Source organism: Microbispora sp. H13382 (assembly GCF_014161445.1).
Lineage (GTDB): Bacteria > Actinomycetota > Actinomycetes > Streptosporangiales > Streptosporangiaceae > Microbispora.
Map to the genome: position 1 here is coordinate 571,047 of NZ_JABBXA010000001.1, position 114,141 is coordinate 685,187.

At 72.9% G+C, this 114,141-nt stretch carries 108 protein-coding genes and 2 riboswitches (1 of these 110 cut by a window edge); of the genes, 76 read left to right on the top strand and 32 right to left on the bottom strand.

The genetic code is table 11. The features are described from left to right. A protein-coding gene (locus tag HHX41_RS40135) for a helix-turn-helix domain-containing protein (RefSeq protein WP_259400562.1) crosses the window boundary here: on the bottom strand, positions 1-881 show its 5' portion. Its footprint begins 130 nt before the window's first position; the window shows 881 of its 1,011 coding nt (coding positions 1-881); it begins with the start codon at positions 879-881; its stop codon lies beyond the left edge, outside the window. Between the two features lie 405 nt (positions 882-1,286). Between HHX41_RS40135 and HHX41_RS02520 the strand changes: the two genes are divergently transcribed. After that, the gene (locus HHX41_RS02520; RefSeq protein ID WP_310741734.1) at positions 1,287-2,417 is read left to right on the top strand and encodes an alkaline phosphatase PhoX; all 1,131 of its coding nucleotides are present in this window, start codon (positions 1,287-1,289) and stop codon (positions 2,415-2,417) included. A 92-nt stretch (positions 2,418-2,509) separates the two neighbouring features. Here the strand turns inward: HHX41_RS02520 and HHX41_RS02525 are convergent, their stop codons facing one another. Beyond that, the gene (locus HHX41_RS02525; RefSeq protein WP_182904632.1) at positions 2,510-3,298 is read right to left on the bottom strand and encodes a trypsin-like peptidase domain-containing protein; all 789 of its coding nucleotides are present in this window, start codon (positions 3,296-3,298) and stop codon (positions 2,510-2,512) included. 39 nt (positions 3,299-3,337) lie between these two features. Continuing rightward, positions 3,338-4,246: a helix-turn-helix domain-containing GNAT family N-acetyltransferase gene (locus tag HHX41_RS02530; RefSeq protein ID WP_182904633.1), complete on the bottom strand. Its 909-nt coding sequence runs from the start codon at positions 4,244-4,246 to the stop codon at positions 3,338-3,340. A gap of 264 nt (positions 4,247-4,510) precedes the next feature. Between HHX41_RS02530 and HHX41_RS02535 the strand changes: the two genes are divergently transcribed. The 4 genes from HHX41_RS02535 (at position 4,511) to thiI (ending at position 9,067) form a co-directional block, all read left to right on the top strand. Next, the gene (locus HHX41_RS02535) at positions 4,511-5,536 is read left to right on the top strand and encodes a 6-phosphofructokinase (RefSeq protein ID WP_169978654.1); all 1,026 of its coding nucleotides are present in this window, start codon (positions 4,511-4,513) and stop codon (positions 5,534-5,536) included. Between the two features lie 256 nt (positions 5,537-5,792). Next, a complete protein-coding gene (macS, locus tag HHX41_RS02540) occupies positions 5,793-7,049 on the top strand; it encodes a MacS family sensor histidine kinase (RefSeq protein ID WP_182904634.1) in 1,257 nt (418 codons plus the stop codon). Between the two features lie 29 nt (positions 7,050-7,078). Beyond that, on the top strand, positions 7,079-7,735 hold the full coding sequence (locus tag HHX41_RS02545) for a response regulator transcription factor (RefSeq protein WP_182904807.1): 657 nt from the start codon (positions 7,079-7,081) through the stop codon (positions 7,733-7,735). 135 nt (positions 7,736-7,870) lie between these two features. Beyond that, the gene (thiI, locus tag HHX41_RS02550; RefSeq protein WP_169978650.1) at positions 7,871-9,067 is read left to right on the top strand and encodes a tRNA uracil 4-sulfurtransferase ThiI; all 1,197 of its coding nucleotides are present in this window, start codon (positions 7,871-7,873) and stop codon (positions 9,065-9,067) included. Positions 9,068-9,124: 57 nt separating this feature from the next. Here thiI and aroF read toward each other — a convergent pair whose 3' ends face one another. Then, entirely contained in the window at positions 9,125-10,165 is a 1,041-nt protein-coding gene (gene aroF / locus HHX41_RS02555; protein ID WP_182904635.1) for a 3-deoxy-7-phosphoheptulonate synthase, read from the bottom strand. A 255-nt stretch (positions 10,166-10,420) separates the two neighbouring features. On the opposite strand from aroF, the gene HHX41_RS02560 reads away from it, so the two are divergent. Together HHX41_RS02560 and HHX41_RS02565 are read left to right on the top strand one after the other, a co-directional pair. After that, complete coding sequence (locus tag HHX41_RS02560) at positions 10,421-11,041, top strand: molybdopterin-dependent oxidoreductase (RefSeq protein ID WP_169979727.1); 621 nt, start codon at positions 10,421-10,423, stop codon at positions 11,039-11,041. Positions 11,042-11,068: 27 nt separating this feature from the next. Next, positions 11,069-12,211: a sensor histidine kinase gene (locus HHX41_RS02565; protein ID WP_182904636.1), complete on the top strand. Its 1,143-nt coding sequence runs from the start codon at positions 11,069-11,071 to the stop codon at positions 12,209-12,211. Positions 12,212-12,223: 12 nt separating this feature from the next. Here the strand turns inward: HHX41_RS02565 and HHX41_RS02570 are convergent, their stop codons facing one another. Continuing rightward, positions 12,224-13,591: a HAMP domain-containing sensor histidine kinase gene (locus tag HHX41_RS02570; protein WP_182904637.1), complete on the bottom strand. Its 1,368-nt coding sequence runs from the start codon at positions 13,589-13,591 to the stop codon at positions 12,224-12,226. Between the two features lie 214 nt (positions 13,592-13,805). Between HHX41_RS02570 and HHX41_RS02575 the strand changes: the two genes are divergently transcribed. Next, complete coding sequence (locus HHX41_RS02575) at positions 13,806-14,534, top strand: LytTR family DNA-binding domain-containing protein (protein ID WP_169978642.1); 729 nt, start codon at positions 13,806-13,808, stop codon at positions 14,532-14,534. A gap of 33 nt (positions 14,535-14,567) precedes the next feature. Here the strand turns inward: HHX41_RS02575 and HHX41_RS02580 are convergent, their stop codons facing one another. Further along, positions 14,568-15,149, bottom strand: coding sequence for a TetR family transcriptional regulator (locus HHX41_RS02580; RefSeq protein WP_182904638.1), 582 nt, complete (start codon positions 15,147-15,149; stop codon positions 14,568-14,570). A 76-nt stretch (positions 15,150-15,225) separates the two neighbouring features. Between HHX41_RS02580 and HHX41_RS02585 the strand changes: the two genes are divergently transcribed. Together HHX41_RS02585 and HHX41_RS02590 are read left to right on the top strand one after the other, a co-directional pair. After that, positions 15,226-16,170 carry an ATP-binding cassette domain-containing protein gene (locus tag HHX41_RS02585; RefSeq protein ID WP_182904639.1) on the top strand — a complete coding sequence of 315 codons (945 nt, stop codon included), beginning with the start codon at positions 15,226-15,228 and terminating at the stop codon, positions 16,168-16,170. Then, a complete protein-coding gene (locus tag HHX41_RS02590) occupies positions 16,167-16,994 on the top strand; it encodes an ABC transporter permease (protein WP_182904640.1) in 828 nt (275 codons plus the stop codon). The genes HHX41_RS02585 and HHX41_RS02590 overlap by 4 nt, the downstream gene beginning before the upstream one ends. Before the next feature lie 384 nt (positions 16,995-17,378). On the opposite strand, the gene HHX41_RS02595 is transcribed toward HHX41_RS02590, so the two are convergent. After that, positions 17,379-18,218 carry a deoxyribonuclease IV gene (locus HHX41_RS02595; RefSeq protein ID WP_182904641.1) on the bottom strand — a complete coding sequence of 280 codons (840 nt, stop codon included), beginning with the start codon at positions 18,216-18,218 and terminating at the stop codon, positions 17,379-17,381. Positions 18,219-18,341: 123 nt separating this feature from the next. On the opposite strand from HHX41_RS02595, the gene uraD reads away from it, so the two are divergent. The 9 genes from uraD to alc all read left to right on the top strand — a co-directional run bounded on the left by uraD (position 18,342) and on the right by alc (position 26,322). Beyond that, a complete protein-coding gene (uraD, locus tag HHX41_RS02600; RefSeq protein ID WP_182904642.1) occupies positions 18,342-18,815 on the top strand; it encodes a 2-oxo-4-hydroxy-4-carboxy-5-ureidoimidazoline decarboxylase in 474 nt (157 codons plus the stop codon). Continuing rightward, entirely contained in the window at positions 18,812-19,159 is a 348-nt protein-coding gene (uraH, locus tag HHX41_RS02605) for a hydroxyisourate hydrolase (protein ID WP_169944691.1), read from the top strand. The genes uraD and uraH overlap by 4 nt, the downstream gene beginning before the upstream one ends. Before the next feature lies 1 nt (position 19,160). Further along, a complete protein-coding gene (gene pucL, locus HHX41_RS02610; protein WP_182904643.1) occupies positions 19,161-20,033 on the top strand; it encodes a factor-independent urate hydroxylase in 873 nt (290 codons plus the stop codon). Between the two features lie 3 nt (positions 20,034-20,036). Then, the gene (locus HHX41_RS02615; protein WP_182904644.1) at positions 20,037-20,894 is read left to right on the top strand and encodes a xanthine dehydrogenase family protein subunit M; all 858 of its coding nucleotides are present in this window, start codon (positions 20,037-20,039) and stop codon (positions 20,892-20,894) included. Beyond that, positions 20,894-21,394, top strand: a complete 501-nt coding sequence (locus HHX41_RS02620; RefSeq protein WP_169978626.1) for a (2Fe-2S)-binding protein — start codon at positions 20,894-20,896, stop codon at positions 21,392-21,394. Before HHX41_RS02615 ends, HHX41_RS02620 begins: the two co-directional genes overlap by 1 nt. An 89-nt stretch (positions 21,395-21,483) precedes the next feature. Further along, a complete protein-coding gene (locus HHX41_RS02625) occupies positions 21,484-22,851 on the top strand; it encodes an 8-oxoguanine deaminase (RefSeq protein WP_220503636.1) in 1,368 nt (455 codons plus the stop codon). Positions 22,852-22,881: 30 nt separating this feature from the next. After that, complete coding sequence (locus HHX41_RS02630) at positions 22,882-24,036, top strand: glycerate kinase (RefSeq protein WP_182904645.1); 1,155 nt, start codon at positions 22,882-22,884, stop codon at positions 24,034-24,036. A 10-nt stretch (positions 24,037-24,046) separates the two neighbouring features. Beyond that, entirely contained in the window at positions 24,047-25,360 is a 1,314-nt protein-coding gene (gene allB / locus HHX41_RS02635; RefSeq protein WP_182904646.1) for an allantoinase AllB, read from the top strand. Then, positions 25,357-26,322, top strand: coding sequence for an allantoicase (gene alc / locus HHX41_RS02640; RefSeq protein ID WP_182904647.1), 966 nt, complete (start codon positions 25,357-25,359; stop codon positions 26,320-26,322). The genes allB and alc overlap by 4 nt, the downstream gene beginning before the upstream one ends. Positions 26,323-26,444: 122 nt before the next feature. Here alc and pknB read toward each other — a convergent pair whose 3' ends face one another. The 4 genes from pknB to thiO all read right to left on the bottom strand — a co-directional run bounded on the left by pknB (position 26,445) and on the right by thiO (position 30,736). Continuing rightward, on the bottom strand, positions 26,445-28,454 hold the full coding sequence (gene pknB, locus HHX41_RS02645; RefSeq protein WP_182904648.1) for a Stk1 family PASTA domain-containing Ser/Thr kinase: 2,010 nt from the start codon (positions 28,452-28,454) through the stop codon (positions 26,445-26,447). A 205-nt stretch (positions 28,455-28,659) separates the two neighbouring features. Further along, positions 28,660-29,424 (bottom strand): thiazole synthase, encoded by a 765-nt coding sequence (locus HHX41_RS02650; protein ID WP_182904649.1) that lies wholly within the window; start codon positions 29,422-29,424, stop codon positions 28,660-28,662. Between the two features lie 2 nt (positions 29,425-29,426). After that, a complete protein-coding gene (gene thiS / locus HHX41_RS02655) occupies positions 29,427-29,627 on the bottom strand; it encodes a sulfur carrier protein ThiS (protein WP_169978614.1) in 201 nt (66 codons plus the stop codon). Then, the gene (gene thiO, locus HHX41_RS02660; RefSeq protein ID WP_182904650.1) at positions 29,624-30,736 is read right to left on the bottom strand and encodes a glycine oxidase ThiO; all 1,113 of its coding nucleotides are present in this window, start codon (positions 30,734-30,736) and stop codon (positions 29,624-29,626) included. Before thiO ends, thiS begins: the two co-directional genes overlap by 4 nt. After that, positions 30,727-30,837: riboswitch (TPP riboswitch) on the bottom strand. It overlaps the preceding gene by 10 nt. A gap of 229 nt (positions 30,838-31,066) precedes the next feature. On the opposite strand from thiO, the gene HHX41_RS02665 reads away from it, so the two are divergent. From HHX41_RS02665 to thiE, 3 genes are read left to right on the top strand one after another with little or no spacing between them, the layout of a single operon-like run. Then, on the top strand, positions 31,067-32,245 hold the full coding sequence (locus HHX41_RS02665) for an FAD-dependent oxidoreductase (RefSeq protein WP_182904651.1): 1,179 nt from the start codon (positions 31,067-31,069) through the stop codon (positions 32,243-32,245). Between the two features lie 43 nt (positions 32,246-32,288). After that, positions 32,289-32,663 (top strand): Rv2175c family DNA-binding protein, encoded by a 375-nt coding sequence (locus HHX41_RS02670; RefSeq protein ID WP_169978608.1) that lies wholly within the window; start codon positions 32,289-32,291, stop codon positions 32,661-32,663. 28 nt (positions 32,664-32,691) lie between these two features. Continuing rightward, positions 32,692-33,345, top strand: a complete 654-nt coding sequence (gene thiE / locus HHX41_RS02675) for a thiamine phosphate synthase (protein WP_182904652.1) — start codon at positions 32,692-32,694, stop codon at positions 33,343-33,345. 84 nt (positions 33,346-33,429) lie between these two features. Here the strand turns inward: thiE and HHX41_RS02680 are convergent, their stop codons facing one another. Beyond that, positions 33,430-34,497, bottom strand: coding sequence for a polyprenyl synthetase family protein (locus HHX41_RS02680; RefSeq protein WP_182904653.1), 1,068 nt, complete (start codon positions 34,495-34,497; stop codon positions 33,430-33,432). A 140-nt stretch (positions 34,498-34,637) separates the two neighbouring features. Between HHX41_RS02680 and metF the strand changes: the two genes are divergently transcribed. Next, complete coding sequence (gene metF, locus HHX41_RS02685; RefSeq protein WP_169978602.1) at positions 34,638-35,567, top strand: methylenetetrahydrofolate reductase [NAD(P)H]; 930 nt, start codon at positions 34,638-34,640, stop codon at positions 35,565-35,567. Between the two features lie 14 nt (positions 35,568-35,581). Here the strand turns inward: metF and HHX41_RS02690 are convergent, their stop codons facing one another. Both HHX41_RS02690 and HHX41_RS02695 read right to left on the bottom strand, forming a co-directional pair. Next, positions 35,582-36,154, bottom strand: a complete 573-nt coding sequence (locus HHX41_RS02690) for a GNAT family N-acetyltransferase (protein WP_169978600.1) — start codon at positions 36,152-36,154, stop codon at positions 35,582-35,584. A gap of 44 nt (positions 36,155-36,198) precedes the next feature. Then, positions 36,199-36,675: a YbaK/EbsC family protein gene (locus HHX41_RS02695; protein ID WP_169978598.1), complete on the bottom strand. Its 477-nt coding sequence runs from the start codon at positions 36,673-36,675 to the stop codon at positions 36,199-36,201. A gap of 125 nt (positions 36,676-36,800) precedes the next feature. Here HHX41_RS02695 and HHX41_RS02700 point away from each other — a divergent pair, with 125 nt between their 5' ends. Together HHX41_RS02700 and HHX41_RS02705 are read left to right on the top strand one after the other, a co-directional pair. Next, a complete protein-coding gene (locus tag HHX41_RS02700) occupies positions 36,801-37,643 on the top strand; it encodes a L,D-transpeptidase family protein (RefSeq protein ID WP_259400563.1) in 843 nt (280 codons plus the stop codon). 566 nt (positions 37,644-38,209) lie between these two features. Beyond that, positions 38,210-38,647: an SAV_6107 family HEPN domain-containing protein gene (locus HHX41_RS02705; RefSeq protein ID WP_142556683.1), complete on the top strand. Its 438-nt coding sequence runs from the start codon at positions 38,210-38,212 to the stop codon at positions 38,645-38,647. 183 nt (positions 38,648-38,830) lie between these two features. Here HHX41_RS02705 and HHX41_RS02710 read toward each other — a convergent pair whose 3' ends face one another. After that, complete coding sequence (locus HHX41_RS02710; protein ID WP_169978596.1) at positions 38,831-40,075, bottom strand: arginine deiminase; 1,245 nt, start codon at positions 40,073-40,075, stop codon at positions 38,831-38,833. A gap of 135 nt (positions 40,076-40,210) precedes the next feature. Further along, a complete protein-coding gene (locus tag HHX41_RS02715; protein WP_030508976.1) occupies positions 40,211-40,705 on the bottom strand; it encodes a transcriptional regulator in 495 nt (164 codons plus the stop codon). A gap of 435 nt (positions 40,706-41,140) precedes the next feature. Between HHX41_RS02715 and pyrR the strand changes: the two genes are divergently transcribed. The 22 genes from pyrR to rpe all read left to right on the top strand — a co-directional run bounded on the left by pyrR (position 41,141) and on the right by rpe (position 66,488). Further along, the gene (gene pyrR, locus HHX41_RS02720) at positions 41,141-41,698 is read left to right on the top strand and encodes a bifunctional pyr operon transcriptional regulator/uracil phosphoribosyltransferase PyrR (RefSeq protein ID WP_169978594.1); all 558 of its coding nucleotides are present in this window, start codon (positions 41,141-41,143) and stop codon (positions 41,696-41,698) included. Next, positions 41,695-42,630 (top strand): aspartate carbamoyltransferase catalytic subunit, encoded by a 936-nt coding sequence (locus HHX41_RS02725; RefSeq protein ID WP_169978592.1) that lies wholly within the window; start codon positions 41,695-41,697, stop codon positions 42,628-42,630. The genes pyrR and HHX41_RS02725 overlap by 4 nt, the downstream gene beginning before the upstream one ends. A 29-nt stretch (positions 42,631-42,659) precedes the next feature. After that, positions 42,660-43,961 carry a dihydroorotase gene (locus HHX41_RS02730; protein ID WP_182904654.1) on the top strand — a complete coding sequence of 434 codons (1,302 nt, stop codon included), beginning with the start codon at positions 42,660-42,662 and terminating at the stop codon, positions 43,959-43,961. Beyond that, positions 43,958-45,073, top strand: coding sequence for a glutamine-hydrolyzing carbamoyl-phosphate synthase small subunit (carA, locus tag HHX41_RS02735; protein WP_169978588.1), 1,116 nt, complete (start codon positions 43,958-43,960; stop codon positions 45,071-45,073). Before HHX41_RS02730 ends, carA begins: the two co-directional genes overlap by 4 nt. Further along, complete coding sequence (gene carB, locus HHX41_RS02740; RefSeq protein ID WP_182904655.1) at positions 45,066-48,344, top strand: carbamoyl-phosphate synthase large subunit; 3,279 nt, start codon at positions 45,066-45,068, stop codon at positions 48,342-48,344. The genes carA and carB overlap by 8 nt, the downstream gene beginning before the upstream one ends. A 48-nt stretch (positions 48,345-48,392) precedes the next feature. Continuing rightward, complete coding sequence (locus tag HHX41_RS02745; protein ID WP_169978584.1) at positions 48,393-49,250, top strand: dihydroorotate dehydrogenase electron transfer subunit; 858 nt, start codon at positions 48,393-48,395, stop codon at positions 49,248-49,250. A 21-nt stretch (positions 49,251-49,271) separates the two neighbouring features. Next, complete coding sequence (locus HHX41_RS02750; RefSeq protein ID WP_182904656.1) at positions 49,272-50,246, top strand: dihydroorotate dehydrogenase; 975 nt, start codon at positions 49,272-49,274, stop codon at positions 50,244-50,246. Next, a complete protein-coding gene (gene pyrF / locus HHX41_RS02755; protein ID WP_169978580.1) occupies positions 50,243-50,941 on the top strand; it encodes an orotidine-5'-phosphate decarboxylase in 699 nt (232 codons plus the stop codon). Before HHX41_RS02750 ends, pyrF begins: the two co-directional genes overlap by 4 nt. A gap of 286 nt (positions 50,942-51,227) precedes the next feature. Then, a complete protein-coding gene (gene mihF, locus HHX41_RS02760; RefSeq protein WP_169978578.1) occupies positions 51,228-51,551 on the top strand; it encodes an integration host factor, actinobacterial type in 324 nt (107 codons plus the stop codon). A 122-nt stretch (positions 51,552-51,673) separates the two neighbouring features. Beyond that, positions 51,674-52,234 (top strand): guanylate kinase, encoded by a 561-nt coding sequence (gmk, locus tag HHX41_RS02765; RefSeq protein WP_259400564.1) that lies wholly within the window; start codon positions 51,674-51,676, stop codon positions 52,232-52,234. Positions 52,235-52,247: 13 nt separating this feature from the next. Then, positions 52,248-52,511 carry a DNA-directed RNA polymerase subunit omega gene (gene rpoZ, locus HHX41_RS02770; RefSeq protein ID WP_169944735.1) on the top strand — a complete coding sequence of 88 codons (264 nt, stop codon included), beginning with the start codon at positions 52,248-52,250 and terminating at the stop codon, positions 52,509-52,511. A 16-nt stretch (positions 52,512-52,527) separates the two neighbouring features. Next, positions 52,528-53,817 carry a bifunctional phosphopantothenoylcysteine decarboxylase/phosphopantothenate--cysteine ligase CoaBC gene (gene coaBC, locus HHX41_RS02775; protein ID WP_182904658.1) on the top strand — a complete coding sequence of 430 codons (1,290 nt, stop codon included), beginning with the start codon at positions 52,528-52,530 and terminating at the stop codon, positions 53,815-53,817. A 69-nt stretch (positions 53,818-53,886) separates the two neighbouring features. Continuing rightward, positions 53,887-54,255 carry a hypothetical protein gene (locus HHX41_RS02780; protein WP_169978572.1) on the top strand — a complete coding sequence of 123 codons (369 nt, stop codon included), beginning with the start codon at positions 53,887-53,889 and terminating at the stop codon, positions 54,253-54,255. A 187-nt stretch (positions 54,256-54,442) separates the two neighbouring features. Next, positions 54,443-55,630, top strand: a complete 1,188-nt coding sequence (metK, locus tag HHX41_RS02785; RefSeq protein ID WP_169978570.1) for a methionine adenosyltransferase — start codon at positions 54,443-54,445, stop codon at positions 55,628-55,630. A gap of 154 nt (positions 55,631-55,784) precedes the next feature. Continuing rightward, on the top strand, positions 55,785-58,448 hold the full coding sequence (locus HHX41_RS40140; RefSeq protein WP_310741736.1) for a primosomal protein N': 2,664 nt from the start codon (positions 55,785-55,787) through the stop codon (positions 58,446-58,448). 40 nt (positions 58,449-58,488) lie between these two features. Beyond that, the gene (locus tag HHX41_RS02800; RefSeq protein ID WP_169978568.1) at positions 58,489-60,153 is read left to right on the top strand and encodes a hypothetical protein; all 1,665 of its coding nucleotides are present in this window, start codon (positions 58,489-58,491) and stop codon (positions 60,151-60,153) included. Between the two features lie 23 nt (positions 60,154-60,176). Next, a complete protein-coding gene (locus HHX41_RS02805) occupies positions 60,177-61,418 on the top strand; it encodes a hypothetical protein (RefSeq protein WP_182904659.1) in 1,242 nt (413 codons plus the stop codon). Between the two features lie 46 nt (positions 61,419-61,464). Continuing rightward, a complete protein-coding gene (gene def / locus HHX41_RS02810; protein ID WP_169978564.1) occupies positions 61,465-62,013 on the top strand; it encodes a peptide deformylase in 549 nt (182 codons plus the stop codon). Continuing rightward, the gene (fmt, locus tag HHX41_RS02815; RefSeq protein WP_182904660.1) at positions 62,013-62,942 is read left to right on the top strand and encodes a methionyl-tRNA formyltransferase; all 930 of its coding nucleotides are present in this window, start codon (positions 62,013-62,015) and stop codon (positions 62,940-62,942) included. The genes def and fmt overlap by 1 nt, the downstream gene beginning before the upstream one ends. A 416-nt stretch (positions 62,943-63,358) precedes the next feature. After that, positions 63,359-64,642 carry an RsmB/NOP family class I SAM-dependent RNA methyltransferase gene (locus HHX41_RS02820; protein ID WP_249349591.1) on the top strand — a complete coding sequence of 428 codons (1,284 nt, stop codon included), beginning with the start codon at positions 63,359-63,361 and terminating at the stop codon, positions 64,640-64,642. Positions 64,643-64,869: 227 nt separating this feature from the next. Beyond that, positions 64,870-65,757: an MBL fold metallo-hydrolase gene (locus HHX41_RS02825; RefSeq protein ID WP_182904662.1), complete on the top strand. Its 888-nt coding sequence runs from the start codon at positions 64,870-64,872 to the stop codon at positions 65,755-65,757. Between the two features lie 59 nt (positions 65,758-65,816). Beyond that, positions 65,817-66,488, top strand: a complete 672-nt coding sequence (gene rpe, locus HHX41_RS02830) for a ribulose-phosphate 3-epimerase (RefSeq protein ID WP_169978557.1) — start codon at positions 65,817-65,819, stop codon at positions 66,486-66,488. Between the two features lie 138 nt (positions 66,489-66,626). On the opposite strand, the gene HHX41_RS02835 is transcribed toward rpe, so the two are convergent. From HHX41_RS02835 to HHX41_RS02855, 5 genes are all read right to left on the bottom strand, one after another. Next, a complete protein-coding gene (locus HHX41_RS02835) occupies positions 66,627-67,658 on the bottom strand; it encodes an ABC transporter ATP-binding protein (protein ID WP_182904663.1) in 1,032 nt (343 codons plus the stop codon). Further along, a complete protein-coding gene (locus HHX41_RS02840; RefSeq protein WP_310741737.1) occupies positions 67,655-68,827 on the bottom strand; it encodes an ABC transporter ATP-binding protein in 1,173 nt (390 codons plus the stop codon). The genes HHX41_RS02835 and HHX41_RS02840 overlap by 4 nt, the downstream gene beginning before the upstream one ends. 40 nt (positions 68,828-68,867) lie before the next feature. Next, entirely contained in the window at positions 68,868-69,848 is a 981-nt protein-coding gene (locus HHX41_RS02845) for an ABC transporter permease (protein WP_182904664.1), read from the bottom strand. 75 nt (positions 69,849-69,923) lie between these two features. Next, positions 69,924-71,717 carry an ABC transporter substrate-binding protein gene (locus HHX41_RS02850; RefSeq protein ID WP_169978551.1) on the bottom strand — a complete coding sequence of 598 codons (1,794 nt, stop codon included), beginning with the start codon at positions 71,715-71,717 and terminating at the stop codon, positions 69,924-69,926. A gap of 32 nt (positions 71,718-71,749) precedes the next feature. Then, positions 71,750-72,772, bottom strand: coding sequence for an ABC transporter permease (locus HHX41_RS02855; RefSeq protein WP_182904665.1), 1,023 nt, complete (start codon positions 72,770-72,772; stop codon positions 71,750-71,752). Between the two features lie 339 nt (positions 72,773-73,111). Then, positions 73,112-73,263: riboswitch (FMN riboswitch) on the top strand. A gap of 132 nt (positions 73,264-73,395) precedes the next feature. Here HHX41_RS02855 and ribD point away from each other — a divergent pair. The 6 genes from ribD to HHX41_RS02885 all read left to right on the top strand — a co-directional run bounded on the left by ribD (position 73,396) and on the right by HHX41_RS02885 (position 78,204). Further along, positions 73,396-74,538, top strand: coding sequence for a bifunctional diaminohydroxyphosphoribosylaminopyrimidine deaminase/5-amino-6-(5-phosphoribosylamino)uracil reductase RibD (ribD, locus tag HHX41_RS02860; protein WP_310741738.1), 1,143 nt, complete (start codon positions 73,396-73,398; stop codon positions 74,536-74,538). After that, positions 74,539-75,135 (top strand): riboflavin synthase, encoded by a 597-nt coding sequence (locus HHX41_RS02865; protein ID WP_169978547.1) that lies wholly within the window; start codon positions 74,539-74,541, stop codon positions 75,133-75,135. It abuts the gene before it with no gap. Next, complete coding sequence (locus HHX41_RS02870) at positions 75,132-75,767, top strand: nicotinamide mononucleotide transporter family protein (RefSeq protein WP_182904666.1); 636 nt, start codon at positions 75,132-75,134, stop codon at positions 75,765-75,767. Before HHX41_RS02865 ends, HHX41_RS02870 begins: the two co-directional genes overlap by 4 nt. After that, a complete protein-coding gene (locus HHX41_RS02875) occupies positions 75,764-77,023 on the top strand; it encodes a bifunctional 3,4-dihydroxy-2-butanone-4-phosphate synthase/GTP cyclohydrolase II (RefSeq protein WP_182904667.1) in 1,260 nt (419 codons plus the stop codon). The genes HHX41_RS02870 and HHX41_RS02875 overlap by 4 nt, the downstream gene beginning before the upstream one ends. A gap of 114 nt (positions 77,024-77,137) precedes the next feature. Then, entirely contained in the window at positions 77,138-77,608 is a 471-nt protein-coding gene (gene ribH, locus HHX41_RS02880; protein ID WP_169978541.1) for a 6,7-dimethyl-8-ribityllumazine synthase, read from the top strand. Between the two features lie 146 nt (positions 77,609-77,754). After that, entirely contained in the window at positions 77,755-78,204 is a 450-nt protein-coding gene (locus tag HHX41_RS02885) for a PH domain-containing protein (protein ID WP_182904668.1), read from the top strand. 25 nt (positions 78,205-78,229) lie between these two features. On the opposite strand, the gene HHX41_RS02890 is transcribed toward HHX41_RS02885, so the two are convergent. The 5 genes from HHX41_RS02890 to HHX41_RS02910 all read right to left on the bottom strand — a co-directional run bounded on the left by HHX41_RS02890 (position 78,230) and on the right by HHX41_RS02910 (position 83,004). After that, positions 78,230-79,375: an LLM class flavin-dependent oxidoreductase gene (locus tag HHX41_RS02890; protein ID WP_182904669.1), complete on the bottom strand. Its 1,146-nt coding sequence runs from the start codon at positions 79,373-79,375 to the stop codon at positions 78,230-78,232. Continuing rightward, positions 79,372-80,364, bottom strand: a complete 993-nt coding sequence (locus tag HHX41_RS02895; RefSeq protein WP_182904670.1) for an ABC transporter substrate-binding protein — start codon at positions 80,362-80,364, stop codon at positions 79,372-79,374. The genes HHX41_RS02890 and HHX41_RS02895 overlap by 4 nt, the downstream gene beginning before the upstream one ends. Further along, positions 80,361-81,086 (bottom strand): ABC transporter ATP-binding protein, encoded by a 726-nt coding sequence (locus HHX41_RS02900; RefSeq protein ID WP_310741739.1) that lies wholly within the window; start codon positions 81,084-81,086, stop codon positions 80,361-80,363. The genes HHX41_RS02895 and HHX41_RS02900 overlap by 4 nt, the downstream gene beginning before the upstream one ends. A 32-nt stretch (positions 81,087-81,118) precedes the next feature. Continuing rightward, a complete protein-coding gene (locus HHX41_RS02905) occupies positions 81,119-81,967 on the bottom strand; it encodes an ABC transporter permease (protein ID WP_169978531.1) in 849 nt (282 codons plus the stop codon). Between the two features lie 71 nt (positions 81,968-82,038). Further along, positions 82,039-83,004 (bottom strand): YafY family protein, encoded by a 966-nt coding sequence (locus HHX41_RS02910; protein WP_182904672.1) that lies wholly within the window; start codon positions 83,002-83,004, stop codon positions 82,039-82,041. Between the two features lie 88 nt (positions 83,005-83,092). Here HHX41_RS02910 and HHX41_RS02915 point away from each other — a divergent pair, with 88 nt between their 5' ends. Further along, positions 83,093-84,226 carry an epoxide hydrolase family protein gene (locus HHX41_RS02915; protein ID WP_182904673.1) on the top strand — a complete coding sequence of 378 codons (1,134 nt, stop codon included), beginning with the start codon at positions 83,093-83,095 and terminating at the stop codon, positions 84,224-84,226. Positions 84,227-84,259: 33 nt separating this feature from the next. On the opposite strand, the gene HHX41_RS02920 is transcribed toward HHX41_RS02915, so the two are convergent. After that, positions 84,260-84,847, bottom strand: coding sequence for a hypothetical protein (locus HHX41_RS02920; RefSeq protein ID WP_169978525.1), 588 nt, complete (start codon positions 84,845-84,847; stop codon positions 84,260-84,262). A 708-nt stretch (positions 84,848-85,555) separates the two neighbouring features. On the opposite strand from HHX41_RS02920, the gene HHX41_RS02925 reads away from it, so the two are divergent. Beyond that, positions 85,556-85,834, top strand: a complete 279-nt coding sequence (locus HHX41_RS02925; RefSeq protein WP_169978523.1) for a DUF4031 domain-containing protein — start codon at positions 85,556-85,558, stop codon at positions 85,832-85,834. Positions 85,835-85,862: 28 nt separating this feature from the next. Here HHX41_RS02925 and HHX41_RS02930 read toward each other — a convergent pair whose 3' ends face one another. Both HHX41_RS02930 and HHX41_RS02935 read right to left on the bottom strand, forming a co-directional pair. Then, positions 85,863-86,495 (bottom strand): metal-dependent phosphohydrolase, encoded by a 633-nt coding sequence (locus HHX41_RS02930; RefSeq protein WP_182904674.1) that lies wholly within the window; start codon positions 86,493-86,495, stop codon positions 85,863-85,865. A gap of 35 nt (positions 86,496-86,530) precedes the next feature. Then, positions 86,531-87,874 carry an MFS transporter gene (locus tag HHX41_RS02935; protein ID WP_220503638.1) on the bottom strand — a complete coding sequence of 448 codons (1,344 nt, stop codon included), beginning with the start codon at positions 87,872-87,874 and terminating at the stop codon, positions 86,531-86,533. A gap of 106 nt (positions 87,875-87,980) precedes the next feature. On the opposite strand from HHX41_RS02935, the gene HHX41_RS02940 reads away from it, so the two are divergent. The 16 genes from HHX41_RS02940 (at position 87,981) to HHX41_RS03015 (ending at position 101,750) form a co-directional block, all read left to right on the top strand. Continuing rightward, entirely contained in the window at positions 87,981-88,301 is a 321-nt protein-coding gene (locus tag HHX41_RS02940) for a helix-turn-helix transcriptional regulator (protein ID WP_169978519.1), read from the top strand. Positions 88,302-88,408: 107 nt separating this feature from the next. Continuing rightward, positions 88,409-89,311: a MoxR family ATPase gene (locus HHX41_RS02945; protein ID WP_182904675.1), complete on the top strand. Its 903-nt coding sequence runs from the start codon at positions 88,409-88,411 to the stop codon at positions 89,309-89,311. Then, complete coding sequence (locus tag HHX41_RS02950; protein ID WP_310741740.1) at positions 89,304-90,479, top strand: VWA domain-containing protein; 1,176 nt, start codon at positions 89,304-89,306, stop codon at positions 90,477-90,479. The genes HHX41_RS02945 and HHX41_RS02950 overlap by 8 nt, the downstream gene beginning before the upstream one ends. Then, on the top strand, positions 90,472-91,572 hold the full coding sequence (locus tag HHX41_RS02955) for an XdhC/CoxI family protein (protein WP_182904676.1): 1,101 nt from the start codon (positions 90,472-90,474) through the stop codon (positions 91,570-91,572). The genes HHX41_RS02950 and HHX41_RS02955 overlap by 8 nt, the downstream gene beginning before the upstream one ends. Next, positions 91,569-92,156 (top strand): nucleotidyltransferase family protein, encoded by a 588-nt coding sequence (locus tag HHX41_RS02960; RefSeq protein ID WP_310741741.1) that lies wholly within the window; start codon positions 91,569-91,571, stop codon positions 92,154-92,156. Before HHX41_RS02955 ends, HHX41_RS02960 begins: the two co-directional genes overlap by 4 nt. Positions 92,157-92,196: 40 nt before the next feature. Then, positions 92,197-92,658, top strand: a complete 462-nt coding sequence (locus tag HHX41_RS02965) for an SAM-dependent methyltransferase (RefSeq protein WP_182904677.1) — start codon at positions 92,197-92,199, stop codon at positions 92,656-92,658. A 93-nt stretch (positions 92,659-92,751) separates the two neighbouring features. Continuing rightward, on the top strand, positions 92,752-93,786 hold the full coding sequence (locus tag HHX41_RS02970; protein ID WP_182904678.1) for an LLM class F420-dependent oxidoreductase: 1,035 nt from the start codon (positions 92,752-92,754) through the stop codon (positions 93,784-93,786). A 148-nt stretch (positions 93,787-93,934) separates the two neighbouring features. After that, positions 93,935-94,468: a PadR family transcriptional regulator gene (locus HHX41_RS02975; RefSeq protein ID WP_182904679.1), complete on the top strand. Its 534-nt coding sequence runs from the start codon at positions 93,935-93,937 to the stop codon at positions 94,466-94,468. After that, a complete protein-coding gene (locus HHX41_RS02980) occupies positions 94,465-95,250 on the top strand; it encodes an ABC transporter ATP-binding protein (protein WP_182904680.1) in 786 nt (261 codons plus the stop codon). The genes HHX41_RS02975 and HHX41_RS02980 overlap by 4 nt, the downstream gene beginning before the upstream one ends. A 5-nt stretch (positions 95,251-95,255) precedes the next feature. Next, on the top strand, positions 95,256-97,046 hold the full coding sequence (locus HHX41_RS02985; RefSeq protein ID WP_182904681.1) for an FtsX-like permease family protein: 1,791 nt from the start codon (positions 95,256-95,258) through the stop codon (positions 97,044-97,046). Between the two features lie 46 nt (positions 97,047-97,092). After that, positions 97,093-98,154, top strand: coding sequence for an aminopeptidase P family protein (locus tag HHX41_RS02990; RefSeq protein WP_182904682.1), 1,062 nt, complete (start codon positions 97,093-97,095; stop codon positions 98,152-98,154). A 25-nt stretch (positions 98,155-98,179) separates the two neighbouring features. Further along, positions 98,180-98,740, top strand: coding sequence for an elongation factor P (gene efp, locus HHX41_RS02995; RefSeq protein WP_182904683.1), 561 nt, complete (start codon positions 98,180-98,182; stop codon positions 98,738-98,740). A 1-nt stretch (position 98,741) separates the two neighbouring features. Beyond that, positions 98,742-99,152, top strand: coding sequence for a transcription antitermination factor NusB (gene nusB, locus HHX41_RS03000; protein ID WP_169978498.1), 411 nt, complete (start codon positions 98,742-98,744; stop codon positions 99,150-99,152). A 57-nt stretch (positions 99,153-99,209) separates the two neighbouring features. Further along, the gene (locus tag HHX41_RS03005; RefSeq protein WP_169978496.1) at positions 99,210-99,932 is read left to right on the top strand and encodes a methyltransferase domain-containing protein; all 723 of its coding nucleotides are present in this window, start codon (positions 99,210-99,212) and stop codon (positions 99,930-99,932) included. 42 nt (positions 99,933-99,974) lie between these two features. Next, positions 99,975-101,219, top strand: coding sequence for a DNA polymerase IV (locus tag HHX41_RS03010; RefSeq protein WP_169978494.1), 1,245 nt, complete (start codon positions 99,975-99,977; stop codon positions 101,217-101,219). Positions 101,220-101,366: 147 nt separating this feature from the next. Beyond that, positions 101,367-101,750 (top strand): DUF3040 domain-containing protein, encoded by a 384-nt coding sequence (locus tag HHX41_RS03015; protein ID WP_169978492.1) that lies wholly within the window; start codon positions 101,367-101,369, stop codon positions 101,748-101,750. Between the two features lie 207 nt (positions 101,751-101,957). On the opposite strand, the gene HHX41_RS03020 is transcribed toward HHX41_RS03015, so the two are convergent. The 3 genes from HHX41_RS03020 to HHX41_RS03030 form a co-directional block, all read right to left on the bottom strand. Next, entirely contained in the window at positions 101,958-104,417 is a 2,460-nt protein-coding gene (locus tag HHX41_RS03020; protein WP_182904684.1) for a DUF3488 and transglutaminase-like domain-containing protein, read from the bottom strand. 35 nt (positions 104,418-104,452) lie between these two features. Next, positions 104,453-105,709 (bottom strand): DUF58 domain-containing protein, encoded by a 1,257-nt coding sequence (locus tag HHX41_RS03025; protein WP_169978488.1) that lies wholly within the window; start codon positions 105,707-105,709, stop codon positions 104,453-104,455. A gap of 62 nt (positions 105,710-105,771) precedes the next feature. Then, entirely contained in the window at positions 105,772-106,752 is a 981-nt protein-coding gene (locus tag HHX41_RS03030; RefSeq protein ID WP_169978486.1) for a MoxR family ATPase, read from the bottom strand. Between the two features lie 530 nt (positions 106,753-107,282). On the opposite strand from HHX41_RS03030, the gene mraZ reads away from it, so the two are divergent. The 5 genes from mraZ (at position 107,283) to HHX41_RS03055 (ending at position 114,105) form a co-directional block, all read left to right on the top strand. Further along, positions 107,283-107,714 carry a division/cell wall cluster transcriptional repressor MraZ gene (gene mraZ, locus HHX41_RS03035; RefSeq protein WP_079318531.1) on the top strand — a complete coding sequence of 144 codons (432 nt, stop codon included), beginning with the start codon at positions 107,283-107,285 and terminating at the stop codon, positions 107,712-107,714. Positions 107,715-107,998: 284 nt separating this feature from the next. Then, positions 107,999-108,922: a 16S rRNA (cytosine(1402)-N(4))-methyltransferase RsmH gene (gene rsmH / locus HHX41_RS03040; protein ID WP_169978484.1), complete on the top strand. Its 924-nt coding sequence runs from the start codon at positions 107,999-108,001 to the stop codon at positions 108,920-108,922. Beyond that, positions 108,919-109,815 carry a hypothetical protein gene (locus tag HHX41_RS03045; RefSeq protein ID WP_182904685.1) on the top strand — a complete coding sequence of 299 codons (897 nt, stop codon included), beginning with the start codon at positions 108,919-108,921 and terminating at the stop codon, positions 109,813-109,815. Before rsmH ends, HHX41_RS03045 begins: the two co-directional genes overlap by 4 nt. A gap of 908 nt (positions 109,816-110,723) precedes the next feature. Further along, a complete protein-coding gene (locus HHX41_RS03050) occupies positions 110,724-112,454 on the top strand; it encodes a penicillin-binding protein 2 (protein ID WP_310741742.1) in 1,731 nt (576 codons plus the stop codon). 79 nt (positions 112,455-112,533) lie between these two features. Next, positions 112,534-114,105: a UDP-N-acetylmuramoyl-L-alanyl-D-glutamate--2,6-diaminopimelate ligase gene (locus HHX41_RS03055; RefSeq protein WP_182904815.1), complete on the top strand. Its 1,572-nt coding sequence runs from the start codon at positions 112,534-112,536 to the stop codon at positions 114,103-114,105. Positions 114,106-114,141: the final 36 nt, after the last annotated feature.

The following is a 114,141-nucleotide window of genomic DNA, read 5'->3' on the forward strand; positions in this document are numbered from 1 at the left end:
ACCTCGTGTCCGTCCGGCGCCCGGTGAGCCGGGTCGAGCAGGACCGTCACCCCGGGTGCGAGCCTTACGCCGTGCACGACGTCCGGGACCACGATGTCCGGGACCACGATGTCCGGGACCACGATGTCCGGGACCACGGTGTCCGGGAGCGCGGTGTCCGGGAGCGCGGTGCCAAGGTGTGCGGTGCCGGGGTCCACGGTGTTAAGGCGCGGGGTGCCGGGGTCCACGGTGCCAAGGTGCGCGGCACCGGGGCTCATGGCGCCGGTGTGGGCAGTGCCGGTGTGGGCAGTGTCGGTGTGCGCGGTGCCGGAGTGATCGGAGGCCGCCGTGAAGGCGGACGAGTCCGGGCGTGCCCAGAAGCGGTCGCGCGCCGGGAGTCGTGCGACGTCCGGTGTCGCGGGGACGGTGCCAGGCTCCGGCCGCGTCCCGCACCAGCCGGGCGGTGGTGCCGGCGGTGGCGGAGAGGGCGGGACCAGCGGCCGGGGCGCCGGCCCGGACGGCGGCTCGGAAGACGGCTCGGAAGACGGCCCGGCGAGCCCGGCGACACGCTGGAGCATGGCGTCGGTCGCACCTGTCAGCTCCGCCTGGATGGCGGCGATGGACAGGCCGTCCGCCTGACGGCGCTTCACGGCCACGAGCTGGAGCAGGTGGCGGCGGCCGTAGAGAGCCACCCGGCCGCGTCTGCCCAGCGGAGGGTCGAGGAGCCCGATCGTCGTGTACCAGCGGATGAGCCGTTCGTTGGGCACCTCGCGGACCCTGCCGTTGCCGCGCGGCTGCTCCGGACCGTCCGCGCGCGGCTCCTGGCCGTTGACGCGCGGCACGGCGCCGAGCATGGCCGCCGCCCGCTCCGCCAGCTCGCCGATCGTCCAGGTGTCGCTCATGCCACCACCATGACACTGTCACAATGACACTGTCAACATCGACTCCGTCATCGCGGCGTCACGATTTCCGAAGTGTTCGCCCCGGTGAGGCATGCCGCTTCTCGCGCCGTTCACACGAGACGGGTCGACTGGGCGCCGAGACGTGGAGCCGCGCAACAAGACGCGGAACAACAAGACGCGGAACAACAGACGCGGCACAAGAAGACGCGGCACAAGAAGACGCGGCACAAGAAGACGCGGGACAAGAGGACACGGGACGGAAAGACCCGGTCGGACGCCGCCGGGTGGGTAAGGGGAGCGGAGCGGCCCCGTCCCCGGACCGGGCGACGGCCGCGCGGGAACCAACGAACGGCCCGCCGGGGGCGGACCGGCACGACCAGGGGCAGGTCGAGGAGGCGGTCAGCGGTGCAGGGGATTTCCGTCCGGTCGGCGGAGCTCTCGGTGCTTCCGGGAGCGGTGTGGCGCGCGGCGTTCGCCCGTGACGACGGGCGTGAGCCGCCCGGCCGATGCGAGCCGTACGCCCAGGGTGATCCGGGCGGCCCTTTTCCACCGGAGGTGCTTCGGGCCCTGCCGGCGGGCTTCACCGGCCGGATCGTGGCACGGTCGGGGGAGCGGACCGGGGGAGTCGTCTGGCACGCCGCCCCCGACGGCGGCGGATGCTTCCCGGACGGAGACGGCTGGATATATGTGTCCAACTGCGCGCTGCCGCTGCTCGGCGGCGTGACGGCGCTGCGCTTCGCCCCGGACGGGACCCTGCGCGACGGCTACCGCGTCCTGTCCGGCGCCGACCGCAGCGGGGCCGGCGCCGCGACACCGTGGAACACGTGGGTGTCGGGCGAGCGGACGCCGTACGGACGGATCTTCGAATGCGACCCGTACGGCTTGCGCGCTCCCATGCCCCGGCTCGCGATGGGCCTGTTCCTCCACGGCGGCGTGGCCTGCGACTCCGATCGGGGCGTCGTCTACCTCACGGAAGGCGAGCCGGACGGATGTCTGTACCGGTTCCGCCCGGACGACTGGGGCGACCTCACCACGGGGGTGCTCGAGGTGATGATCGGCGCGCCCGGCGAGGAGGCGGTGGCCTGGGAGCGGGTGCCGACCCCGGCCACGGCCCAGGTGCCTTTCGGCGAACATGTGCTCCTCGCTGGGCACACGCCAATACGCGAACAGGTGAAAGGAGTCAGGAGGTTCGCACGCGGCGGTGACTGCCACTACCGCGACGGCCTGCTGCGGTTCGTCACCGAGGGGGACGGCCGGGTGTGGGCGTACGACGCGGCTCGCGAGCGCCTGACGGTGGCGCACGACACCGCCGCCCGGCCGGGCGGCGGGAAAGACGGCGAGATCACCCTCGTCGCCGCGGATCGGGTGGTGCCGTTCCTGCGCGTCACGGGCGGCTGGACCGTCGCCGGCCCCGCCATGTCGCCGGCCGGCGACAGGCTCTACTTCTCCTGCCGTCCACCACACGATGCTCGGTCCGCCCCGGACTCCGTGACCGTCGAGGTCCGCGGGCCCTTCCAGGACCTCGTCCGCGCCTGAGCCGGCCACGGCCGGCTAGGGGAGGCCGGTGTCGCGCCGAGGGCGGCGCCGCGCGGCGGTGCGATCTCCCGGTTGCCGGCGTTCGAGGGCTGTCAGTCGCAGGGGTCGTGCGGCACGGTGGCGGTGGCCCTCCTGCCGGCCGCGGCGACCGCCCTGAGCTGCGCCGCGGTGAGCGCGTAGCCGACGTCGGCCTTGTCCACGTCCACCGCGAAGACCATCCCCGCCACCCGATTTTCGCCGGCGATGAGCGGGGCGCCCGACATGCCGGGCGTGATGGCCGCACCATGGAAGCGGTGGACCTGCCGCGGCACTCGGACGCGGTTGTATATGTCGTACGACTCGGCGGGCTGGTCCGGGCGCACCGTGGCGGGGAGCGCGGCCGGGACGGTCGCGCCCTTGCGGTAGCCGACGACCACGGCGGTGGTGATCGCGGCTTCCGTGAGCCGCAGCGGCCGGGTGGCCAGCCCGGATACCCGCAGGACGGCGGCGTCGACCTCCGGGTCGAAGGCCACCACCCGTGCGGCCAACCGCCGTCCGTCGTCGAGGACGACTTCCAGGTCGCGGTCCACCCCTGCCACGGTGTGCGCGTTGAGCAGGACCCTCTCGGGCGCGTAGACGAATCCGGTCGCTTCGAGCCGTTTCCTGCAGGAGGAGGCGTAACCCCGGACCCGCACCACGCTGTGCGCGGCCTCGGACACGGCCCCGGCCTCGGCGGTAGGGGCGGCGGGCAGTGCGATCTCACGCGCGACCGCGCACCCCGCCGCGCTCCCTGCCACGAACACCGCCACGCACACCGCGAGGGCGACCGCTCCCGCGCTCTTCCGCGCCGCTCCCACGCTCTTCCGCGCCGCTCCCACGCTCCGCCGCACCGATCCCACCACGAAGATCACGGTAGGGGCCGCCCCGGACGGGCCCGGAAGTCACAGGTCCCTGGCCCATACCTGCTCGTTGACGGGGATCCCCGACTCCTCGCCCGGGGACTCCTCCAGCAGTTCGAACCCCGCGGCCTGGTAGATCCGGCGTGCGCTCGCGAGGACGTCGCGGGTCCAGAGCATGATCCGGAGATAGCCGGCCGCGGCGGCGAAACGCAGGCACTCCTCGACCAGCCGCCCGCCGATGCCCATGCCGCGCGCGGACGGCTCGACCAGCAGCAGGCGGAGCTGGGCCGTCGTGTCGTCCTTGCGCACGCAGAAGACGGATCCCACCGGCTCGCCGCGCACCTCCGCGATCCAGCAGCCCTCCCGCCGGGGGTCGTGGTCCTCGACGTAGTCGGCGACGATCCGCGCGACCAGGGCCTCGAACGCCACGCCCCAGCCGTACTCCTGCCCGTAGAGGGCGCCGTGCCGGTGCACCACCCAGCCGAGGTCGCCCGCCCGCGGCGGCCTGATCACGTACGGCTCGCGCCGCTCGGCGGGCTCGAGCAGGCTCCGTACGGTGGCCATGGCGGACACGAGCCGCCGGCGTTCCGGGTCGGTCAGCTTCGCGAGCAGGGTCTCGATCTCGGTGGCCGAGCGCCGGTCGAGCACGGCGAAGGTCTCGTGGCCCTTGGGGGTGAGCCGTACGACCTGGCGGCGGGCGTCCTCGGCCGACCGTTCGCGGGACACGAGCCCGTCGGTCTCGAACCTGGTCAGGATCCGGCTCAGGTAGCCGGCGTCGAGACCGAGCATGCTCCTGATGCCGGCGGCGTCCGCCGCCTCCCGGCTGCCGAGTTCGAAGAGCACCCGCGCCTCGGTCAGGGAGTAGGGAGTGTCGTGCATTCCCGCCCCGAGCACCCCGATGACGGAGGTGTAGAAGCGGTTGAACGCGCGCACTTCCGGCACGATGTCCATATGTTCCCTTGCCTGTCTCAAGGAAATGCTTGACGGAGTCAAAGATAGGACCGCGGCGGCCCGTTGGGAAGACGCCCTCGCACGACGCGCGCGGTCTCGCCGTGCGAGACTGAGTTGGTCTGGTCGGCCAGGTGGCGTAGCCTCTTCTTTTGGTCTAGACCATTGTGCGGGGCTGGGGCAGAATGCGGTGCCGTGGAGTGCCGGGGTCTGCGTCGGGCCGGCCACGCCATTCCACGCGTAATCCCAGATGGAGGAAAACCCGTCATGCGTATTGGAGTCCTCACCGGAGGCGGCGACTGCCCCGGGCTGAACGCGGTCATTCGCGGCGTCGTCCGCAAGGGCGTCGGCGTGTACGGGCACGAGTTCGTCGGATTCCGGGACGGCTGGCGTGGCCCTCTGGAGGGCGACACCATGCCGCTCGACATCCAGGCCGTGCGGGGCATCCTGCCGCGCGGCGGCACGATCCTCGGCTCCTCCCGCACGAACCCGATCAAGATCGAGGGCGGCGTCGAGCGCATCAAGGAGAACCTCGCCGCCACCGGCGTGGACGCCCTGATCGCCATCGGCGGCGAGGACACGCTGGGCGTGGCCAAGCAGCTGCACGACCGCGGCGTGAACGTCGTCGGCGTGCCCAAGACGATCGACAACGACCTCAACGCCACCGACTACACCTTCGGCTTCGACACCGCGGTCAACATCGCGATGGAGGCCATCGACCGGCTGCACACCACGGCGGAGTCGCACCACCGCGCGCTGATCTGCGAGGTCATGGGCCGTCACGCCGGCTGGATCGCGCTGCACGCCGGCATGGCCGCGGGCGCCAACGTCATCCTCATCCCGGAGAAGCCGTTCGACATCGAGAAGGTCTGCGCCTACGTCGAGTCGCGCTTCAAGACCCGGTACGCGCCGATCATCGTCGTCGCCGAGGGCGCCCACCCGCTCGAGGGCCAGATGGCGCTGCAGACCGGCGAGCTGGACGCGTTCGGCCACGTGCGTCTCGGCGGCATCGGCGAGATGCTCGCCAAGGAGATCGAGAAGCGCACCGGCAAGGAGGCCCGCACCACGGTCCTCGGCCACATCCAGCGCGGTGGCACGCCGACCGCCTACGACCGCGTGCTCGCGACCCGCTTCGGCCTCGGCGCGATCGACGCGGTGAACGAGGGCGACTACGGCAAGATGATCGCGCTGCGCGGCACCGACATCGTGCGCGTCGCCCTCGCCGAGGCGACCGCCGAGCTCAAGACCGTGCCGGCCTCCCGCTACGAAGAGGCCGAGGTCTTCTTCGGCTGATCGGACGCGGGCCCGTCACCACGGCCCGCGCACGATCCCGTACGGCTCCCGCGACGCCCCGCGGGAGCCGTACGCATGCGAGGCCCCCGACGAGACCCGCGGACGCCGGAGACCGCGGGCGCTCTCCGGCGACCCGCCTGGGCCCTCGCCGCCGCGATCCGGCGGAAGATCGAGGCGGAGACGCGGCGGTTGCCCGAATATGTGAGCGGAGGGCGCGGCACGCCCTCCCGGCTCGATCAGGAGAGGGCGCCGCGCGATGGGCATCGAGGGACCGTTCTGGCGGGCGATCGCGGTCTTCCGCCTGGCGTCGCTCGCGTACGCGGCGCTGCTCGTGCTCAGGGCCGGCGGCTACGCCCGTCCGGCCGTGGCCTGGGCCGTCGTCGGCGTGATGGCCGCCTGGACGGCCGTCACGCTCGTCCTCTATCCCGCCGCGCGGCGCGGGCCGCTGCTGGCGGCCGACCTCCTCGTCACGGTGGGCTGCCTGCTGGCCACGCCGTTCGCGCAGAGCCGCGGCGACGTGCTGGCCGGGGCGATGCCGATCACCGCGACTTGGGTGGCCGGGCCCGTCCTCGCGTACGGGGTGGCCCGGGGACGCCGTGCGGGCGCGGTCGCCGCCGCGGCGGTGTCGGCGGCCGACCTGTGGCTGCGCAGCGCCGGCGGGATCGACCTCGCCTCGTTCCCGGTGAACGGCGCCGTGCTCATCTTCATGGCCGGGGTCGTCGTCGGGCACGTCGCCCGGCTCGCGCGGGAGGCCGAGGAGCGCATGCGGCGCGCCGAGCGGATCGAGGCCGCGGGCCGCGAGCGGGAGCGGCTGGCCCGGGGCATCCACGATTCGGTGCTGCAGGTGCTGGCGCTCGTGCAGCGCAGGGGCGCGGAGATCGGCGGCGAGGCGGCCGAGCTGGGCAGGCTCGCGGGGGAGCAGGAGTCGGCGCTGCGGGCGCTGGTGCAGGCGCCGCCCGTCGCGCAGCCGCCGCACCCCGTCCCGCCGCCCGGACTTCGCGGCCGGCTCCGATCACCGGCGCGCCCTCGCCGTGCCCTCGCCCGCGAAGGGACGTCCCGCCGTGTGACGAACACCACGACGGCGGAGCCCGAGGTCGACCTGCGCGACCTGCTGCGGCCGTACGGCACGGCGCGCGTGACCGTGTCCGCGCCCGCGACACCGCTGCCGCTGCCGGCCGAGAGCGCGCGGGAGGTGGCGGCGGCCGTCGGCGCGGCCCTCGACAACGTCGTACGGCACTGCCCCGGCGACACCCGCGCGTGGATACTCGCGGAGGAGGACGGCGGCGCGGTCGTCGTCACCGTCCGCGACGACGGGCCGGGCATCCCGGAGGGGCGGCTCGATCAGGCGGCACGCGAGGGGCGCATGGGCGTGGCCCAGTCGATCCGGGGCCGCGTGGCCGACCTCGGCGGCACGGTGACGGTCACCTCGTCGCGGTCGGGAACGGAGATCGAGCTGTCGGTCCCGGCACGGACGCCGCCGCGACCGGGCGAAGGAGGCGAGAGGCGCTCGTGAACGAAGACGGACGGCCGCCGGTGCGGGTCATGGTGGTGGACGACCATCCGATGTGGCGGGAGGCGGTCGCCCGCGACCTGACCGAGGCCGGGTACGACGTGGTCGCCGCCACCGGCGAGGGCCGCCAGGCGCTGCGCGTCGCGGCGGCCGTGCGGCCGGACGTGGTGGTCCTCGACCTGCGGCTGCCCGACCTGGCCGGCGTGGAGGTGGCCCGGGGCCTGGGCGCGTCGGCGGCCCCGCCGCGTGTGCTCGTCCTGTCGGCCAGCGCCGAGGAGGAGGACGTGCTGGAAGCGGTCAAGGCCGGCGCCTCGGGATATCTGGTGAAGTCGGCGAGCCGGGAGGAGTTCCTGGACGCGGTCCGGCGGACCGCCCAGGGCGACGCCGTCTTCACTCCCGGCATGGCCGGGCTGGTGCTGGGGGAGTACCGCAGGCTGGCCCACCTGGCACCGGACCGGGGCGGGGACGCCGGACGGGACGGCCCCCGGCTGACCGACCGGGAGACCGAGGTGCTGCGCATGGTCGCCAAGGGCCTGACGTACCGGCAGATCGCCGAACGGCTGGTGCTGTCGCATCGCACGGTGCAGAACCACGTGCAGAACACCCTGAGCAAGCTCCAGCTCCACAACCGGGTCGAGCTAGTCCGCTACGCGATCGAGAAGGGCCTGGTCGAACTCGACGGAGGATAATCGGCGTTGTCGCGGCGGCGGCATTAAAGTGGGGAAGCCCGCATCGCGGTGACGCGTTGTCCTTGGCGTATGTTCCCCCGGCCGTGCCCTCCCCGGTGTGACGGCCGTCCCTGTCCGTCCGGAGGTTTTCCACCAATGACCATGACCGCCCTCGGAGAGCCCTCGGTGCTGCTCAAGTTAGGCGAGGTGGTCCTGAAGGGCCGGAACCGCGAGATCTTCGAGATGCGCCTGCGGGCGAACATCAAGCACGCCCTCAAGGGCCACCGGGTCGACATCCGCCAGCGGCACGGGGTGATCGCCCTGTTCCTGCCCTCGGGAACCGAGGTGGAGGAGGCCGAGGCGGTGGCGGCCCGCGTGGCCGACGTGCCCGGAATCGTGCTGGTCCACCTCGCGTGGCGGGTGCCGAAGGACCCGGACACGATCACCAAGGCCGCCATCGACCTGATCAGGGACAGCGACGAGGTGGCCCGCAAGGCGCGCTTCGCCGTACGGTCGCGGCGTCGCGACAAGCGCTTCCCGCTGCGCTCCAACGAGCTGGACCGCGTGGTCGGCGGGGCGATCAACGACACCTACGGGCTGCCGGTCGACCTGAGCAACCCGGAGCTCACCGTGCACATCGAGGTGGACAAGGACGAGGCGTTCCTGTTCACCGGGGGCCGGCCGGGCCAGGGCGGCCTGCCCGTCGGCTCCAGCGGCCGGGCGCTGGCGCTGCTGTCCGGCGGGATCGACTCCCCGGTCGCCGCCTACCGCATGATGCGGCGTGGCCTGCGGGTGGACTTCCTGCATTTCTCCGGCATCCCGTTCACCACCTCGGAGTCGATCTACAAGGCGTACGCGCTGGTGCGCAACCTGGACAAGTTCCAGGGCAAGTCGCGGCTGTGGGTGGTGCCGTTCGGCAAGGCGCAGCAGTCGATCAGGAACTCCGGCCAGGACCGGCTCGCGGTGATCGCGCAGCGGCGGCTGATGCTCAAGACGGCCGAGGAGGTCGCCCACCGCATCCACGCCGAGGCGCTGGTCACCGGAGACAGCCTCGGCCAGGTCTCCTCGCAGACCCTGACCAACATCACGGCCCAGGACCACGCCGTGGACCTGCCGATCCTGCGCCCCCTGATCGGCCTGGACAAGACCGAGATCATGGCCGAGGCCCGCCGGATCGGGACGCTGGAGATCTCCGAGCTGCCCGACGAGGACTGCTGCACGCTGCTCGCGCCCAGGCAGGCCGAGACCCGCGCGAAGATCGAGGACCTCAAGCAGATCGAGAGGCGTCTCGACGCCGAGGACCTCGCCGCCCAGCTGGCCGACTCGATCCAGCCGTACAAGCTCGACGTCTGAGCGAATGCATCGGGACCGCGTCCCGCGGTCCCGATGCACCCGGCCCGGTGTCACCGGTCAGGCGGGGACGGGGGACGCGAACGTGGCCGCGGTACGGCCCAGCAGCGGGGGGAAGTCGCGCAGCACGGCCGCGAGGTCGTCCAGGTCGCCGTCGACCAGGGCCTGCGGCCCGTCGCAGAGGGCCTGCTCGGGGTGCGGGTGCATGTCGACGATCAGGCCGTCGGCCCCGGCCGCGACCGCGGCCCGGGACAGCGGCAGCACGAGGTCGCGCCGGCCGCCGGAGTGCGACGGGTCGACGATCACCGGCAGGTGCGACAGCCGCTGGACGACCGGGACCGCCGAGACGTCGAGCGTGTTGCGGGTGGCGGGCTCGTAGGTGCGGATACCGCGCTCGCACAGCACGATGTCGAGGTTGCCGCGCTGGGCGATGTACTCGGCCGCCATCAGCCACTCCTCGATGGTCGCCGTCATGCCCCGCTTCAGCATGACCGGCTTGCCCGCCGCGCCCACGGCCTGCAGCAGCGCGAAGTTCTGCGCGTTGCGGGTGCCGACCTGCAGCATGTCGGCGTACGACGCCACCAGCGCCACGTCGTGGGCGTCCACGACCTCGGTGACGATCGGCAGCCCGGTCTGCTCGCGCACGTCGGCCAGGATGCGCAGGCCCTCCTCGCCCAGGCCCTGGAAGGCGTACGGCGAGGTGCGCGGCTTGAAGGCGCCGCCGCGCAGCAGCGTCGCGCCCGCCGCCTTGGCCATCAGCGCGGCCTCCAGCGTCTGCTGCGGCGTCTCGACCGCGCACGGGCCCGCGATCAGGGTGACGGTGTCCGGGCCGATCGGCACGCCGCGCACGGTCACCGTGGAGCGCTGCGGGTGGTTCTCCCTGCTCACGAGCTTGTACGGCGTGGAGACGCGCACGACGTCCGCGACGCCCCGCATGCCGCGCAGGTTCAGTGCGGCGAACTGCTCCACGTCGCCGACGAGGCCGACGATCGTACGGTTCACGCCGCGGCTCGTGAACGCCTCCCCTCCGGCCGCGGCGACGAGGCCGATGATCGCCTCGATGTCGTCCTGGGTGGCTTCCGGGGTCATGACGATGACCATGGTGACTCCTGTCGCGTGAGCGGTGAACGGTGCGGGTCCGGAAAACGACGAAGGCCCCGGGTCCGTGTGGACCCGGGGCCTTCGTTCGCCGTGGCTGTCAGCGCAGCGCATGGAGGCGATCGGTCCTCACGGGTCCGTCGCCATACCAAAACGACCAAGCGGTGCGCATGCGACGCAATATAGCGCATGGTTTCATGATCGTGCCCCACTGTGCGTCAGGGGGCCGGTGCGGTCGTGTCAGCGGCGGATGGCAGGATGGCCTGCGTGCCGGAGAAACCTGAGGAGGAGACGCGCCTGCCACCGGGCCAGTACGTCCCACGCGGACAGCCGGTCGTCCACTACGGAAGGGTCCCGGGGTTCCGCCCGGAGACGTGGCGTTTCCAGGTGTTCGGCGCCACGGCCTCGGGCCGGGTCCATGAGTTCTCGTGGGAGGAGTTCTCCTCCCTGCCCACGGCGACGGTCGTGGCGGACTTCCACTGCGTCACCAAGTTCTCCATCATGGGCAACGAGTGGAGCGGCGTTCCCACGTCGGCGCTGCTCGAACGCGTCCCCCCGGCGCACGGTGTGCGCCACGTCATGGTCTGGGCCGAGTACGGCTACAGCGCCAACCTGCGACTGTCCGACTTCGACCGCCCGACCACGCTGTTCGCCACGCACCTCGACGAGAACCGGCTGTCCCCCGAGCGCGGCCACCCCGTACGGATCGTGGTGCCCCACCTGTACGCCTGGAAGAGCGTGAAGTGGGTGCGCGCGGTCGAGTACCTGACCGAGGACCGGCGCGGGTTCTGGGAGGATCGCGGCTACCACAACGTGGCCGACCCCTGGAAAGAGCAGCGCTACTCATACCAGGAGGACCCGGGCGACGGCCCGCCGTGAGGCCGCCGAGCGGCTACGGTGTCCGGCGTGTCTTCAGCCGTATGGGTCACGCTGTGCGCGCTCTGCGGGGTCTGCGGCGGCGCGCTGGGCCGCGCCCTCGCCCGCCGCGGGCCGTCTTCCGCTGAGCCGCCGGGTGAGGCGACGTTCCTCGCCCTGCGCGTGGCCGGGCTGGCCGCGGGCTCGCTGCGCGCCGGGCTCACCAGAGGCGCCGCCCGCCGTTCCGTACGGCACCTGCGGGCGTTGCTCGGCGCCGCCGGCCTCGCCGTCGCCACGGACGACCGGGTCCTGGCCAGGGACGGCACGGGGGTGCCGGCGGACGAGGCGGTGCTCGCCGAGGTGCGCGCGGCCATGGCGACCGGCAGGCCGCGCGCCGCCCCCGCCCGGGGGGACGCCCGGCACGGCGTGGTGGTCCCGTTGACCGTGGAGGACCGGGTGGTCGGCGCGCTCGCGGCCTACGACGCGGAGGCCGGCGCCGCCCTGCTGCGCACGGCGGCCGAGGTGGGCCGCTGGATGTCCGGCCAGCTCGAACTCGCCGAGCTCGACGCCTCCCGGAGGCGGACGCTGGAGGCGGAGGCGCGGGCCCTGCGGGCGCAGATCTCCCCCCACTTCGTGTACAACTCGCTGACCACGATCGCGTCGTTCGTCCGGACCGAGCCCGAACGCGCCCGCGAGCTGCTGCTCGACTTCGCCGACTTCATCCGGTACGCGCTGCGCCGGGCGGCCGACTTCACCTCGCTCGCCGACGAACTGGGCTGTGTGGACCGCTACCTGCTGCTGGAGCAGGCGAGGTTCGGCGACCGGCTGCGCTTCACCGTGCAGGTCGCGCCCGAGGTGCTGAAGGTCGACGTGCCGTTCCTGTGCCTGCAGCCCCTGGTGGAGAACGCCATCAAGCACGGCATGCCGGGGGAGGTCCGGGTCGTGATCAGGGACGCGGGGCCGGAGGCGCACATCTGGGTCGAGGACGACGGCGTCGGCATGGACCCCGAGCATCTGCGGGCCGCGCTCGCGGAGGAGGGCAGCGGTATCGGGCTGAGCAACGTGGACCTGCGCATGCGCCACCTCTACGGCCAGGACTACGGGCTCATGGTCGAGACGGCGCCCGGCGAGGGAACCCGCATCCGGCTGCGCATCCCCAAGAACCGTCCCCGCGCAGTCCCGGCCCGGGCCTGACCGGGCGGACGATCAGCCGGTCAGGAGCGGGAGCCGGAGCACGAAGCGGGCGCCCCGCGGGGAGTCCTCGACGCACAGGCTGCCGTTGTGCGCCGCGGCGATCGCCCGGCACAGGGCCAGGCCGAGCCCGCTGCCGTCAGGATCCAGACGGCGTCCCGCTTCCAGCCGCATGAAGGGTTCGAAGATGCGCTCCCTGTCCTCCTCGGCGACGCCGTCGCCGTCGTCCAGCACGACCACCAGCGCGTGGGCGCCGTCGCGTCCGGCGGTCACGTCCACCTGGCCGATGGCATGGCGCTGGGCGTTCACCAGCAGGTTCGTCACGATGCTGGCCAACTGCACGCGGTTGCCGAAGACCCGCACGCCGGGCTCGGCCCTGGCGCACACCGGCACGCCTGTCGTACGCGCCGCCGCCTCGGCGCGTACGAGCGCCCCGAGATCGACCGGTTCGGACGAGCACGGCGTGTTCCGGAGCCGGGCGAAGGCGAGCATCTCGTCGATGATCTGCTGCATGCGGTCGGCGGCCGGCAGCGACCTGGCGATCGCCTGCCGTGCGTCCGTCTCCGGGTAGAGCAGCGCCTCCTCCAGCCCCGTGCGCAGGCCGGTGAGCGGAGACTTGAGCTCGTGGGACACGATGGCGGCGAACTCCCGCTGCCGCGTGACCGCCGACTCCAGCCGGCCGAGCGTCTGGTTGGCGGCACGGGCCAGCTGTGCGATCTCGTCCCGGCCGGACGGCTGCGGCACCCGCAGGGACAGGTCGTTGGCGTTGATCTCCGACATCCGCTGCCGGATCGCGTTGATGGGGCGCAGGATGCGGCCTGCCGCCCGCCAGGTCGTCCAGGTCCACAGGGCCGCGAGCAGCGCCCCGCCGGCCCCGATGAGGAACTCCAGTCGCTGTCCGCGCAGGACGGGCGGCTGGTCCGTGCCGGCGTAGACGAAGTGGGGCTCGCCATGCCAGAGCTCCCAGGACTGCAGGGACGGGACCCGGGCGGCGGTGAGCAGGACGCACGGCTCGCTCTCGGGGCACTCGGTCACGTCGCGGAAACGGTTCTCCTCGGTCGGCCGGACCGTGCTCAGCGGCCGGTCGCCGGCCATGGGCCCGGCCGCCGTCACCCGGCCCCGCGAGTCGACGAGCTGGACGAGCGGGACCCGCGCCGTCGGCGTCGGCGGCGGAACCTGCCCGCGTTGCATCAGGCCGATCCACTCGGTGGCGACGCGGCGCGTCTCGATGAATATCTCGCTCTCGACCCGGTTCCGGATCAGCAGGCACAGGCCGGCGCCGATCACAGCGGCGACGAGCACGGACACCGCCGCCACGGCCAGCGTCACCCGTGCCTGGATGGAGTTGGAGAGGGGAAGGAACGTGCCCGGCCTTATGCTCATCCAAGTTCCTCGTTCGGCCTGGTCTCCTCCTCACGGTAGACAGTCCTGGCGGACAAAAGCCCATTTAGGGGCAAAACAGCGAATAGCTCTACCCAGTTTTGGCCTGGCGCTTGGCTCGGCACCTGACGCGATGGTCACGCAGGGTATCGGGAAAGATACCTACCGATCGGTCACCCCTTGCGCGGGGGGCGGGACAGGCGGCACGGTGTACGCCATGCTGCGTGTCCTCGCGGTGGACGACGAGGTCCCCGCCCTGTCCGAGCTCGCCTTCCTGCTCCGCCAGGACGCCCGGGTCGAGCACGTGAGGACGGCGACCGACGGCGGGGCCGCCCTGCACGACATGGTCCAGATGATCGCCGACGGGGAGCGCCTGGACGGCGTCTTCCTCGACGTGCGCATGCCCGGCCTCGACGGCCTGGACCTGGCCCGGCTCATCGGCGGGTTCCCCACGCCGCCCCGTCTGGTCTTCGTCAGCGCCCACGACTGCGCCGTCCAGGCGTTCGAGCTGGAGGCCGTCGACTACCTGCTCAAGCCCGTACGGCCGGAACGCCTGGCGGAGGCCGTACGCCGCCTCTCGGCCGCGGTGGCGCCTCCCGGCGCCGAGGAGGACCTGGAGACGATCCCGGTCGAGCTCGGGGGCCGCACGAAGTTCGTGGCGCGGCAGGACGTCTGCTACGCCGAGGCCCACGGCGACTACGTCCGCCTGCACACGGCCGACGCCGCCTACCTCGTACGGATGTCCCTCGCGGCGCTGGAACGCCGCTGGGCGGGCGCGGGGTTCGTCCGGGCGCACCGCAGCACCCTGGTCAACGCCCGGCACGTGAGCGAGCTGCGCTTCGACGCCGGCCGGGTGGTCCTGCAGGTGGGTAGCGAGGCGCTGCCGGTGAGCAGGCGGCACACCCGCCAGGTGCGCGAGCAGCTCGTCCGCCAGTTCCGTCCCTGAGCCTGCGCGCGATCACGTCACAGCTGCGGCGTCTCAGGAGTGGGCCGGGGACACGACCATGCCGCTCTCGAAGGCGCGGGTCACGGCGGCGGCGACACCGTGCCGGGGGAGCAGTCCCTTCTCGGCCGCCTCCCAGCCGGTGTAGGTGAGGGCCCACAGCACCTGCTGGATCCACTCGGCGCTGACGCCCGGGTCGAACACGCCCTCGGCCTGGCCGCGCTCGATGAGGCCGACGGTGGTCGGCACCGACAGATCCGGTTCGAAGCAGTCCGTGAACTCCTCCAGCACCCGGGGGTCGCCGAACAGGAACGCCAGGCGGTCCCCGGCGTCCACCAGGGCGGCGATCAGTCTGCGCATCGCCTCGAGCGGCGGGCCCTGGTCGATGGCCGCCTCGGCCGTCGATTGCTCCACCACGCGGAAGGAGTCGACGACCGCCGCGTTCACGAGGTCCTGCCGGTCGGAGAAGTAGCGGTGCAGCGTGCTGCGGCCGATCTGCGCGGCTGAGGCGATGGCCGCGAGCGTCGCGCCGCGGTCGCGGGCGAGGACCGAGGCCGCCGCGGCGAGGATGGCACGGCGCGTACGGCTGCGCGTGCCCGATTCCCTGGTGTCGGTCACGCCGGAAGGCTAGCAGCGCTTCCATTACGAGACGATCGCGGTTGAAAATGAGACACCTAAGTCCCATTATGGAATTATGAACTCCTATTCCATCGTCGCTGAGGGGCTGGGCAAGCGCTACAGCGACGCCAGAGCCCTGGACGGGTTCGACCTGAGGGTCGCCGGCGGGAGCGTGTGCGCGCTTCTCGGCCCGAATGGCGCGGGCAAGACCACCGCCGTCCGCGTGCTGACCACGCTGGCGCGGCCGGACTCCGGCCGCGCGCTCGTGGCCGGGTTCGACGTCGCGCGGCAGCCGGCCGAGGTGCGCCGCCGCATCGGCCTGGCCGGGCAGGAGGCGGCCGTGGACGAGATCCTCACCGGACGGGAGAACCTCGAGATGTGGGGGCGGCTCCACCACCTCGGCGCGGCGGCGGCGCGCCGTCGCGCCGGCGAGCTCCTGGAGCGGTTCGGGCTGTCCGAGGCGGCGGGCCGGCGGGTCAAGAACTACTCCGGTGGCATGCGGCGCCGTCTCGACCTGGCCGCCGCGTTCATCCAGGCTCCGCGCGTGCTGTTCCTCGACGAGCCGACCACCGGTCTCGACCCCCGCAGCCGCACGGAGGTCTGGCGCGCCGTGCGCGGCCTCGCCGATGCCGGCAGCACCGTGCTCATGACGACGCAGTACCTGTTCGAGGCCGACCAGCTCGCCCGGCAGATCGCGGTGATCGACGGAGGGAAGGTCATCGCGGACGACACCCCCGAGCGCCTGAAGTCGCTGATCGGCGGCGACCACCTCGATCTCGTCGTGCGCGATCCCGCCCGCCTCGGCGACGCCGCCGCGGTCCTCGCGGGCGTCGCGCAGGCCGAGCCCGTCGCCGACGCGGACACGCGCCGCCTGACCGCCCCCGTACGCGACCGCGTCGGGGCGCTCACCACGGTCGTACGCGAGCTGGAGTGGCGCGGCATCGAGGTCGAGGACGTCTCCCTGCGGCGTCCGACGCTGGACGAGGTGTTCCTGAGCCTCACGGCGGAGGCGGCCGCGTGAGCGCCCTCACCGCCCCGGACGCGCCGCCCCGGTGGGGCGAGCGGCTGCGCTGGACGCTGTCGGATGCGTCGGTCATCGCCCGCACCAATCTCAAGCACTGGGTCCGCAACCCGGCCGCGGTCCTCAACCTGACGCTGTATCCGATCGTCATGGTCGTCCTGTTCGGCTACGTCCTCGGCAGCGCGATGAACGTCGCGGGCGGCGGCGCCTACCGGGAGTTCCTGATGCCGGGCATGTTCTCCCAGACGATGGCGATGGGCGTGATGACCACGATGACGGTGGTCGGCCTGCAGACCGCCCGCGGAGTGACCGACCGCTACCGCTCGATGCCGATCTCGCGGCCCGGCGTGGTGCTGGGGCGCACCTTCGCCGACATCGTCAACTCGGTGCTCGAACTGCTGGTCCTGCTCGCGTGCGGCCTGGTCGCCGGATGGAGCTGGCACCGGGGGATCGGCGGCGCCCTGGCCGCCGTGGGCCTGCTCCTCCTGCTGCGCTTCGCACTCATCTGGGTGGGGATCTACCTCGGGCTGGTGCTCACCCCGGAGGCGGCGGGCGCGGCCTGGCTGCCACTGCTGCCACTCACGATGCTGGCCAACACCTTCGTCTCCCCGGCGCTCCTGCCGGGCCCGCTCGGGGCGATCGCGGAGTGGAACCCGCTGTCGGCGACGGTCGCCGCGTGCCGGATGCTGTTCGGCAATCCCGGCTGGCAGGGCGACTCCTGGGCCGCCGAGCACGCCCTCGCGCTGGCGATCGGCTGGCCGCTGCTGATCACGCTCGTCTTCCTGCCCCTGTCCGTCCGCCGCTACCGCCGCCTCGGCGGCTGAGCTCCGCGCATTCGGCGGCCCGGCCGGGCCCGGGGCGTCTTCACGCGCCCCGATCAACCACTCGTCGCCTCCTGAGGCCCGCTCGTCGTGCGGGAGCGGGCCGCATGGCGCTAACTAGAGACCGCTCGTCCGAACGGCCATCCCCCCGCCCGACTACACCTCGTAGTCTTTCGCACGTCGCAAGACACGCGGGGTAATCACAAAGTGAGCAGGTTGTCACCGAATGGTTACCAAGCGGGGCCCTACTCGGGGGGGAAGGGCCCCGCCGACGCGTATCGGGGGGGTGCGCGGCGATCCGGCCATACGGGGGCCCGGATCGCCGCGAACGCCCGGCTCCTTCGCAGAGACCAGCGGCGCGGTACGGCCCCACCGGAGTGACGCTGATCAGTCGCCGCGCAGCTGCTTGAGCAGCTCGATGTCCTCGCGGTGCTTGTCCACCTTGCCCGGGGTCTCGATGCAGAACGGCACCCCGGCCGCCGTGGGATGGCGCATCAGCTCGCCGAACGCCTGGGCGCCGATGTGCCCCGCCCCGATGTTCTCGTGCCGGTCCCGCTTCGAACCGCAGGGGTCCTTCGAGTCGTTGGCGTGGATCAGCCTGAGCCGGCCCGGGGCCACCTCGTTCAGCGCGTCCATCATCTCCTTCACCCCGCCCGGCGCGGCCAGGTCGTGCCCCGCGGCGTAGGCGTGGCAGGTGTCGAGGCACACGCCGACCTTGGGGTGGTGGTCGAGGGCCTCCAGATAGGGCCCGAGGTCCTGCACGGTCGCGCACAGCATCTGGCCCTGGCCCGCCATCGGTTCGAGCAGCAGGTCGGGGCCGTCCGCGGGCAGCTCGTCCAGCACCGGCAGCAGGCGCTCGTGGATCTGGCGCATCGCGTCCTCGCGCGACTGGCTCACGGCCGAGCCGGTGTGGACGACCACGCCGAGCGCGCCGGTCTCGACGCCCCTCCGCAGCGTGTGGCGGATGACCGCGATCGAGTTCTCCAGGGTCTCCGGGGTCGGCGACCCGCAGTTCACGAGATACGCGGCGTGCAGGAAGACCGGCACGCCCGACTCGCGCAGCTTGGCGTCCTCGGCGGGGTTCCCCTCGCTGAGCGCCCAGCCGCGCGGATTGGTGACGAAGACCTGGACCATCTCGGCGCCGATGTCGGCCGCGTACTTCAGCCCGCCCTTGGCCAGGCCGCCGGCGACGAAGACGTGTCCGCCGATGAGATTCGAAGGAGTCATGATGACCTCCAGGCTAGTGCCGCCCCCTTTGTCACAACGTACAAAGCGGCCCCCGGAGCAGGGCGCGGGGTTCGGACTTCGCGCCGCTGGATCCCGCCGCGGCGCGGCGGTTGACTGACGGGCATGCGCGAACTCAGCCGCGAGGACCTGCGGTCCTGCTGCTCCTCCACCACCTGGGTGGAGGAGGTCGCCGCGCGCGGGCCGTACGAGGATCTCGACGGGCTCTGCCGCGCGAGCGAGTCGGCCCTCGCGGTGCTGAACCGGGACGACGTGCTGGAGGCGCTGGCGGCGCATCCGCGCATCGGCGAGCGGCCCGGTGGCGCGGGACGCGAGGCCGAGTGGTCGCGCGCCGAGCAGGCCGGGACCGCGGACGCCGGAGGGGACGTGCTCGGCGCGCTCCGCGAGGGCAACGCCGCCTACGAGAGCCGCTTCGGCCACGTCTACCTGGTCTGCGCGGCCGGACGGACCGCCGGCGAGCTGCTGGCACTGCTGCACGAGCGGCTCGGCCACGACGAGGAGACCGAGCGGAAGGTCGTCCGCGAGGAACTGGCGAAGATCGTCGATCTGCGGCTGGCCAAGCTCTGGGAGGGCCGGTGAGCCTTTCGACCCACGTGCTCGACACCGCCGCCGGGCGGCCGGCCAAGGACGTGTTCGTACGGCTGTCGCGGCGCGCCGCGCACGGGTTCGTGCCGGTGGCGGAGGGCCGCACCGACGGCGACGGCCGCATCCGGGAGTGGACCCCGCTGGGCCGGGAGTGGGACCCGGCAGGGGACCCCCGCCCGGGGACCTACCGGCTCGTGTTCGACACCGGCGCCTACCTGGGGGACGAGGCGTTCTTCCCCGAGGTGAGCGTCGTGTTCGCCATCAGGGAGGCCGGCGAGCATTACCACGTGCCGCTGCTGCTGAGCCCGTTCGCCTACTCGACCTACCGGGGGAGCTAGCGTGGCCGTTCTGGGGCCCAACAGGTACGGCAAGGCCGAGACGAGGGTCGTGCGGGTGACCCGGCACGGCGACGCCCACCGGATCAAGGACCTCACCGTCAGCACGGCGCTGTCGGGCGACATGACCGAGGTCCACCTGACCGGGGACAACTCCGCCGTCCTGCCCACCGACACGCAGAAGAACACGGTCTTCGCGTTCGCCAAGAAGCAAGGCGTCGGGGCGAGTGAGGACTTCGCGCTGCTGCTGGCGCGCCACTTCGTGGACTCCCAGCCCGCGATCCACCACGCGAGGGTCGCGATCGAGGAGCACGCCTGGGAGCGTAACGGCGCGTTCGGGCACTCGTTCGTCCGCTGCGGCCGTGAGGTCCGCACCTGCGTGGCCCACCACGACGGGACGAGTTCGTGGGTGGTCTCCGGGCTGCGCGACCTCGTCGTGCTGAACACGACCAACTCGGAGTTCTGGGGCTTCGCGAAGGACGAGTACACGACGCTGCCGGAGACCCGCGACCGCGTCCTCGCCACCGCTGTGGACGCCGCGTGGCGGCACGCGGACGTCTCCCAGGACTGCTCCCATGATTGGGACAAGACGTATGAGAACGCCCGGGGCGCCCTGCTCGCGGCATTCGCCGACACCTACAGCCTGTCGCTGCAGCAGACGCTGTACGCGATGGGCACCCGCGTGCTGGCCGAGTGCCCGGGGGTCTGCGAGGTGCGGCTGTCGCTGCCGAACAAGCACCATTTCCTGGTGGACCTCGCGCCCTTCGGCCTGGACAACGACGGCGAGGTCTTCTTCGCCGCCGACCGGCCGTACGGGCTGATCGAGGGCGCGGTGCTGCGCGAGGACGCGCCCGGCGCCGGCCCGGCCTGGGAGTAGCCGATGGACTTCCTGCGACCGCGGACCTGGGCGGAGGCCCTGGCGCTGAAGGCCGAGCGGCCCGAGGCCACGCCGATCCAGGGCGGCACCGACGTCATGGTGGAGATCAACCTCGACAAGGGCCGCCCGGCCGCCCTGCTCGACCTCACGCCGATCCCCGAGCTCCGGGAGTGGTCGCGGGAGGGCGTCGAGATCCGCGTGGGCGCGGGCGTGACCTACTCCCGGCTGATCGCCGAGCTCGGGGCCGATCTGCCCGGTCTGGCCCAGGCGTCCCGTACGGTCGGGTCGCCGCAGATCCGCAACCGGGGCACGGTCGCGGGCAACCTCGGGGCGGCCTCGCCCGCGGGCGACAGCCACCCGCCGCTGCTGGCCTGCGGCGCGGTCGTGGAGGCCGAGTCGGTGCGCGGCGCCCGGCTTATCCCGATCCGGCAGTTCTACACCGGCGTGAAACGCAACGCGCTCGCGCCCGACGAGCTGATCCACGCCGTGCGCGTCCCGGCCGCCACCGGCCCGCAGTACTTCTCCAAGGTCGGCACCAGGAACGCCATGGTGATCGCGGTGTGCTCGTTCGCGACCGCGCTGGAGCCCGCAGAGCGGCGGGTGGGCACCGGTATCGGCTCGGCCGCGCCGACCCCGCGCCGCGCCCCGGACGCCGAGGACTTCGCGTCCGGCGCGCTGGACTGGGACGGCCGCGGCCCGCTCGATCCCGCCGTGGCCCGCCGGTTCGGCGAACTCGTGGCGGCCGCCGCCGCGCCGATCGACGACGTGCGGGGCCGCGCCGCCTACCGCACGCACGCGCTGGCCGTCATGGCGCGCCGCGCGCTGGGCTGGGCGTGGGACGACCTCAGGGGGAGCGCGTGATGAGGGTGAACGTGACCGTGAACGGCCGCCCGATGACGGCCGACGACGTGTGGGAGGGCGAGAGCCTGCTGTACGTCCTGCGTGAGCGGCTCGGCCTGCCGGGCGCCAAGAACGCCTGCGAGCAGGGCGAATGCGGCTCCTGCACCGTCTATCTCGACCGAACGCCGGTCTGCGCCTGCCTGGTCGCCGCCGGTCAGGCGGAGGGGCGCGAGGTGGTGACGGTCGAGGGCCTGGCCGCCGGCGGCGGGCCGGACGGTGAAGCCGACGGCGGGTTGCACGAGGTGCAGCGCGCGTTCGTGGACGCGGGGGCCGTGCAGTGCGGGTTCTGCACCCCCGGTCTCGTCGTCCAGGCCCACGCGCTGCTCGCGGGCGCCGACGGGGTGCCGCCGGACGCCGACATCCGGGAGGCCCTGGCGGGCAACCTGTGCCGCTGCACCGGATACGAGAAGATCCTCGACGCCGTCCGCCTCGCCGCAGCCCGCCGCCACCCCACGCCGTGATCTTGTAGTTCGTCGCACGCACTCGCCGTGACCTGCGCCGGAGCATTCCGTGATCACGGCGCTCGCACCATCTGACCTGGGAGTATCCATTGCGTGATCTCGCACCACGACGAGTGGTCATCGAGAACGCCCACGTCGTCCCGGTCGTGGGAGAGGAGATCCCGTCCGGTCACGTCGTCGTGGAGGACGGTTTGATCACGGCGGTCGGCCCCGGCCCGGCGGCGACCGTTCCCGAGGGGGCCGAACGCGTCGACGGCACCGGCTGCCTCGCCACCCCCGGCCTGGTCAACACCCACCACCACCTCTACCAGTGGGCGTCCCAGGGGGTGACACCGGACGGGACGCTGTTCGAGTGGCTGGTGGCGAGCTACCGGCTGTGGGCCCGCATGGACGCCGAGGTGGTGGCGGGCGCCGCGACGGCGGGCCTGGCCTGGCTGGCCCTGTCGGGCTGCACGACCTCCACCGACCACCACTACGTCTTCCCGAAGGGCAGGGGAGACCTGTTCGAGGCGGAAATCGAGGCCGCGCGCCGGGTCGGGCTGCGCTTCCACCCCTGCCGGGGGTCGATGGACCGGGGCGCCTCGCGCGGTGGCCTGCCGCCGGACGAGGTCGTGGAGGACATCGACGAGATCCTCCGGGCCACCGACGACGCGATCCGGAAATATCATGATCCGTCGTTCGGGTCGATGCTGCGCGTCGCGGTCGCCCCCTGCTCGCCGTTCTCGGTCAGCGGCGAGCTCATGACCCGCTCGGCCGACCTCGCGCGCTCCCACGGCGTACGGCTGCACACGCACGTGGCCGAGACGGCCGACGAGGACGAGCACTGCAGGGAACAGTTCGGCGTGCTGCCCGTCGAGTACCTCGACGACCTCGGCTGGCTGGGCCCGGACGTGTGGCTCGCCCACTGCGTCCACCTGACCGACAAGGACGTGCGGCGCTTCGCCGAGACCGGCACGGGCACGGCCCACTGCCCGTCGTCGAACGGCCGTCTCGGTGCGGGCATCGCCCGGATCACCGATCTGCTGGCGGCGGGCGCGCCGGTCGGGCTGGGCGTCGACGGCGCGGCCTCCAGTGAGATGACCCCGCTTGCCGGGGAGATCCGCATGGCCGTCCTCACGCAGCGGGCCCGGTACGGCCCGCGCGCGCTGACCGCCCGCCAGGCTCTGGAGATGGCCACACTCGGCGGCGCCCGCTGCCTCGGCCGGGAGGCCGAGATCGGCTCGCTGGAGCCCGGCAAGCTCGCCGACGTCGCGCTGTGGCGGCTCGGCGGCTTCCACGCCGCGATCGACGATCCCGTCGTGGCGTTCGCGTACGGCGCCACGCCGCCGCTGGAACGGCTGCTGGTGGGCGGCCGGACCGTCGTGGCGGGCGGCGAGCTGCGCACGGTCTCCGGCGAGGAGGCCGCGCGGGCCGGGGCCGCCGCCCATCGCCGCCTGACCATCGGAGATCATGTCTGAGACATCCCGGACGGACCGAGGGAGCAGGGCATGACAGGGCACGTCGTCATCGCGGTGGACAAGTTTCGCGGGTCGCTCACGGCGCCCGAGGTCGCCGCGCACGTGGCCGCCGGTCTGGGTGACGTGCCCGTCGTCGAGCTCCCGGTGGCGGACGGGGGCGACGGCACCGTCGACGCGGTCGTGGCGAGCGGCTTCACCCGGGTCGCGACGGAGGTGACCGGGCCCGCCGGGAACCCGGTCACGGCGAGCTACGCCGTACGCGACGAGCCCGGCGCACGGGTCGCCGTGATCGAACTGGCCGAGGCGTCGGGCCTGCGCAGGCTACCGGCGGATCCGGCGCCGCTGACCGCCACCAGCCGCGGCACCGGTGAGCTCGTCGCCCACGCCGTACGGCACGGCGCGACCCGCGTCGTGCTCGGCCTCGGCGGCAGCGCCTGCACCGACGGCGGCGCGGGGATGGCCCAGGCCCTCGGCGTACGGCTGCTCGACGCGGCCGGGAACGACCTGCCGCCTGGCGGGGCCGCGCTGCGCGACCTGCACACCGTCGACGTCTCCGGACGCCTGCGCGGGTTCGAGGTGATCGTGGCGAGCGACGTGGACAACCCGCTGCTCGGGCCGTACGGCGCGGCGGCGGTGTACGGCCCGCAGAAGGGGGCGAGCCCGCAGGACGTGGCCGTGCTGGAGGCCGGGCTGGCCCGGCTGGCGGCCGTGGCCGCGCACACCCACGGCCTCGCGGGCGCCGCCGAGCACGACGGCGTGGTCCGTGCGATGGGCGTGGCCGGGCGGCCGGGGGCCGGGGCCGCGGGCGGGGTGGGCTTCGGCGCGCTGACGTTCCTGAACGCCGAGATCCGGCCGGGCATCGGCTATCTGCTGGACCTCGAGGAGTTCGACCGGCACGTCGAGGGCGCCCGGCTGGTCGTCACCGGTGAGGGTTCGATCGACGAGCAGACCCTGCGCGGCAAGGCCCCGGTGGGCGTCGCGGCGGCGGCGGCCAAGCACGGCGTGCCGGTCGTCGCGGTCTGCGGCCGGCGGTCGGTGGGCGACGACGAGTTGCGGGCGGCCGGCATCGAGGCGGCGTACGCGCTGACCGACGTCGAGCCCGACGTGAGCCGCTGCATGGCCGAGGCCGGGCCGCTGCTGGAGAAGCTCGCGGCGCGGGTCGCCGCCTGGCATCTCACGACATGAGGAGTGGCGCGTGGGGGAACCGTACGACCTGGTGGTGAGGTCCCGGCGGACCGTGACCCCGGAGGGGGAGCGTCCGCTCGCGGTCGCCGTACGCGGGGGTGTGATCGCCGCCCTGTGTCCCTACGACGATCCACCGGCGGCGGAGGAGTCCGCCGACCTCGGCGAACTGCCGCTGCTGCCCGGGCTGGTCGATTCCCACGTGCACGTCAACGAGCCCGGCCGTACTCACTGGGAGGGCTTCGCGACCGCCACCAGAGCGGCGGCGGCCGGGGGCGTGACCACCATCGTGGACATGCCGCTCAACTCGCTGCCCCCGACCGTGGACGTGGCGGCGCTGAAGGTCAAGCGGAAGGCCGCCGAGGGGCGGTGCCACGTGGACGTCGCCTTCTGGGGTGGTGCGATCCCCGGCAACCTCGCCGACCTGCGGCCCCTGCACGAGGCCGGTGTGGCGGGCGTCAAGTGCTTCCTTTCGCCGTCCGGGGTGGACGAGTTCCCGGCGCTCGACCGCGAGGGGCTGCGGGCCGCGCTGGCGGAGGTGGCGGCCTTCGGCGGCCTGCTGATCGCGCACGCCGAGGACCCCGGCCTGCTGTCCGACCCCCGCGGCCCGGCGTACGGCGACTTCCTCAGGTCGCGCCCCCAGGAGGCCGAGCGCAGGGCCGTCGAGCAGGTGATCGCCCTCGCGGCGGAGACGGGCGCGCGGGCGCACATCGTGCACGTGTCGGCCGCCGCCTGCGTCGAACCGCTGCGCGCGGCGCAGGCGGCGGGGGTGCGCGTCACCGCCGAGACCTGCCCCCACTATCTGACCCTGGCGGCGGAGCAGGTCACCGGGCCCGCGTACAAGTGCTGCCCGCCGATCCGGGAGGCCGCCAACCGCGACGCGCTGTGGCGGGCGCTCGCCGACGGGGTGCTCATGGGGATCGTCTCCGACCACTCCCCGTCGACGCCCGACCTCAAGGTGCCCGACTTCGCCGCGGCCTGGGGCGGGATCTCCTCGCTCCAGGTCGGCCTGCCCGCCGTGTGGACGGCGGCTCGCGCCCGGGGCCACGGCCTGACCGACGTGGCGCGCTGGATGGCCGGGGGACCGGCCCGCCTGGCCGGCCTGCCGCACAAGGGGGCGATCCGGGTGGGCGACGACGCGGACCTGGTCGCCTTCGACCCCGACGCGGAGTTCACCGTCGACGTGGCGGCGCTCCACCACCGCAACCCGGTGTCCCCTTACCACGGCGCGCGGCTCGCGGGCGTCGTACGCACCACCTGGCTGCGCGGCGTGCCCGTCGACTTCGCCGCCCCGCGCGGACGACTGCTGATCCGAGGAGCGCGATGACCGGCTTCACCCGCCTGCCCGACCTCGCCCTGCGCACGTACGGCGGGTCGGTCGTGGCCGCAAACGACGAGTCGTTCGCCGAACGGGAGGCCCTGATCAGGCCGGGGCCGGCCGAGTTCCGGCCGCACACCTTCGGCGCCAAGGGCCAGGTCTACGACGGCTGGGAGACCCGGCGGCGGCGTGCGCCCGGCCACGACTGGGCGATCGTCCGGCTCGGCCTGCCGGGCATCATCCGGGGCGTGGTGGTGGACACCGCGTGGTTCCGCGGCAACTACCCGCCGTACGCGTCGGTCGAGGCGTGCGCGGCCGAGGGCCACCCCTCGCCGGACGAGCTGGACGGCTGGGTGGAGATCGTGCCGAAGAGCCCGCTGAAGGGTGACGCGGTCCACGAGTTCGCCGTGACCGACCCCCGCCGTTTCACGCACGTGCGGCTGAACATCCTCCCCGACGGCGGCGTCGCGCGGCTGCGGGTCCACGGGCGGGTCGTACCCGACCGCGCTTTCCTGGAGGGCCTCACCGTCGACCTCGCCGCGCTGGAGAACGGCGGCCTGGTCACGGCCTGCTCCGACGAGTTCTACTCCGCGCCGAACAACGTCCTCGCGCCCGGCCTGGCCCGCGACCAGTCCGAGGGCTGGGAGACCGCGCGCCGCCGCGACGGCGGCAACGACTGGCTCGTGGTCGCCCTGGCCGGGCCGGGCCGGGTGGCCGTCGCCGAGATCGACACGGCCAACCTGATCTTCAACGCCCCCGGCTGGGCGTCGCTGAAGGGCGCGGATGCGGACCGGGCGCCGCTGGAGGACGAGGACGCCTGGTTCCCGCTGCTGCCCAGGACCCGCCTGCAGCCCGACACCCGTCACCGCTTCCGCCTCGACGACGACCACAGGGTCACCCACGCCCGGCTCGACATCTACCCCGACGGCGGCCTCGCCCGCCTCCGCCTCCTCGGCACCCTCACCCCCTGAGCCATCTCGGCGACGACCTCTACATCCTCAGGGGAGCCGATCCCGACGCCGCCTGACGCCGGTCGGGGCGCGACGACGGCCACGAGTGGTGGCCGTACGCGACCGGATGACCGGCGGGGGCGTCAGTGCCAGATCGTGATGGTGGTGCCCGGCGGCTGCTGACCGAGCGGCTTCTCACCGACCACGCGGTCGGTGCCCACCACCTTGCGGACGTTGACCTTGAAACCGGCCGCCTTCAGCTCGTTCACCGCGTCGTGGACGGACTTGAACATCACGTTGGGCACGTTGACGACGGTGGGCGGGGTCTGGCCGGGGTCGGCGGGGTCGGTCTCCCACGGCCAGCGGAAGCCCTGGTCCGGGCCGCGCGAGGCCGTCAGGTGGACGGTCGCCCCGGCCACCACCTCGGCGCCGCCGGACGGGTCCTGGGCGATCACCGTGCCCGGCGGGGCGTCGTCGGTGGTCTCGTCGATCTGGACGTTGAAGCCCTTGTCGCGCAGGATCTTCTCCGCCTGGTCGCGCATCATCTGCGTGACGTCCGGCATCAGAAGTCCCGCGCTGACGACGAAGTTGACCACGCCGCGCTTCTTGACGCGCTTGCCCACCGGCGGGTTGGTACGGATGACCTGGTCGCGGGGGATGGTGTCGCTCGCGCTCTTGCTGACCCGGCCGGGGGTCAGCCCGACCTCGGCGACCTTCGCCCGGGCGTCCGCCAGGCTCAGGCCCTCGACCTTCGGCACGGGGATCGTCTCCGGGCCGGCCGACGGGATCAGGGTGAGGACGGCGCCCTTGACCACCTCGGCGCCCGCGCCGGGCTCGGTGTCGAGGACGATGTCCTTCGGCACCTTGTCGTCGAACCTCGCCTTGCCGATCCGTACCTCGAAGCCGGCCTTCTGCGCCTCCTGCCTGGCGACCGTGATGTTCTGGTTCACCAGATCGGGCACGGTCGTGTAGCGCCCCTGGGAGAACCACCAACCGGTGAAGGCGATGCCCGCCACCATGACGAGGGCCAGCGAGGCGAGGAACCACACGGGCCTGACCCTGGCCCGTCGCCGCCGGCCCGCTCCACCGGCGCCGGTCAGCAGTTCCGAGCGCGGCTGGATCATCGTCTGGCCGACCGGCGGCTCGGCCTCCGGGCGCGCGTGCTGCGACGTGCCGAACGGCGAGGCCCCGCCGGGCGGCGGGAGGGTCCGGTGCGCACCCGTCCGTACGCCGCTGTGGGCGCTGGTGTGGGTGCCGGTGTCGTGGGCTCCGTAAGGGGCGGCGTGCGCGCCGGTGTGCCCGGTCCGCGGCAGCGTGCGGTGGATCTCGACGGCCGCGACGAGCATGGCGGTCGCGTCCGCCGGGCGCGCGGCGGGGTCCTTGTCGGTGGCCGCCGCGACGAGCGCGTCGATCGGCGGCGGCACGTCGTGCGCGATCGAGGACGGCGCGGGGACGGTCTCGTGCACGTGCCGGTAGGCGATCGACATCGGCGTCTCGCCCGCGTACGGCTGCCGCCCGGTCAGCAGCTCGAACAGCATGATCCCGGCGGCGTACACGTCGCTGCGGGCGTCGGCGGTGCCGGTCGTGACCTGCTCGGGCGACATGTAGCCGATCGTGCCGATCATCATGCCGGTCTTGGTCTGGTTGGTCGCCTCGATCGCGCGGGCCAGGCCGAAGTCCACGACCTTCACCCGGCCGTCGTCGGCGAGCAGCACGTTCTCCGGCTTGACGTCCCGGTGGATGAGCCCCGCCTGGTGGGCCGCGCCGAGGGCGGCGAGCACCGGGATGACCATCTCCAGCGCCTCGCGCGCCGGGAGACGGCCGCGCCCGCGCAGCACGTCGCGCAGCGTCCGCCCGGGCACGTACTCCATCGACAGGTAGACGTGCGCCCCGTCCGTGCCCTGGTCGAAGACCTGCACGATGTTCGGGTGCGAGAGGCTCGCCACCGACTTGGCCTCGCCGATGAACCGCCGCACGAACTGCGGGTCCTCGGCCAGCGAGCGGTGCATCACCTTGACGGCCACCGTGCGGTCGAGCCGGACGTCCAGAGCAAGATATACGGAGGCCATGCCACCCCGGGCGATCCGGGACTCGACGCGGTAGCGCCCGTCGAGCAACTGCCCCACGAGCGGGTCGGTCAGCGTCGTGTCCACTCGCCAGAGTTTACGGGTGATTTGCCGCCGGGCGTGTTCCCGAATCCCAAACCGAGACCTATTCGGCAGCCCTCCGCGCCGCCCGAAAAGCCGTGTCTAATCCGAAAACCGGGCTTACCAGACGCGGATTCCCGCACCTCTCCGCCCGCCGGCGCGAACACGCCGGACGGGCGGGGGACGCCTTTGTGTGGTGGACGCGGCGGGCTCAGGACGGGCGGTCGGGGGAGGACGCCTCGGCGTAGCGGCGGCGGGGGATGCGCCCCGCGAGCCTGGCCAGCCGCCCGGCCGTGACCGCCTGCCGCATGGCCGCCGCCATCAGGTCCGGCCGGTGCGCCCGCGTCACGGCGCTGGCCAGCAGCACGGCGTCGCAGCCCAGCTCCATCGCCAGCGCGGCGTCGCTGGCCGTGCCGATGCCGGCGTCGAGGATCACCGGGACCGTGGCGGCCTCGACGATCAGCTCGATGCTGTGCGGGTTGCGGATGCCCAGTCCGGAGCCGATGGGGGCGCCGAGCGGCATCACCGCCGCGCACCCGGCGTCCTGGAGCCTGCGGGCCAGCGCCGGGTCGTCGCCGATGTACGGCAGCACGACGAAGCCGTCGGCGACCAGCCGCTCGGCGGCGTCGAAGGTCTCGATCGGGTCGGGCAGCAGGGTGCGCTCGTCGGCGATGACCTCCAGCTTGACCCAGTCGGTCTCCAGGGCCTCACGCGCCAGGCGGGCGGTCAGCACGGCCTCCCCGGCCGTGAAGCACCCCGCGGTGTTCGGCAGCACCTTGACGCCGCGGGCGCGCAGCACGTCCAGCACCGAACCGCGCGACGCCGGGTCGAGCCTGCGCATCGCGACGGTCGTCAGTTCGGTGCCGGACGCCTCCAGCGCCTGGTCGAGCACCTCCAGCGACGGCGCGCCGCCGGTGCCCATGATGAGCCGCGAGGTGAACTTCTCCCCGCCCAGCACGAAGACGTCGTCGGTCATGCTCATCCTCCCTGCACCGCCGTCAGCACCTCGACGCCGTCGCCGTCGGCCACCTGAGTGGAGTCCCAGGCGCTCCGGCTCACCACCTCGCCGTTCAGGGCCACCGCGACCCCGGACATGAGGGACGTGAGGGTCCGTACGGCGTCGCCGACCGTGGCGCCCTCGGGCAGCTCGGCCGTGCCTCCGTTGATCGTGACTTTCACTTGCTGAATCTCCCTGGATGGCAGGCCCCGGTGACCGGGGGTGGCTCGTCGCCGGTGAGGAGCGCCGCGACGGCGTCGGCGGTGATCGGGGTCAGCAGCACGCCGTTGCGGCCGTGCCCGGTCGCCGCGAACACGCCGGGCGGGCCGGCGGGGCCGATGAGCGGCAGGTTGTCGGGCGTGCCCGGGCGGAAGCCGACCGTGGTCTCGGTCAGTTCGAGCTCGGTGATGCCGGGCACCAGCTCGCGGGCGTCGCGCAGCAGCTCGTACACGCCGCCGGCGGTGACCCGCGCGTCGTACCCCAGCTCCTGCGCCGTGGCGCCCAGCGTGATCTCTCCGTCGCCCCGGGGCACCAGGTAGGCGGGGGAGCCGTGCACCAGCCCCCGTACGCACCGCGTGAGGAACCCCCGGGGCCCGCGCAGCCGGAGGATCTCGCCCTTGACCGGGCGTACCGGCAGGCCGGGCAGCAGGGACGCCGACCACGATCCTGCCGCCACGACGATCTGGCCCGCCGCGACGGCCTCGCCGGACGCCAGCCGTACGGACGCACCGCCCGTCCCTGAGGCGTCGATCCCGGAGACGCGGTCGGCGACCAGCGTGCCGCCCGCCTTCTCGAACGCGGTGCGCAGGGCCCGCACGACCCTGCGCGGGTTGACCCAGGCGTCGTCGCGGGCCAGCAGCCCGCCGCGTACGGAGGGGGCGAGCATCGGCTCGAAGGAACGGCACTCGCGCCCGGTGAGCCGCTCGACCCGCAGGCCGAGCGTCCGCTCGAAGGCCGCCAGGTCGTCCAGATAGGCCATGTCGTCCGCGCCGCGGGCGACCTCCAGCGTGCCCTCGGTCCGGTAGTCCAGCTCGACGCCGCTCTCGTCCTCGAGTTCGGCGCGGAAGTGCGGCCAGGCCGCCAGCGACGCGAGGCCGAGCCGCAGCAGCGGCTCCTCCGTGTAGGTCACCTCGCTGACCGGCGCGAGCATCCCGGCCGAGGCGTGGGTGGCGCCGCCTCCGGGCGCGGGGTCCGCCACCGCCACCGACAGGCCCCGGCGAACCGTGCGCCAGGCCGCGGCCAGGCCGGCCACGCCGCCGCCGGCGATCACGACGTCGTATGTGGGGGGCACACCGCGCTCCCTTCGCCGGCATTACCCGGATCAGGTCGGGGCGGTCGAGAGCCTCCCGCTCTCCTCTCAGCCCGGTCCGCCGGGCTCCCGCGCGTCTTACGCCCACCAGCGTAGTACGCCGCCCGTCATGGCCGATCGCCGGCGGCCGTCCGCCGCCACCTGGCAGGCGGACGCCGCGTGCCGCGCGCGACGAAGATCCGCACGCGCGTCGTCCGGTGGAGTAAGGGCCTCCTTCACAACGTGGGCCCCCGGGGAAGTGCGCGCTACTTGCCCAACTCGTTATGAGGGGCCCGTTGGCCAGGGCCCCCGCTGACAATCTATGGTCAAGCTGTGGATCACGTCGTGGTGGTGGGTGCCGGCCTGGCCGGCGTGCGAAGCATCGAGGCGTTGAGGGCCCGTGGATTCACCGGCCGCATCACGCTCATCGGCGAGGAACACCATCGCCCCTATGACCGGCCGCCGCTGTCGAAGGCGGTGCTGCTCGGAGAGACCGACTCCACGGTGGTCGACTCCGACCTCGACGCCCTCGACGTACGGCTGTGCCTCGGCACGGCGGCCAAGGGCCTGCGCGACGGCGTGCTGGAGACGACCGAGGGCGAGCTGGAGTACGACGGCCTGGTCATCGCCACCGGCGCCGCCCCGATCCGCCTGCGCGGCGAGGGCCGCCAGCACGTGCTGCGCACCATAGAGGACGCGCTGGCGCTGCGCGAGCGGCTGGTCCCCGGCGCCCGCGTGGCCGTGGTCGGAGCCGGCTGGATCGGCGCGGAGGTCGCCACCGCCGCGGCCAGGGCCGGGTGCGCGGTGACCGTCGTGGAGGCGGGGGAGAGCCCGCTCGCCGTGGCGCTCGGCCCCGCCGTCGGCAGCCACACCATCGGCTGGTACGCGCGGGCGGGCGTCGAACTACGCCTCGGCGCGATGGTCGGCACCGTGGACGCCGACGGCCTCACGCTCATGTCCGGCGCCCGGGTGCCGGCGGACGTGGTCGTCACCGGCGTCGGGGTGCGCCCCGCGGTCGACTGGCTGAAGGGCTCGGCCGTCCGGCTCGACGACGGGGTGGTGGTCGACGAGCACCTGCGCACGTCGCTGCCCAACGTCGTCGCGGTGGGGGACTGCGCCAACTGGTGGTCGCGCAGGTTCCGCACCCGCCTGCGGGTCGAGCACTGGGACACCGCGCTCCAGGCTCCCGACACGGCCGTCGCCACCCTCCTGGGCGAGGAGGCGGTCTACGACCCCGTGCCGTACTTCTGGTCGGAGCAGTTCGGCCACATGGTGCAGTTCGCCGGGCACCGGGAGGCCGGTGACCGGGTGCTGCTGCGCGGCGACCCGCGTACGGACGAGAAGTGGGCGGTGTGCTGGCTGACGGCCGAGGACACGCTCGCCGCGGTGCTCACCGTGGACCGGCCGCGCGACGTGGTGCAGGGTCGCAGGCTCGTCGAGGGCGGCCAGCGGCTCGACCCTCGGCGGGTGGCCGACCCGGCCGTCCCGCTCCGCGACTGCATTATGACGTAATCGAGGTGTTTCCTGGCGGCCCGCCTGTGGTAATGGTGGTTCCGTGACGCTTACTGTTGCGCAGATCGACCGGGAGACCGACCAGCTCGTAGGGGAGTGGCTCCCCCTCTCGGAGGCCGCCAAGAGGCTGGGGCTCAGCATGGGCCGCGCCAAGCAACTCCTCAAGGACAAGAAACTCGCCGGCGCCCGCAGGGGCGGGGGCGAGCCGCAGATCCCCGCGGTGTTCATCGCCGGCGGCGACGTGCTCAAGGGCCTGCCCGGCACGCTGACGCTCCTGGCCGACGCGGGGTACGACGAGGTGGAGTCGATCCGGTGGCTGTTCACCCCGGACGACTCGCTGCCGGGGTCCCCAATCGACGCGATCGTGAAGGGCCGGCACACCGAGGTCAAGCGCAGGGCCCAGGCCCTGGGTTTCTGACCGTACGGCCCCATGGCATTGTGGTCGGGTGATTGACACCCGGCGACAGCGGCTCACGCAGGCCAGGCTCTACCTCTGCACCGACGGCAGGAGGGACCGCGGCGACCTGGAGGAATTCCTCGACGCGGTCCTGTCCGGCGGAGTGGACATCGTCCAGCTCAGGGAGAAGGGCCTGGAGGCGCGCGAGGAGCTGGACCTGCTCGAGGTCTTCCGCGCGGCGTGCGACAGGCACGGTGCGCTGCTGGCCGTCAACGACCGGGCGGACGTCGCCTTCGCCGCCCGGCCCGACATCCTGCACCTCGGGCAGGACGACCTCCCGGTCCCGGTGGCCCGGGAGATCCTCGGCTCCGGCGTGCTCATCGGCAGGTCCACGCACTCGGCGGCGGAGGCGTCGGCCGCCGCCGTGGAGCCGGGGGTGGACTACTTCTGCTGCGGGCCGATCTGGCCCACGCCCACCAAACCCGGCCGCCCGGCGCCCGGCCCCGCGCTGCTGGAACACGCGGCGCGCCTGGGCACCGACCGGCCGTGGTTCGGCATCGGCGGCATCGACCTGGGCAACCTCGACGAGGTGATGGCGCACGGCGTGCGCCGGGCGGTGGTCGTCCGGGCCGTCACCGAGGCCGACGACCCGGGCGCCGCCGCCGCCGCGCTCAAGGCCCGGCTGTCCGCCGTCCCGCTCTGAGCCGCCTCTGAGCCCCCCGTGCGCCGCGTCCCGTCACGCGGGACGCGGCGCACGGGGGGCCGCCACCGGTCCTGCCCCGCGCCGTCAGGTGCGGCGGGACGTGGCGGCGACGGCGAGGCCGGCCAGCGCCGCGCGGGCCTCCTCCTCGATCGGCGCGTGGTCGAGGGCGTGCAGCGCGTCGTCGAGATAACGCTTGATCATGTCCTCGCACGCGGCCAGCGCGCCGGTCTCCTCGATCACCGCGCGCAGCCGCCCGACGCCCTCGGCGTCCAGCCCGGGGTCGCCGAGAAGGGACCGTACGACCGCCGCCTGGGCGGGGGTGGCCGAGGCGAGCGCGCGCGCGATCAGGACGGTCCGCTTGCCCTCGCGAAGGTCGTCCCCGGCGGGCTTGCCGGTCTCCGCAGGGTCGCCGAACACGCCGAGGATGTCGTCGCGGAGCTGGAAGGCGATGCCCACCTGCTGGCCGTACTGCACGCAGAGCCGGTCGATCCACGCGTGCGGGGCCCGGGCGGCGAGGACGAGTCCGAGCCGGAGCGGCTGCTCGACCGAGTACTTGCCGCTCTTGTAGAGGGCCACCCGCAGCGCGCTGTCGTAGGTGCTCTCGCCCTGAGCCTGTTCGAGCAGATCGAGATACTGCCCGCACATCAGCTCGGTGAGCATGTGGTCGTGCATCGGCTGCGCGGCGGCGAGCGCCTCGGGCGCCAGGCCGCAGGTGCGCCACATCTCCCCGGACCACACCAGCAGCAGGTTCCCCAGCAGCACGGCCGAGCCCTCGCCGAACTGCCGCGCGGAGCCGTGCCAGCCCGCCTCGGTGTGCATCCGCTCGAATCGGCGGTGCGCGGACGGCATGCCCCGGCGCACGTCGCTCGCGTCCATGACGTCGTCGTGGACGAGCGCGCTCGCCTGCAGCAGCTCCAGCGAGGCGGCGGCGGCGTGCAGCCCCGGGTCGTCGCCGCCGCCGGCGGCCCGCCACCCCCAGTGGCAGAAGGCGGGGCGCAGCCGTTTGCCGCCGGCCAGGAAGTCCTCCGCGGCGGTCAGCAGGGCGGCCAGATGAGGGTCACCGAAGTGTGGTCGCTGCCGGTCGAGGAACTCCCGGAGTGCGCGGTCCACCTCCGTACGGATGGAATCGAGCGAGACGGCGGAAGCGGTCATGCTCTGAGAGTAACCGGGGTTGATCCGGACACACATCACCAGATCCCCCTTCAAGTGGGTTAACTCACCCAGTAAGGGAAAACGTCCACATAGCAAGACTGCGACCATCGGGAAAAGTGCGGCGCTGTAACCTCTCCTGTATGGCTCTCGGTCTGCCCTCGCGGCTTCCTGATCGCGTCCCGACGGTCCGCGAACTGCTGGCCGCGGGCGAGCGCTCGTTCTCGTTCGAGTTCTCCCCGCCGAAGACCGACGAGGGGGAGCGCCAGCTGTGGCGGGCCATCCGCGAGCTCGAGGCGCTGCGGCCGACGTTCGTCTCCGTGACCTACGGCGCCGGCGGCTCGACCCGCGACCGCACCGTGAACATCGTCGAGCGGCTGGCGCACGAGACGACGCTGACCCCCGTCGCCCACTTCACCGCGGTCGACCACTCGATCCGCGAGCTGCGCCACCTCGTCGGCCGGTTCGCCGACGCGGGCGTGCGCAACATCCTCGCCGTACGCGGCGACCCGCGCGGGGGCAACCCCCTGGACGAGTGGGTCAAGCACCCGGAGGGCGTGCTGTACGCCGAGGAGCTGGTGCGCCTGATCCGCCAGGCGGGCGACTTCTGCGTGGGGGTGGCCGCATTCCCGTACAAGCACCCCAGGTCGGCGAGCATCGAGTCGGACACCGAGTATTTCGTGCAGAAGTGCCGGGCCGGCGCGGACTACGCGATCACCCAGATGTTCTTCCGGGCGGAGGACTACCTGCGGCTGCGTGACCGCGTGGCGGCCCGTGGGTGTGACACCCCCATCATCCCCGGCATCATGCCCGTCACGCAGATGAGCACGATCGCCCGGTCGGAGCAGCTGTCCGGCGCGCCGTTCCCGCCCGAGGTGGCCGAGCGGTTCGAGGCCGTCGCCGACGACCCGGCCGCGGTTCGCCGCCTCGGGATCGAGCACGCCGTCGAGCTGTGCCAGAAGCTGCTCGACGAGGGCGCGCCCGGCATCCACTTCATCACCTTCAACCGGTCGAGCGCGACCCGCGAGGTGTTCCAGGCGCTGCACAGCGTGCCCGCGGCCGTCGCCGGCTGAGCCGGCCGGTCCGTTCAGCTCTCGCGGGCCCCGAGCTCGGGCAGCGGCAGCCGCACCCCGGCGATGACGTACTCCTCGTATCCGCCGGGGAAGACGAACCGGGTCATCAGGTCGGCGAACCCGACGTCCCGGTAGAGATGCCGGGCCACCGTGGGGGCGTCGTGCGTCGAGAGCACGGCCGTACGCTCCGGGCGGCCCTCGCACAGCGTGTGGATCAGGCGCCGCCCGATCCCCTGGCCCTGGTACTCGGGGCGCACGTGGATCTCGGCGATCTCCAGGGCGTCGCCGAACCAGTCCTCCGCCACCACCGGCCCGGCCCGGTCCTGCAGCGCCCCGCGTACGACGTCGTGCCACCACTGCCCATGGCCGCCGTGGAAGCCGTACGCGAAGCCGGCGACGCCGCCAGGAGCCTGCGCGTCCTCGGCGAGCATGCAGTCGAAGTCGGGATAGGTGGAGTGGTTACGCATGATCGCCATGCGCCCCGCGAGCTGGTCCGACGGCGGGCGCATGGCGACCGTGTAAATCTCCAGAACGGTGTCCAGCACCGCCCTGAACCGGTCGGGCCCCACCCGTCGCAGTTGGATCACTCGTCGCACATTAGCAAAACGTCGCCGGGCCGGTCCGGCAGGCGTCACTCCACCTCGGCGGCCGTGCCCCCGGTAATGCGCAGCAACTCCTCGTAGGACGTGGGGAAGACCGTGTGGGGGTGCCCCGCGGCGGCCCACACCACGCTGTGCTTGCCCAGCCAGGTGTCCACGAGCGTCCGTACGGGCGCGGGGTGCCCGACCGGGGCGACGCCGCCGATGGGCTGCCCGGTGTGCTCGCGGACGAACTCCGGCGTGGCCCGCCGCACCTTCGCCGCGCCGACGAGCCGCGCGATCAGGTCGGTGTTCACGCGGTGGGCGCCGCTGGTGAGCACCAGCAGCGGCGCGCCGTCCGCGTCGAAGATCAGGCTGTTCGCGATCGCGCCCACCTCGCAGCCGAGCCGGGCCGCCGCAGTGGCGGCGGTCGGGGCGGCCTCGTCCAGCACGACGACCTCGCCCGCCACCTCGTGGGCCCGCAGGGCCTCCTGGACTCGGACGACGTTCGGATGCAACTTTTCTGCCACGCGGTCACTCTAAACGGATTGCCAGGACATACGCCGCCGATTATGGCCACTTAAGATCAAGCGGCTCACAATCGGACCGTAAGGTGGGTCCTTTGATCGGGAATCGGGCTTATGAGGGGTTGGTCATGATGAGGGGTCGACGGCGACTGGCCGCGGCCACGCTCGTCGCGGTGGGGGCCGTGACGTTCGCGGTGGCCGGCGTCACCGGCACGGCGCAGGCGCGCACCGCCGCGCCCGCGGGAGCGGTGACCACGGCGACCGTGCCGCCAGCGTTACCGGCGCTCGCGGCGCTCCCGGCGCGCGCCGCCGCCTATCCGCCGTTCACCGCGCCGGGCAAGACGCTCAGGCTCGGCGCCAAGGGCTCGGCCGTGAAGGCGCTGCAGTCCCGGCTCCAGGAGCTCGGATACATGCCCGGCGCGGCCGACGGCCGGTACGGCGGGGCCACGCTGACGGCGGTCTGGGCGTTCCAGAAGGTGCAGGGGATCAAGCCGACCAGCACGATCGCCGCCCGCACCTGGAGGGCGCTGGAGAACCCCCGCGCGCCCAGGGTCCTGGTGCCCCGGGGCAAGCCGACGCGCGTCGAGGTGGACCTGACCAGACAGGTGATGGTTCTGTACCGGGGCGGCGCGCCGGTGATGATCAGCCACATCTCCAGCGGCAGCGGCATCCCCTACACCGAGTACGCCACCTGGAACGGCAAGCGGCAGCGGTTCTCCGGCAGCGCCCGCACGCCGACCGGCGACTACACGACCACCTGGCGGGTCAAGGGCTGGCACCGGTCCTACCTCGGGCAGCTCTACAACCCGATCTTCTTCAACGGCGGCATCGCGCTCCACGGCGCCCTGTCGGTGCCGCTCTACCCGGCGTCGCACGGCTGCGTGCGGCTGCCCATGAACGTGGCCGAGGTCCTGCCGGGCATGCTCGGCAGGGGCGTCCCGGTGCACGTCAGGGGTGCCTTCAGGCGCTAGTGCCCCTCCCGCCAACCTTTGCCCCGTCGCGTCGCCCAGAGCGGCACCTCGCTGCGTTGTCGTCGTCGCTCGTAGCTCCGCTACGAGCTCCTCCTCCGCCTTGCGATGCACCACTCTGGCCACCGCTCCGTCCGGGCAAACTTTGGCGGTCGCGGCACCAGTTCCACCCCCGGAGGGGCCCCGCGCGAGGTGCTCGCGCGGGGCCCCTCCGCCGTCTCGTGCCCACGTTTGCGCCACACTCCTCGAACACGTATTCGTTGACAGCCTTGACAGTGGACATGATCGAATCTATGTTCGATGGAGTGGGCGTGGGACTCGCGGCTCGCGCCCACCCCGTTGGAATCGTGCCTTCGTCGTCGGCGGAGACGGATGCGGCACGGCCCGCGGCGTGGGCCGGACGGGGAGAGGGGAAGCTCCTCGTCCGGCCGCCCACGGGAGCCTGAGAAAGCGTCGGGCGATCTCGAGCGGTTCACGGGATCTCCCGGCCGGCGAAATTGTCGGTGCGATCTGCGACTGTGAGATCACCGGCGACCTTCGCCGGAGTGCCACGACTCAAGGAGGCGGGCATGACTGAGGAGAACGACGATCAGAAGAGCGGGCCCCGGCTCTCGCAGGCGGTTCTGGCACACCTCGCGGACGCCAGAGCATGCCTCGCGGACGCCACCGTCGGGCCCACCCCCGCGGACCGCTACGTGTCGGCCCACCTGGCGGCCCTCCGTGCGGCCGCCGGGATCCTCGCGGCGCGTCCGCGGCCGATGGACGGCCGCAGGCGGCGCCTGCGCAGCGCCTGGGAGCTGCTGCCGGAGGCCGAGCCCAAGCTCGCGGACTGGGCGGCCTACTTCGCGGTGAGCGCGACCAAGCGTGCGGCGGCCGAGGCCGGCATGGTCCGCGCCGTCACGCAGAACGACGCGGAAGAGATCATAGCGGAGGCGGACAGGTTCGTCGGCGAGGTCGAGTCGATCCTCGGTCTGCCGGGCCGCCCCACCCTGCCCATGGCCGGCTGACCACCGATCCCGGCACGGCGCGGATCGGCAGGGTCGCCACCATGCCGAGCGCCGTCGCCAGACCCGGCCGGCTCGCTGCGGCCAGGCGTGCCGCAGGGGAGGACGAGCGGCGCGGCCGCGTCCGATGACCGGCCGCCGCGCGGTGTCTCGGGTCCGCTCCTGCCGTGGGCGGGCCGCGGGTGCTCAGACGGGGTCGCGCTCCAGGGGGCAGCTCATGCACCGGGGCCCGCCGCGTCCGCGGCCGAGCTCGCTGCCGCGGATCGGGATGACCTCGATGCCGTGCCTGCGCAGGTGGTTGTTGGTCGTGGTGTTGCGTTCGTAGGCGACGACCACACCCGGCTCCAGCGCCAGCACGTTGCAGCCGTCGTCCCACTGCTCGCGCTCGGCCGCGTGCACGTCCTGCGTCGGCGTGAGGACCTTGATGTCGTCCAGGCCGAGGGCCCGCGCGATCGCCTTGTGCATGTCCTCCGGCGGGTGGTCGGTGACCTTCAGCTCCTTGTCGGTGTCGCCCGGCTCCACCGTGTACGAGGGAAGCATGCCGAGCCCGGCGTACTTGGTGAACACGCCCACGTCGACGTTGGTCATCACGGTGTCGAGGTGCATGAACGCACGGGTCTTGGGCAGGTCGAGCGCCACGATGCGGGTCGCCGACCCCGCCCGGAACAGGTTGGTGGCCAGCATCTCGACCGCCTGCGGCTGGGTGCGCTCGCTCACCCCGACGAGCACGACGCCGCCGCCGAGCACCAGGACGTCGCCGCCCTCGATGGTGGCCGGGGCCATGCGCACGCCCTCGTACCAGACGTTGAACCCCCCGTCGTCCGGGTTGCCGTAGCCCGCGGCGAACAGCGGATGCCAGCGATAGACGGCCTCGTAGTTGACGGTCTCCCGCCTGCGCGCCTTCTTGCGCATCGCGTTGATCGACACCCCGTCGTACACCCAGCAGGAGGTGTCGCGGGCGAACAGGTGGTTGGGCAGCGGCGGGAGGACGAAGTCGTCCATCGCCAGGGTGTGGAAGGTGATGGAGCCCGGGTCGCAGCCCAGCTCCATGATCTCGCGCTTGGTGATCCCGCCGGTCAGCAGCGGTGCGAGCGCGTCGGCGTCGAGTGAGTCGAGCGTGTTGCGGATCGCGTCGGCGGTCAGCGGGCCGAACCAGTGCTCGTCGACGCTGCCGTCGAGGATGTGCTTGCGCGCGTCGGGGATCTCGATCACCTCGCGCAGGAGGTCGCCGAGGTGGTGCACCGTGACGCCGCGCCCGGCGAGCACGTCGCACCACTCGCGGTGCTCCTCCAGCGCGCGGTGCACCCAGAGCACGTCGTCGAACAGCAGGCCGTCCTTGTTGCCCGGGGTGAGCCGCTTGAGCGCGAGTTCGGGTATGTCGACCAGGACGCGGCGAAGCCTGCCCACCTCGGAGCCCACGTAAAACGTCATGTCCTGCACTATCCCCGCGTGGCGGGAATCACTCGTACCGGCGGCTCCCCGGTGCGGTGGCGCCGTCTGAGCCACACGCGGCAGGGCGTGATTCGTGCACCGTGACGGGGAGCCGCGTACGAGCCGGGCAGGAGGTCAGAAGGACTCGACGGCGCGGCGGGCCTCCGCGTCGAGCACACCCCAGTGGATGAACTCCTCGGTCAGCTCGACCGGCGACTTGTCGTAGATGACCGCGAGCGAGCGCAGGTCCTCCTGCCGGATGGACAGCACCTTGCCGTTGTAGTCGCCACGCTGGCTCTGGATCGTCGCGGCGTAACGCGCCAGCGGGCCGGCCTTGTCCTTCGGCAGCTGCGACAGGCGCTCCAGGTCGATGACCAGCTTGGGCGCGGGCGCGAGCGGACTGGGGGCGGCTCCGCCGGGAAGAAGCTCCGACACCGGCACTCCGTAGAAATCCGCGAGCTCGGCGAGCTTCTGCACGGTTACCGCGCGGTCGCCCCGCTCATAGGAGCCCACGACGACGGCCTTCCACCGTCCGCGGGACTTCTCTTCCACACCGTGCAGGGACAACCCCTGCTGGGTCCGGATGGCGCGCAGGCGCGCGCCCAGCGACTTGGCGTAGTCAGACGGCATCGTGTGGCCCCCGGCTTTCTATGTCTCTTCTCACTTGATTGTGCGCCCTTGTCCTAAGCGTTCCGAACACCGGGGCTGGTGCCTGTGACCGGCACCTTCGGTGACCGCTGCGTCGGGTTTTACCCAGGAAGGTCGCGTGTTGTGGTTACGGACAGTGACGGTAAAGCCGACACTCCCAAAGGTCAAGCTGATTGGAAAAAAGAGCGTCAAACAGTGCTCTCCCCGAAATCCCCGACACCCGGCGCGATGCGGCTTCCGATCCCCGATACGTAACCGGCACGTCTCCCGTCGCGTCCTCCCCACGCCGCCGGCGAGCGGCCCCGGGGGTGTATCACCCCTGGCGGGAGGGGGGTTCGCAGACGGCCCTGATACTCTAAGCAGACCGAACACCCTTTAAGACCCGTCCCGTGAGGCGGGAAAGGTGGTGACTTTTTCATGTCTGATGCCCGAAATCCGGCCCGCGCCGTCCTGGAGGGGCCCGACATCCACCGGGCGCTCACCCGGATCGCACACGAGATCCTCGAACGGACCAGGGGCGCGGAGAGCGTCGTCCTGATCGGCATCCCCACCCGCGGCGCCACCCTCGCGCAGCGCATCGCCGGGCGCATCGCGCAGTTCGAGGGGATCAAGGTTCCCGTCGGCGCCATCGACGTCACGATGTACCGCGACGACCTGCGCCTGCGGCCCGCGCGCCCGCTCGGCCGCACCGAACTGCCCCCGGACGGCGTGGACGGCAGGACCGTCGTCCTGGTGGACGACGTCCTCTACTCCGGCCGCACCGTGCGCGCCGCGCTCGACGCGCTGAACGACGTGGGCAGGCCCAGGGCAGTCCAGCTCGCCACGCTCGTCGACCGCGGCCACCGGGAGCTGCCGATCCGCGCCGACTACGTCGGCAAGAACCTGCCGACCTCCAAGAGCGAGAAGGTCAAGGTCTTCCTGGAGGAGACGGACGGGCGCGACGCGGTCGTGCTCATCAAGGAGGACGACCGATGAAGCGGCACCTGATCTCGACCGGCGACCTCACCCGCGACGACGCCCTCCTCATCCTCGACACGGCCGAGGAACTGGCCCAGGTCTCGCAGCGGTCCATCAAGAAGCTGCCGACGCTGCGCGGCCGCACGGTGGTGAACCTCTTCTTCGAGGACTCCACCCGGACCCGCATCTCGTTCGAGGCCGCGGCCAAGCGCCTGTCGGCCGATGTGATCAATTTCTCGGCCAAGGGATCGAGCGTGTCCAAGGGCGAGTCGCTGAAGGACACCGCGCTCACCCTGGAGGCCATGGGCGCCGACGCCGTGGTCATCCGGCACAGCGCCTCCGGCGCGCCGCACCGCCTGGCCAACTGGGTGCGCGGCAGCGTGGTCAACGCCGGCGACGGCACCCACGAGCACCCCACCCAGGCGCTGCTCGACGCCTTCAGCATCCGCCGCCGGCTGGGCCGGCTGGAGGGCCTGAAGATCGCCATCGTGGGCGACGTGCTGCACAGCCGGGTCGCCCGGTCCAACGTGCTGCTGCTGCACACGCTCGGCGCGGAGGTGACGCTGGTCGCGCCCCCGACCCTGCTGCCGGTCGCGGTCGGGACGTGGCCCTGCCAGGTCTCCTACGACCTCGACGCCGTGCTGCCCAAGTCGGACGTCGTGATGATGCTGCGGGTCCAGCTCGAACGCATGAACGCGGCCTACTTCCCCTCGGCGCGGGAGTACAGCCGCCGCTACGGCCTCGACCGCGACCGCTTCGCCCGCCTGCACGACGACGCCGTCGTCATGCACCCCGGCCCGATGAACCGCGGAATGGAGATCTCCGCGGAGGTCGCCGACTCGCCGCGCTCGACGATCGTCGAGCAGGTCACCAACGGCGTGACCGTCCGGATGGCCGTTCTCTACCTGCTGCTCGGCGGATCCGAGCCCGCGATCGGAGGCGCCGAATGAGCACCCACGACCTTCACGAGGGGACGGCTGTGAGCACCATCCTCATCAGGGGCGCCCGGATCCTGGGCGGCGCCCCGAGCGACATCCTGCTGCGCGACGGCGTCGTGGCGGAGACCGGCGACCTCGCGGGCGCGAGGGCCGACCAGACGGTCGACGCCGACGGGCTGGTCGCCCTGCCCGGCCTGGTGGACCTGCACACCCACCTGCGCGAGCCCGGCCGGGAGGACGCCGAGACGGTCGAGACCGGGACCCAGGCCGCGGCGCGCGGCGGGTACACCGCCGTCCACGCGATGGCCAACACCTCCCCCGTGGCCGACACCGCCGGCGTGGTGGAGCAGGTCTGGCGGCTCGGCCAGGAGCACGGCCACTGCGACGTGCAGCCCGTGGGCGCGGTGACCTCCGGCCTCCAGGGCCGCCAGCTCGCCGAGCTCGGCGCGATGGCCGACTCCGCGGCCCGCGTGCGGGTCTTCTCCGACGACGGCAAGTGCGTGTCCGACGCCGTGCTGATGCGCCGGGCGCTGGAGTACGTCAAGGCGTTCGACGGCGTCGTCGCCCAGCACGCCCAGGAGCCGAGGCTGACCGAGGGCGCCCAGCTCAACGAGGGCGAGGTGTCGGCCAGGCTCGGCCTGACCGGCTGGCCGGCGGTCGCCGAGGAGGCGATCATCGCGCGTGACTGCCTGCTCGCCGCGCACGTCGGCTCCCGGCTGCACGTCTGCCACGTCTCCACCGCGGGCTCGGTCGAGATCATCCGCTGGGCCAAGTCGAAGGGCTGGGACGTGACCGCCGAGGTCACCCCGCACCACCTCCTGCTGACCGACTCCTGCGCGGAGCGCTCGCCGCTCGGCCCGTACAACCCGATCTACAAGGTGAACCCGCCGCTGCGCACCGCCGAGGACGTGCGGGCGCTGCGCGAGGCGCTGGCCGACGGCACGATCGACTGCGTGGCCACCGACCACGCGCCCCACCCGGTCGAGGACAAGGAGACCGAGTGGGCCGCGGCGGCCATGGGCATGATCGGCCTGGAGACCGCCCTGTCCGTGGTCCAGGAGGCCATGGTCGAGACCGGCCTGCTCGACTGGGCCGGCGTCGCCGACCGCATGTCGGCGCGGCCCGCGAGGATCGGCCGCCTGACCGGGCACGGCCGCCCGATCGAGCCCGGCGCCCCCGGCAACGTCACCCTGTACGACCCGTCGGGCCGGCAGCCCGTGGACCCCGCCGCGATGGTGTCGAAAAGCCGCAACACCCCCTACGAGGGGCTGACCCTGCCCGGCCGCGTCGTCGCGACGTTCCTGCGCGGCCGCCCCACCGTTCTCGAAGGGAAGCTCGTATGACAGCCCTGCTCGTGCTCGAGGACGGACGCGTCTTCGAGGGAACGCCGTACGGCGCCGTGGGCGAGACGTTCGGCGAGATGGTCTTCAACACCGGCATGACCGGCTACCAGGAGACGCTCACCGACCCCTCCTACCACCGGCAGATCGTGGCGATGACCGCCCCGCACATCGGCAACACCGGCGTCAACGACGAGGACCCCGAGTCCCGCAGGGTCTGGGTCGCCGGCTACGTGGTGCGGGAGCCGTCGCGGATCCCCTCGAACTGGCGCTCCCGCAGGACGCTCGACGAATATCTGCGCGACCAGGGCGTCGTCGGGATCGCGATGCCCGGCACCCGTGCCCTCACCCGCCACCTGCGCGAGCGCGGCGCGATGCGCGCGGGCGTCTTCAGCGAGGGCGGCGACGTCGCCGAGCTCGTCGAGCGGGTGCGGCGCGCGCCCGGCATGGAGGGCGCCGACCTGGCCCGCGAGGTCAGCACGCCCGAGCCGTACGTCGTGCCGGCCGTCGGCCGCAAGCGCTTCACCGTCGCCGCGGTCGACCTCGGCATCAAGGCCATGACGCCGCAGCGGATGTCCGAGCGGGGCTGCGAGGTGCACGTGCTGCCCGCGACCGCCAAGGCGGCCGACATCCTCGCCCTCGACCCCGACGGCGTCTTCTTCTCCAACGGCCCCGGCGACCCCGCCGCCGCCGGCTACGCGGTCGACTCCCTGCGCGAGGTGCTGGGCGAGAGCGTGCCGTTCTTCGGCATCTGCTTCGGCAACCAGATCCTCGGACGGGCGCTCGGCCTCGGCACCTACAAGCTGCGGTACGGCCACCGCGGGGTGAACCAGCCGGTGCAGGACCGCAGGACCGGCAAGGTCGAGATCTCCGCGCACAACCACGGCTTCGCCGTGCGCGCGCCGCTGGACGGGCCCTTCGAGACGCCGTACGGCGCGGCGGAGGTGAGCCACGTCAACCTCAACGACGACTGCGTGGAGGGGCTGCGCCTGCTGGACCGCCCGGCGTTCAGCGTGCAGTACCACCCCGAGGCGGCCGCGGGGCCGCACGACGCCGCGTACCTGTTCGACGAGTTCTGCGAGCTGATGGACAAGAAGGGGGCCAAGGGTGCCTAAGCGTACGGACATCAGGTCCGTCATGGTGATCGGCTCCGGCCCGATCGTCATCGGACAGGCGTGCGAGTTCGACTACTCCGGCACCCAGGCCTGCCGCGTCCTGCGCAGCGAGGGGTTCCGGGTCATCCTGGTCAACAGCAACCCCGCCACGATCATGACGGACCCGGAGTTCGCCGACGCCACCTACGTCGAGCCGATCACGCCGGACATCGTCGAGAAGATCATCGCCAAGGAGCGGCCCGATGCGCTGCTGCCCACGCTGGGCGGCCAGACCGCGCTCAACACGGCCGTGGCGCTGCACGAGGCGGGTGTGCTCGGCAAGTACGGCGTCGAGCTGATCGGCGCCGACATCGACGCCATCCAGGCGGGGGAGAACCGCGAGCGGTTCAAGGAGATCGTCGCGAAGGTCGCCGTCGAGCACGGCCTCAACGCCGAGTCGGCGCGCAGCGCGATCTGCCACACGATGGACGAGTGCCTGCGCGCGGCCGACGAGCTGGGCTACCCCGTCGTCGTCCGCCCGAGCTTCACGATGGGCGGCGCGGGGTCCGGCTTCGCCCACGACGAGCAGGAGCTGCACCGCATCGCGGGCGCCGGCCTGGACGCCTCCCCGACCACCGAGGTGCTCCTGGAGGAGTCGATCCTCGGCTGGAAGGAGTACGAGCTGGAGGTCATGCGGGACCGCAACGACAACGTGGTCATCGTGTGCTCCATCGAGAACATCGACCCGATGGGCGTCCACACCGGCGACAGCGTGACCGTGGCGCCCGCGCTGACCCTGACCGACCGCGAGTACCAGAACATGCGCGACGTCGCGATCGCGGTCATCCGCGAGGTCGGCGTCGACACCGGCGGCTGCAACATCCAGTTCGCGGTCGACCCGGAGACCGGCCGGATGATCGTCATCGAGATGAACCCGCGCGTTTCGCGGTCGTCGGCGCTGGCGTCCAAGGCCACCGGCTTCCCGATCGCCAAGATCGCCGCCAAGCTCGCGATCGGGTACACCCTCGACGAGGTCCCCAACGACATCACCAAGGAGACCCCGGCGTCGTTCGAGCCGTCGCTCGACTACATCGTGGTCAAGGTGCCCAGGTTCGCGTTCGAGAAGTTCGCCGGGGCCGACGAGACGCTGACCACCCACATGAAGTCGGTCGGCGAGGCGATGGCGATCGGGCGCTCCTTCCCGGAGGCGCTGCAGAAGGCGCTGCGGTCGCTGGAGAAGAAGGGGTCGTCGTTCGGCTGGGCGGGCGAGCCCGGCGACCTGGACGAGCTCCTGGAGGCCTGCCGCAGGCCGCACGACGGACGGCTGCGCACGATGCAGCAGGCCATCAGGGCGGGCGCGACGCCCGAGCAGGTCCACGAGGCCACGAAGGTGGACCCGTGGTTCGTCGACCAGCTCTTCGCGATCGACGAGGTCGCCCGGTCGATCACCGCGCTCGACCGGCCCACGCTGGAGCTGGCCAAGCGGCACGGCTTCAGCGACGCGCAGATCGCCGAGATCCTGGGCGTGCCGGAGACCGAGGTGCGGGCCACGCGCCACGAGCTCGGTCTGCGGCCCGTCTACAACACCGTGGACACCTGCGCCGCCGAGTTCGCCGCGCGCACGCCGTACCTCTACTCGACGTACGACGAGGAGACCGAGGTGCCGGTGGGGGACCGGCCCAAGGTGATCATCCTGGGCAGCGGGCCCAACCGCATCGGCCAGGGCATCGAGTTCGACTACGCCTGCGTGCACGCGTCGTTCGAGCTGGCCAAGGCCGGCTACGAGACCGTGATGGTCAACTGCAACCCCGAGACCGTCTCGACCGACTACGACACCTCCGGCCGGCTCTACTTCGAGCCGCTCACGCTGGAGGACGTCCTGGAGGTCGTGCACGCCGAGCAGGAGACGGGGCCGGTCGCCGGCGTCATCGTGCAGCTCGGCGGCCAGACGCCGCTCGGGCTCGCCCAGGCGCTCAAGGACGCCGGGGTGCCCGTGGTGGGCACCTCGCCCGAGTCGATCCACCTCGCCGAGGACCGGGGCGCGTTCGGCCGGGTCCTCGCCGAGGCCGGGCTTCCCGCGCCCAAGCACGGCACCGCGACGACCGTGGACGAGGCGAAGGCCGTCGCCGAGGAGATCGGCTACCCGGTGCTCGTCCGGCCGTCGTACGTGCTCGGCGGGGCCGGCATGGCCATCGTGTACGACGAGGACACCCTCGCGGCGTACATGGCGAAGGCGGCCTCCGAGCACCCGGTGCTGATCGACCGGTTCCTCGACGACGCCATCGAGATCGACGTGGACGCGCTGTTCGACGGCGAGGAGCTCTACCTCGGCGGCGTCATGGAGCACATCGAGGAGGCCGGCATCCACTCCGGCGACTCGGCCTGCGCCCTGCCGCCGATCACGCTGGGCGGCTTCGACGTCAAGCGGATCCGCGCGGCCACCGAGGCCATCGCCCGCGGCGTGGGCGTGCGCGGCCTGCTGAACGTCCAGTACGCGATGGCCTCCAACGTGCTGTACGTCCTGGAGGCCAACCCCAGGGCCAGCCGTACGGTGCCGTTCGTGTCGAAGGCCACGGCGGTGCCGCTGGCCAAGGCGGCGGCGCGGCTGATGCTGGGCGCGACGATCGCCGAGCTGCGCGCCGAGGGCATGCTGCCGGCCGACTACGACGGCGGCACGCTGCCGCTGGACGCGCCGGTCGCGGTCAAGGAGGCGGTGCTGCCGTTCAACCGGTTCCGCGGCGTGGACACCGTGCTCGGGCCGGAGATGCGCTCGACCGGCGAGGTCATGGGCATCGACGAGTTCTTCGGCACGGCCTTCGCCAAGTCGCAGTCGGCGGCCTACGGCGCGCTGCCCACCAAGGGCCGGGCGTTCGTCTCGGTCGCCAACAAGGACAAGCGGGCCATGATCTTCCCCGTGAAGGCGCTGGCGGACCTCGGCTTCGAGATCCTGGCCACGGAGGGCACCGCCGAGGTGCTGCGCCGCAACGGCGTCCATGCCAAGATCGTGCGCAAGCACAGCGACGGCGCCGGTCCCGAGGGCGAGCCGACGATCGTGCGGCGCATCCTCGACGGGGAGGTGGACCTCATCGTGAACACGCCGTTCGGCAGCCCCGGCCAGTCCGGGCCGCGCCTGGACGGGTATGAGATCCGCACCGCCGCCGTCAACCGCGGCATCGCCTGCATCACGACCGTCCAGGGCCTGGCGGCCGCCGTCCAGGGCATCCAGCACATCGTCAGAGGCGACATCGACGTGCGTTCCCTGCAGGAACACGCCAGGAGGCTGCGAGACTAGCCCGGAGCCGCGCGAGCGGAGCGAGCGCCATGAGCAGGGAGGAAGGGAGTGGCCGGTAGTCCGGTTCAGGTCACGGGCACGGTGCTGACGACGCGCCGGGTGGACGCCTACCATGCGCTCACCGTCGTCGCGCCGGGCATCGCCGACCGGTTCCGGCCCGGCCACTTCGTCACGGTCGCCGTCGGAGGCCGCGACTCCTCGATGCTCACCCGGCGGGCCTTCGCCGTCCACGACGTGAAGCCGGACTACGGTGGCACGGTGGAGCTCGTCTTCGGCGTGCGCGGCGCGGGGACGGCCTGGCTCGCCGACCGGAAAGCGCGCGACACGCTCGACCTGGTCGGACCGCTCGGCCGCCCCTTCCCCCTGCCGCGCGACCCCTGCACCTGCGTACTGGTCGGCGACGAGCACGGCTCGGCGTCGCTGTTCGCGCTGGGGGACGCGCTGCAGCAGCGGGGCTGCCGCGTCGACTTCGTGCTGGGCGCGCCGTCGGCCGACCGGGTCTTCGGGGCGCTGCGGGCGCGCCGGATGGGCGAGACGACCACGCTGACGACCGAGGACGGCTCGCTCGGCATGCGCGGCACGGTGACCGACGTGCTGCCCGGGGTGATCGCCGACGCGCGGGCCGACGCGGTCTACGCGTGCGGGCCCATGGCGACGCTGCGCGGCGTCACGGCGGTCGCCGCCCAGTTCGGCATCCCCGTGCAGGTGGCCGTGGAGGAGTCCATGGCCTGCGGCATCGGCGTCTGCATGACGTGCGTCGTGCCCGTCATCGGAGACGACGGCGTGACCCGCATGGTCCGCGCCTGCACCGAGGGGCCGGTGTTCCGGGGCGAGCGGGTGCGGTTCGACGACGTCGGGACGATCCCGTTCGACGCGCTGGGCGCGCCCGGCGGGCGGCATGCCTGAGCCGGGACGGGGGGACCGGCGGTGACGGCCGACCTCCGGACCTACCTGGCGCACGTGGAGCTGCCCAACCCGGTCCTGACCGCCTCCGGCTGCGGCGGGACCGGCCGCGAGCTGGCCCACTTCTCCGACGTCCACCGGCTGGGCGCGTTCGTCACCCGGTCGATCACCATGGCCCCCCGCGCGGGACGGCCGACGCCGCGGATGGCCGAGACCCCCTCGGGGCTGCTGAACGCCGTGGGCCTGCAGGGCCCGGGCGTCGACGGTTTCCTGGAGCGCGAGCTGCCCTGGCTGGTCGAGCGCGGGGCCCGCACGGTGGTGTCGATCGGGGGCGGCACCGTGACCGAGTACACCGCGCTGGCGCGGCGCCTGGCCGGGGCCGACGGCATCACCGCCGTGGAGATCAACCTGTCGTGCCCGAACGTCGAGGACCGCGGCAGGGTGTTCGCCCGCGACGGGTCCGCCGCGGCGGAGGTCGTGGCCTCGGTGCGCGCGGCCACGCCGTACGAGGTGCCGGTCATCGCCAAGCTGTCCCCGGACGTGGCGGACATCGTCGCGGTCGCACGGGCGTGCGTGGACGGCGGCGCCGACGCCCTCGCGATGATCAACAACCCGGTCGGGATGAGCATCGACGTGGACACGATGCGTCCCGCGCTCGCGGCCGGCACCGGAGGCCTTTCCGGCCCCGCAGTACGGCCCCTGGCCGTGCGCTGCGTCTGGCAGGTCCACGCGGCGCTGCCCGGGGTGCCGATCGTGGGCATGGGCGGCGTGACGACCGGCAGGGACGCCCTTGAGCTCGTCCTGGCGGGCGCCTGTGCCGTCGCGGTGGGCACGGCCCTGTTCCACGACCCCTACGCCTGCCCGCGCGTCCTGAGGGAGCTCGAGGAGCTTCTGCAGGAGCGCGGGTTCGACCGGCTCGCCGACGCGGTGGGCCTGGCCCACCGGCCGGCGGGCGCGCAACCACGACCACGCACAGACCTCGAGGAGAGTTCGCTTTGACCACGCCCGCTCCCATCGCCGTCGCCCTGGACGCGCCCGACCTGGAGACCGCGGCCCGCTGGGCCGGCCTGGTGACCCCGCACGTCTCCACGGTGAAGGTCGGCCTGGAGCTCTACCTGCGGTACGGGCCCGACGTGATCGCCTCGGTCCGCGGCGCCAGCGGCGTGCGGGTCTTCCTGGACCTCAAGCTGCACGACATCCCGAACACGGTCGGCGCCGCCGCCCGGGCGGTCGCGCGGCTCAAGCCGACGTACCTCACCGTGCACGCCGCCGGGGGGGCGGCGATGGTCAGGGCGGCCGTCGAGGCGGCCCCCAGCACCCAGATCGCGGCCGTGACGCTCCTGACGTCGCTTTCCGAGGCCGATCTCCGCGAGATCGGCATCCAGGGACCCCCCGAGGACCTCGTGCGCCGTATGGCCGCCGTGGCCGTCGGGGCGGGCGCCCAGGCTCTCGTCTGCTCCCCCCGGGAGGTCGCCGCCGTACGCGCGGAGGTCGGCCCGGACGTGACGCTCATCACCCCGGGCGTGCGGCTCGCCGGCGCCGACACCCAGGACCAGGCGCGGGTGGCCACCCCGGAGGAGGCGATCGCCCAGGGGGCCGACCTCCTCGTGATCGGACGGCCCATCACGGGGGCCCCCGACCCAGGCGCGGCGGCCGCCGGGATCGCCGCCGCGCTGCGCCGCGTGAGCCCCTGAGCGCTCGCCCGAGGCACGCCAGGCCGGAGCCGCGAAGCCGCCCGGAGGCGACCGCGCCCGGCCGTTAGCGGCCCGTGAACGTCTCACGCGCCCGTCACCAAGCGTCATTCGGTTCCGGGCCTGCTGAGGCGGTTTTGATCTACGAAGAGTAACTTTTCGAATACCAAAAGTAGTAAAATCAATTTTGTCGTCGCAGAACCCGCCCTTGACGTTGCCGTTACGGCCAAGACCAGCTAGTTTCCCCCATCGTCCGAGTACATCGACAAGAAATTCGAGGTGACCCGGCGTGGCTCTTCCTCCCCTGACCCCCGAGCAGCGCGCCGCAGCTCTTGAGAAGGCTGCCAAGGCACGCAAGGAGCGTGCCGAGGTCAAGAACCGACTCAAGCACGGCGCGGTTTCTCTGGCTGAGGTGCTGAAGGATGGGCAGACCGATGACGTCATCGGCAAGATGAAGGTCTCGGCTCTGCTGGAGTCGCTCCCTGGCGTCGGCAAGGTCCGCGCCAAGCAGCTCATGGAGCGCCTTGGTATCGCCGAATCCCGCCGCGTGCGGGGTCTCGGCGCCAACCAGCGCGCCTCCCTGGAGCGCGAGTTCGGCGGCGCCGAGAACTGATCTCGGCGGCGTACGAGCGAGTTTCACGGGGGTACGGAGTGACCGACACGTCCCGGTCCGCTGGAGATCGGGCCCACGAGGCAGTCGCGACCAGCGAGTTCCGGGCACGCGGCGGTGACTCCTTGCCTCGCCCGCGCCTGACGGTCCTTTCCGGTCCGTCGGGTGTGGGGAAGTCCACGGTCGTCGCCGAGCTCCGGCGGTCCCACCCCGAGGTGTGGCTGTCGGTCTCGGTGACAACCAGGAAGCCCCGCCCGGGGGAGCGGCACGGCGTGGAGTACTTCTTCGCCGCCGACGACGAGTTCGACGAACTCATCGCCTCCGGCGAGCTTCTGGAGTGGGCCGAGTTCGCCGGCAACCGGTACGGCACGCCAAGGCGGCCGGTGCTGGAGAAGCTGGCGGCAGGCGTCCCCACCCTGCTGGAGATCGACCTGCAGGGCGCCAGGCAGGTGCGCACGACGATGCCCGAGGCCCTGCTCGTGTTCCTGGCCCCGCCGAGCTGGGAGGAGCTGGAGCGCCGGCTGCGCGGCCGCGGCACCGAGCCTCCCGACGTGATCGCCCGCCGTCTGGACGCGGGCCGGATCGAGCTGGCGGCGGAGAAGGAGTTCGACCTCACGATCGTCAACACGTCCGTCAAGGACGTGTGCCACCGGCTGATAGCCTTGATGGGAAACTCACCTAGCTAGGGGAATCACTGACGTGGCAAGCAGCTCCGCCTACGCGGAAGGCATCACCAACCCGCCGATCGACGCGCTTCTCGACATCGTCGACAGCAAGTACAGCCTTGTGATCATGGGTGCTAAGCGGGCGCGCCAGATCAACGCTTACTACTCTCAGCTCGGCGAGGGCCTGCTGGAGTACGTGGGGCCCCTCGTGGAGACCCACGCCCAGGAGAAGCCGCTGTCCATCGCCCTGCGCGAGGTCTCCGAGGGTCTGCTCACCTCCGAGCCCATCGAGGGCTGAGCACCGCCTCGATCCGATGACCTCTGTCGTGCTGGGCGTGAGCGCCGGCATCGCGGTCTACAAGTCCTGCGAGCTGCTCCGCCTTTTCACCGAGTCGGGACACGACGTGCGTGTCGTGCCGACCCGGGACGCTCTGCGGTTCGTCGGCGAGCCGACCTGGGCGGCGCTGTCCGGCAATCCGGTGACCACCGAGGTGTGGCAGTCGGTGCACGAGGTGCCGCACGTGCGCATCGGGCAGTCGGCCGACCTGGTGGTCGTGGCCCCGGCGACGGCGGACGTGCTGGCCAGGGCCGCGCACGGCATGGCCGACGACCTGCTCACCAACACCCTGCTCACGGCGCGCTGCCCGGTGGTGTTCGCGCCCGCGATGCACACCGAGATGTGGGAGCACCCGGCCACGCGGGCGAACGTGGCGACTCTGCGCGAGCGCGGCGCGATCGTGATCGAGCCCGCCGTCGGCAGGCTCACCGGCGCCGACACCGGTCCTGGGCGGCTGCCCGACCCCGCCGAGATCTTCGAGGTGTGCCGCCGCGTGCTGGCGGGCGGGCGCGAGGACCTGGCCGGGCGGCACGTCGTCGTCTCGGCGGGCGGCACCCGCGAGGCGATCGACCCGGTGCGCTTCATCGGCAACCGGTCCTCCGGGCTGCAGGGGTACGCCCTCGCCCGTACGGCCGTCGCCCGGGGCGCGGAGGTCACGCTCGTGGCGGCCAACGTGACGCTGCCCGATCCCGCGGGCGCGAAGGTCGTGCGGGTGGAGTCGGCACGGCAGCTGCGCGACGCGGTCCTCGCGGCGGCCGAGCACGCCGACGCGGTCGTGATGGCCGCCGCGGTCGCGGACTTCCGGCCCGTGCGGCAGAGCGACACCAAGATCAAGAAGTCGTCCGCCGAGCCCGATCCAATCCATCTGGTGAAAAATCCGGACATCCTGGCCGAGCTGGGTGAGATCCGCCGGGCCAGGCGGGAGACGTACGTCGTGGGGGACGGGCCGTACGAGGCGCCCGGGCGCGGAGCCGGGAACGGCGCGGGCGCCCCGGGGGAGGCCGCGCCCGGCGGGCCCTGTCCCCGGGTGATCGTGGGTTTCGCGGCGGAGACCGACGACGTCCTGGCCAACGGCCGGGCCAAGCTGCGGCGCAAGGGCTGCGACCTGCTCGTGGTGAACCAGGTCGGGGAGAACCTGGCGTTCGGCACGCCGGACAACGCGGCCGTCGTCCTCACGGCGGAGGGCGACTCCGTGGACATTCCGAGGGGTCCCAAAGAGGATCTCGCCGACGTAGTGTGGGATTTGGTGGCGCAGCGTCTCGCCTGACCTTCGTGTGGTGCCGGCGCGGGCGCCCGCCCCGCCCCCCGCAGGCCCTGCATCGAGGGAGCGATCGTCATGCCGGTGTCCGCCACGATCAGGGAGCGCTGCCGGGCGATGCTCGGCCCCGGCGAGGACATCCGCTACGTGTTTCCCGCGGTGGCCCTGCCGCCCCCCGCCACGATCGGGTTCCTCGTCGTGGTGACGGACCGCTCGATCACTCTGCTGTCCACCAAGATGTTCAGCAGGGACGAGCCGTCCGGAGTGTGGGCCCGTTACCCCCGCCGCACCCGCCTCGGGCCGCTCGAGTTCGGGTCGGGCCCCCGGATCGAGATCGGCGGGATGACCCTGGAGGTCGACGACGAGTACGCGGCCGTGGTCGCGGCGGCGGACGCGGAGGCCTTCTCGCCCGGTGACCTGCCCAGAGATCCCTTACCGGACCTCTGACCCGACGTCCAGGGGAACGGCAGGCCTTCTCCCGGACTGCTGACCCTGCGACCGGAACCCGGACGGCTTCGCCGCTCCGCAGCGCCTGGGGCTAGACTCGCGTGAGCATCGAGTGGCCGCGGTAGGGCTCGGGCTCTACCGCCGGTCACTCATGGACGTCAGCAGCCGCTGCATGAGGAGCCCTGAGTTGTCCCGTCGCCTGTTCACCTCCGAGTCGGTCACCGAGGGCCACCCGGACAAGATCGCCGACCAGATCAGTGACGCGATTCTCGACGCCATGCTCAAGGACGACCCCAAGAGCCGGGTCGCCGTCGAGACGCTGATCACCACTGGCCAGGTCCACGTCGCCGGCGAGGTGACGACGGAGACCTATGTCGACATCCCCGCCCTGATCCGCGAGAAGATCCTCGAGATCGGGTACGACGCCTCCCACAAGGGCTTCGACGGCGCCTCCTGTGGCGTGTCGGTGTCCATCGGCGCGCAGTCGCCGGACATCGCGCAGGGCGTGGACGACGCCTACGAGCACCGTGAGGGCGAGGGCGCCGACGACTTCGACCGCCAGGGCGCGGGCGACCAGGGCCTGATGTTCGGCTACGCCTGCCGTGAGACCCCCGAGCTGATGCCGCTGCCGATCATGCTCGCGCACCGGATGGCCCGGCGGCTGTCGGAGGTCCGCAAGAACGGCACGGTTCCCTACCTGCGCCCGGACGGCAAGACCCAGGTCACGATCGAGTACGACGGCGACCGGCCGGTCCGCCTCGACACCGTGGTCGTCTCCACCCAGCACGCCCCGGAGATCGACCTGCGGGAGATGCTGACCCCGGACATCCGCGAGCACGTGGTCGAGCCGATACTGGCCGACCTGGACATCGAGACCGAGGGCTACCGCCTGCTGGTCAACCCGACCGGCCGCTTCGAGATCGGCGGTCCCATGGGCGACGCCGGGCTCACCGGCCGGAAGATCATCATCGACACCTACGGCGGCATGGCCCGCCACGGCGGCGGCGCGTTCTCCGGCAAGGACCCGTCCAAGGTCGACCGCTCGGCCGCCTACGCCATGCGCTGGGTCGCCAAGAACGTCGTCGCGGCCGGTCTGGCCGACCGCTGCGAGGTCCAGGTCGCCTACGCCATCGGCAAGGCCCAGCCGGTCGGCCTGTTCGTCGAGACGTTCGGCACCGAGAAGGTGCCGGTCAACGTGATCCAGGAATCGGTGCTCCAGGTGTTCGACCTGCGTCCGGCCGCGATCATCCGCGACCTCGACCTGCTGCGCCCGATCTACTCCGAGACCGCCGCCTACGGCCACTTCGGCCGTGAGGGCTTCTCCTGGGAGTCCACCGACCGCGCCGACGCCCTGCGTACGGCCGCCGGCCTGTGACCCGCTCCTGACGAGCACGGCGACCACCGTCGCCCCCGGCGGCGCCCGCCCTGACGGCGGGCGCCGCTCGCGTGTGCGCGCCGCCGGGCCGGGCCGTCCACAGGCGGCGGGCGTACGTGTGATTGCGGCGCGCCGGGTCTGGTAGGACGTAGGAGTGACCGAGCCGACCCGCGTTCCGCACCCGCAGGAGGCGCTCCTCCCGGCGCCCCCCGCCGCCACCGAGCGGCAGCGGGGAAGCACCGAGCGGCAGCGGGGAAGCACCGAGCGGCAGCGTGGAGGCGCGGGAGGGGCGCGGGCGGGCGCGGCCAAGGGCGCGCGCGAGGCGGCGCACGAGTTGCCCGTCGCCCGGGTCGTGGTGGACACGCCGCTGCCGCACCTCGACCGGCCCTTCGACTATCTCGTCCCCTCCACGATGGACGCCGAGGCGGTGCCCGGCTGCCGGGTGCGCGTCCGCTTCGCCGGTCAGCTCGCCGACGGCTACCTCCTCGAACGGCTGGCCGAGAGCGAGCACGCGGGAAGGTTGTCCTTCCTGGAACGGGTGATCTCCCCGGAGCCCGTCCTCACCTTTGACATCGCCCGGCTGGCCCGCGCCGTGGCCGACCGGTACGCCGGGACGATGCCGGACATCCTGCGGCTGGCCGTTCCGCCGCGTCACGCCCGGGTCGAGTCCGAGGCGAAGGCTCCCGCCCGCCGGGCGGCGTCCGCGGGGGAGGACGTTCCCGCGCCCGCCGGGCAGGAGCCGGTTCAGGGGGACACGGCGCACGCCCGCACGACCCACGGGGACACGATCCAGGCGGACACCGCGGACGCGGACACGGCGCGCGCGCAAGGGGTGCGGGAGGACACTGCGCGCGCGGACACCGCGGACACGGCTCGCGCACACGAGGGCGTGGCGCGGGAGGACACGGCGCGCGCACACGAGGACACGGCGCGGGAGGACACGGCGCGGGAGGGTGCGGCGCGCGGTGAGGCCGTGACACGCGAGGACACGGCGGGCGAGACGGCGGGACGGCGGGCGGCGCGGGCGTACGGCGACGCCTGGATGGCCTACCCGGCGGGCACATCCTTCCTGGAGGCGCTGGCCGAGGGCAGGGCGCCGCGCGCCGTGTGGACGGCCCTGCCCGGCACGGACGCCGACGGGCCGACGTGGCCGCACGCCATCGCGGCCGCCGCGCGGGCGACCCTGGACGGCGGCCGGGGCGTCGTCGTGGTGGTGCCCGACGGCAAGGACGTGGCGCTGGTGACCGCGGCCCTGGGCGAGACGCCGCACGTGGCGATCACCGCGGACCTCGGGCCCGCGGAGCGCTACCGGCGCTGGCTCAAGGCGCTGCGCGGCGAGATCGGGATCGTGGTGGGCAACCGCCCCGCGGCGTACGCGCCGGTGGCCCGGCTGGGGCTGGCGGTCGTCTGGGACGACGGCGACGACCTGCACGCCGAGCGCCACGCGCCCTATCCGCACACCCGGGAGGTGCTCGGCCTGCGTGCCCACCAGGCCGGGGCGGGCCTGCTGGTCGGCGGCTACGCGCGCACGGCCGAGGCCACGGCGCTCGTCGAGACGGGCTGGGCCGCCCCGCTCGTCCCGGACCGGGCGGTGGTCAGGGTCCGGGCGCCCAGGGTGCGCCCGGCGGGCGACGACGCGGAGCTGGCCCGCGACCAGGCGGCCAGGGCCGCCCGCCTGCCCAGCGTCGCCTGGCGGGCGCTGCGGGAGGGACTGGAGCACGGACCGGTGCTCGTCCAGGTGCCGCGCAGGGGTTACCTGCCCGCGCTGGCGTGCCGGCACTGCCGCGCCCCGGCGCGCTGTTCCGGGCTGCCGCCGGCGCGCCCGGCCCCGGCGCCGCATGCCGCCCCGGGAGGCGCGGCGGCGCGCGGCGGCGACGCGCGGGGCCGCATCGGGACGGGCCCGGGCCGGGGATCAGGCGTCCACCCGGCCGACGTCGGCGGCGCCGAAGTCCGCACTGACGTCCACCGCGCCGGGGGCGGGACGGGCCCGGCGGGCGGCAGGGCGAGGATGCTCGCGGAGCCGGTGCTCGCGGAGCCCCTGGCCACGGGACCGGTCTGCTCGGGCCCGCTCGCGCTGCGCGGCGGGCACGCCGTGCCGTACTGCCGCTGGTGCGGCCGGATCGCGGGCGACTGGCGCTGCCCGTCCTGCGGCGGGACCGGCGTGCGGGCCGTCATCGTCGGCGCGCGGCGCACGGCCGAGGAGCTGGGCCGGGCCTTCCCGTCGGTCGCCGTCCGCACCAGCGGGCGCGACGGCGTGCTCGCGACCGTGAGCGGCGCCCCGGCGCTGGTCGTGGCGACGCCCGGGGCCGAGCCCGTGCCGGACGGCGGCTACGCGGCCGCGGTGCTGCTCGACGGATGGGCGCTGCTGGGCCGCCCCGACCTGCGGGCGGCCGAGGAGGCGCTGCGCCGCTGGACCAACGCCGCCGCCCTGTTGCGGCCGGCGGGGGAGCTGGTGGTCCTGGCCGACGCCGCGGTGCCCGCCGTACAGGCCCTGCTGCGCTGGGACCCCGTCACCTTCTCCGAACGCGAGCTCGACGAGCGGGCCGAGCTGGGTTTCCCCCCGGCCGTGCGGATGGCGACGCTGACGGGGCCGGCGGCGGCGATCAGGGAGACGCTCGCGGACGCCGTGCTGCCGCCGGGAGCGCAGGTTCTGGGGCCGGTGCCGGTGGAGGGCGGGCCGGAGCGGGCCATGGTCCGGGTGCCGCGCCACCTCGGGTCCGCGCTGGCCCGCGCGCTCAAAGGCGCCTCCGGTGTGCGCTCCGCGCGCAAGGCGCCGGACGTGGTACGTGTGAACATTGATCCTCTCGACCTCATCTGACCGATTCGCCTCGCACAAAGCGAGCCGTTAGCGTGCCTGTGTGTCGATCGAATGGGTTAACCGGGCCATCGACGGCCTCCGCGCCTGGGGACGCGAGCGGAGCGTCGAGGTCGACGTCGACGAGGTACGTCTGCTGTGCGACTACGCCAGCGACTACCTGGAGGTGAACGAACTGGGTGATTTCCGGCCGGGCACCTTCGAGGAGCTCCTGCTGGAGATCTATCCGCGCAAGGTCATCGCGCCGCCGGAGAGCGCCCCGGAGACGGTCGCCGCGGCGCGGACACTGGTCGAGTTCCTGCTGGACACGGGCGAGATCGGCAGCAAGACGGCCATCCGGATGCGGGAGACCATCGACCGCATCGAGCCGGAGATGCCGCGGGCGCTCGCCGACACGTCCAAGTTCGGCATGGCCAAGAGCCTGTTCAGTGCCATCGGGCCCGACTCGCTGGAGCTCGACGCGGCCCAGGGCGCGTCGGAGGGCGGCGCGGAGGGCGGCGAGTGCGACTGCCCCGGCTGCGCGCCCCTGCCGCCCGTACGGCTCGCGCCGCGCGAGGAGGTGGTGCGCGCCGTGCACGAGGTGCCGCTGCTGCGCGACGCCCACCGGGTGGTGACGTGGCTGGTGGAGGGCGGCCGGACCGTGACGACGCGCCGGTCCCTGCGGGTCAGGGACGCCCGCGCGTGCACGGCCGAGCTCGGCGTCGAGCGTCCCGAGCCGGCCTGGCGCCTCGCGCTCGACCTGGGCCTCGCCCGGCTCGACGGCACGGCCGTCGCGACCGGGGAGGTGTTCCGCGAGCTGAGCTCCCGTGGGGACGAGGAACTGCTCGGCCTGTGGCGGGGGACGCTGGAGTTCCTCGTCGAAAGATGCGGGCCGTTCACCGGGGAGGCGGTGGTGGACGAGGGGATGTCCCAGATCCACGACCTGCTCTACCGGCTGCAGTCGCCCGTCCCGGTGGACGCGCTCGCCGACTACCTGCGCGAGGTGGCCGCCGGGCGGCCGGTGGGCAGGCTCGACGAGGCGCTGACGGCTCTGACGTACGCGGGAACGGTCCAGCCCACCGAGGACGGCCTGGCCCTGACCCCGCACGCGCTGTGGGGCCTGCGTGAGCTGTACGCCGGCATGGGCCTGGACGCGCCGCTCGCGCCCGCGCCGGCCGAGGGGGACGCGAGCGGGCTGATCGCCGGCCTCATCGGCGACGGCACGGCGGACGAGGCGGCCGAGCGGGACATCGCCGAGTGGCTGTCGCGGCGCACCCCCGAGCAGGCGGCGGCGGAGCTGCTGGCCGCCGTGGCCGGGGCCCCGGCGGAGGTGCGCGGGGTCGCGGTGACCATCGTGGACCGGCTGGGCGTGGAGGCGGCGGCGGTCGTGCGGTCCTACCTGGACGACGCCGAGCTCCGCCCGCACGCCATCCACTGGCTGTCCTCGCGCGGCCTCGATGCGCCCGCGCTCACCCCCGAGGAGGTCCTGTGGGTGAGCGTCGACATGCTCGCGCTGGCGCTGCCCGCCGCCGAGGCCGACCCGGAGGGCTTCGCGGAGAACATCGCGGCATCGGGGCCGCCCGCGCACCTGATCGAGGACATGTGGCGGGTGGACCACCCCGACGTGGTCGAGGTTCTCGAACTGCTCGGCAGCACGCTGGCGGACCAGGCGGCGGCCAAGGCCGCCCGGAAAGCGGCTTTCAAGGCTCGTTCGCGGGGCATCAGGTGACTGCTGTGCAGTAAGTTGCTGGAATGGCCGACAGCGACGTGCTCACCTTCCCGCCGGTCGACATCGTCCCCGACGAGCAGCTCGTCCACGCGGTGCGGGAGGTCCCGCTCGTGCGGGACGCCCACCGCCTCGCCGAGTGGGTCGGGGGCCGCTGCGACGCCTCGGCACGGGGCGTCTGCGAGGTGACCGAGCTGGGGATGCCGCACCCGGCCGAGGCCGAGGCGGCGGTCGCCGAGCTGGGCCTGGAGGCCCCCAGGCTGCGCCTGCTGTGGGTGGTCGCGGTCAACGGCCGTCTGGTGGAGGTCACCCGGCAGGGCGCCCGCCCCGGGCCCGGCGTGCCCGACCCGATGGAGTTCTGGGACGGCGTGGTCATGGACGTGCTCGACCGGACCGAGGAGGGCCTGACCGGCTCGGCCGTCGTCGACGAGCACCTCACCGAGATCCTCGCGACGATCTACTCGGTGCGTGAGGGGATGCCGCTCGCGGCCCTGGCCGGCGGCATCCTCCAGGCCCACGAGGTGGGCTGTGAGGCGCGGCCGGCCGACCTGCGGCGGCTGCGGATGACCCTGCCGGGGGAGCTGGCGGCGGCCATGGCGCTGCTGGAGTACTGCGGGCTGATCGAGCTGACCGGCGAGCTGGTCCGGCTCACCCAGCCGGGCGTGTGGGCCGTACGCCGCGACCTGCTCAGGGAGGGGCACGACGCGCCGTCTCTCGGGGAGGTGGCCGCGCTCGCCGAGCTGGGGGCAGCCGAGCTCATCGACGCCATGCTGACCGGCCGGGCCTCGGCCAGCGCCGCCACGCTCTGGCTGGAGCGCCGGGTGCCGGAGGACGCGGCGCGCGAGCTCATCAAGATCGCCGCGTCCGGGAACGCCGCCCAGCGCGGCACCGCCGGGACCGTGCTGGAGGAGCTGGGCCCGGAGGCCGAGCAGGCCGTACGGGAGGCCCTGGACGAGCCGATGATGTGGCGCTACGCCGCGGCCTGGCTGGGCGTGCGTGACCTGGACGCGCCGGCCCTCGGCGAGGGCGACGGCGCCTGGGTCGCGGTGGACACCCTCGCCGCCCTGCTCTACATCGGCGCCCCGGTGGACTCGGTGGCCCATTTCGACCTCCTCGGGGAGGATCTGCTCACGCTGGTGCCCGAGATGGGCCGGGCCGATCACCCCGACGCCCTGGCCGTGCTGGAGATGCTCGGCAGGCACCACCCCGATCCGCTGATCGCGAAGACCGCCAGGAAGACGGCGATGAAGGTGCGCTCACGCCCGTAGACTGAGGTGATCCTCCTCGTGTACGTGACGTGAACGGAGCCAACCCTTGGCCATTCAGCCGATCCGCCTGTTCGGCGACCCGGTGCTGCGCACCCCGGCCGAGCCGGTGGTCGACTTCGACAAGGAACTGCGCAAGCTCGTCAAGGACCTGACCGACACGATGATGGACGCGCCGGGTGCCGGCCTGGCCGCGCCGCAGATCGGCGTCGGCCTTCGCGTGTTCACCTACTACGTGGACGAGCAGCTCGGGCACCTCATCAACCCCGATCTCGACCTCGGCGGTGAGATGGACGAGGAGGGCGAGGAGGGCTGCCTGTCCTTCCCCGGCCTGACCTTCCCGACGCCCCGCGCGATCAGGGCGGTGGCCAAGGGCTTCAACATGCACGGCGAGCCGGTGACGATCGACGGCACCGACCTCATGGCGCGCTGCTTCCAGCACGAGACCGACCACCTCGACGGCGTGCTGTTCATCGACCGGCTGGACCCCAAGCAGCGCAAGCTCGCCATGAAGGCGATCCGCGAGGCCGAGTGGAGCGGCCTGTCGGCTCCGGTGGTGAAGATCTCGCCGCACGTCACGCAGGGAAGGGCGCTGTAGTGCGGCTGGTCTTCGCCGGCACTCCCGACACCGCGCTTGCGTCGCTGCGCGCCCTGCTGGACTCGCCCCGCCACGAGGTGGCGGCCGTGGTGACCCGGCCGGACGCGCAGTCAGGCCGGGGGCGCAAGGTCCACCCCAGCCCCGTGGCCCAGCTCGCGGAGGAGTCGGGGATCGAGGTGCTCAAACCGGCCAAGGCCGGGGACCCGGAGTTCCTCGGCCGGCTGAGGGAGATCGGCCCCGACTGCTGCCCGGTCGTCGCGTACGGCGCCCTGCTGCCGCAGGCGGCGCTCGACATCCCCCCGCAGGGGTGGATCAACTTGCATTTCTCGGTGCTTCCGGCCTGGCGCGGAGCGGCGCCCGTGCAGCATGCCGTGCTGCACGGGGACGACGTCACCGGCGCCTCGACCTTCCGCATCGTGAAGGAGCTGGACGCGGGGCCGGTCTTCGGCGTGCTCACCGAGGCGATCCGCTCCGACGACACCAGCGGCGCGCTGCTGGCCCGGCTCGCGGAGGCCGGCGCGGGCCTGCTGCTGGCCACGCTCGACGGCGTCGAGGACGGCACGCTGGAGGCGCGTCCGCAGCCCGCCGACGGCGTCAGCCTGGCCCCCAAGATCACGGTCGAGGACGCCAGGATCGACTGGGCCGCCCCCGCCATGCGGGTGGACCGGCTGGTGCGGGCCTGCACGCCGGGTCCCGGCGCGTGGGCCGAGTTCCGCGGCCAGCGGGTCAAGATCGGCCCGGTACGGCTCGCGCCCGACGCCGGCAAGCTCGCCCCCGGGGAGATCGCGGCCACGCGGAAGACCGTCCTCGTCGGGACCGGCACCCACCCCGTCGAGCTCGGCGAGGTGCAGCCGCAGGGCAAGCGGCAGATGACGGCGGCCGAGTGGGGCCGCGGCGTCCGGTTCGCGGACGGTGAGACCCTGGTCTGAAGGACCGTCCCGCGGGGCCCGGCGCCGCGCGGGGAGGACGAGTGCGCGGGCGACGACAGGCCCGCCGGGCGTCGGCGCCGCCGGGGCGGCGGGCAGCGGGGAGAAGGCCGCGGAGCCGGAGACGGCGGATCAGTGGTGGCGGAGCCGAAAGCGGCGCATGGGCAAGTGGCAGGGTCGAAGGCGGCAGGGTCGAAGGTGACACCGTGAAGCAGGGCAAAGGTCAGGGCGGCGGCGCGCGGCGCGGTCAGGGGAGCGGCCAAGGCGGGGGCCAAGGCGGGGGCGCCGGGCAGGCCCGCCCCGGGCACGGCGGCAGGGCGGGCCACGGCGGGCCGTCCGCGCACGCGGCGAAGGCCGGTCAGAGGCAGGGCCGCGGACGCCCGCCCCGCGACGAGGCGCGCAATGCCGCCTATGACCTGATGCGGGCCGTCGACGAGCGCGACGCGTACGCCAACCTGCTCATGCCGACGCTGCTGCGGCAGCGGCGGATCACCGGCCGCGACGCGGCCCTCGCCACCGAACTCGCCTACGGCACGCTGCGCGGCCTCGGGACCTACGACGAGGTCATCGCCGCGTGCAGCGACCGGCCGCCGGAGGAGGTGGACCCGCCGCTGCTCGACGCGGTGCGGCTCGGCGTCCACCAGCTTCTGCGCACGCGGATCCCGCCGCACGCGGCGGTCAGCGCCACCATCGACCTCGTACGGCTGCGCGTGGGGGCCGGGCCCTCCCGTTACGCCAACGCCGTGCTGCGCAAGGTGGCGGGCCGCACGCTGGAGCAGTGGCTGGAGATCGTCGCCCCGCCGCGCGCGCAGGATCCGGTCGGCAACCTGTCGGTCACCTACAGCCACCCGCGCTGGATCGTCTCCGCCCTGCGGGACGCGGTCGGCGGGGACCTGGACGAGACGGCCGCGCTGCTCGAGGCCGACAACGAGCGGCCCCGGGTGGCGCTGGTGGCGCGGCCGGGGCGGGCCACGGTGGAGGAGCTGGTCGCGGCCGGGGCCGAGCGGGCCGCCTACTCGCCGTACGCCGTGTATCTGCCGGAGGGCGACCCGGGCGCCATCCCCGCGGTGGGGGAGGCGCGCGCCGCGGTGCAGGACGAGGCCAGCCAGCTCGTCGCGCTCGCGCTGACCCGCGTGCCGCTCGACCGCGACGCCACGTGGCTGGACATGTGCGCGGGCCCTGGTGGGAAGGCCGGGCTGCTCGACGCGGTGGCGATGCGGCAGGGCGCCCGGCTGCTCGGCGCCGACGTGCAGTATCACCGTGCCCGGCTGGTGTGGGGCACCACCCGTGAGGCGAAGGTGATCACGGCCGACGGCACCCGGCCCGCCTGGCGGCCCGGCGCGTTCGACCGGGTGATGCTCGACGCACCCTGCACCGGGCTCGGCGCCCTGCGCAGGCGGCCGGAGGCGCGGTGGCGGCGCGACCCCCGCAGCGTCCCCGAGCTCACCGCGCTGCAGCGGCGGCTGCTGGACTCGGCGCTCGAGGCCGTCCGGCCGGGCGGCGTGGTGGCGTACGTGACCTGCTCGCCGCACCTGGCCGAGACCCGTGCGGTGGTGGAGGACGTGCGCGACCGGGCCGAGGTGCTGGACGCGCGCGCGTTCCTGCCGGAGGTGCCCGGCCTCGGTGACGGGCCGTACGCGCAGTTCTGGCCGCATCGGCACGGCACCGACGCGATGTTCCTGGCGCTGTTGCGCCGTCCTTAGCCGGTGCCACCGGCGCCCGTCGTTCGTCCTCGGATGTCGTGGACATCACGACGTCCTTCTCGCCGGGGGGTGACGTCCGCGCCCGGCGCACCGGTCCGACCGGCGGCGACGAGTTTCGCCCGCGAAGGCGTTTTCGCGGCTGTTCCCGGGGCGCGGAGAGATCTTGGTTGGTAACGTTCGGGCCGTGCCGCCGCCCGGAGGCACCCTGGTGAGCATGAGGCAGGCCCATGACCACGACCGACTTCGACCGCGCCCGGCTGACCAGCCCGCCGCGCATCCGCTCGCTGCGCCTGGGGGAGCTCACGGTCAGCTTCGTCCCGGACGGGGCGGGGCGGCTGAAGCGCGGATGGCTGCCCGCCGCCACCGCCGCCGACTGGGAGACCCTCCACGACTATCTCGACGAGGACGGCTTCCTGACCGGAGGCTTCGGCGCGCTGCTGGTGGAGCGGGGCGACCGGGCGCTGCTCATCGACACCGGTCTGGGGCCCGCGTCACAGCCCGACGACCCGGCCAACCCGCTGATGGGCAGCCTGTCCGCCGGTGAACTGCTCGACAATCTGCGGCGGCTGGGCCGCGAGCCGGGGCAGATCGAGGCCGTCGCCATCACCCACCTGCACATCGACCACCTGGGCTGGGCCTGGAGCGCCGCCCCCGGCACCGACGCTCCGCCGTTCGCGCACGCCCCTCACCTCGTCGCGGCGCCCGAATGGGAGCGGCGCGATCTGGCCGCCCACAGCGGCGCGACCGCGGAGCGCCTGGCCGCCTTCGCCTCCCGCGTCCGCACGGTCGACGACGGCGAGGAGATCTTCCCCGGCGTCCGGGCGTCGTTCGTCACCGGGCACACCGTCGGCCACACCACCTACGTCATCACCGGCGGCGACCAGAGGCTCATCGCCTTCGGCGACGCTCTCCATTCGCCGGTCCAGGTCATCCATCCCGAGTGGTCCTGCGCGATCGACCACGACCCCGCGGAATCGGCGGAACGCCGCCGCCGCCTGGTCGAGGAGCTGAGCGGTCCCGGCACCATCGGCTACGGCGGCCACTTCGCCGACGTGGTCTTCGGCCGGGCCGAGCACCGCCCCGACGGCCGGTTCACCTGGGTTCCCGTCGCCTGACCGTCCGGGCGCCGGGGCGGGGCGGGCGGGGCGCCCGGGCGAAATAGACTGCAGGGACTATGGCCGTTCAGATCTCGCCCAGCATCCTGTCCGCTGACTTCGCCCGCCTCGCCGACGAGGCCGCACGGGTGGAGAACGTCGCCGACTGGCTCCACGTCGACGTGATGGACTACCAATTCGTGCCCAACCTCACGCTCGGTCTGCCGGTCGTCGAGTCGCTGCTGAAGACCACCTCGACGCCGATCGACTGCCACCTGATGATCCAGGACCCGGACCGGTGGGCGCCGGACTACGCGGAGGCGGGAGCGGCAAGCGTCACCATCCACGCCGAGGCGGCCAAGGCCGCCGTGCGAACGCTGCGGGCGATCCGTGCCGCCGGGGCGAGGGCCGGCCTGGCGCTGAACCCGGCGACCGCCGTCGAGGGATACGAGGACCTGCTGCCCGAGATCGACATGCTGCTCGTCATGACCGTCGAGCCGGGCTTCGGGGGGCAGCGCTTCCTCGACATCGTGCTGCCCAAGGTGTCCCGGGCGAGGGCGCTGATCGACAAGCACGGCGGCGAGGTGTGGCTCCAGGTCGACGGCGGCGTCTCCACGGAGACGATCGAGCGCTGCGCCGAGGCCGGGGCCGACGTGTTCGTGGCGGGCAACGCCGTCTACGGCGCCGACGACCCCGCCCGCGCCGTCGCGGAGCTCAGGAGCCTGGCCGAGCGGGCCACCCCGCCCGCCTGATCAGCCCGCCTCGTCGGCCCGGCCGGCCCGGCTGCGCGCATGGCGGCGCGGGGCCGGCCGCCAGTCGGCCGGGGCCCGTCGCAGGGTCGCCACGCTGCGCGGTGCCGCCGCTCGTCCACTTGTCGCCTATGGTCCGCGTCAGGCGAGGGCGGGGTCCAGCACGACGTCCTCGCCCTGTGTGGTGGGCGCCTCCGGGAAGTGGCAGGCGGTCAGGTGACCCTCGCGGTTGCCGCTCAGCCGCACCAGGGGCGGCACCTCGGTGGCGCACTTGTCCTGCGCCTTCCAGCATCGCGTGCGGAACCGGCAGCCGGACGGCGGATTGATCGGCGAGGGCACGTCACCGGCCAGGCGGATGCGCTCGCGCGGCTCGCTCGACACGTCCGGATCGGGCACGGCCGACAGCAGGGCGTGTGTGTACGGATGCCGCGGCCGCTCGTAGATCGACTGGCGGTCACCGACCTCGACGATCTTGCCGAGGTACATGACCGCGACCCGCTGGGAGAAGTGCCGTACGACGGCCAGGTCGTGCGCGATGAACAGGAACGCGATGCCGAGGTCGCGCTGCAGTTCCTGCAGCAGGTTCACCACCTGCGCCTGGATGGAGACGTCCAGCGCCGAGACCGGCTCGTCGGCGATGATGAGCTTGGGGTCGAGCGCCAGGGCGCGGGCGACCCCGATGCGCTGCCGCTGGCCGCCGGAGAACTCGTGCGGGAAGCGGTTGTAGTGCTCGGGGTTGAGACCGACGATCTCCAGCAGTTCCTGGACCCGCTTCTTCCGCCCGCCGGGCGGGTCGATGTCGTTGACCTCCATGGGCCCGCGGACGATCGTGCCCACGGTCTGCCGCGGGTTGAGCGAGCTGTAGGGGTCCTGGAAGATCATCTGGATCTCGGGCCGGATCGGCTTGAGCTGCCTGCGGGAGCTGTGGCTGATGTCCTGCCCCCGGTACAGGATCTGGCCGGAGGTGGGTTCGAGCAGGCGGGCCGCCAGCCGGCCCGTCGTCGACTTGCCGCAGCCCGACTCGCCCACCAGGCCGACGGTCTCGCCCGCGCCGACCGCGAGGTCGATGCCGTCGACGGCGTGTACGGCCCCGACCTGACGCTTGATCAGCGTGCCACCGCGTACGGGGAAGTGCTTGATCAGCCCCTTGAGCTCCAGCAGCGTCTCGTTCATGCGTCGTCCCCGGTCTGCGCGGTGTCCTTGTCCTGCGGGGTGTCCCCGGATTGCACGGTGTCCCCGCACTGCACGGTGTCCCCGGACTGCGTGGTGTCATCGGCACTCGCCGTGCCGGCGGCCCGTGCGGTGCGGAGTTCCCTCTTCTGCCCGAGGGTGAGGTAGCAGGCGTCCCCGTGCCCGGTCTCCGGCGAGAGGGACGGCCGCTGGGCGAAGCACAATTCCGGCCCGGCGAGCCGCGGGTAGTCGCAGCGCGGATGGAACGGGCAGCCGGACGGCGGGTTGAGCAGGCTCGGGGGAGTGCCGCGCACCGGCATCAGCGGCACGTCCACCGACGAGTTCAGGCGTGGCATGGACGACAGCAGCCCCCACGTGTAGGGGTGCTGCGGCTCGCGCAGCACCTCGCGTACGGTGCCGCGCTCGGCCGCCCGTCCCGCGTACATGACCAGGACGTTGTCGGCGGTGTTGGCCACCACGCCGAGGTCGTGGGTGATCAGGATGATCGAGGTGCCGAACTGCTGCTGGAGCTCCTTGAGCAGGTCGAGGATCTGCGCCTGCACCGTCACGTCGAGCGCGGTCGTCGGCTCGTCGGCGATGAGCAGGTCGGGGTCGCACACCAGCGCCATCGCGATCATCGCGCGCTGCCGCATGCCGCCGGAGAACTCGTGCGGGTAGCTGTCCACGCGGCGCTCCGGCTGGGGGATGCCCACGCGGCGCAGCATCTCGATCGCCCGCTCGCGGGCGTCCTTCTTGTTCGCGCCCTTGTGCTTGCGGTAGACCTCGCCGATCTGCCGGCCGATCGTGTGGAACGGCGACAGCGCGGTCAGCGGATCCTGGAAGATCATCGCGACGCGGTTGCCGCGGAGCTTCTCCATCGTGCCGGCGCCCGCCGAGATCAGCTCCTCGCCCTCCAGCCAGATCTCGCCGCCGATCTTCGTGTGGGCGGGATCGTGCAGGCCGAGGATGGCGAGGTTGGTCACCGACTTGCCCGATCCGGACTCGCCGACGATGCCGAGCGTGGTGCCCTTCTCCAGATCGAAGGACAGGCCGTCGACGGCGTGCACGATGCCGTCCTCGGTGCTGAACTCGACGCTCAAATCGCGGACGGACAGGAACGGCCCGGGGCCGCGCGAGGTCCCCGGCTCGCCGCTCCACGACACGGTGGTCACTTGCTGCTCCAGTTCCAGGTTCGACTCGGTGGGGCGGGGCTCAGCCCAGGCGGACCCGCGGATCGATGAACGCGTAGAGCACGTCCACGACGATGTTCAGCAGAACGATCGCCGCCGCGCCCACGATGGTCACGCCGAGCAGCATCGGCAGGTCGGTGTTCTGCACCGCCCGTACGGCGAGCTCGCCGATGCCGTGCAGGCTGAACGTCTGCTCGGTGATGATCGCGCCGCCCAGGAGCGTGGCCAGGTCGACGCCGAAGATCGTGACGATGGGGATCATCGCGCCACGCCAGGCGAAGCGGAAGAAGACCGCACGGTTCGACATGCCCTTGGCGCGCGCCGTGCGCACGTAGTCCTCGGCGAGCTGTTCGACCATCTGCGACCGGGTCATGCGCGTGTAGTTGGCGGTGAAGATGATCGACAGCACCACCCACGGCAGCAGGAGGTGGGTGAACCACTCCAGCGGGCTCTCGGTGATCGGCACGTAGGACGGGCGCGGGATCAGCTGCATGGTGTCCACGAGGTAGAACGCCAGCAGCGGCCCGACGAAGTAGATCTGCAGCGAGGCGCCGATGACCGACGACGCGCTGGCGACCTTGTCGAGCGGCTGCCCGACCTTCCAGGCCGCGATCATGCCGGTGAGGATGCCGAACGCCAGGATGACCACGGACGCGCCGACGGTGAGCGACAGCGTCACCGGGAAGCGGTCGACGATGGCGCCGAAGACGGGCTCCTGGGTGGCGAAGGAGTAGCCGAGGCACGGCGCGGGACACTCGCCGAACTGGACGAACTCACGGCCCACGAAGATGCCGACGAGCCAGTGCCAGTACTGCACGAACAGCGGCTCGTCCATGCCGAGGTTGTGGCGGATCAGCGCCAGCGTCTCCGGCTGGCAGATCTTGCCGCAGAACGCCCGGGCGGGGTCACGCGGGATCGCGTAGAAGAGGTAGAACGTGATCGCGCTGATGATCAGCAGGATCACGAGGGCGCCGGCGACGCGGCGTACCAGAAAGCTGGTCATGATCTCGCACTTGCTCCTGCGGGCGGGCCGGAGGTCCGCCGCCCCCCGCGACGGGGACGGCGGACCGGGTTGCTGCTACTTGACCCAGATGTCGAGCGCCGACTGCTCGCCCTCGATCGGGTCCATCTTCACCCCGCCGAGACCCGAGCCGTACAGACCGAAGTAGGTCTGGTAGTACTCGGGCACGATCGCGGCCTGCTCCATGATCATCCTGTCGATCGCGGCCCAGGCCTTGCCCGCCTCGGCGGCGTCGGTGATCGCGTTGGCCTTATCGATGGCCTCGTTGATCTCCGGCACGTTGATGTGGGTGTAGTTCGGCGCGTTGTCCGCGATCTGGCGGCCGTCGAACTGCGGCTGGATCGCGGTCGAACCGGTCGGCCAGTCAGCCGCCCAGCCGCCCCAGTAGATGTCGAACTTGTTGTCCACCGGACCGATGGCGTCGTAGTACGTCGTCGGGTTGAGCGGCTTGGCCACCACCTTGAAGCCGGCCTTGGTCAGCGCCTCCTTGATGGCGACGGTGACCTTCTCCTGCGTCGGCGTCTGGTTGTAGGCGTAGACGACGGTCGGGTTCGGGTTGCCCGAGTCGGCCAGCAGCTTCTTGGCCGCCTCGGGGTCGCCCTCGGGCTTGGCCAGCTTGCCGTACAGGTCGAACGCCTCGTAACCGAGGACGGTCGGGCTCATCACGGTCGTGGCGATCTTGCCGGTGTTCACCTCGCCGCCCGAGATCTGCTGGATCTGCTTGGCGGGCCAGGCGGTGATGATCGCCTTGCGGACGTTGACGTCGGTGATCCGCTTGGTGTTGATGTTGTAGAAGGTGGTGAACGGCGTCAGGCCCTGCACCGACCGCTTCATCAGCTCGGCGTTGCCCAGCACCTCCTGGACCCGCTCGGCCGCGACCGCGTTGTGGAAGGTGAACGCGTTCTTGTCGTTGCCGGTGTCGGCCATGAAGCGCTCGGTGGTCTGCTGGGCCTGGACTCCGAACTCCATGTGGAACTTGTCCGGGTAGGCGTGCCGGATCGGGTCGGTCTTCGGGTCCCAGTGCTCGTTGCGCTCCAGGTCCATCGACTTGTCCGTGATGTGGCTCACGATCTTGTACGGACCGGACGAGAACGGCTGCTTGTCGTACTTCTGCTTGGTGTCCTGCGCCTTGGGCACGGCGCCGTAGCCGGTCATGGCCACGGTGAAGTTGAAGTCCGGGTGCTCCCCGTTGAGGTGGAAGACCACCGTCTTGTCGTCCGGAGTCTCGATCGTGTCGAGCTCCTTGCCGTCGTACGGGCCCTTGTACTGGTCGCGGAACGGCTTGTTCGGGTCCGGGACCAGCCAGGTCTCGGCGTAGTCCGGGCCCTCGGTGATGAAGTCGGCGAACAGGCGCTCGAAGCTGTACTTGATGTCAGCGGAGGTGATCGGCGAGCCGTCCTGCCACTTCAGGCCGTCCTTGAGCGCGAACTTCCACGTCTTGCCGCCGTCGTCGGTGGTGCCGGTGTCGGTGGCGAGGTCGCCGACGAGCTTGATGTTGCCCGACTCGTCGTGCTTGTACGCCGTCAGCGTCCGGGTGAACAGCTTGGACACCGAGGAGTTGTAGTTCACGTAGACGCGGCCCGGGTCCAGGTGGCTGAAGTCGTCGCGGTCGATCATGTAGACCGTGCCGCCGGACTTGGCGCCCTGGATCTCCGGGGCGGGGCCCGTGGAGTCCTGGGCGGTGCCGACCGTGATCGCGCTGACCGCCTTGTTCTCGAGCGGCTTCTGGGAGGTGCTCGCGGCGCCCTGGGGCGCCCCGCCGCCACCGCCCTTGGCGCAGCCGGCGAGGGCGAGCGCCCCCGCCGCGAGCACGGCCGTCATCGAGGCGATCCGCCTGCTATGCGATCTCATATGGTCCTTCCTATGGGGGAGAGCGCGTGTGGTCAGCGCTTGGTCTTGGGGTCGAAGGCGTCGCGGATGGAGTCCCCGAGCAGGTTGAAGGCGACGACGAAGATCAGCATCGACACGCCCGGGAAGATCAGATACGTCACGTCGGAGTGGTAGACGTTGGCGCCCACCTGGAACATCCGGCCCCAGTCGGGGGTGGGCTCGGTCATGCCGACGCCCAGGAAGCCGAGGCCCGCCTCGGCGCCCACGTACAGCGGCAGCGCGAGGGTGGCCTGGATGATGATCGGCGTCCAGAGATTCGGCAGCAGTTCCTTGAAGATGACGCGGCCCGGAGAGGCGCCCGTGACGCGGGCGGCCTCGACGAACTCGCGCGTCCGCAGCGACAGCACCTGGGCGCGCAGCAGGCGGGCGATCGTGGCCCAGCCGAGGACGGTCAGGACGACGCAGATCGACACGTACCTGAGCCAGACCGGCGTCTCCTCCTCCGGCAGCACGATCGCGGCCTCGACGACCGGCAGGAAGACGATCAGGAAGAGCTGCGAGGGGAAGGCCAGCAGCGTGTCGATGACACGGCCGATCACGTAGTCGGTCTTGCCGCCGAGGTAGCCCGAGGTGATGCCCATCACGACGCCGATGACCGTCGTGATCACGGTCACGATGACCGCGATGCTCAGCGACGTGCGAATGCCGTACACGAGCTGCATGAATACGTCGCGGCCCAGGCCCGGCTCCAGGCCGAACCAGAATTCGCCGCTCATGCCGCCGTTCGGGGCGATGGGATAGCCGTACTCGTTGAGCAGGCCCGGCTGGTTCTGCCCGTATGTGGTGTACGGGTCCTTGCCGTACAAGGCGGAGATCACGGGTGCCAGGAGCGCGATCAGGAAGAACGCGAGCACGATGATCGCCGAGACCACGCCGGTCTTGTCGCGCCGGAACCGGCGCCACATGAGCTGACCGGGCGAACGGCCGACGATGGCGGGACCGGACCCGGACGATGCCGTCGTCTCCACGGAGTCCGCGGCGGTGTCGTCGGTCGTGGTCGAGGAGGGGAACGTCATGGTGCGGTGCTCCCGGATGGACCATTAACGATCGGAAGAGATCCGACTATAGGGAACCCTGGCAACTAATTTTGCGCGGGTCAATCACTTGAGGCGGGTAGTTCGCCACTTGCTTGCTTCGTTGTGCAAAGTAAATCACCTTGTGTCCTGCGACCGCATTGACCTCGGTATACGCGGCACGGGAGACTGTTTATTACATAAATGCCGTTGTGTCACAACTTTGTGACACAAACCGCACATGCCTGAGACTGAGCGCATCCGATAAGCATGTGCCGCAGATCACCGCAATCCCGCGCTAGGGCAACGAGCCGGGCATCGCTACACTGACGGGTAGCAGAGCAGCGTGCTCCGGGGTCGGTGTAATTCCGAACCGGCGGTGACACCCCTGTCCCCAGGGGTGACAGTCCGCGACCCGGCCGAAGCCATCGGCCGGTGGACCTGGTGAGATTCCAGGACCGACGGTGAAAGTCCGGATGGGAGGAAGCGCGCGAACGGGCGGCCGTGGTGCCGCCGGGCGGCCGTGTGGCCGCGCCGGCAGCGATGCCGCCCGTGCGGGTGATGCGAGGCCGCATCTCCGACCACCCCCGGGGCCCGCCGTAGACAACGGCGAGAGGAAGACCGGGGTGACCTCAGGGGACATCCTTCACATGCGGCGCGCCATCGCGCTCGCCGCCCGGGGCCTGGGCGGCGCCAGCCCCAATCCCGTCGTCGGCTGCGTGATCCTCGACCCGTCGGGCGAGGTCGCGGGAGAGGGCTTCCACGCCTACGCGGGCGGCCCCCACGCCGAGGTCGTGGCGCTGCGCGAGGCGGGCGGACGGGCCAGGGGCGGCACGGCCTACGTGACCCTGGAGCCCTGCGACCACACCGGCAGGACCGGCCCCTGCACCGCCGCCCTCCTGGAGGCGGGCGTGGCCCGCGTCGTCGTCGCCGTCTCCGACCCCAATCCCAAGGCCGCCGGCGGAGCCGCCACACTGCGGCGGCACGGCGTCGTGGTGGACGAGGGCGTGCTGACCGCCGAGGCCGAGGAGGTCAACGCCGCCTGGCTGACCTCTGTGCGGGCCGGCAGGCCGTACGTGACCTGGAAGTTCGCCGCCACGGTCGACGGGCGTTCGGCGGCCGAGGACGGCACCAGCCAGTGGATCACCTCGCCGGAGGCCAGGGCAGACGTGCACCGCCTGCGGGCCGAGAGCGACGCCGTCGTCGCCGGCATCGGCACCGTGCTCGCCGACGACCCTCAGCTCACCGCCCGTGTCCCCGCTACCTCGCGCGCGGCGCCCGTGCTGCGCGTGGTCGTGGACCCGGGCGCCCGCACCCCCGCCACGGCCCGCGTTCTCGACGGCGAGGCCCCCACGCTGGTCGCCGTGGCCGAGGACGCCGCCGTCCCCGCCCACCTGTCCCGCCACGCCGTACGGCTCCCTCGCGTCCCCGGCGGGATCGACCTGCACGCCCTCCTGGCCGAACTGCACGGCAGGCAGGTCGTGAGCGTGATGGTCGAAGGCGGGCCCACGCTCGCGGGCGCCTTCCTCCGGGAAGGCCTGGTCGACCGGGTCGTCGGCTACCTCGCCCCGGCGCTGCTGGGCGCGGGGCCGGCCGCGCTCGGCGCCGCGGGAGTGTCGACGATCACCGAGATCCACCGGCTGGAGTTCGCCGAAGCGACCCCCGTCGGACCGGACCTCAAGCTGGTCCTGCGTCCGCAGTCCCCTGTGCCGTCGAAGTCCCCTGTGCCTTCGAAGTCCTCCGGCCGCACGTCCCCTAAGGAGAGCTGAATGTTCACCGGAATCGTCGAGGAACTCGGCGAGGTCGTGGCACTAGAGCCGCGGGGCGACTCCGCGCGCCTCACGGTGCGCGGCGCGGTCGTCACCGGCGACGCCGGGCACGGCGACTCGATCGCCGTCAACGGCGTCTGCCTCACGGTGGCCGAGGTAGAGGGGGACTCCTTCACCGCCGACGTGATGAGGGAGACCCTCGACCGGTCCTCGCTCGGGGCCCTGCGTCCCGGCGCGCGGGTCAACCTGGAGCGCGCCGTACGGGCCGACCAGCGCCTCGGCGGGCACATCGTGCAGGGCCACGTGGACGGGACCGGGGAGGTGCTGTCACGCGAGCCCGGGGAGCACTGGGAGGTCGTACGGCTCTCGCTGCCCGCGAACCTCGCCCGGTACGTCGTGGAGAAGGGCTCGATCGCGGTGGACGGCGTCAGCCTCACCGTGGCCGGTGTGGCGGAGGACTCCTTCGCCGTCAGCCTGATCCCCACCACCCTCGGCCTCACCACGCTGGGCCGCAAGCAGCCCGGCGAGCCGGTCAACCTCGAGGTGGACGTGATCGCCAAGTACGTCGAGAAGCTCACCCTGGGAACGCGGGCATGAGCTGGACGGACGCGGCGGCGTTCTACGTTTTCGGCAAGCCCGTGCTGTGGACCGACCTGGTCGGCAACGTGTGCGCGCTCGGCACGGTCTGGCTCGCGATCAGGAGAACGATCTGGACCTGGCCGGTGCAGCTGCTCGGGTCGGTGCTGCTGTTCGTGGCGTCGGTCAGCGCGCACATCACCGGCAACGCGCTCAAGCAGGCGTTGTTCGGCGTCCTCGCCGTCTACGGCTGGGTGAAGTGGTCGCGCGGCACCCGTGGCGGCGCCGAACTGCCGATCCGCTCGGCACGCGTCAGGGAGCGGGCGGCGCTCGTGGGCGTCATGGCCGCCGGGACGGTCGCGGTCGCCCTGCTGTTCACCTATCTCAACGCGCGGGGCCTGAACATCTCCTGGGCGCCCTGGCCCGACGCGTACATCTTCGTCGGCAGCGCGGTCGCGACGTGGGCGCAGGGCAGGGCCCTGGTCGACTTCTGGATCGTCTGGGTGGCGGTGGACCTCGTCGGTGTGCCGCTGGCGTTCAGCTCCGGACTGGTGGTCTCCGGCCTGGTCTACGGGGTGTTCTTCGTGATGGTCATGATCGGTTTCCGCGGCTGGCTGCGGCAGTCGCGCGAGTTGCGGGCGGTGGTCGCATGAGTGGGATAAGGCTGGACCCGATCGAACGGGCCGTCAACGACATCAGGGACGGGCGGCCCGTCGTGGTCGTGGACAACGAGAACCGCGAGAACGAGGGCGACCTCATCTTCGCGGCGTCCAAGGCGACGCCGGAGCTGGTCGCCTTCATGATCCGTTACACCAGCGGTGTGATCTGCGTGGGCATGGAGGGCGCCACGCTCGACCGGCTCGGCCTGCCGCTGATGGTGCAGGACAACCGCGAGCGCCTGCGCACCGCGTACACGATCAGCGTCGACGCCAGGGACGGGGTGACGACGGGCATCTCCGCCGCCGACCGGGCCAAGACGATCAGGACGCTGTGCGACTCGGCCACCGAGCCGTACGAGCTGGTCCGGCCGGGGCACATCTTCCCCCTGCGGTACCGCGAGGGCGGCGTGCTGGTGCGGCCCGGGCACACCGAGGCGTCGGTGGACCTGGCCAGGCTCGCCGGGCTCTCCCCGGCCGGCGCGCTCGCCGAGATCGTCAACGACGACGGCACGATGGCCCGCCTGCCCCGCCTGCGCGAGTTCGCCGACGAGCACGACCTCGCGCTGGTGTCGATCGAGCAGCTCATCGAGCACCGCCGCAGGTCCGAGCGGATGGTCACCCGGGTCGCCGAGACGCGCATCCCCAACCGGTACGGCGTCTGGCGCGCGTACGGCTACGCCAGCGCGCTCGACGGCGGCGAGCACGTCGCGCTGGTGTACGGCGACATCGAGGACGGCGAGAACGTGCTCGTCCGGGCGCACTCGGAGTGCCTCACGGGCGACGTGTTCGGCTCGCTGCGCTGTGACTGCGGCGTGCAGCTCGACACCGCGATGCGCGTGATCGCGGAGAACGGGCGCGGCGTGATCGTGTACCTGCGCGGCCACGAGGGTCGGGGCATCGGCCTGCTGGCCAAGCTGCGGGCCTACAGCCTGCAGGACGACGGCAGCGACACGGTCGACGCGAACCTGGAGCTGGGGCTGCCGGTGGACGCCAGGGAGTTCTCCAACGCCGGGCAGATGCTCGCCGACCTCGGTGTGAAGTCGGTGCGGCTGCTCACCAACAACCCGGCCAAGGTGCGGGGGATGGACGGGTACGGCATCAAGGTCCTGGGCCGCGAGCCCATGCCGGTGGCGATGAACCCGTACAACGAGAGGTACCTGACGGCCAAGCGCGACCGGCTCGGCCACGAGATCTCCGGCGGCGTCCCGCGCGACATCCACGGCGAACACTTCGGCAGGGAGGCCTCATGAACGGGCGGACCGGCTCTGAGCGTGAGGAGGGCGTATGAGCGAGCGTAGCGAGCGAATCGATGAACACGGCGCGGTCCGCTCATGCGGCTCCGAGCCGTCAGGCGAGGAGGACGTATGAGCGGCGAGGGACGGCCGGACGCGGGGACGGTGGACGCGGGCGGGCTGACCGTCGGCATCGTCGCCGCCCGGTGGCACGAGAAGATCACCGACCAGTTGCTGGCGCGGGCCGAGCAGGCGGCGCGGGACAGCGGCGCGGCCGTGGTCACGGCCCGGGTGGCCGGGTCGCTGGAGATCCCGGTGGTCGCACAGGCACTGGCCCGGCGCTGCGACGCCGTCGTCGCGCTCGGGGTGGTGATCCGGGGGGAGACGGCCCACTTCGACTATGTCTGCGACTCGGTGACCGCGGGCCTGACCAGGGTCTCGCTCGACGAGTCGACCCCGGTGGGCAACGGGGTGCTGACCTGTGACACCCTTGATCAAGCGATCGAGCGGTCCGGCGTGCCGGGCAGCAAGGAGGACAAGGGTTACGAGGCGACGATCGCCGCCCTGGAGACCGCGCTCCTCCTGCGCGGCCTCGCAGGCTGACCTCGCCCGAACCTCGTAGCCGCAGCGCTCGCATCCGCAGCGCCGAGCCGGGAAGACTTGACTGGTGATCACGCAGCATCCGCCCGCGGCCCCGCCGGCCGGGCACGCCGTACGCCGCCGTGCAGTGCCCACGCACGGGGGTGGTCATGTCTGAGAGCGCGCCGCCGCTGCCCGTCACCTGGCGGCCCCGCATCACGACGATCATCGCGTACGGCCTGGCGGCGGTGATGGTGATCGGCTCGATCCTGATGGCGGTCGGCCTGCCGGAGCAGTTCAAGATCCCGGACCGGCTGGGCATGGTCGCCTTCGGCGTCGCGGTGGCGTGCGTGCTGCACCTGCTCGGCCGCCTGCGGGTGCGGGCGGACGAGAAGGGCATCACCGTGGTGAACCCGATACGGGTGCACCGCTTCGAGTGGGCCGAGGTGCTCGACGTCACGATGGCGGAGGGCGACCCCTGGCCCAAGCTGGACCTCGCCGACGGCAACAGCCTAGGCGCGATGGGCATCCAGAGCACCGAGCGGGAACGCTCGCGCCGGGCGGTGGCACAGCTCACCGCCCTCATCCGCGAACGCGGCGAGGCCCCCGACCGCCCGTGACGGCGGCGGGGGCCCCGGCGGGCCGTCAGGCGCTCAGCCGTACGGGCGCGGGCGCGCCGAGCAGGCCGCGCCGGCGCAGCTCGGGCAGCACGCCCTCGCCGAACCAGAATGCCTCCTCCAGGTGCGGGTAGCCCGACAGGACGAACTCCTCGACGCCGAGCGAGGCGTACTCCTCGACGAGGTCGGCGACCTCCGCGTGGCTGCCGACGAGCGCGGTGCCGGCGCCGCCGCGCACCAGGCCGACCCCGGCCCAGAGGCCGGGGTGGATCTCCAGGTCCCGGACCCTGCCGCCGTGTGAGCCCGCCCGGTAGCCCTCGTGGAGCGCGAGCATCCGCTGCTGCCCGACCGACTCGCTGCGGGACAGGACGGCCCGCGCCGACGCGATGTCCTCGGGGGAGATCTGGTCGAGCAGCCGCTTCGCCTCCGCCCACGCCTCCTTGGAGGTGTCCCTCGTGATCACGTGCAGGCGTATGCCGAAGCGCAGCGTGCGGCCTTCGGCGGCGGCCAGTTCGCGCATCCAGTCGAGCTTGGCCGCGACCTGGGACGGCGGCTCGCCCCAGGTGAGGTAGACGTCGACGTGCCGGGCCGCCACCGGGCCCGCGGCGGCCGAGGAACCGCCGAAGTACAGCTCGGGCACCGGGTCGGGGCGCTCGGCGACCGCCGCACCCTCGACCTCGTAGTAGTTCCCCCTGAAGTCGAACGGGCCGTCCCACGCGCCGCGGACGATCGACAGGAACTCGTCGGTCCGCGCGTACCGCTCGTCCTTGCCCAGGTGGTCGCCGAACCGCCGCTGCTCGGCCGCCTCCCCGCCGGTCACCACGTTCAGCAGCAGCCGGCCGCCGGAGATCCGCTGGTAGGTGGCGGCCATCTGCGCCGCGAGCGTCGGGGACAACGCCCCGGGCCGGAACGCGACCAGGAACTTCAGCCGGGTCGTCACCTGGGTCAGCGCGGCGGTGACCAGCCAGGCGTCCTCGCAGTAGGTGCCCGTGGGGGTGAGCACGGCCTCGAACCCGGCCTGTTCGGCCGCGCGGGCCACCTGCGCGAGGTAGTCGATCGTGGGCGGCCGGGACGCGGAGGCCGCCGCCTGCCCGTGCCGGCGCGCCAGACCGTGCCCGCCGCCGGTGATCGCCCTGCCGTCGCCCGAGGTGGGCAGGAACCAGTGGAATCTCATTGCTGCGCCTTTCCGACGACGTCGTTGAAGCGGTCGTCCACGAACTGGGAGAACGTGACGGTGCCCGGGATGAGGCCACCGGCGGTGAACGCGTCGGCGATCTCCTGCTCGGAGGAGACGACCGCGTCGTCGATAACGACAGGGGTGGCCACGGCGTTGGCGACGGCCGCGTCCGCCACCTCGACCGGCAGGCCGGTCTCCTGCGCCCACACCTTCGCCCACTCGTCCAGGTGGGTCGCGGCCCAAATCCGCGCCTTGGCCAGCCGGGTGAGGAAGTCGCCGACGGCGGCGCGCCTGCCCGCGTCGCCGAGCGCGGCGGGAGCGGCGACCTGGAAGCCCAGGCCGTTGACGACGCCCTCGCCGTCGACCAGCAGCCGGGCCTGGTGCTGGATTCTGGCCTGGGAGGTGAAGGGGTCCCAGATGGCCCAGGCGTCCACCGTGCCGGACGAGAAGGCCGCCAGGGCGTCGGCGGGCTGCAGATACTGCGGCTGGATGTCCGCGAAGGACAGGCCCTCCTTCTTGAGGACCGCCAGCAGGTGGTAGTGGGCCGAGCTGCCCTTCGCCACCGCGATCTTCTTCCCCCTGAGCTGGGCCGCCGAGGTGATCGCGGATCCGGTGGGGACGAGGATCGCCGATCCCTTGGCGCTCTGCCGGTACGCCGCCACGATTTTGATCTTCGAGCCGGAGGCGGCCGCGAAGACGGGCGGGGTGTTGCCCACGCCGCCGATGTCGACGGCCCCGGCGTTCACCGCCTCCAGCAGCGGCGGGCCGGAGGTGAACTGCGACCACGTGATCGCGTACGAGGTGCCGTCGAGCAGCCCGGCGGCCTTGAGAAGGGCCTGCGATCCGGCCTTCTGGTCGCCGACCCGCAGCGTGACGCGGCCGGGGGCCTGTCCGTCCCGCCCTCCTGGCGCGCTCTGTCCCGTCGAGGCGCAGGCCGTGCCGGCCGTCAACACGATCAGCAGCGCGGCGAGGAGTCTCCTGGTCATGCCGGTCCCTCCGGGGTGACGCCCAGCGCGGTCAGCAGCGCCGCGCGCAGGGTGAGCAGGTCGGGGTGGTCGCGGTGCCGGGGGCGCGGGGCGGCGACGGTCCACTCGTGCGCCACGCGCCCGCCGTCGAGGACCAGGATCCGGTCGGCCAGCAGCAGCGCCTCGTCCACGTCGTGGGTCACCAGCAGCACGGCCGGGCCGTGCGCCGCCCACAGGTCGAGCACCAGGCGGTGCACGGTGATCCGGGTCAGCGCGTCGAGCGCGCTGAACGGCTCGTCGAGCAGCAGCAGCCCCGGCTCGCGGACGAGGGCGCGGGCCAGGCTCGCCCGCTGCGCCTCGCCGCCGGACAGCGTCAGCGGCCACGCCTCGGCCCGCTCGGTCAGGCCCACCTCGGCCAGCGCCGCCTCCGCTCTGCTGACCGGGTCGGGCGCGGTCAGGCCGAGCGTGAGGTTGTCACGCACCCGCTTCCACGGCACCAGCCGGGGCTCCTGGAAGGCCACGGCCACCGAGCCCTCCACTTCCAGGCCGCCCTCGACCTCCTCGTCCAGGCCGGCGAGCGCGCGCAGCAGCGTCGACTTGCCCGAGCCGCTGCGGCCGAGGAGCGCGACGAACTCGCCGCGCCCGATCGTCAGGTCGAGGCCGTCGAGCACCGTGCGGTCGCCGAACCGGCGGGTGAGGCCGCGCACGGTTGCCTGCGCTGTGACGCTCGCAGGGACACTCACCGGGACACTGACCGGGACACTGACCGGGACACTCACCGGGACAGGAACTCGCGCCGCCATACCAGTGCCCTCCTCTCCAGGAGCCGGACCAGGGCGTCGGTGAGCAGGCCGAGCGCGCTGTAGACCAGCAGGCCGACCACGATCACGTCGGTGCGCAGGAACTCCCGCGCGTCGTTGATCATGTAGCCGAGCCCGGCGTCGGCGTTGACCTGCTCGGCCACGATCAGCGCCAGCCAGGCCACGCCGAGGCTCTGCCGCAGCCCGACGAGCGTCTGGGGGAGCGCGCCGGGCAGCACGATGTGCCGCACGAGCGCGGCCCTGCCGAGCCTGAGCGTCCGGGCGACCTCGGCGAGCTTGCCGTCCACGCCCCGGATCCCCGCGAACGTGTTGAGGTAGAGCGGGAAGGAGACGGCGAGCGCCACCAGCAGCACCTTGGGCGTCTCCCCGATCCCGAACCAGAGGATGAACAGCGGGATCAGCCCGAAGAACGGCAGCGCCCGGAGCATCTGCATGATCGGGTCGACGGCGTTCTCGCCGGCCCGGCTCAGCCCGGCGACCAGCGCGAGGCCGACGCCGGCGACCGCTCCGGCGGCGAAGCCGAGCAGCACCCGTTCGAGGGACACCGCGATCGCCGTGGGCAGCGTCCCGGTGCGCACGAGGTCGAGAGCGGTCGCGGCGATCTGCGACGGGGCGGCGAGCAGCCGGGCGGGCAGCAGCCCGGACGCGCTGGCGGCCTGCCACAGCAGCACGACGACGAGAGGGCTGACCCACCTCCTGTGCCACCCCTTGCCAGGGCCGCGGGCCGTGGCGGAGCGGGGGCGGGGCCGGGGATCGGCCCGGACCGCACCCCCGAATTCGCCCTCGAGTTCGGCGACGGACATGAGACACCTCGCAGACGACGAAGAAGGATTCGTCATCAGAGTTGCCTATATTTCCTACCAAGTCAATAGGTTTATCCGCTGACGGCGCCGGCGCGGGTGGCACGGGCGCCCAGCGCACGCAGATACGCCCGCAGCTCAGGCGGCTCGTGCACCTCGAACTCGCAGCCGAGCATGAGCAGACGTGACGCGAGCCACTCCAGCGTGTCGGCCGGTCCGCGCAGGCGGCAGCTGTGGTCGTCGATCGGCTCCACGTGCCCCGCGGCGGCGCCGAGCCGGCCTGCCGCCTGACCGGCCGGAAGGCGCAGGGTCGCCACCACCTCGTAAACGGGCGCGGACGAGTACAGCCTGGCGGCGACGAACGCGGCCGGGTCCTGTTCCGGCGGCACCCGAGCCGGGACCCGTACGCCGGTCGGGTGAGGGGCGCCGATCCGGTCGGCGCGGAAGATCCGCCAGTCGTCGCGGTCGTTGTCGTATGCCAGCAGGTACCACCGGCGTCCGGCCGTGACCAGGCGGTACGGCTCGGTCAGCCGCTTGGTCTCGGTGCCGTCGCCGGATCGGTAGGCGAAGCGCAGGCGTTCGCGGTTGGCGGCGGCTCCGGCGAGCACCACCAGGGTCCGCGGGTCCACGGGCGGCTCGGCTCCGGCGAGCATCGGCACGGTCGCGGCGGCGAGCGCGCCCACCCGGTGCCGCAGCCGGGACGGCAGCACCTGCTCCAGCTTGGCCAGGGCGCGCACGGACGCCTCCTCGATGCCGTCCACCGGATGCGCGGCGGCCGTGCGCAGGCCGACGGCGATGGCCACCGCCTCCTCGTCGTCCAGCAGCAGCGGCGGCATGGCCGTGCCCGCGGCGAGCCGGTAACCGCCCACCGCGCCCATCGTCGCCTGGACCGGATATCCCAGCTCGCGCAGGCGGTCGATGTCGCGGCGGATGGTCCGGGGGCTGACCTCCAGACGCTCGGCCAGCTCGCTTCCCGGCCACTCGCGCGGCGTCTGCAGCAGCGACAGCAGAGCGAGCAACCGTGCGGACATGTCACCCATGGGCCAAGCATGCCCGGTCATATAGGACAGATCGCGACCTACATGGCCCCTAACGTCGGTCCCGTCATCACGACGCATCGGGAGAGACATGAGCACCGAGATCCGCCCATTCCGCATTGAGATCGCTTCGGCCGACCTGGACGACCTGAACGACCGGCTGGACCGTGCCCGTTGGCCCCGTGAGCTGCCCGGCGACGGATGGAGCCGCGGCGTCCCCCACGCCTTCCTCCGGGAGCTCGCCCGCTACTGGCGCCAGGAGTACGACTGGCGCGCGCACGAGGCGCGGCTGAACGAGTTCCCGCAGTTCATGACCGAGATCGACGGTCAGGACATCCACTTCCTGCACGTACGCTCGGCCGAGCCCGATGCTCTGCCGCTCGTCCTCACGCACGGCTGGCCGAACTCGTTCCTGGAGTTCACCGAGCTCATCGGCCGCCTCACCGACCCCCGTACGCACGGTGGCGACCCCGCCCGGGCGTTCCACGTCGTGGCGCCCTCCCTTCCGGGCTTCGGCTTCTCCGCGCCGCCTCGCGGCGCCGGCTGGACCGCGGCGCGCGTGGCGCGGACCTGGGCCGAGCTGATGCGCCGCCTCGGCTACGAGCGGTACGGCGCGCAGGGCGGGGACTTCGGGGCCTACGTCGCCCCGGAGGTGGCCAAGGCGGCGCCGGGCAACGTGACCGGCGTCTACATCGTCAGCGGTCTCGGGTTCCCCACGGAGAAGGACCTTCCGGAGATGACCGAGGACGAGCGGGCGGCCTACGCCCGGTTGATGGAACAGGACTGGATGAACGGCGTCGACCACCACGCGCTGCTGCGCGCGGCGCCGCAGACCTTCACGTACGGATGGCACGACTCGCCGCTCGCGGCACTGGCCTGGATGACCCAGAAGTTCCACGAGTTCAACGCCTCGGGCAGGCCTCTAGAGAAGGCGATCGACCGGGACCTGTTCCTGACCAATGTGAGCCTGTACTGGTTCACCGGGACGTTCGGGACGTCGGCGTGGCCGTACTACGAGAGCACCGGCTTCGGCTGGCCGGAGGGCCAGACGGTCGCGCCGACCGGCGTGTACAGCGGCCCGCCCGGCATCCGCCGGCTCGCCGAACGCCACAACACCATCCTCCACTGGCCCGAGGACAACCCGGGTGGCCACCACTTCATCGCGATGGACCAGCCGGATCGCCTCGCCGCCGACATCGGCGCGTTCTTCTCCAAGGTGGGCTGACCGGGGCGGCCCGGCCGCGTCCCGTGGCGGAGGTCAGCTCGTGCCCGGGATGGTGACGTTCTGCTCCTTGAACCCGTAGCCGGTCTTCGACGCGTCGCGCTGCAGGCCCTCCATCGAGCTCTTGCCGGCGTCGACGTCGGACGCCGTCGCGGTGCCGTTCTGCAGCTTGCCGGTCAGCGCGGAGAACTGGTCGCTCACGCCCTGGACGGCCCTGCACAACGTCGGATTGGCCGCGGCGAAGCCCTTGGCGACCTTCAGCTGGTGCAGGGCGAAGGCGCCGGCGATCGCGGCCTTGGCGATCGTACGCTTGCGTTTCTCCGCTCCGGCCTTGAAACCGCCGCTGCGCAGTGGTTTGTAGATGTAGCGGTGGAAGGCGCCGAGGGCGAGACCCGCGTGCAGCGCGAACCGGGTCTTGGCGAACCGCTTGGCGTTGCCGCCGGCCGGGCACGGCGAGTTGTACTCGGTCTCGGCCGCGGTCGGCGTGACGAGCGCCGCGGGGCCGGCCACGGCGGCGTGCTCTGGCGCCGGGGCGGTGGTGCCGCCGCAGCCGACGAGCAGCGCCATCGTCAGCGCGGCCGCCGCCGCGAGTGCGGTAACGGATCGGACAGTTCGTGCGTTCATCGTTTCCCCCCCGTGGACGCTGTGGACACCGGACGCTGTGGTCGCGGCGAGTGCGCGTCCCGGGCGACGGTTGCCGCCCTGCTGCCGACTATGCGGGCTTTTGCCGGGTTGAGGCGCTTTTCATGCCGTGGTCGGACGGACATTTGGCCGCCGCCTCACGGTTCGCGAAGGGACCGGGCCGCCATTCACCGATCCATGCCAATGGCGGGATGGGGATTCACATCGAATTTTTCCGGCGGTGGGCGATGGGCTGGACGCATCCCCGAAGCGATTCGGACAATGGGGGAGGAACCACTCGATCCGCCGCATCGCGGCCTGATCGGAGAGGAGAAAGGCCATGCGAGGTGGGCGATTCAGCATGGTCATCGGTTCGGCGCTGCTCGGCACGGTCGCGCTCTGGCCGGCGGCGTCGCCGTCGGTGTCGGCGTCCACGGGCGCCGCCGGCGCCGCGGTCGCGCAGGCGGCTCCCGGCGATTCATACGCGAAGCCGAAGCCGCCCAAGTGCACCTACCGATGCACGAACCACCGTAAGTACAAATGCTGTCCCAAGTGCACGCGAGTAAAGGGGAAGTGCTGAGGGACGTCCGGCCATGACGGCCCGGAGGGACGCCAGGCGTTTCTCCGGCCGCCGTGGCGCCGGGGGCGGGCGGCGACGAGGTCGTGGCCCGCGCCCCGGGTTATGCTCGCTCCCGGACACGGGAGGGGTGCATGGCGGTGCTGATCGACCGGCCGAACTGGCCGGGGCCCCGGGGGCTGCTGTGGTCCCACCTGGTCAGCGACTCCTCGCTGGAGGAGTTGCACGATTTCGCCCGTCTGCTCGGCGTGCCCGTGCGGGCCTTCGACCGGGACCACTACGACGTGCCGGAGACGGTCTACGACCGGGCCGTGGTCCTCGGGGCCGAGCCCGTCGGCAGTCAGGAACTGGTGCGCCGCCTGCGGGAGGCCGGCCTGCGACGGCCGAAGACCCGTTCGAGATCTACGCTGTAAAGGCGTGCGGCCGGTCATCGGACGAGGTTCACGCCGCGCCTCGGTCGCAGAGGCGGGCCAGCTCCCCGGCGAGGTTCTCGCGCGCCCGCCGCTCCCACAGGTCGCGGCCCACGGGAGTGCCGAACAGGCGGGGCTTGCCGAGCAGCCCCCGAAGCACCGCGGCCCGTCCGGCCCGGAAGGCGTCGTCCGGCACGTGCCGGTACTCCTCGCGTACGGCCCTCGTGTACGCCCCGTACGCCCCGGGCGGCGCCGCGAGGATCGCCAGGTCGGCGTCGCACAGTACGGCCGCGTTCACGTCGCCGGGCTCGTAGGCGTGCCCCGCCGTCAGCCGCACGAGCCGGGCGACCTCCCGCACCCGCTCCGCCGGCAGGCCGCAGGCGGGCAGCCGGGCCTGGGCGAGCTGGGCGCTGCGCTCCTCGTCCCACCCCGGCCGCCCGTCGTAGACGGCGTCGTGGAACCACGCGGCCAGCCGTACGGCGCCGGGGTCCTCCGCCTGGGCGCCGAGCGGCTCGATCGCGGTGAGGACCGCCCGCAGGTGAGCGGTCGTGTGGTAGCGCCGGTGCGGCTCCGCCCAGCGGGCGGCCAGTTCGGCGGCGAGGGCCCGCCCGGCCGGCGAGCGCGTGAGGCGGGCGGGCGGCGCCGGAGTCTGATCGTCGCTCACGCTCCGACCCTAAGCGCCCGGGCACGGCGTGGGCTTCAGGCCGTGCGGGCCGCGCGCTCGCGGACGAGGCCGGAAGCCGCCGCGACGAGCGCGAGGACGGCGACCGCGCAGCCGTACACGGTGGCCGTGGCCCGCAGGCCGAGCGACGGCACCGCGAGCCCCGCCGCGACCGCGGGCAGGCTGAAGGCGAGGTAGCTGACGACGTAGACGGACGCGAACAGCCCGGCCCGCTCGGCGGGCCCCGCCAGCGCCGCGAGCGAGCGGAACGCGCCGAGGGAGGCGCTGCCGAACCCGCAGCCCGCGACGACCGTGCCGGCGAAGAACAGCGGCGTGGACGCGGCCTCGAGCGCCGCCAGGGTGAGGCCGGCGCCGGCGGCGAGCACGAGCGACCCGCCCGCCATGACCCGTGGCGCCGGCAGGTCGCGCACGACCAGTGACGCCACGGCCCCGGCGGCGGTGAGCGCGGTGACGACGAGCCCGCCGACCAGGTGGTCGGGAATGCGCAGGACGCCCGCCGTGAGCGAGCCGCCCAGCGACAGGTAGAGCCCGCCCATCGCCCACGTGGCGACCAGGCAGGGGGCGGCCGCCGCGAACGCGCCGCGGGCGGGCCGTGGCACGGCCACCCGCGGGCGCAGTGACACGAGCGCGTCCCGGCCCCTGCCGGGACGGGGCGCGACCGGCTCGGGCAGCAGCGTCGTCGCGGCCGCGAGCAGCGCGAAGACGGCCGTGAGCAGGACGAAGATCGCCGTCGTCGGGGTCGCGGTGTAACGCACGAACAGTCCCGCGCCGAGCGCCCCCGCGGCCAGGCCGCCGGCCGGCGTGACGCTGTTGACCAGCGCGCCCAGTTGACGGACGCGGTGCGATCCCGGCTGCAGGTCCACCAGGCCCGCGCTGATCGCGCCCATCGCCGCGCCGGTGGCCAGGCCCTGCACGGCCCTGGCCAGCAGCAGCGGCCCGACGCCGTCCGCGGTCAGGAACGCGACCATGGCGGCCGCCTCGGCCAGCAGGGCCGCGATCAGCACGGGCCGCCTGCCGACGTGGTCGGACAGCCCGCCGACGGTGAGCAGCGCGATCAGCAGCGCGAGGGCGTAGACCGCGAAGACGGCGGTCAGCGTGGCCGCCGAGAACCCCCAGCGCTGCTGGTAGATCACGTACAGGGGAGAGGGGGCGCTCGCGGCGACCATGAAGGCCACCAAGGTCCCGGCGAGCAGCCAGAAGCCGGCCCTGCCCGACATCCGGCCACGAGACCTCGTCCCCGCCGCGGCCGGCACACCGCCGGTCGCGTCGTCGCCCCGCCCGGGTGCGGGGCCCGGCGTTCGCGGGTCCTGATCCGCCTCCAGGATGTTCGCCGGCGTCGCGCGGTCCCCCGATGTCGTCATCACGGCACTCCCTTGGTCAATGGTTCCGGCGTGGTCAATGGTTCCAAAATTCTCGAACCGTCACACCGTACGACGAGGCGCCGAATAGTTCAACTATTATCGAACCATGTCTGGAGCCCGGGACCTGCCGCACCCCGACACCGCGACCCTGCTGCTGACCGACGTGCTGTTCGCGCTCAGCGACCCCTCGCGGCTGGCGCTCGTACGGCGGCTCGCGCAGGGCCCGCTGGAGGTGGCGGCGTGCCAGCCCACCGGGGGAGAAGTGCCGAAGTCGACGCTGTCGCACCACCTGAAGACCCTCCGCGAGGCCGGTGTGATCCGCAACGTCCCGGAGGGCCGGCAGCGGTACGTGAGCCTGCGCAGGCAGGACCTGGACGAGCGCTTCCCCGGCCTGCTGGACGCCGTGCTCGCCGCCCCCTCGCAGTGAGGACGGGGAGATCTGTGCGATCGTGGCGACGCGGCGCCGTGCGACGCGCCCGGCTTTGGCGGATTCGGCCAGAGCCTCGCCGGACGCCCCCCGCGTAGCCTGTCCGTGTGCTGCGGCGGACGACCACCATCTCGGGCATCGACGCGCCGGCGAGGCTGGCGGAGCTGCTCGACCACCACGACTACCTGGCCGACGAGGGCGTGACGACCGCGGCCTACCTCGCCCTGAAGATGGGACGGCCGCTGTTCCTGGAGGGCGAGGCGGGCGTCGGCAAGACCGAGCTGGCCAAGACGCTGGCGGCGATCCTGGACGCGCCGCTGATCAGGCTGCAGTGCCACGAGGGCCTCGACGCCGCGCAGGCCATGTACGACTGGGACTTCCCGCGCCAGCTCCTGCACCTCAAGGCGGCCGAGGCGGCCGGAGTGGCCGACGTCGCGGCTCTGGAGGGCGAGATCTACGACCGGCGGTTCCTCATCGCCAGGCCGCTGCTGCGGGCCCTGGAGACGCAGCCCAGCGTGCTGCTCGTCGACGAGATCGACCGGGCCGACGACGAGTTCGAGGCGTTCCTGCTCGAAGTGCTCTCCGACTTCACGATCTCGGTGCCGGAGATCGGGACGATCAGCGCGGCGACCCCGCCGGTCGTCGTCCTGACCTCCAACCGCACCCGTGAGGTGCACGACGCGCTCAAACGGCGCTGCCTCTACCACTGGCTGGAGCACCCGGGGTTCGACCGGGAGGTGGCGATCCTGCGGCGGCGCCTGCCCGGCTGCGCCGAGCGGCTGGCGGCGGACGTGGCGCGGGCGGCGGGCCGGATGCGCGAGGCCGGCCTGCTCAAGCCGCCCGGCGTCGCCGAGTCCCTCGACTGGACCGAGGCCCTGCTCACGCTCGGCGCGGCGGAGCTCGACCCCGCCCTGGCGGCCGCCACGCTGGGCGCGGTGCTCAAGCACCGGGAGGACCAGGAGACCGTACGGGCGATGGGGCTGCTCACGCCGGGCGGCGGCCGTGGCTGACGGCGTCGCCGTGGCCCGCCGGGCCGGGGACGGCCCCGGGCCGGTCGCCGTGCTGGCCGGTTTCGCCCGCGCGCTGCGGGCGGCCGGGGTGGCGGCCGACCACCACCGCACCCAGAGCTTCCTCGCGGCGCTCGGCCATCTCGACGCCGCCGACGGGCGGGACGTCTACTGGGCGGGACGCCTCACGCTGTGCGCCGGGCCCGACGACCTGCCGCGGTACGACCGCTGCTTCGCCGCCTACTTCTCCGCCTCCTCCGCGGTGCGCCGCGTGCGGGGGACGACCGTGTCCGTGACCCGCCCGGTGGCCACGCCGTACGGCGGCGGAGAACAGGAACCGGCGGGCGAGCCCGGCGCGCCTCCGGCCACGGCGAGCGAGATCGAGGTGCTGCGGCACCGGGACGTGGCGCGGATGAGCGAGGCGGAGCGGCGGGAGGCGCACCGCCTGCTCGCGCTGCTGCGCGGCACGCGGCAGCCGCGCAGGTCGCGGCGGTACCGCCCGTCGCCCCACGGCGGTGCGACCGACGCCCGGCGCACGGTCAGGGAGATCCTGCGGCACGGCGGCGCGCCGGCCCGGCTGCGCCGGCGCGTGCGCGGGACGCGCCCCCGGCGGGTCGTCATGCTGGTGGACGTCAGCGGCTCGATGGCCGCGTACGCCGACACGCTGCTGCGCTTCGCCCACGCCCTGGTACGCGCGGAGCCGAGGGCGACCGAGGTGTTCAGCGTGGGAACGCGGCTCACCAGGATCACCCCCGCGCTCCGTCACCGCGACCCCGGTCTCGCCATGGACGCCTGCTCGGCGGCCATCCCCGACTGGAGCGGCGGCACCCGGCTGGGGGAGGAGGTGCGGGCGCTGCTGCGCCTGCCCGATCCGCGGGGCGCCATCGTCGTGATCGCGTCCGACGGGTGGGAGCGGGGCCCGGCCGACCTGCTGGGCGCGCAGATGGCCCGGCTGTCCCGGCTGGCCCGCCGCGTCGTGTGGGTCAACCCCCACAAGGGCGACCCGGCGTACCGGCCGATGACCGCCGGGATCCGCGCGGCGCTGCCGTACGTCACGGACTTCGTCGCCGGGCACAGCCTGGCCGCGTACGAGGCACTGGCCGCGCTGCTGGCCGGCGACCGGCCCGTACGGAGGGCCGGGACGGCACGGAAGGAGGGCGCCGATGCGTGACGTGCTCGACCAGGTGCTGCGCTGGTGGGAGGAGGGGCGGCGGTTCGGGCTCGCCACCGTCGTCGGCACCTTCCGCAGCGCGCCGCGCCCGCCCGGGGCGGCCATGGCCGTCCTCGACGGCGAGGCGGTGGGCAGCGTCTCGGGCGGGTGTGTCGAGGGAGCGGTCTACGAACTCGCCGCGCAGGTCGTCGCCACCGGGACGCCGGTGCTGCAGCGGTACGGCGTGAGCGACGACGACGCCTTCGCGGTCGGCCTGACCTGCGGCGGGATCATCGACGTGTTCGTGGAGCCGGTCTCGATAGAGGACTATCCGGAGCTGGGGAAGCTCGCCGCCGACGTCGCCGCGCGTCGCCCGGTCGCCGTGGCCACGATCGTCGCGGGCCCCGGCCGTGTGGGGGCGCGCCGCGTGGTCTGGCCGGACCGGGCGGCCGGCTCGCTCGGCTCGGCCCGGCTCGACGACGCCGTGGACGACGACGTGCGCGGCATGCTCGCGCAGGGCCTGACCGGCGTGCGGCGCTACGGCCCCGAGGGGGAGCGGCGCCTGGACGACCTGCGGGTGTTCGTGCGGTCGTTCGCGCCGCCGCCGCGCATGCTGGTCTTCGGCGCGATCGACTTCGCCGCGGCCGTCGCGCGGATCGGGCGCTTCCTCGGCTACCACGTGGTGGTGTGCGACGCGCGGCCGGTCTTCGCCACCGCCAAGCGGTTCCCCGAGGCCGACGAGGTCGTGGTCGCCTGGCCGCACGACTACCTGGCCGCCGCCGAGGTCGACGAGCGCACCGCGATCTGCGTGCTCACCCACGACCCGAAGTTCGACGTGCCGCTGCTGGAGGTGGCCCTGCGCACCCCCGCGGCGTACGTCGGGGCCATGGGGTCGCGGCGCACGCACGCGGACCGGCTGGCGCGGCTGCGCGAGGCCGGCCTGACCGGGGACGAACTGGCCCGGCTGCGGTCGCCGATCGGGCTCGACCTCGGGGCGCGCACGCCGGAGGAGACGGCCGTGTCGATCGCGGCCGAGCTGATCCAGCTCCGCTGGGGCGGCAGCGGCAGGCCGCTGACCGAGACGTCGGGACGCATCCACGGTGATCTCCCGTGAACGGCGGGGTGGTCGCCGGGCTGCTGCTGGCCGCGGGGGGCGGCAGCCGGTTCGGCGGGCCGAAGGCGCTGGTGGAGTTCGAGGGGGAGCGGCTGGCCGACCGCGGCGCGCGGGTGCTCGCCGAGGGCGGGTGCCGGCCGGTGCTCATCGTCCTCGGGGCCGCCGACGTGCCGGTCGCCGGCGCGGTCGTCGTGCGCAACCCCGGCTGGGCGGCCGGGATGGGGTCGTCGCTGCGGGCCGGGCTGCGCGCGCTCCCGCCGGCCGCCCCCGCGGTGGTGATCGCGCTGGCCGACCAGCCGCTGGTGCGGCCCGAGGCGGTGCGCCGGCTGATCGCCGCGTTCGAGGCAGGCGCCCGCGTCGCCGTCGCGGCGTACGGCGGAGCGCCCCGCAACCCGGTGCTCATCGCGCGCGAGCACCTGGCGGAGGTGGCCGCGCTCGCCGAGGGCGACGTCGGCGCGCGTCCCTTCCTGCGCGCGCACCCGGAGCTGGTGACGCCCGTGCCCTGCGACGACGCGGGCGACCCGGCGGACGTCGACACCCCCGCCGACCTGTGTCGACTCCGTAAGGGGCGACTCCATAAGTAGCGATTCGCCCGATTCGCCGTCATTTATGGGCTCCGCCACAATGATCACGAAGAACCGCGCCTTCCTCGGCCGGGCCGTGCGCTACCTGGCGGCCGAGTGCGGCATCCGCGGGTTCCTCGACCTCGGCGCGGGGCTGCCGACGCAGGGCAACGTCCACGAGATCGCGCTGGAGGAGGCCCCCGACTCGTTCGTGACGTACGTGGACGACGACGCGGTGGTGGCGGCGCACGGGCGGGCGCTGCTGGAGGGCGACCCGCGGGTGCGCTTCCTGCGGGGCGACCTGCGGCGGCCGGAGGAGATGGCCCGGGCGGGCGACGTCTACGGCAACGCGAACGCGCCCTTCGAGGCCAGGCCTGGCGCGCGGATCGCCCGTTTCTTCGACGGGTTCGACCTGGTCGAGCCCGGCCTGGTCCCGCTGAACGAGTGGCGGCCCGGCGACGACGCGCCGCCGCCGCGCGGCGGCTTCGTGCCGGTGCTCGGCGGTGTCGCGCGCCGCCCCTGACGGTGGTCACGGCCCTTCCATCTCGTTAGCCTTGGCATCCGGATACGGAACATCATTCGGTTACCGACGGGTTCACGCGGAAGGACGAGGCGGATGCGGATCGGAATGGCCCTCAACTACTCGGGGGGCTTCAAGGAGACCGTCGCCGAGCTGGCCGACTACGAGAAGGCCGGGCTCGACATCGTGTTCGTGGCGGAGGCGTACAGCTTCGACGCCGTCAGCCAGCTGGGCTACATCGCGGCGAGGACCGAGCGGCTGCAGATCGCCTCGGGCATCCTGCCGATCTACTCCCGCACGCCGGCCCTGCTGGCCATGACGGCCGCCGGCCTCGACTACGTCTCCGACGGGCGGTTCACGCTCGGCCTCGGCGCCTCCGGCCCGCAGGTCATCGAGGGCTTCCACGGCGTGCCGTACACCGCGCCGCTCGGCCGCACCCGCGAGGTGATCGAGATCTGCCGCAAGGTCTGGCGGCGCGAGCGGCTCGAGTACTCCGGCAAGCACTACACGCTGCCCCTGGAGGGTGGCACCGGCCTCGGCAAGCCGCTCAAGCTGATCAACCACCCCGTGCGCGAGCGCATCCCGATCGTGGTCGCGGCCATCGGGCCCAAGAACGTGGAGCTCGCCGCCGAGCTGGCCGAGGGCTGGGAGCCGATCTTCTTCATGCCGGAGAAGGCCGGCGAGGTGTGGGGCCCCTCGCTGGCCGCCGGCCGCGAGCGCAGGGATCCCGTTCTCGGCGAGCTGGACGTGATCGCGCAGGCCGTGCTCGCGATCGGCGACGACGTCGACGGCGTGCTGGAGCTTGGCCGTTCCATGGCCGCCCTCTACATCGGCGGCATGGGCGCCAAGGGCAGGAACTTCTACAACGACCTCGCTCGGCGCTACGGCTACGAGAAGGAGGCCGAGCAGATCCAGGACCTCTACCTGGAGGGCAAGAAGAAGGACGCCGAGGCGCTGGTGCCCAGGGAGCTGCTGGAGCGCATGTCCCTGGTCGGCTCGGAGGGCCATGTCAGGGAGCGGCTGGCCGCGCTGCGCGAGGCCGGGGTCACCACGCTCAACGTCGCCCCCGTGGCCCGCACCCACGAGGAGCGCGTCGCGCTCATCGAGAAGATCCGCGACCTGGCCTCCTGAGCCGTAAGGCGGCGCGGGGAACCGACTGCCCCGCGCCGCCGTGGATCATCCCTCAGCCGGCGGTGGGTCGGTCCGGGCCATCGCCGTAGTGGCGTTTGACACTTCCTATAGGTAACGGCTATCTATTGCCTAACCGTTAGGGGGTGACATGCAGGACGCGGTGCTGGCGATGCTCGCCAAGGAGCCCTCGCACGGATACCACCTGCACGCCCGGCTGCGGCGTGTTCTCGGCCCCCTGGGCGAGTCGATGAACCGCGGTCAGATCTACGTGACGCTGGCCCGGCTGGAGCGCGCGGGGCTGGTCGTCTGCGAGCGGGCGGACGGCCTGCCCGAGCGGCCGGAGCGCAAGGTCTATGCGCTGACGCCGGCGGGGCAGCAACGCGTGGCCGCCTGGCTGGCCGAGGTGGGCTGGCCGAAACCGGACCTGGCGGAGTTCCATCTCAAGCTCGCCGCCGCCGCGGCGGCCAGGCTGGCCGACCCGGTGGAGCTGGTGGCGGCGCAGCGCCGGGAGCTGCTGCGCCACCTGCGTGAGGCGCAGCAGGCGGCGCTGGCCGAGCCGGCGGGCTCGGGCGCCGGCCTGCTGCTGGAAGGGGTCGCGCTGCGGTTGCAGGCGGACCTGCGCTGGCTGGACGCCTGTGAGCGCGCCTGGTCCGGGGCCGATGACGAAGTCGAGGGCGGATGAACGTGTCAAGCGCCGTGGTCCGGGCCCGCGGCCTGGTGAGGACGCACGGCCGGGGGCCAGGCCGGGTCCGCGCGGTGGACGAGGTCGACCTGGAGGTGCCTCAGGGACAGACGCTGGCGGTGATGGGCCCCAGCGGCTGCGGCAAATCGACTCTGCTGCACCTCCTGGGTGGCCTGGAGCGGCCCACCGGCGGAGAGGTGTGGATGGACGGGCGGCGCATCGACACGCTGAGCGAGCGGGCTCTGGCGCGCATGCGGCGACGGTCGGTGGGGTTCGTCTTCCAGGCCTTCCATCTGGTGGAGGAGCTGACGGCGGCCGAGAACGTGGAGCTGCCCGCGCTGCTGGCCGGGCGCTCGCGCCGCCAGGCCAGGCGCCGCGCGAGCCTGCTGCTGGAACGGGTCGGGCTCGCCGACCGCGCCCGGCACCTGCCGTCGCGACTGTCGGGCGGGCAGCGTCAGCGGGTCGCCGTCGCCCGCGCGCTGGTCAACGATCCGCTGGTCGTTTTCGCCGACGAGCCGACCGGCAACCTCGACACCGCGGCGACCCTCGACGTGCTGAGGATCTTCGAAGATCTACGGGCCGCCGGGCAGACTCTCGTGATCGTCACGCACGACGAACGGGTCGCGGCCACCGCGGACCGGCTGATCTCGATGCGTGACGGGATGTTCGTCGACGACACCCGGCTGGCCGGCACCGGCACCGGCACCGGCACCGGCACCGGCACCGGCACCGGCACCGGGTGGCTCGGCGGGCTCGGCGGGCTGATCGGGCTGGAGGGCTGAAGGCCGTGGGCTCCGTCGTGCTCGTCGTGCGTCTGGTGCTGGCCGACCTGCGCCGGCACAAGGCCCAGGCCGCGATGCTCCTGCTCGCGGTGACCGTGGCCACCGCCACGATGGCCCTGGGCCTGTCCCTGCGCGGCGTGAGCGACGCGCTGTACGAGCAGACCCGCGCGGCCACCGCCGGGCCGGACGTGGTGGCGCTGTCCGGCGACACCGGGCCCGCCGTGACCGCGGCCCTGGCCTCGCTGGCGGACGCTCCCGAGGTGATCGCCCACCACGGTCCCTATCGCATCGTCTACGCCACCCTCAGCACACGCGATTCCATCTCGTCCCCCGTGGTGGTGCAGGGGTTCGCCGAGACGCCCGGCGCGGTCAACCGGCCGCTGGTGACCTCGGGCCGGTGGGTCCGCTCCGGCGGCACCGTCCTCGAACGCGGCTTCGCCACCGCGCTGGGCGTCGGCGTCGGCGACCACGTCACCATCGCCGGCCGGTCGTACCCCGTCGTCGGAATCGCCGTCACCGCGGCCACCTCCATCTACCCCTGGGCGGCGCAGGTCGGCCCGGGCGGCGGCCCCAGCGACTACAGCGGCCTGGCCTGGATGACCCGAGCGGACGCGCGGACGCTGGCGTCGTCCAAGGACCTCCCGGTGACCTCGGCCCTGGACCTCAAGCTGCGCGACCCCGCCGCCGCCGACGCCTTCCGCCACGCCCATCGTGCCTCCGACATCAGGATCAACTTCCACTCCTGGCAGTTCACCGCCGTACAGGACATGGTCATCCTCGGAGACAGCCAGCCGATCCTGGTCGTCGGCAGCTGGCTGCTCGGCTTCCTGGCCATCACCGGAGTCGCGGCGCTGGCCGCAGGACGCGCCGTCGAGCAGACACGCCGCGCCGGGCTGCTCAAGGCCGTCGGCGCCGCCCCGGGTCTGATCGCCGCCGTCCTTCTCACCGAGTACCTGGCGCTGGCGCTGGCCGGCGACGCGCTGGGGCTGGTGATCGCCCGCCTGACCGTGCCCGCCATCGCCAGCCCCACCGCCAGCCGGATCGGCGACGCGCCCGGGCCCGGCGGCGCCACCGTCGCCACGGCGACCGTCCTCGCCGTGGCGGTGGCGGTGCTGTCCACGCTGCGTCCCACGCTGCGGGCCATGCGCACGGCGACCGTCACGGCGCTGTCCGCCACCGCGCACCAGCCCCGTCACCGGCCCTGGCTCACCGCGTTGTCCGCTCTGCTGCCCACGCCGCTGCTGCTCGGGCTGCGGCTGACCGCCCGCCGGCCGGGCCGCGCCGTGCTGCAGGCGTGCTCCACCGCCACCACGGTGATCGCGCTCGTCGCCCTGCTGACCATCAACGCCCAGCCGGAGAGGGGCTACGGCCTGGACGGCTCCTTCGCCCTGCCCAACCTGCGCGGCGAGCACGACCGCCGGCTGATGCTCGCCGTCACCGTCCTGCTGGTCGCACTCGCCGTCGTGAACACCATCACGTTCACCTGGACCACCGCCATGGAAGCGCGGGCGAACATGGCCGTCGCGCGTACGCTCGGCGCCACCCCCGGACAGATCTCCGCGGGGCTGTCCGCCGCCCAGCTCCTGCCCAGCCTGCCCGGCGCCGTCCTCGGAGTCCCTCTGGGCGTCGGCCTGCTCTCGCTGTTCGCGGCCAGGAACGCGGCGGAAGCACCCTCCGCCTCGCTGCTCGGCGCCGTACTGGCGACTCTCGTGGCGACGGCGGCACTCACCGCCCTGCCCGCACGCCTGGCGGCCCGCCGGCCCGTGGCGCGGATCCTCAGCGCCGAAGCGGCGTGACCGGCCGGCGCATGAGGAGCGCCCGGGCGGGCGTAGAGTCCGGGGCGTGACGCACGCATCTCGCCGCGCGCGGCTGGCCGCGGCACTCCCCGAGCACGACACGGCCGCCGTTCTGGTCAACTGGCCGGTCAACGTCCGTTACCTGACCGGTCTGACCAGCTCCAACGCCGCCGTGCTCGTCACCGCGACGGGCCAGGCCGCGCTCGCCACCGACTCGCGCTACCTGGAGACGGCCGAGGCCGTGTGCGAGGGCGTGGAGGTGATCGAGGGCCGTGACGTCGCGGGGGCCCTGCTCGGTCGCGTGCCGGACACGGCGCGGGTCGCGGTGGAGGCCGACCACATGTCCGTGGGACAGTTCGGGCGGCTCGCCGCCGCGCATCCCGGTCTCACGCCGGTGGAGGGCCTCGTGGAGGCCGTCAGAGCCGTGAAGGACGAGGGGGAGATCGCGGCGCTGCGCCGCGCCTGCGCGATCACCGACGAGGCGTTCTCCCTGGTCGTGGAGCGCATCGCCCCCGGCGTCACCGAGCGGCGGGTCGCCCGGTGGCTGGAGGCCGCCATGGTCGAGCTCGGCGCGGACAAGCCGGCCTTCGACTCCATCGTGGCGAGCGGCCCCAACGGATCGATCCCGCACCACTCGCCCTCCGATCGGCCGATCGAGCGGGGAGACCTGGTGACCATGGACTTCGGCGCCCGCTACGACGGCTACCACGCCGACATGACCCGCACGGTCGCCGTGGGCCCGCCCGCACCGTGGCAGCGCGACCTCTACGACCTCGTACGGCGGGCCCAGCGCGCGGGCCGCCACGCCGTACGGCCGGGGGCGACGGCGGACGAGGTGGACGCCGCGGCGCGCGGGGTCATCGCCGAAGCGGGTCAGGCCGAGCGGTTCGGCCACGGGCTCGGCCACGGAGTCGGGCTGGAGATCCACGAGCTGCCGTTCCTGGGCCCTGGCAGGACCGGTAGACTAGAGGATCGAGTTCCGATCACTGTCGAGCCGGGGGTCTATCTCCCGGGCAGGGGCGGTGTGCGCATCGAGGACACGCTGATCACGCGTGGTGACGGGCCGGAGCTTCTCACACTGACCACCAAGGAGCTGCTCGTCCTGTAGGGCAGCCGCACGCGGGAGACGCTACGTGGCGACGACGAACGACCTGAAGAACGGACTCGTGCTCAAGCTCGACGATGGGCAGCTGTGGGCCGTTGTCGAGTTCCAGCACGTCAAGCCGGGTAAGGGCGGCGCGTTCGTCCGCACCAAGCTCAAGAACGTCCTGTCCGGGAAGGTCGTCGACAAGACCTTCAACGCCGGCGTGAAGGTCGACGTGGCGAACGTCGACAAGCGGGACATGCAGTACTCCTACCTCGACGGCGACGACTTCGTCTTCATGGACACCGAGACCTACGACATGGTCAACATCGCGCGCTCGGTCGTCGGCACCGCCGCCAACTACATGCTGGAGAACACGACGGCGACCGTCGCCTTCAACGAGGGCAACCCGCTGTACGTCGACCTCCCGGCGGCCGTCGAGCTGACGATCTCGCACACCGACCCGGGCCTGCAGGGCGACCGCTCCACCGGCGGCACCAAGCCCGCCACGCTGGAGACCGGCGCGGAGATCAAGGTCCCGCTCTTCATCACCACCGGCGAGAAGGTCAAGGTCGACACTCGCACCGGCGAATACCTCGGTCGGGCCTGACGTGTCGGCTCGGGGGAAGGCCCGCCGCCGCGCGCTGGACATCCTCTTCGAGGCAGAGGCCCGGCAGGTGAGCCCGCTCAGCGTGCTCGCCGAGCGGGTGGAGCGGTCGGACCCTCCGGTCAACGAGTACACCTCCTTCCTCGTCGAGGGCGTGGTCCGGCACCTGGAGCGCATCGACGAGCTCATCTCGACGTACGCCGAAGGCTGGACGCTGGAGCGCATGCCGGCCGTCGACCGCAACGTCCTGCGCGGCGGGACGTACGAGATGCTGTGGTCGGAGGAGGTCCCGGAGGGCGTCGTCATCAGCGAGTGGGTGCACCTGGCCGCGGAGCTGTCGACCGACGAGTCGCCGCAGTTCGTCAACGGCCTGCTGGCCCGCTTCAAGCAGCTCAAGCCCTCGCTTTCGCTCTGAACCCCACCGCCCTCGGCACCGCCCGGCGGACCGACAGCCCCGACAGGGAGGCCGCAAGTGCGTGACGCCACACGCCGCGCCGTCGTCTGGGAGGCGTTGCGCGCGCTCCTGGCCGAGCGGACGGCCGCCACCGGGCGCGACACGCTCGACATCGTGGACGCCGGCGGCGGCACCGGCGGCTTCGCCGTGCCGCTGGCCACGCTCGGGCACGTCGTGACCGTGGTCGACCCGACGCCCGACTCGCTGGCCGCGCTGGAGCGCCGCGCCGCCGAGACGGGAGTCGGCGTGAAGGGCCTGCAGGGCGACGCCGCCGATCTCGGCGACCTGCTCGAACCCGGCAGCGCCGACCTCGTGCTGTGCCACAGCGTGCTGGAGTACGTCGAGGACCCGGCGGGCGCGCTGGGCGCGGTCCGCGGCATCCTGCGGCCGGGCGGCGTGGTGAGCGTGCTGGCCGCCAACTCGGTCGCCGCGGCCGTCCACCGCTCGCTGGCCGGCCACTTCGACGAGGCGCGCCGGGTGCTGTCGGACCCGGCCGGCCGCTGGGGCGACCGCGACCCCACGCCGCGCCGCTTCTCCCGGGAGACGCTGGGGGCGCTGCTGGAGGCGGCCGGGTTCGCCGTCGGCGACGTGCACGGCGTGCGGATCTTCGCCGACCTCGTCCCGGGCATGCTCGCCGAGAGTGACCCCGACGGCCTGGTCGCGCTGGAACGGGCGGCGGCGACCCACCCCGTGCTCCGCGACGTCGCCACCCAGATCCACGTCATCGCGTACCGCGAGTAGAAACCATGTTCGGGTAGCGCGGTGCTCGGGTAGGGTGACCTCATGTCCCGGAACCAGCTGCTGCCTCGGGATCCCACGCCTCCGCCGGACGGGCCGGTCGACGACAGCGGCTGCCCGATCCTGCACGTGGACATGGACGCCTTCTACGCCAGCGTCGAGCTGCTCGACCGGCCGGAGCTGCGGGGCGCCCCGGTCATCGTCGGCGCCACGGGCGCGCGCGGCGTCGTGCTCAGCGCCACCTACGAGGCGCGCCGGTTCGGGGTCCACTCGGCGATGCCGATGACCCGGGCCCGGCGCATCTGCCCGCAGGCCACGGTCATCCCGCCCCGCCACGCCAAGTACGCCGAGGTGTCCCGGGGCGTCATGGAGATCTTCCAGTCGATCACCCCCGAGGTGGAGCCGATCGCCTCCGACGAGGCGTTCCTCGACGTCGGCGGGGCCCGCCGCAGGCTGGGCAGCCCCGCGGCCATCGCCCGGATGATCCGCGCCCAGGTCGCCGAGCGGTACGGCATCACCTGCTCGGTGGGGGTGGCGAGCACGAAGTTCGTGGCCAAGCTCGCCTCGCGCCAGTGCAAGCCCGACGGCCTGCTCGTGGTCCCGGCCGGCAGGGTCGTGGAGTTCCTGCACCCGCTGCCCGTGGCCGCCCTGTGGGGGGTGGGGGAGCGCACCGAGCAGGCACTCGTACGGCTCGGCATCCGCACCGTGGGGGACCTGGCCCAGGTGCCGGTGGCGACGCTCCAGCGTGAGTTCGGCGCCGTCGGCGCGCACCTGGCGGCCCTGGCGTGGGGACGCGACGAGCGACGGGTGGTGCCGCACGCGCCCGACAAGAGCATCGGCAACGAGGAGACGTTCCCGCACGACGTCGACGACCCTGAAACGATCAGGCGCGAGCTGCTGCGGCTGTCGGAACGGGTCGCCGCGCGGCTGCGGGCCGGCGGGCACGTCGGCCGCACGGTCAGCGTGAAACTCCGCCGATCCGACTTCACGACCATCACCAGGTCGCGTACGCTGCGCGAGGCGACCGACGTCGCGAAGGAGATTTTCGACACATCATGCGAGCTCTACGAGGCTGCGGGGCTGGAGCGGGTACGGCTGCGCCTGGTCGGCGTACGCGTGGAGAATCTGGTCCCGGCCGCCGCGGCGACCCGCCAGATAAGCCTGGGAGAGCGGGAGACCGGCTGGCGGGAGGCCGAACAGGCCATGGACCGGGCGGCCCGCAGGTTCGGTCCGGACGCGGTGAAGCCGGCGTCGCTTGTTCGCCGTCCATTTGGTCCAATAGGTCTATGACGTCACCTCCGGTTTGGACCGCGTTGGACGTTTTCTTTCGCCTACGTCTGAGGCCTCGTATTCTGGGGATAACCGACCGCGAGGTTCGGACACCCCGTGTCGTCCGTTGCCGTCTTCCCCTGAATGGGGCCGTCCTTGGGAGGCGCCGTGCCGCTGTCTGAGCACGAGCAGCGCTTGCTCGACCAGATCGAGCAGGCCCTCTATGCCGAGGACCCGAAGTGGGCGAACACCGTACGGATCAGCAATCCGCGCAGCCACTACAAGCGCCGCCTGGTGAAGGCCTCCATAGGCTTCGCACTCGGCGTGGTCCTGCTGATGGTCGGCGTCGTCGCGGCCCAGATCTGGCTCGGTGCCGCCGGCTTCGTGGTCATGCTGGCCACCTGTCTGTGGGGCCTGTCGAGCTGGAAACGCATGAGCGGGTTCGGTGACTCCCCGCCGTCCCGCGACCGCGAGCGCGGCCGCCGCCCCCAGCGGCAGAGCTTCATGGAGCGCATGGAAGAGCGCTGGCGCCGCCGCCACGACGAGCACTGATCCCCATCTGAGCCACCGCCGGTGGGCCCGCGAAGCGGGCCCACCGAGTCGTCTGCGGCGAGCGATCCTCTCCCTGTGCGGCCGCCCGTCACCCGGACGCGGCCACGCGCCGCAATGCCGGACCGGCCGGGTAACAGGTCAGCCGGGGTACCCAGATCGGCCGGGGTGCCGGATGGGCCGGTTAACAGAACAGCGGGGGGTAACAGGTCAGCGGCGGGCGCCGGTCAGAGTCCGGTCCTGTCCGGAGCCGGCGGGGCGCTCGGGCGTCGTGGCGGTCCCGTGTCCCGGCGACGTCCCCCCGGTCCGCCGCAGCTCCATCCGCCGCAGACCCGTCCGCCAGAGCCGGGGCCGTAGTCCCTCCAGCCGGTCGAACACGTCGAGCACGCCTTCGCCGGCCGCCCGCAGCCGCAGCAGGACGGACATCGGGACCAGCGCGGCGCCCAGCCGCCGCCACCGTGAGGTCTTCGACGCCAGATCGCGCCTGATGCGGCGCAGGTCCGCGGGAACGGGGCCCGACGCCGAGGGCGCGGGGGCGTACCTGAGCCGTTCCTCCGACGTGACGACGCGGGCGAGCGACTCGGCGGCCTGCGGCCCGGGGGCGTACCGCTCGGCGATACGGCGGCCGAGCGCGCGCGGCGTCTCGCTCGGCTCCCCGGCCATGCCGAGGTCGGTGAGGATGTCGCGCAGCTCCGCCCAGGCGGCGTGGCCTCCCGCGGCCGACCGCGTCAGCCGGCGCAGACGCCGGCGGCGCACCAGGAGCCGCGCGGCCGCGGGCAGCAACAGCAGGGCGAGCACGGCGGCGGCGCCGATGCCGAACTTGACCGCCGCGGGCGTACCCGGGTCGGCCGCGATGGCCGTGCCGTCGAGGTCGCGGTCGAGCTGGCGCGGGTTGGGCCGGGCCGGCCCCGCGCTCTGGCCGGTGTCCTCGTCGCCCGACGACGGCCCCTCGGACGCGCCCGAGGTGGGCTCGGCCGTCGGCGTGACGGGCAGCGAGTACGACGGCACCTGGGCCGTGCCCTGTCCGCCCGCACCGGCGGGGGTGGGCTCGAACCGCAGCCAGCCGATGCCGTCGAAGAACAGCTCGGGCCAGGCGTGCGCGTCATGGGTGCGGACCGTCCACGCGTCACCGATCTTGGTGCCGCCCGTGTAGCCGATCGACACCCGTGCCGGGATGCCGAGCAGACGCGCCATCACGGCCATCGCCCCGGCGAACTGCTCGCAGTAGCCCCTGCGGTCGCGCAGCAGGAAGCGGGACAGCGCCTGCGCGCCCGACCCGGACGCGCGCAGGTCGTAGGTGAACCGGCCGTTGCGGGTGAACCACTCCTGGAGCTCGACCGCGCTCTCGTACGGCGTGGCGGCGTCGGCGGCGACCCGGCGCGCGAGCGCCTCCACCCGGGGGTCGAGCCCGTCGGGCAGCTGCAGGTAGCGCTCGCTGTCGGGCAGCGTCACCGCCGTGCGCAGCTCGGTCGTGGTGGGCTCGGGCTCCTCGGTCACCACCCGATACTCCAGCCCGGCCGCCTCGTCCTCGGTGGAGAAGACCATCAGCGAGGACCGGTCGGCGCGCCAGTCGCCGTCGGCGTCCACCTGCCGGGCCGGATACGGCAGCGGCAGGAAGTTGAGCTCGTCGATGTCCTCGCTCATCGTGACCCGCATCTCGGCCCGCTTCAGCGACACCCCGGGACGCAGGCCGGGAGCGGGCGGCAGCGGCCCCTCCGACACGCGGTCCTCCGGGCGCCCGCGCAGCGGGGCCAGCGTCCACTTCGTCCCGTCGAAGATGTCGAGGGAGTAGATCCTCAGGTAACGCGGCACGTCGTCGCTGCTGGTGTAGGTGAGCACGGTGCCGTTGCTCTGCTGCCTGAGCTGGCCGCCGAGCTTGGCGATGGCGTCGGGGATGCCGATGTTGCCGCCGCCCCCGCCGAGGCCGTTGCCCACGCCGAAGCCGAACAGCGGGTCGGGGGAGAGCGCCGGCAGCACCGCGGGTACCAGGATCGCCAGCGCGATCGCCGTGACGCCGATGCGCTTGCCCGACAGGGCGAGCCGCTCGGTGTCGGGGGCGGCGCCGCGCGCCGAGCCGCCGGAACGGCGCACCACCACGGCGCGGCCCCAGCGGCTCAGGCGCTCCCGCCCGTCGGTAACGAGCAGGCCGATGTAACCGAAGGCCGCGACGACGAACGCGGGCCACCCGATCGGCTCGGTCATCACCGCGGCGGGCACGGTGAACAGGGCGAGCAGCGGCAGTCCGGCCAGCGCCGCCCGGCGCAGCCGTACCGCGAAGACGTCCACGAGGAGGGCGATCAGTGCCACGCCCGCCGCGGTGAGCAGCGTGATGCCGGGCTGGTCCGGCACCGGGGCGGCGAACCGCTGGATGTCGTCGAACCCGGAGCCGAGCAGCTCGGCGAGCCGGACGACCGAGTCCCTGGTGGGGACGGCCCGCAGCCACGCCTCCTCCGGCGTGAAGACGGCCGTCAGGTACAGCAGGACCGCGACGGGCGTCACCGCCGGCGCCACCCATGGACGGGCGCCCAGGCGGGAGGCCGCCGCCCCGGCCAGCGTGGTGACGAGGACCGCCCCCACACAGGACCAGAACCAGGACCCGCCCTCGAAGAGGGGGTAGAGCGTGACCGTGACGGCCGCCGTGGCCAGCCCCGCCGCAACCGGCAGTTTCATTGCTTCTTACCTTCCGTCCCGCCGGACCGGCCGGTTCAGGCCGCGCTCCGCTTGCTGCCGGCCTCCGGCCACACGCCGGCGAGCGATGCGCCGGCGGGCAGGTCGAGCACCCGCCACCCGCCGCCGGTCAGCACCGACCGCGCGGTCCGCGCGTTCTCGGCGGCGACGCCGTCCCAGGAGGCCCCGTTCCCGGAGGCGCGGTCCCAGGACGCGAGGTCGAGCAGGACCGCGACGGCGGTCACGCCCGAGTGCCTGAGCTGGGCGAGGGTCCGGGCCTCCTCCGGGTCGAGCGCGCCGAGGACCGCGATGATCAGACCCTCCCCGCCGCCCTGGCGCAGCGCGCCGACGCCGTGCTCCAGCGACCGCGCCGTGCTCTGCCGGACGACGGCGAGCGTGTCGAGCAGGGACCACGACTGGCCGCTGTCCACCACGTGCCGCGCGCCCTGGTCGGTGACCAGGCGCAGGGCGAGTCCCTCGGCGGACAGGTGCACGCCGATGGACGCGGCGGCCGAGACCGCCACCTCGAACGACGAGCGCGGCCCCTCGCCCCGGTGCGCGTGCCTGCGGGTGTCGAGCAGCAGCGCGCCCCGGCTCTGCCACTCCTGCTCCTCGCGCCTGACCATCAGCTCGCCGCGCCGCGCGGTCGAGCGCCAGTGGACCCGGCGCAGGTCGTCGCCCTGGCGATACTCGCGCGGCGCCACGTCGTCGTCGCCCGCCGCCGCGACCGACCGCGTACGGCTGTCGCCGCCGCCGCTGTACTCGCCCGCCAGACGCACCGGTGGCAGCGGCACCACTTCGGGGGTGACCACGAGCGTGTCGGTGACGGTGAACGAGCGGGTCAGCTCGACCAGCCCGAACGGGTCGGCGATCCGCACGGACAGCGGTCCGATGGGGAACCGCCCGCGCAGGTCCGAGCCCACCTTGTAATCGATCTCCCGGACGCCGCGCGGCTCCATCCGGTCGAGGACGAACCTCGGCCGGGTGCCCAGCGCGTACTGCAGGGTGTCCTCCACCAGGAGCAGCCCGGTGGGCAGCCGGGTGACGTTCTCCAGGCGCAGCGTGACCGTGCTCTCCTCGCCGGTCTGCACCCGCGCCGGGCTGAGCCGCCGGGCGGAGGCCAGCCGGTATCGCGTACGCGCCACGACCATCGAGGCGAGCAGCGGCATCGCGATGATCAGCACGGCCACGCGGAGCAGGTCCTGCTCCCCGAGCACGAGGGCGCACAGCAGGGCCGCCACGCCGGATGCGAGGAACGACCGTCCCCGCGGAGTCAGAGCCTTCAGCCCGGTCATGGGCCCTCCGTCAGTTGCTCACTGTCACTGCGCCGGGCGCGCGCCCGGCTCACTTGCGTCCGCTACTTGGCGTCGGGGACGGGAACGCGCCGCACCAGTTCGCCGACGATCTGCTCCGCGTGGCGGCGCTGACCCTGCGCCTCCAGGCTCGGCAGCAGGCGGTGCGCCAGCACGGGGACGGCCAGGTCCTGCAGGTCGTCGGGGATCACGTAGTCGCGGCCGGCCAGCGCGGCGTGGGCCCGCGCGCCCCGCACCAGGTGGAGGGTGGCCCGTGGGGAGGCGCCCAGCCGCAGCTCGGGGGAGTGCCTGGTCGCCGCCACGAGGTCGACCGCGTAACGCTTGACCGGCTGGGAGACGTAGACCGCGCGGACGGCCCGGATCAGCGCGGCCACCTCGGCCGTGGTCGCGACCGGTTCCATCTTGTCCAGCGGCTGGGAGGCGCCGTGCACGTCGAGCATCTCCAGCTCGGCGGCCGTCTCCGGGTACCCCATGGCGATCTTGGCGGTGAAGCGGTCGCGCTGCGCCTCGGGGAGGGGATAGGTGCCCTCCATCTCGATCGGGTTCTGCGTCGCGATGACCATGAAAGGCGACTCCAGCGCGTACGTCGCGCCGTCGACCGTGACCTGGTGCTCCTCCATGCACTCGAGGAGGGCGGACTGCGTCTTGGGGGAGGCGCGGTTGATCTCGTCGCCCACGACGATGTTGGCGAAGATCGGCCCGGGCTTGAACTCGAACTCCCGCGTCTGCTGGTTGTACGCGCTGACCCCGGTGATGTCGCTCGGCAGCAGATCGGGGGTGAACTGCACGCGCTTGACCGGGCAGTCGATCGAACGCGCCAGGGCCTTGGCGAGCATCGTCTTGCCCACGCCGGGCACGTCCTCGATCAGCAGGTGGCCCTCCGCCAGGAGCACGGTGAGAGTAAGGCGGACGACGTCGCTCTTGCCCTCGATCACTGATTCGATCGTGTTGCGGATCCGGTGGGCGGTGTCGACCAGATCCTCGAGCCGGGCTGCCGCATCGGTGACGTCGGGAGTTACTGCCACCAGGCCTCCATGAGGGTGCGTCCCCGAGAATGGGGCGTTAAACGTTCCTTTTCCATTCTGTGCACTGACCCTATGTCCCCTGTGCTTCTAGGGCGACTTTGTCCGGAAATCCGGGTGAACTGCCCACAGTGTTGTGGCCTCTCTTCACGGTCGCGTTCCACGCTCGTCCGAATCCCGTGACATCCAGCGACATCCAGCGACATCCAGCGACATCCAGCGACATCCCGCGACACGCGAACCCCGGGCCGCCACCCGCGCGCTCCACTTCCCTCCACCGGCCCCCGGCCCGGCGCCGCGAACCCCGTGCGCGCCGGGGTTTCCGGCGGTGCCGACACGCCCGCGCGCGGGCCGGGGGGCGCCGCCGCGCCCCACTCCGACCCACCCCATTTCACCTGCGAAAACGCCGCGCATTTTGAATGCGGACACGCTCAGAATCAGTTGACGGTGGGGAGAAGTGGAGTATGGTGGTGCGCAGTGGAGGGCAGGGGCTATAGCGCTGAGCGCTCCACAAGGCACAGGAGGTGGGTCCGGTGTTCCTCGGCACCCACCACCCGCGCCTCGACGACAAAGGACGGCTGTTCCTGCCGGCGAAGTATCGCGAGGAGCTGGCGGAGGGTCTGGTGATCACCAAAGGCCAGGAGCGCTGCCTCTACGTCTTCCCCGTAGAGGAGTTCCAGCGCATCACCGAGGCCCTGCGTACCGCTCCGGTTACGGCGAAGGCGGTCCGCGACTACAGCCGTGTCTTCTTCGCCAGTGCGTCCGACGAGGTGCCGGACAAGCAGGGGCGCATCACGATTCCCCAGACGCTGCGGCGCTACGCCGGGCTGGAACGTGACTGCGTCGTGATCGGCGCCAACACGCGACTGGAGATTTGGGACGCCCAGGCATGGGACACCTACCTGGAAGCCCAGGAGCAGGCCTTCTCCGACCTGTCGGAGGAGGTGTTGCCCGGGATTCTGTAGACCGGTCCTTATCTTTTCGATCGATCGACCCGTCGGTGACGTTCGGCGAGGTCTCCACCCGCTCCCATGTGGCAGCTGATGCACCTTCCCCGGTGTCAGACGCCATGGCCGGCGACGCGGATGGGGACCTGGCCGGACGGGTCGGTTCCCAGGGAACCGGCATGGGTGGGGGTCCGTTGGGTAGTCACCGGCGGCACAGCCGCGAATCCGCGAGTACTGCGGCGTAATGGGGGTTGGAAGCGTTGTCGTACGAGCCCGGTCAGCCGGGTGGTCACGTTCCGGTCATGCTCGATCGCGTGCTGGAGTTGCTCGCTCCGGCGCTGTCCGGACCGGAGCCGGTGGTCGTGGACGCCAACCTCGGTCTCGGCGGGCACGCCGAGGCGCTCCTGGCCGCACACCCCTCCCTCCACCTCGTCGGCATCGACCGCGACCCCACCGCCATCGAGCGTTCCACCGCCAGGCTCGCGCCGTACGCGGACCGGATCACCCTGGTGCGCGCCGTCTCCGACGAACTGGCCGACGTGCTCCGTGACGCCGGACGGCCCCGCGTGGACGCCGCGCTGTTCGACCTCGGCGTGTCCTCCCCTCAGCTCGACGAGGCCGAGCGCGGTTTCGCCTACTCCTACGACGCCCCCCTCGACATGCGGATGGACCGCGAGCAGGAGCTCACCGCGGAGCGTGTGGTGAACACCTACTCCGCCGCGGATCTCACCCGCATCCTGCGCGACTACGGCGAGGAGCGTTTCGCGGCACGCGTCGCGAGCCTCATCGTCAAGGAGCGCGCCAAGGACCCCATCACCAGCACGAAACGACTTGCCGACCTGGTCCGCGCGGCGATCCCCGCCGCGACGAGGCGGACCGGGGGAAACCCGGCGAAGAGAACGTTCCAGGCGCTGCGCATCGAGGTGAACGGAGAGCTGTCGGCGCTCGAGCGCGCGCTCCCCGCCGCGCTCGACGCGCTGACGCTGGGCGGGCGCGTGGTCGTGCTCGCCTACCACTCCCTGGAGGACCGGCTCACCAAGCAGGTCCTCGTGGCGCGAACCAGGGACACCAGCCCTCTCGGGCTGCCGGTCCCCCTGGAGGCTCACCAGCCCCGGTTCCGCCTTCTGACGAGGGGAGCGGAGCTCCCGGACGAAGAGGAGGTGGCCCGCAACCCGCGGGCGGCCTCGGCCCGCTTGCGGGCGGCAGAGAGGATCCGCGAGGGATGAGGACAGAGCAGGAGAGCAGGAGGGCGGCGGGTCGCACGGCCGCGCCGCCCCGCGTGCCGGGCCGGACCGCCGCGGCGGCGGGCGAGGCCGTCACCACTCCCGAGGAGCGCCGCGTCCGCCCCGGCGCGCCCACGGCCGGTGACGACCGCCGGCGCGAGGCCGTCCCGGCCCCCCGGGCAGGCGGTACGGAGAGCCGTCGCCGTGAGGCCGTCCCGGCTTCCCGTCAGGGCGCGGACGGCAGGCGCCGGCGTGAGGCGGTTCCGGCCGCCGGGCAGGGCGGCGCGCCGGCGGCGTCCACCGGATCCGTCGCGGCCCCGAAGCGTGACGGCTCCCGGACGCGTACGGCCGCCCGCACCGCCTCCGGCACGACCGTTCCCCGCACGACCGTTCCCCGCACGACCGCTCCCCGCATTGCAGCATCCCGCACTGCCGCATCCCGCACGGCCACCCGTCCCGCGCCGCCCGATGAGGCCCACGGCCTCACCGAGGTCGCGCCCGCTCAGCGGCGCGTCCGGCGCGGTGGTTCGGAAACCCGGCCTGCGGCGTCCGCGCGTGCCACAATGGCGCGGCGGGCGTTCCGGCGGCCGCCGCGTGCGCCGTTCGTGCTGCTCGTCGTGGGCCTCATGTGCGGCGGCCTGGTGACCCTCCTGCTGCTCAACACGGTCCTCGCGCAGGACTCGTTCCGGCTGACCGACCTGCGGTCGAGCATCGACGAACTGCACGAGCAGGCCGCGGAGCAGGAGAACCAGCTCCGCCGGTGGACGCAGCCGGACGTGGTGGACGAGCAGGCCAGGGCGCAGGGCCTCGAGCGGGACAAGACGGCGCCCGACTTCATCCGCACCGACGACGCGACGGCGCAGGAGCAGGCCCAGAAGGAGGGCACGGACCGGTGAGAGAAAGCGGCCGGAACCCGGGTCCCGGCCGCGGGGGTCCCAGCGGGCGAGGCGGTGGCCAGGGCCCGGGCGGTGACAGGAGGAGCCCGGGCTCCCCGGGGCGGCCCTCCCGCCAGGACGGGCCGCCGAGGCCGGGCCGTCCCGGCCGGCCGTCCGACCCCGGGCGTGACGAGGCGACGGGCGGCCCGGTACGGCGCGGCCGGAACGACGGCGCCCCGGAAGGCGGCGGCAGGCAGGGCGGCGCCGGACAGGGCGGGCGGACGGACGGCGCACGTACGCCGCGAAAGGGTGAGCCCGGCGTGTCCGGCGGCGGCTCGCGCCGCGCCGGCGCGCAGCATACCGGCGCAGGTGAGGGGCGTCCGCGTGGCGGGCGCGTGAGCGGGCCGGGCGAGGCCGGCGACAGGCCGCGCGGTGCCGCCGCATCGGGCGGCGACAAGCGGTCTCCGGCGGAATCGCCGGGGAGACCGGCGAGCGGCGCGAGATCGGGGCAGCCGCGGGCGGGCGCGCCCGGCACCCCCGACCGGCCGCGTGGCGGCGTGCCGGGTCACGGCACGCGGGGAGCCGCGCCCGGCGTTCCCGGAAGGCCGGGCGCCAACGGCAAGTCCGGTGCCACGGGCAGGCCCGGTGTCACTGGAAAGCCGGGTGTCACTGGAAAGCCGGGTGTCACTGGAAAGCCCGGTGCCACTGGAAAGCCGGGTGTCACTGGAAAGCCGGGCGCCGCGGGAAAGGGCGCTCCGGGAAACAGCGCTTCCCTGACCGGTGCCTCCGGGCAGGGCGGAGCCCCCGGCAGGGCCGGCGCGGGCCGTCCACGTCCCCGTCCCGGTGGCGCCCCGTCCGGTCCGCAGGGCCCGAATCCGCAGCGTTCGGCGGGACCGCCAGGACCGCCGGGCCCGCCGCGTCCGCCCGCCGTGCTCCGGCTGGGCAACCCCGCCCGCCGGCTGAGGGCGGCGCTGGTGGTGATGGCGATCGTGCTGTCGCTGTTCGCCGGACGGCTGGTCCAGCTGCAGGGCTTCGACTCCAAGGTGCTCCAGGCGAAGGCCGCCCAGCAGCGCGTGCAGCCGGAGACGCTGCCGGCGCGCCGCGGCTCGATCACCGACGCCGGGGGACACGACCTCGCCGTGACGGTCGAGGCCAGGGAGGTCTACGTCGACCCCAAGGACGTCGATCCGGCCAAGCGCGACCTGGTCGCCACCACGCTGGCACGGGAGCTGAACAAGCCCAAGGAGGAGATCGCCGCCGCGCTGGCCAAGACCGAGCAGCGGTACATCCCGCTGGCCCGCGACGTCGAGCCGCCGCGGGCCAAGCGCATCATGGGCTTCGAGCTCAGGGGCGTCGGCGTGAAGGAGACCTACCGCCGTCTCTACCCCGGCAACTCGCTCGCGGGCGGCCTGCTCGGCTTCGTCGGCGTCGACGGCAGGGGCCTGGAGGGCCTGGAGAGCGCGTACGACGACATCCTGGCGGGCAAGGACGGCAAGCAGAGCATCGAGCTCGGCGCCAACCGGCAGCGCATTCCGATGACGCGCAGCCAGCGCGAGGCGCCGGTGCCCGGGCGCGACGTGCGCCTGACCATCGACAGGGACATCCAGTGGGCCGCGGAGGAGTCGCTGGCCCGGCAGGTCCGCGAGACGGGGGCGCGCAGCGGCAGCGTGATCGTCATGGACGTGCCGACCGGTCAGATCCTGGCCATGGCGAACGCGCCCCAGGCCAACCTCAACGCCTGGCAGTCCGCCCCGGCGGAGGACCGCGCCAACCGCGCCGCGTCGGAGATCTTCGAGCCGGGCAGCACCAACAAGGTCATCACGGCGGCGGCGGCGATGGAGGCCGGCGTGGTCGCTCCCGACACCGCCTTCCGCGTGCCCGACCACATCCAGTGCGCCGACCGGCAGCTCAGGGACGCCCACCCGCATGAACCCGAGTTGCTGACGTTCACCGGAATCCTCGCCGAGTCGAGCAACGTCGGCACGATCATGGTAGCGGACAAGATCTCCAGCCAGCGGCTGTACGACATGTTCCGGTCGTTCGGATTCGGCGCGCGCAGCGGGGCGGGGATCCCGGGTGATCAGGCCGGTCTGCTGCCCCAGTGGCAGACGTGGTCGGGCAGCCAGCGCTGTACCATCGCCTACGGTCAGGGCATCTCGGTCACGGCGCTGCAGATGGCAGGCGTCTACCAGACGATCGCCAACGGCGGAGTGCGGGTGACCCCCTCGATCGTGGCGGGCACCACCGACGCGCACGGGGCGTTCGTGCCCAGCCCGGCCGCCAAGAGCACACGCGTGATCAGCGAGACGACCGCCCGGCGGATCGCGCTGATGCTGGAGGCCGCGGTGGGCCACGAGGGCACGGGGAAGGAGGCCTCGATCGAGGGCTACCGTGTCGCCGGCAAGACGGGCACCGCCATGCGGTACGACGAGAAGTGCGCGGGATACTGCGGATACACCGCCACGTTCGTCGGCTTCACTCCCGCGGACCAGCCCCGGCTGATGGCCCTGGCGGTCATCCAGGATCCGAAGAAAGGCCACTACGGCGGCGCCATCGCCGCCCCGGTGTTCAAGGACGTCATGACTTTCGCGTTGAAGAGCAGGAAGATCCCCCCGACCGGCACGAAGGCGCCCGAGATGCTCCTTCGCCCGGCGGAGTGACCGCGGAGTGACGGGAGTCGGAGTGGCCGGGACGAGCGACGGAGGGGGGTACGCTCTCGCCGTGCGTTCCCCGTCGTCCATGCGTCCCGAGACCGTCCAGGCCCGCCCGCTGTCCGCGCTGGCGTCCCTGCTCGGCACGTCGTCGGCCGTCCCGTCGCCCGGCGCGCGTGCGGTCCGCGGCACGGTCACCGGCATCACCCTCGACTCGCGCCGGGTGCGGCGCGGTGACCTTTACGTGGCCGCACCGGGCAACGCCCGGCACGGCGCGGAGTTCGCCGGAGACGCGCTGGCGGCGGGCGCGACGGCGATCCTGACCGACCCCGACGGCCGCGACCGTGCCGCCGCCACCGGGCTGCCGGTGCTCGTCGTGCCCGACCCGAGGGCGGTGCTGGGGCAGGTCGCCGCCTGGGTGTACGGCAGGCCGGCGGCCGGCATCACGCTCATCGGCGTCACGGGCACCAGCGGCAAGTCCACCAGCACGTACCTGCTGGAGGCGGGACTGCGGGCGGCGGGCCACCGCACCGGCCTGGTCGGCGGTGTGGAGATCCGCGCCGGCGATGTGCGTTTCACCCCCGAGCTCACCACCCCCGAGGCGACCGACCTGCAGGGGCTGTTCGCGCTGATGCGCGAGCGGGGCGTGGGCGCCGCGGCCATGGAGGTCTCCAGCCACGCCCTGGCCCTCGGCCGGGTCGACGGCCTCTTCTACGACGTGTCGATCTTCACCAACCTGTCGCAGGACCACCTGGACTTCCACCGGGACCTGGACGACTACTTCGCGGCCAAGGCCCGTCTGTTCACCCCGGAGTTCAGCCGGGCGGGCGTGGTGAACATCGACGACGCCCACGGACGCGAGCTGGCCGCCACGGCCAAGATCCCGATCACCACGTTCTCCGCCACCGGGGCGCCGGAGGCCGACTGGCGCGCCGAGGACGTGCGCCTCGGCCCCGCGGGCAGCCGGTTCCGCCTGGTCGGTCCCGGCGGGGTCGAGGCCGAGGTGTCGGTGGCCCTGCCCGGCCCGTTCAACGTGGCCAACACCCTCGGCGCGCTGGTGGCCCTGGTCGAGGCGGGGGTCCCGCTGCAGGCCGCGGTGACCGGCGTCCGTGACTTCGCGGGCGTGCCGGGCCGGATGGAGCGGGTGCCGGGCGCGGACGACGTGCAGGTGATCGTCGACTACGCGCACAAGCCGGGCGCGGTGGAGTCGGTCCTGCGCTCGCTGCGCGCGGTGCTCGGCGACGGGCCCGGAGGCCGCCTGGTGATCGTGCTGGGCTGCGGGGGCGACCGCGACCGCGGCAAGCGCCCGATGATGGGCGAGGCCGCAGTCCGCCTCGCCGACCTGGCCGTGTTCACCAGCGACAACCCACGTACGGAGGACCCGCTCGCGATCCTCGCCGCGATGCTGGAGGGCGCGCTGCGGGTACCCATCGAGGAGCGGGGCCACGTGGTCGTGGAGCCGGACCGGGCGGCCGCCATCCGCCTGGCGATCTGCGGTGCCGCGCCCGGAGATGTGGTAGTTGTGGCCGGCAAGGGACACGAGCAGGGGCAGTATGCCGGGGGCCGGGTCGTCCCCTTCGACGACCGCGAGGTGGCCGCCGCGGCCATCGCGGAACGGAGCCTGGCACGGCGGGCGGCGCGGGAGGCCGCCGATGCGTGAGCCGATGCCGGGCCGTGCCCTGGCGGCCGATTTAGC

Bases quoted from the DNA above. Each gene is read 5' to 3' on its own strand.
- HHX41_RS02925 (WP_169978523.1), top strand. From the start codon at position 85,556: ATGGCGGTGCTGATCGACCGGCCGAACTGGCCGGGGCCCCGGGGGCTG.
- HHX41_RS02570 (WP_182904637.1), bottom strand. From the start codon at position 13,591: ATGAGCATAAGGCCGGGCACGTTCCTTCCCCTCTCCAACTCCATCCAG.
- HHX41_RS02620 (WP_169978626.1), top strand. From the start codon at position 20,894: ATGAGGGTGAACGTGACCGTGAACGGCCGCCCGATGACGGCCGACGAC.
- HHX41_RS02865 (WP_169978547.1), top strand. From the start codon at position 74,539: ATGTTCACCGGAATCGTCGAGGAACTCGGCGAGGTCGTGGCACTAGAG.
- HHX41_RS02955 (WP_182904676.1), top strand. From the start codon at position 90,472: ATGCGTGACGTGCTCGACCAGGTGCTGCGCTGGTGGGAGGAGGGGCGG.
- HHX41_RS02920 (WP_169978525.1), bottom strand. From the start codon at position 84,847: ATGAACGCACGAACTGTCCGATCCGTTACCGCACTCGCGGCGGCGGCC.
- HHX41_RS02845 (WP_182904664.1), bottom strand. From the start codon at position 69,848: ATGACCAGCTTTCTGGTACGCCGCGTCGCCGGCGCCCTCGTGATCCTG.
- rpe (WP_169978557.1), top strand. From the start codon at position 65,817: ATGGCCGTTCAGATCTCGCCCAGCATCCTGTCCGCTGACTTCGCCCGC.
- HHX41_RS02700 (WP_259400563.1), top strand. From the start codon at position 36,801: ATGATGAGGGGTCGACGGCGACTGGCCGCGGCCACGCTCGTCGCGGTG.
- HHX41_RS02825 (WP_182904662.1), top strand. From the start codon at position 64,870: ATGACCACGACCGACTTCGACCGCGCCCGGCTGACCAGCCCGCCGCGC.
- HHX41_RS02595 (WP_182904641.1), bottom strand. From the start codon at position 18,218: ATGACTCCTTCGAATCTCATCGGCGGACACGTCTTCGTCGCCGGCGGC.
- HHX41_RS02835 (WP_182904663.1), bottom strand. From the start codon at position 67,658: ATGAACGAGACGCTGCTGGAGCTCAAGGGGCTGATCAAGCACTTCCCC.
- HHX41_RS02630 (WP_182904645.1), top strand. From the start codon at position 22,882: ATGACAGGGCACGTCGTCATCGCGGTGGACAAGTTTCGCGGGTCGCTC.
- alc (WP_182904647.1), top strand. From the start codon at position 25,357: ATGACCGGCTTCACCCGCCTGCCCGACCTCGCCCTGCGCACGTACGGC.
- HHX41_RS03025 (WP_169978488.1), bottom strand. From the start codon at position 105,709: ATGACCGGGCTGAAGGCTCTGACTCCGCGGGGACGGTCGTTCCTCGCA.
- HHX41_RS03055 (WP_182904815.1), top strand. From the start codon at position 112,534: ATGCGTCCCGAGACCGTCCAGGCCCGCCCGCTGTCCGCGCTGGCGTCC.
- HHX41_RS02535 (WP_169978654.1), top strand. From the start codon at position 4,511: ATGCGTATTGGAGTCCTCACCGGAGGCGGCGACTGCCCCGGGCTGAAC.
- HHX41_RS02820 (WP_249349591.1), top strand. From the start codon at position 63,359: ATGCGGGCCGTCGACGAGCGCGACGCGTACGCCAACCTGCTCATGCCG.
- HHX41_RS02885 (WP_182904668.1), top strand. From the start codon at position 77,755: ATGTCTGAGAGCGCGCCGCCGCTGCCCGTCACCTGGCGGCCCCGCATC.
- HHX41_RS02575 (WP_169978642.1), top strand. From the start codon at position 13,806: ATGCTGCGTGTCCTCGCGGTGGACGACGAGGTCCCCGCCCTGTCCGAG.
- HHX41_RS02980 (WP_182904680.1), top strand. From the start codon at position 94,465: ATGAACGTGTCAAGCGCCGTGGTCCGGGCCCGCGGCCTGGTGAGGACG.
- HHX41_RS02710 (WP_169978596.1), bottom strand. From the start codon at position 40,075: ATGACGTTTTACGTGGGCTCCGAGGTGGGCAGGCTTCGCCGCGTCCTG.
- HHX41_RS02585 (WP_182904639.1), top strand. From the start codon at position 15,226: ATGAACTCCTATTCCATCGTCGCTGAGGGGCTGGGCAAGCGCTACAGC.
- HHX41_RS02875 (WP_182904667.1), top strand. From the start codon at position 75,764: ATGAGTGGGATAAGGCTGGACCCGATCGAACGGGCCGTCAACGACATC.
- HHX41_RS02615 (WP_182904644.1), top strand. From the start codon at position 20,037: ATGGACTTCCTGCGACCGCGGACCTGGGCGGAGGCCCTGGCGCTGAAG.
- coaBC (WP_182904658.1), top strand. From the start codon at position 52,528: ATGACCTCTGTCGTGCTGGGCGTGAGCGCCGGCATCGCGGTCTACAAG.
- HHX41_RS02910 (WP_182904672.1), bottom strand. From the start codon at position 83,004: ATGGGTGACATGTCCGCACGGTTGCTCGCTCTGCTGTCGCTGCTGCAG.
- HHX41_RS02895 (WP_182904670.1), bottom strand. From the start codon at position 80,364: ATGACCAGGAGACTCCTCGCCGCGCTGCTGATCGTGTTGACGGCCGGC.
- HHX41_RS02975 (WP_182904679.1), top strand. From the start codon at position 93,935: ATGCAGGACGCGGTGCTGGCGATGCTCGCCAAGGAGCCCTCGCACGGA.
- HHX41_RS02705 (WP_142556683.1), top strand. From the start codon at position 38,210: ATGACTGAGGAGAACGACGATCAGAAGAGCGGGCCCCGGCTCTCGCAG.
- HHX41_RS02725 (WP_169978592.1), top strand. From the start codon at position 41,695: ATGAAGCGGCACCTGATCTCGACCGGCGACCTCACCCGCGACGACGCC.
- HHX41_RS02560 (WP_169979727.1), top strand. From the start codon at position 10,421: ATGGCCTGCGTGCCGGAGAAACCTGAGGAGGAGACGCGCCTGCCACCG.
- HHX41_RS03045 (WP_182904685.1), top strand. From the start codon at position 108,919: ATGAGGACAGAGCAGGAGAGCAGGAGGGCGGCGGGTCGCACGGCCGCG.
- HHX41_RS02650 (WP_182904649.1), bottom strand. From the start codon at position 29,424: ATGACCGACGACGTCTTCGTGCTGGGCGGGGAGAAGTTCACCTCGCGG.
- HHX41_RS03020 (WP_182904684.1), bottom strand. From the start codon at position 104,417: ATGAAACTGCCGGTTGCGGCGGGGCTGGCCACGGCGGCCGTCACGGTC.
- uraD (WP_182904642.1), top strand. From the start codon at position 18,342: ATGCGCGAACTCAGCCGCGAGGACCTGCGGTCCTGCTGCTCCTCCACC.
- pyrR (WP_169978594.1), top strand. From the start codon at position 41,141: ATGTCTGATGCCCGAAATCCGGCCCGCGCCGTCCTGGAGGGGCCCGAC.
- HHX41_RS02780 (WP_169978572.1), top strand. From the start codon at position 53,887: ATGCCGGTGTCCGCCACGATCAGGGAGCGCTGCCGGGCGATGCTCGGC.
- HHX41_RS02545 (WP_182904807.1), top strand. From the start codon at position 7,079: ATGGTGGTGGACGACCATCCGATGTGGCGGGAGGCGGTCGCCCGCGAC.
- HHX41_RS02915 (WP_182904673.1), top strand. From the start codon at position 83,093: ATGAGCACCGAGATCCGCCCATTCCGCATTGAGATCGCTTCGGCCGAC.
- HHX41_RS02970 (WP_182904678.1), top strand. From the start codon at position 92,752: ATGCGGATCGGAATGGCCCTCAACTACTCGGGGGGCTTCAAGGAGACC.
- HHX41_RS03010 (WP_169978494.1), top strand. From the start codon at position 99,975: ATGTCCCGGAACCAGCTGCTGCCTCGGGATCCCACGCCTCCGCCGGAC.
- HHX41_RS02870 (WP_182904666.1), top strand. From the start codon at position 75,132: ATGAGCTGGACGGACGCGGCGGCGTTCTACGTTTTCGGCAAGCCCGTG.
- aroF (WP_182904635.1), bottom strand. From the start codon at position 10,165: ATGGTCATCGTCATGACCCCGGAAGCCACCCAGGACGACATCGAGGCG.
- rsmH (WP_169978484.1), top strand. From the start codon at position 107,999: ATGCTCGATCGCGTGCTGGAGTTGCTCGCTCCGGCGCTGTCCGGACCG.
- HHX41_RS02715 (WP_030508976.1), bottom strand. From the start codon at position 40,705: ATGCCGTCTGACTACGCCAAGTCGCTGGGCGCGCGCCTGCGCGCCATC.
- HHX41_RS02965 (WP_182904677.1), top strand. From the start codon at position 92,197: ATGATCACGAAGAACCGCGCCTTCCTCGGCCGGGCCGTGCGCTACCTG.
- HHX41_RS02890 (WP_182904669.1), bottom strand. From the start codon at position 79,375: ATGAGATTCCACTGGTTCCTGCCCACCTCGGGCGACGGCAGGGCGATC.
- HHX41_RS02940 (WP_169978519.1), top strand. From the start codon at position 87,981: ATGTCTGGAGCCCGGGACCTGCCGCACCCCGACACCGCGACCCTGCTG.
- metF (WP_169978602.1), top strand. From the start codon at position 34,638: ATGGCTCTCGGTCTGCCCTCGCGGCTTCCTGATCGCGTCCCGACGGTC.
- HHX41_RS02680 (WP_182904653.1), bottom strand. From the start codon at position 34,497: ATGACCGCTTCCGCCGTCTCGCTCGATTCCATCCGTACGGAGGTGGAC.
- HHX41_RS02855 (WP_182904665.1), bottom strand. From the start codon at position 72,772: ATGACGTTCCCCTCCTCGACCACGACCGACGACACCGCCGCGGACTCC.
- HHX41_RS02805 (WP_182904659.1), top strand. From the start codon at position 60,177: ATGGCCGACAGCGACGTGCTCACCTTCCCGCCGGTCGACATCGTCCCC.
- macS (WP_182904634.1), top strand. From the start codon at position 5,793: ATGGGCATCGAGGGACCGTTCTGGCGGGCGATCGCGGTCTTCCGCCTG.
- thiI (WP_169978650.1), top strand. From the start codon at position 7,871: ATGACCATGACCGCCCTCGGAGAGCCCTCGGTGCTGCTCAAGTTAGGC.
- HHX41_RS02905 (WP_169978531.1), bottom strand. From the start codon at position 81,967: ATGTCCGTCGCCGAACTCGAGGGCGAATTCGGGGGTGCGGTCCGGGCC.
- HHX41_RS02530 (WP_182904633.1), bottom strand. From the start codon at position 4,246: ATGGACATCGTGCCGGAAGTGCGCGCGTTCAACCGCTTCTACACCTCC.
- ribH (WP_169978541.1), top strand. From the start codon at position 77,138: ATGAGCGGCGAGGGACGGCCGGACGCGGGGACGGTGGACGCGGGCGGG.
- HHX41_RS02935 (WP_220503638.1), bottom strand. From the start codon at position 87,874: ATGACGACATCGGGGGACCGCGCGACGCCGGCGAACATCCTGGAGGCG.
- HHX41_RS02850 (WP_169978551.1), bottom strand. From the start codon at position 71,717: ATGAGATCGCATAGCAGGCGGATCGCCTCGATGACGGCCGTGCTCGCG.
- carA (WP_169978588.1), top strand. From the start codon at position 43,958: ATGACAGCCCTGCTCGTGCTCGAGGACGGACGCGTCTTCGAGGGAACG.